This window comes from Rhodoferax sp., from assembly GCF_018780565.1.
Lineage (GTDB): Bacteria > Pseudomonadota > Gammaproteobacteria > Burkholderiales > Burkholderiaceae_C > Rhodoferax.
Map to the genome: position 1 here is coordinate 173,015 of NZ_JADMJN010000003.1, position 115,343 is coordinate 288,357.

A 115,343-nucleotide genomic window follows, 5' to 3' on the forward strand; every position below is an offset into this window, starting at 1 on the left:
ATTGATGACTTGTGCCGGGTGATGGGGCGCACCCTGTACAACCTGGTGGTTACGCTGGACCTGCAGCGCATCAGTATCGGCGGCAGTGTGTTTTGGAACCACCGTGAATTGCTGCTACCCAAGCTGCAGTCACATATCAGCGGGAAGCTGGCGGCCTTGACCGATGACTTTGAATTGGTGCCGGCGGGCCTGGGCGAGCACGTGGGGGACTTTGCGGCGCTGGCGCTGGTGGCTTAGTGTCCGCCAGTTGGTGTCAAGCGTTGCTCCCACAAGCTGATGACGGTTTTTATTTGTGCAGCGCCGCGGCAAACGATTCAAACGCTGTGTTGACCGAAAGATGCACTGAGCCTGACAAGGATTTCCACAAGAGGGTGCGCTCCAGCCGGTCCTGCACCGGGCCTTTGACCTCTGCCAGGTGCAGGCGGATGTGACGCTGCGCGAGTTCACTGTTGATGTCGGTGAGAACTTCCATGGCCGTGGTGTCGACACGGTTGACGGCGCTCATGATCAACACCACATCGTGGGTGGCGGGGGCTTGTTCCAGTTCGGCAGCCAGTCGCGCCTCAAACGCTCCCAGATTGCCAAAGAACAGGCTCTCGTCAATCCGCAGGAACAGCACGCCGGGAATGGTTTCAACACCGTGGCGCTGCACGTTGCGAAAGTGCTCGGTCCCGGCGATGCGGCCAATCACCGCAATGTGCGGCGTGCTGGCGCGCAGCAGCAGGGTGGCCAATGACAAGCCAATGCCCAGGGCAATGCCTTGCTCCAGCCCCAGCACCAGCACACCCAGTGCCGTGCCCAGCAGCGCCAGGGCATCCGCGCGGTCGTAAGACCATGCCTGCTTGAGCGCCCGCACATCGATCATGCTGATGGCCGCAACCACAATGCTGGCCGCCAGCACGGCCAGCGGCAGCCTGGCAAACCAGTGCGTCCCCATGGCCACCACGCCCAGCATGGCGAGTGCCGAAATGATGCTGGCCAGGGGCGTGATGGCGCCAGCGGCCACATTGACTGCGGACCTCGACAGCCCCCCGCCCACGGGCATGCCGCCATAGAAAGCGGCAACGACATTTGCGGCCCCCAGGCCGGCCAGCTCCCGGTTGGCGCTGATCTTTTCGCGCCGCTTGATGGCCAGGGCTTGTGCCATGGTGATGTTCTGCACCATGCCAATGAAGGCCAGTATCAGCGCAGGCAGTGCCAGCAGCTTGAACGAATCCAGATCGGGGACGAAAAACGAGAAGCCGGCAAGACCCTGCCGGACCGGACCGACAACGGCCACCTGCCGCTCTGCATCCAGGTTGAAGGTCATCACGGCCAGGGTAGCGAGGACTACCAGCAGCAGGGGCACCACCCGCACGGTGAATTCGGCACTACGCAGGCTCATGCCGACCCGGGTCAGGGCTCTGGCCAGCCAGATTCTGGCGGCATACAGAGAAACCAGTGCTGACAATCCGATGGTCAGGGTGGTGGGGTTGGCCAGCGCGGCGTGCTCATACAGGGTGCGTACCGTCTGCCAGGTGCTGGAGCCGGTGTTACTCACACCCAGCAGGAATTTGAGCTGGCTGATCACGATCAGAATAGCCGAGCCCGAGATGAAGCCGCTGACCACCGGCCGGCTCAGCAGCTGGGACAGGTAGCCCAGACGAAAGGCCCCGGACAGCAGAATCAAGACACCAGAGAGCAGCGACAGTGTCGCAGCCAGGGCAATGTAGTGCGCACTGCCCGCCGCTGCCAGCGGACTGAGCAAGCTGAAGGTCATGATCGCCGTGATGGCAACAGGGCCTACCGCCTGGGTCATGCTGCTGCCCAGCAGGGCATAGGCTATGACCGGAAAAATACTCACGTACAAGCCTGCCTGGGGCGGCAAGCCGGCCAGCAGGGCGTAGGCAAGGCTTTGGGGAACCACCAGCATCGTGACGATCAGCCCGGCCATCACATCGTCTCTCAGGTGGCCACGCGGATACTGGGTGATCCAGGGTGGCAACCACCGGCGCAGGAGGGACATCGTTGGCCTGCTTCAGGTGCTGATGCGTTGCACCGAAATATCCACGGGTGGGGGGGTGCGCAGCGACTGGAAGACCACGCAGTAGCGCTCGGTCTGCTTGATCAGCAGTGCAATCTGCTCATCGGTGGCGGGTGAGTCCACCTCAAAGCGCAAACGCATTTGGGTCATGCCGACGGGCACCTCCTTGGCCACTCCCAGGGCACCGCGAATATCGCCATCCGCTTCGGCAATGACTTTCACTGACTTGAACGGAATGCTCATGGCCGTGGCGACCAGATTGAAGGTCAGGCCGGCGCAACCTATCAAGGCTTCCAGCAGCATGTCGATAGAGCACTTGTCGCTGCCATCACCGCCTGCAGCGGGGTGCAGCCCTACAGTGGTAGAGCCAAATGTGCTCTCAATCCGGCAGGCGGGGCGGTCGTGCAACAAGCTGCCGCTGGCGCGGGACAAAATCCTGGCCGATGCAGGGTCTTCCCTGTATTTGGCCTTGAATGGCGCCTGTAGTGTTCGCAGTTCTTCAGCATTCATGTCTTGTCCACTCCTGATGGGTGAGGGTAGCTAAAAAATTTTCTTCACGAAGGCCTCGAAGTCCTGCGCCGGCATCGGCCGGGCGAACAGGTAGCCCTGACCGTAATCGCAGCCCGCAGCGGTCAGCAGCGCGCGTTGTTCGGCGGTTTCCACGCCTTCGGCAATCACCTTCATGCCGAGTTCGTGGGCCATCACGATGATGGCCTTGCACAGCGCCAGATCGGTGGAGGCCGGAATCAGGTGGCGCACGAAGGACTGGTCGATCTTGATGAAATCGATATCGAATTTTTGCAGGTAGGACAGGGATGAGTAGCCGGTACCAAAGTCGTCCAGCGACACCTGGATGCCCGCATCGCTGAGTTCCAGCAACTGTTCCGTCACGCTGGAGCTGGTGTTGAGCAGCAGCCCTTCGGTGATTTCCACCACGATGGCCTCGCCGGGCAACCCCATCGTTTCCAGCTGCCTGATCCAGGATTGTTTTTCGCGGCCTTCGTGGTGAAACTGAACGGGCGATTTGTTGATGCTGATCTGGAACTTGGGATCCAGCGATGTGCGCCATTCACGCACTTGCCGGGTGGCCTGCTGGAACACCCACTCCCCGATGTCGACGATAAGGCCACTGGTCTCCGCTATCGGAATGAAGGAGGCGGGGCTGACCAGCCCGCGCGTGGGGTGTTGCCAGCGAATCAGCGCTTCAGCCTTGTGAATGCGCCCGCTGGCCAGCTCCACGATGGGTTGGTAGACCACCCTGAACTGCTGATCGGCCAGACCGGTGCGCAGGTCATTGGCCAGGCGCAGGCGGGTTTGCGCGGCTTCCTGCAAAGCGGGTGTGAAAAAGCTGAAGCGGTTGCGCCCGGCGCCTTTGGCTACATAAAGGGCCTGGTCGGCATTTTTGAACAGATCCTCGACTTCCTGCGCATCGGTCGGGTACACCGTGATGCCAATGCTGGCGGACACAAAGACCTGTTCGTTGCCGAGCTGGAAAACAGATGCCAGAGAAAAAAGAATCTCCTGCAGGATGCGCTCCATGCAGTTGGGTTCGGACAGATCGGTCAGGACGACCGTGAATTCGTCGCCCCCCATGCGGGCCACGGTATCGGATTCGCGCACGCAACTCTGGATGCGTCGTGCTGCCTCGATCAGCAGCAGGTCGCCGCTGTCATGGCCCAGCGTGTCGTTGACCTCCTTGAAATGGTCGAGGTCAATGAACAGTATGCCGAGTTGCTGCTCATCGCGTCGGCTCTTCTTGATTTCCTGCTCCAGACGGTCGCGCAGCATGCGCCGGTTGGGCAGGCCCGTGAGGGCATCGAAAAAGGCTTGTTGCCGGATCAGTGCCTCTGACTTCTTGCGGTCGGTGATGTCGCGCATCACCGACAGGTTGGCTGGCACCCCGTTGTAGACGATTCGGGTGGTCTGGACTTCCAGGTCAATGGGCGTGCCATCGAGCTTGAAGTACTTTTCTTCAACCAGGGGGGCGGTGGTGCCCAATTCGGCCACGTCCTTGAGCCTCGCTGCGACGAATGCATGGTAGTCCGGGTGCAGGCGATCACGGATCACTATGCCGATCATGTCTTGTGCCGATTTCGCACCAAATACCCTGGCCGAAGCGTTGTTAGCAAAGATGATGAGGCCATTGCGGTGCACGGTGATGGGCTCGGGCGACCATTCGATGATGGTCCGGTAACGGTCTTCGCTCTCGCGCAGCGCCGCCTGTGCCTGTATCCGCTCGGTGATGTCCTGCATCACCGATACGCGTTTGACGACCCGGCCGTTCTCCCAGATGGTGGTGCCGCTGGTGAAGACCCAGATGCGCTGCCCCTTGAAGGTGAGCATCTCCTGTTCCTGCGAATGCGTTCTCGGCTCATCGGAGGCTTCAGCAAAAAAAGCCTTGAGCTCGTCTTTTGATTGCGGTGGTAAAAACCGGCCGATGTTCCGGGTGGTGGGCGTGAATTCCTCCGGCGATGTGTCAAATATCCGGTACACACCCTCGGTCCAGAACACGGTGCCCGTGACAAAGTCGGACTCCGCGCAACCCACCCGGGCAATGGCCTGGGTGGCCTGCAGCAGCGCGTCCGAGCGTTCACGGGCGGCCTCGGCCTGGATGTAGCTTGTGACATCGGTGAAGGTACGCACCATGCCGCCGTCGGGCAGCTTCTGGGTGTTGACCTCCAGAATGAGGCCTTGCGCAGTGGTGCGCAGGTAGCGTGTGGGCACGTCGCCCTGGTGTCCGGCCGTGACAGTCGCGATGTAACGGCGTGTGGGCTCGTCCAGCAAGTTTTTATCGCTGCCAAAGTCGCCTCTTTGCGCCTGAAAAAGAGTGATTTCCTGCAGCGTGGGGCGACCCTTGAGCAAGCTCTCAGGCAGCGCCAGCAAATCACGCACCCTGGGGTTGAAGGTGCTCAGCCGCCCATCTGCGTCGAACATGCAAATACCCTGGCTGATGCTGTCCAGCGTGGTTTCCAGGATGCTGCTTTTTTCGCCCAGTTGAAGGTTCAATTCGCGCAATGCCGTGTCGGCCTGCTTTCGCACGCTGATGTCGTGCATCGCCACCAAAGCCGAGGGTTTGCCGTCAAAGACAATCTGGATGCCTTGCACCTCAACGTCAATCACCGTCCCATCGAGTTTGAGGTATTTCAGTTCGGCCCGGGGCGATCCAAGCCCTTTTTCGATGATGTTGCGGGCACGCGCCAGCGTGGCTTCGTGATAGTCCGGGTGCACCAGTGCCAGAATAGGTTTGCCAATCAGCTCTTGCGCCGATGTGGCGCCAAACATTCGCACTGCAGCGGGGTTGACGTAGATCAAATGACCATCCCGGTGCACGTTGATGGCTTCGGGCAACCACTCGATCATGGTGCGGTAACTGTCTTCGATTTCCTTTAGCGCGGCCTCGGCGCGCTCGCCGAAGTCTGCTTGTGCCGCAGTGGCAGGCTGGTCAGAAGAATGAGGCGTATCTTTGTTCACGCGGGTATCAACAAAGCTGGAATGACAATGACGGGGAGAGGCAGTGCTGCCTTTCAACGCGCAGTATCCCACGCCTTGGGGTCCATGCTGCAAGTTGTCCGACAGGGTTTACCCCGGTTCCGCTAGACACGGGTTTGAACTGCTTCCACCCGGGCCATGTGAATCAATTCACCAATATTTTTGCCACTGGCCCCTGCATCCATTGCCCTGTCTGCTATTAAATTAGTAGCAACACTTTGCGCCGCCGAAAGTGCTAGCCGCAATCTGGCAGCTTGCGGGTAGGGCGTTTCGGTCAGCCCCAGACGGCCGCGGGCATCGCACTCGCAGGCCAGCAGTATCTCGTGCAAGCGTTGCGGCTTGCGAAAAGCATCGCAGCGTTCGAGCAGGCGCACCAGTGCGGCCGCACCCAGATCGCCACTGCGGTGGATGTTGCCGTGTTCACGCGCCACCACGTCGGCCAGTTCCTTGCATTCGACGGGAATGCGCAGGCGTTCGCAAATGCCTTTGAGCATGCGTGCGCTGCGCTCTTCATGACCCAGGTGACGCGGCAGCAGGTGTGGCGCCGTGGTGCCTTTGCCCAGATCGTGAAACAGGCAGGCCAGGCGCACCGGCAGCGAGGCTTGCAGGCGGGCGCTCATGTCGAGGACCATCATCAGATGGATGCCGGTGTCGATTTCGGGATGGTATTCAGCGCGCTGCGGTACGCCCCAGAGCTGGTGTACTTCGGGCAGCAGGCGCGCCAGCGCCCCGCACTCCCGCAGCAGTTCGAACATGCGCGAGGGTGTGTCTTCCATCAGGCCCCGGGCGAGTTCCTGCCAGACCCGTTCGGCCACCAGATGGTCCGCTTCACCGGCCTGTACCATGTCCTTCATCAGTGCCATGGTTTCAGGCGCCACCGTGAAATCGGCAAAGCGCGCTGCCAGCCGCGCCACCCGCAGGATGCGCACCGGGTCTTCCCGAAAAGCCAGGGTGACGTGGCGAAACACCTTGTTGTCAATGTCCTGGCGTCCGCCATAGGGGTCAATGCAATCCTGAGGCAAAAATGTGCCTTTGGCCTTTGTGGAATCTTCCGCAATAGCTATTGAATTGATAGTGAGGTCGCGCCGCGCCAGGTCTTCCTCCAGCGTCACGTCAGGCGCGGCGTGGACGGCAAAGCCGTGGTAGCCGGGAGCGGTTTTGCGCTCGATGCGGGCCAGTGCGTACTCTTCCCGGGTCTGGGGATGCAGAAACACCGGAAAGTCTTTGCCCACTGGCAAAAAGCCCTGTGCCAGCAAGGCCTCCGGTGTGGCGCCCACCACCACCCAGTCGCGGTCTTTCACCGGCAAACCCAGCAGCGCATCGCGCACCGCACCCCCCACCATGTAGGTTTGCATGGCCTTCAACGTTTCAGGCGGTAGGGCTCTTCGAAATCGATGAAGTCCTTTTCAGCCAGTGCCCCGTCGATCCAGGCCTTGACGCCCGGCAGAGTACAGACGCGGTCCACGTACTGGGCCACATCGGCGGGTATGGGCAGTGCGTAGGTTTTCAGTCGGGTGCAGACCGGGGCAAAGTAGGCATCGGCAATGGTGAAGTCGCCAAACAGAAGCGGGCCACCATGCCTGGCCAGCAGCTCTTGCCACATGGCCACCAGGCGGGCTACATCCTTGCGCACGGCGGGCTTGTCGCGCCAGATCAGGGCGCCGGCCTCGGGCAGCGAGGCCTCGATGTTCATGAAGCAGTTGCTGCGCAAGGCGGCAAAGCCCGAATGCATCTCGGCACACACGCTGCGGGCCCGGGCCCGTGCGGCCCCATCGTGCGGCCACAAGTGCTTGTCGGGATGGCGCTCGGCCACATATTCGGCAATGGCCAGGGTGTCCCACACCACCAAGTCGCCGTCGACCAGCACCGGCACCTTGCCCGTAGGGCTCAAGGGATCGATGGTGTTCCTGAAGCTGGAGCCCGCATCAAAGGAATCGAAGCGCACCTTGACCTCTTCAAACCCGATGCCGGCCTGCTTGAGCAGCACCCACGGGCGCATCGACCAGGAGGAGTAGTTCTTGTTGCCGATATAAAGTTTGAACATGTCGTTGGCATTCTTTCAAGGCAAATCGTTGTTGGATTCGGGCGCGTTGACCTCGCGCGGCCCCACCATGCCGAGCCGGCTCTTGAGGGATTGTGGCTGGCCGGAGATCAGCGCGGCGTAGTTGGTGGTGTTGCTCAGCACCTTTTTGACGTAGTCGCGGGTCTCGGTAAAGGGCACGTTCTCGGCCCAGATGGCGGCCTCCAGCACCGGCGCACCCGTTTGACCGCGCCAGTTGCGGGGTCGGCTGGGCCCCGCGTTGTAGGCAGCAGCGGCCATCGGCATGGAGCCGGCAAAGTCATCCAGAACCAGCTTGAGGTAGCCGGTGCCAATCGCAATGTTGGTGTCGCGTTCGGTAATCTGGTGCGGTTTGAAGTTGGTCAGGCCAATCTTCTTGGCGGTCCAGCGGGCCGTGGGCGGCATCACCTGCATCAGTCCGGAGGCGCCCACGCCCGAGCGGGCGTCCATGATGAAACGGCTTTCCTGGCGGATCAGGCCATACACGTAAGCCGGGTCGAGGCCAATCTGTGTGGCGCGCTGCACCACGGCATCCTTGTGCGGCATCGGGAAGCGCTGCTCAAAGTCGATCAGCGTTTTGGTCCGGTCACTGGCGTTGATGCAGCGATCCCACACCTCGCGCTGGCAGGCCAGATCGGCGGCGGCCAGCAACTCGCGGTCGCTCATGCCGCCGCGCTGGTGCAAGTTGGTGCTGTAGTTCCATTCGCGCACGCCATCCGTGCGCAGCCCGATCTGGATCGCGTACAGGCCGCGTTGCAAGCCGGCGTTGAGGCGCACGGCTTCTTTTTCCTCCGCCGAGGGTGGCGCTGGCCTGGCTGGCGCGCTGATGCGCTGGCCCAGCTCTTCCAGTGCCAATTGTTCGTAGAAACCGCGCACACCGGCAATGCTTTCCAGCAGGCGCAGTGCTTCGGCGCGGTCGGTCTCGCTCTTGGCCAGCTGCAGCAGAGCCCGGGCGCGCCAGTAAATCCAGGTGCTGTCCTGCGCCGCCTCGGCGCTCATGGCCTTGGTGGCGCCAAGCACCTCTTTCCATTTGCCTTGCCGCAGTGCGGCGCGAACTTTCCAGCCCAGGTGGTCGTCGTTCAGCTCGGCGTCCCGGGCTTTGGCGAAGTGCTCCATGGCGTCGTTGGACAGACGCTGCGCGGCGTGCTTGCCGATCACGCCCCAGGCCCAGGAGCGCTGCTCGGAGGTGAGGTGTACGCTCCAGTGGTTTTCCAGCACGCTGGCGGCCATGTCGGGGTCGGTGGATCCCAGGCGAATCAGCGCCATCAGGACCGATTCTTTGGCGACGCGACCCGCCGCCACCACCCGCTTGGACAGGAAGCGGGCAGGGCTGCTGATGATTTCTTCAATGTTGGCGCCTGCCGCAGGCGACAGGATGTCAGTCGCTGCCCGGGCCACTTTGGGCCGGTTGTGTTCCATGGCCAGGCGGGCCTTGCGCCAGATATCCGTGTCGGTCAGCTTTTTCGCTTCATAAAAATGGGCTGCGGCATAGGCGCAGCCATCATCCGCATCCTTTTGTGCGTACCACTGGCGCTTGACCTCGGCCGCGAGGTCGATGCCGGTCACGGCCGGCTCCAGCGCAAGTGCATAGCAACGCACCTCGCGGTCATCGTTCATGCGGTAGTTCGGCAGCTCGGCGGCAAGGGCGGTCCAGTCGCGCCGCTGGCCCAGCAGCAGGAGCCAGTCGTTTCGCAGGCGGTCTTCCTGGTAGGTACCGGCATAGCGCTTCAAAAAGTCCTGCACTTCACTCGGGGCCGCAGCACCGAGCCGGGCACGCAACTCCCAGTAGGCGCCCCAGGGTTCGAGTGGATGGCCGCTGACGCGCGGCAGCAGGACGGTCAGGCGCTTGCGATCGCCTTGTTTGAACGCCTGGCCCATTTCCAGGATGGCGTCATCGGCCTGGGCCCGGCTGGCCCCCTTGCCTTGTGCATGGACAGGCAAAGTGCTCGACAGGGAAAGGCATCCCAGGAGCGCAATCGATGTCAAAATGGTGTGAAACTGCATGTGGGGATTATGGATAACTCTGATGAAATTAAAGCGCTTGAAAAAAAGGCCCTTCGCAAGCTTCTCATTGAACAACGTCTGAACCTCCCGGACCGCCTACAGCGGGCCGATCTTTTGCAGCGCGTCATGCGCATCTGGCTGGTCGGCCGCCCCGATGCCGTCATTGGCGCCTATTGGCCGATCAAGGGCGAATTCGATCCTTTGCCTGCCCTGCACCGCTGGAAAGAGGATGGCGAACTGCTTGACCAGCCCCAACCACGCAGAATTGGATTGCCGGTGGTGGACAAAGTTCACAAAACCATGATTTTTCATGCCTGGTACCCGGGTTGCCCCATGGAAGAAGACGCTTATGGCATCCCCAAGCCCAAGGACACCGAGGTGATTGTCCCCACGCTCTTGTTTGCGCCCTGTGTGGGTTATGGCCCGGGGGGTTACCGCTTGGGTTACGGTGGCGGCTTCTATGACCGCATGCTGGCCACGCTGCAGCCGCATCCTTTCACCGTGGGATTGGGGTTTGCCCAGGGTTTTCTGCCCGATTTCGAACCCGAGCCGCACGATATGCCGCTGGACGCCATCCTGAACGACAACGGCGTGGTCTGGCCGGTATAACCCTGCTGAATTTGCCTAGGCTTCGCCCATGGCCTTGCGTGTGAGTGCGGCCTGGGCGGTCAGCCAGCTGCAAAAGGCCTGAATTTCTGGTCGCGCCGCGCTGCGTGGCCCGACGATGAGCCAGTAGGCCATGGGTGAGTCCAGTCGCATGCCGGGCAATATCTCCACCAGATCACCCGAGGCCAGGCTGTCTGCCACCAGCGGCATGCGCGTCAGCGCCACCCCTTGTCCGGTCAGGGCCGCCTGCGCAATCTGGTGGGCGTAATTGAAATACAACCAGCGCTTGGGTTCGAGCTTTTTGAACTTGTGCGCATCCAGCCAGCGCCGCCAGGTGAGCCATTCCAGGTTTTGCGTGCGGTGCGCGTCGCTGGCTTCGATCAGGGCGAAATGCGCCAGATCCTCGCCGCGTTTCAGCGCATGCCCGCTCTTGAGCAGCCAGGGGCTGGCCACGGGGGTCAGCTGCTCGCCAAACATGCGAATGGCACCGGCGGGCACGTTGCCGGGTTTGGTGTAGCGCAGCGCCAGGTCAATGTCGGTGGTGTCCAGATCCACCGGCACATCGGTGGCGTCAATGCGGATGTCGATGTCGGGATGCTCGCTCTGAAAGGCTTCCAGCCGGGGGATCAGCCACATCGATGCGAATGAAGCCCAGGTGCTGATGGCCACGCTCTTGCGTCCGGCACTACGCCGGATCAGCCGCACCGCGCTGTCCATGCGCTCCAGTGAGGGCAGCACCGCGCGCAGCAACTGGGCGCCGGCTCCGGTGAGCTCAACGGCACGGGTGTGCCGCAGAAACAGGCTCACGCCCACTTCGTCTTCCATGGCCTGAATCTGGCGGCTGACTGCGCTTTGCGTCAGTGCCAATTCGTCTGATGCCGCCCGAAAGTTCAGGTGGCGCGCTACAGCCTCAAAAGCGCGCAGATGGCCCACTGAAATGGGGCGGGTCCGCAAATGCTTGTCCAACTGGGGCGCTGCGGTGGGTGGCTTGGCCTGGTTCATTGATTGATGCGTAAATGGAATGAATAGCATATCCCGATTTCATTGGACGGTCTAGCACCATTGTTCGATCATTCAATGCCAAACCGCATCAATGGAGTCTGTCATGGTCACGGAAAATCTTCATCAATTGCAGCAGTTTCTGGCTGGCCCCGCCTTTCCGGGGTGCTGGAAACTGGCGTCAGGGCAGGCGATCACCTTGCGGCCTCGCGCAGCAGGCGTCCTGAAGATTGCGCAGGGACAGGTGTGGGCTACGTTTGACGGACCGCACACCGGGCATGGCAACGAGTCGGGCGACCAGTTCCTGAAAGCCGGGCAGAGCGTGGGTGTGCGTGGCGGCCAGCGCCTGGTGTTTGAGCCCTGTGCCCAGCCGGGTGAGACACCGGTTTATTTCGAATGGCTGCCTGCCGCCAGGGCACACGCCCTGCGCCGGTGGCCCCTGACCTTGGTTCAGCCCTTTCGTGCTTTGGGTTTGACCGGGCGTTGGGTCTTGGGCTTGGACTGGCGCGCTTTCAGGGCGGCTTGCAGCGCCAGCCGGGCCCAAGGCGCCATCAAGGGCGGCGACTCCATGGCTTCGTCCGGGGCGCTGTAGTAGTTCATGCCCATGGGCTTGCCTTTGGCCAGGTACGTAAAGCGTTCGCAGCCCGCCGCCTCAAACTGCGGGCGCGAAGTCTCGTCGGCTTTGAGCCAGAGCTTTTCGCCCGCCCCCAGGTCCACCAGAATCGCCAAGGTCAGGCCGTCGGTGCTGATGCCATAGCCGCCAAACATGCGCCGGGCCACGCAGGGGCCGACTGCGCTCAGCAAATCACAGCAATATCGGGCAAATTCGTTAGGGGGTGTGGCCATGTCTGGACGCTACCACGGCACGGACTCCGTTGCCAGTTGCGTGGCTGTTGTTCCACGCAATCAAAGTCGGTAAAAAATTCAAAGCACACGACACAAGGCCGTTGTCAAGGATAAAAACATGCACCCGCTTCTAAAAGCGGTCTCACAGAATTCCAGGCAGCGGTCATTGAAATACCATGATTTCGCGCTTTAGCGTTGAAACTAACCAACCGCCCGCTTACGTACTTGTGCAGCACGCTCGCGATCAAAGTCTGGTAGGGCATCCCCTCCTCGAGCGCTTTGACTTGAATGTCATGGAGATCACTAGACGACAGGCGAATGCACGGAACCCGCGCACATAAGCCCGGACGTGGGCCACCGTGGCGGGATGGCTCTGCGCATCGCAAATCACTCTACTGAACAATAAACTCTGGTGGTGAGTCTGAGGGTGGCGCAGCAAATCGAGTGTTTCACGCGAATCGAGGGGTGCCATACTTGGCCCCAGTGGTTGAAAATGCCTATCCCTATCTTCGCAAGCTCTTCCATTGGCCCTACCTTATGCACCTACTCTCTTTCAAACCCCTTTTCTCCGCTCTGGCGCTGTGCGCTTTCGCAGTTTCGGCCCAAGCACCGGGTGATGTGCGGGTGGCGCTGGTTATCGGCAATTCTTCCTATGCTTCGGTGCCACTGCTGAACCCGGCGAATGATGCGAAGGCGATGAGCGAGACGCTGCGTAGCATCGGCTTCACGGTCATCGAGGTTCGCGATGGCAGTAAGGCACAGATGGCCGAAGCAGTGGGCAAGATCCGCGACAGCCTGAAGGGTAAGAAGGGGGTGGGCATGCTGTACTACGCCGGCCACGGCTTGCAGATGGACGCACGCAACTTCATGGTGCCGGTGGACGCGAAGCTGTCGAAAGCGGCGGATGTTCCAGACCAGACGGTGGATGTTGGCTCCGTCATCACCGCCTTCAAGACCGCGGGCAACCGCATGAACATTGTCGTGCTTGACGCCTGCCGCGACAACCCATTCGGCGGCATTACCACGGGCAAGGGCCTGGCGCCGCTGGATGCGCCCAGTGGCACCTTTCTTGCCTATGCGACCGCCCCGGGTAATGTGGCTGCCGATGGCGACGAGAAGTCGGGCAACGGCCTGTACACGCAGTTCCTGCTGCGTGAACTGAAGAAGCCGCAGGCGCGCATCGAAGACGTCTTCAAGCGTGTGCGCTTCGCGGTGCGGCAAGCTTCGCACGGCAAGCAGATTCCCTGGGAGAGCACCAGCTTGGAAGATGATTTCCAGTTCAATGATGGACGCGTGGTCGCCCAGCCGCGACCCGAGCCGCAGGCGCTGCAAGCTGCCTTCTCGCAGGAGCTGGTGGAGTGGGAACGCATCAAAAATTCCGCCAATGCTGACGACCTTTACGCCTTCATCCAGAAGTACCCCAGCGGCACTATCGCCGAAGCGGCGCATGCGCGCCTGAACTATATCGCGGCCAGCCGGCTCATGGTGCAGGGAGCCGGCGCTGGCGGGCAGTCACAGACTTACAGCCTGGACAAGTTCCGGCTGGGCGACGTGTTCGAAAAGAAGTTCTCGCATACGCTCCCCAACGAGGTCGCCACGGTGGTCGGCATTGAAAACGGCATCGTGCACCTCCAGAAAAAGTCCACTCTGAACCCGGGCGGCACCGAGGAACTGTATGACTTGCAGGGCGGTGCCCTCGGCACCGTGCGCGGCTATGTGTTGACGCCGCCGCAGTACATCACACCATCCGGTCCGTTGCAGCCTGGAAAGACCTGGCAGATCGGCTATCAGGCGCGATATTTGAGCAAGGCCGTGGCAGATGCCATCGGTGAGCTGACAACCGTCGGCGAAGGACGCGTAGTTGCACGCGAGAGGATTACCGTAGCAGCGGGGACGTTCGATGCATACCGGGTCGAGGCGAGCGACACCACAACGGGCAAGGACACCAAGACCATCACCACCCGCACCTATTGGGTTGTGCCGGAATTGCCTGTGCCCATCAAGGAAGAGAACACCCTGTCGACAGGGCTGTTCAGGACAACGCGCATCAGCATGGAACTGGTACGGGTGCAACGTGCCGCAGGAAGCTGAGAAGTTTTTTATCAGGTTTCCAGTTCTTTGATGAAGGCGACGAAGTCCACCTTTCCCGGCGTTCGGTGACAGATACGATTCGCTGCCCAGCCTTGGGCTCGACAGCCATGAACAGGTTGGTAATGCCATTGCGTACGTACTCGTAGTCATGCTTGCTTGGGCAGTCCGCTGCCATGATCCATGGTGCTCGACGGTGTGCGATAAGTTGCAAGCTTTTTTCATCAATGCAAATGACGGATTCAACTTTGGATTTTGTGCGCGCGTAAAGTTCGTGCAGCACGAGCACGCCACACAGCCGTGCGGCCAATGCCGAGCACAGCCATGATTTGAGACTCTGGAATATCTTGATCCAGACAGGCAAGCACATGCGCACGAGTGACCTCGCGCGCCTGATGCCCCTCTTGCCTGCGAATTGCTTCGATGGTGGCGCGATTCTCTTCGCTCAATTTCAGTTCTGTCTGGCGCATGACTACTCCAAGGTATGCCGGCAGGCGACATCCACCGCGCCCACTTGCCAGTCGACATCTACTCCAGGCGGCCCACGGAAGATTTCCCAATACGTAATGAATTACGTTTAGGTAAACTACAGGTCTGTACGGAGAACCTCATGACCAGCACCACCCCCACCAAAGCCTTCGCATCCCAAGCCGATCTGGAAGACAAAAAAATCACCTTCGAGCAGCTCAGCGCCCACTGCTGGGCCTATACCGCCGAGGGTGATCCTAATTCGGGCGTGATCATTGGCGACAAATTCATCATGGTGAGCGATGCCACAGCCACACCCGCCATGGCGCGCGACCTGATTGCCAAAATCCGCACCGTCAGCGACAAGCCCATCAAGTATGTGCTGCTGACCCATTATCATGCCGTCCGTGTACTGGGGGCCAGCGCCTATGCTGCCGAAGGTGCTACTGAAGTAATAGCAAGCCAAGGCACGCTTGAGCTCATCATCGAGCGTGGTGCGCAGGACATGCAAAGTGAGATGGAGCGTTTTCCGCGCCTGTTCCGGGGTGCCGATTCGGTGCCGGGCCTGACCTGGCCCACGCTGGTGATTGGTGGCGGCAACCCCACGCGCGGCGAAGTGCCGGGCAAGCTCACGCTGGACCTGGGCGGCGTCAAGGTGCAGGTCTGGCATCCGGGCCCTGGCCATACCCGTGGCGACACCATTGCCTGGGTGGAAGAAGAAAAAGTGCTGTTCTCGGGCGATCTGGTCGAGTACGAAGCGGGCGTCTACACCGGCGATGCGCAGTTGGCAGAGTGGCCCGCCACCCTGGAAGTGCTGCGTGCCCTCAAGGCCGAGGCGATTGTGCCCGGCCGCGGCGAAGCCATGAAGGGCGCCGCCAATGTCAACAAGGCGCTGGATTACACCAAGCGCTGGGTTGAAACGCTGTACCAATGTGGCCAGGAAGCTGCAGCCAAAGGCATGGACCTGAAAGCCGCCATGGACCACACCCGCAAAAGCATGGACCCCCTCTTTGGCCATGTGTTCATCTACGAGCACTGCCTGCCATTCGATGTGAGCCGTGCGTATGACGAAGCCAGCGGTATCAAGAACCCCCGTATCTGGACTGCTGCGCGCGACAAGGAAATGTGGGCCGCCCTGCAAGCCTGATTTTTGAACCCGGACGCTGGCGTTGGCGCTAGGGCTTTGCCGTGATCAGCGTCCGTGCATCGGTTTCATAGTCTTTCAGTGTCTCCAGCAGCCGTGCCCGTTGGGCCGGCGTGGCGCTGTTGTGCAGTGTGGCAAAGGCCTTGCAACTTTCCTGGGTCATCTTCGCCAGGTAATTTCGGTAGGCTGCATCGGGTGAGTTGAGGGCGCGCGTGAACCATGCGTGTACGGCGGTCCGTGTGCGTGCATCGCCCGGCGCGCCGTTTTGCAGTTGCCGCAAGGTTTGCAGCGTGTCCTGCTGGCGGCGTACTGCTTCCCGGTAACTCAGGCTGGCATCGAATGCGGTCACCGTCTCGCTGGCGCGCAGCGCCGCCAGTTGTGGCTCTTCCAGTCGTCCATAGAGCATCTCGGTGCGCTCAACCAGTTGCCTGATGCGCCGTGCGATGCGTTCGCCGGGGCTCTCACCCAGCCACTCGGCGCGCCATTTCTGGTTGCGTTTGTCATACTGCTTCGCCAGATGCTCGAGTTGTTCGGCCTTGAAAGTTGGCGCCAGCGCGGCCACCGCGGGCTCGGCCTGATCGAGGACGACTTGCACGCGGCCCCTCAATTCCACAGCCAGATTGCACACCTGCTCGGGTGTGGTGCTGGCGGGCGCCATGCGCTGCAGCTTTTCAAGCAGGGCGACGTACAGCGGCAGCTCATTGGCCCGGTGCCAGTCCTGTAGCGTGCCTAAGTCTGCGCGCACTTTAAGGGACTGCGCGTCGTCAAAATCCAGGTAACTGTCAAGCCACCAGTAGCTGAGCGACGGTGCATTGTTGTAGCCCAGCTTGACGGCGCTGCAGCCGGATAGCGCCACGACCAGCAGCAGGCTCAGGAACAGCCTGGCGGGCGCACCGATAATGTGAAAAATTGGAAACAGTCGGATCGTTGAACGAATGGAGACAGGCATGACAGGTAACTCAGCAAGTGGCAAAGCGGCAGGTGCAGTGGATGTGGTGATCATGGCCGCAGGCAAGGGCACACGGATGAAAAGCAAACTGCCCAAAGTGTTGCACCTTTTGGCCGGTCGTGCACTGCTGCAGCATGTGGTGGACACCGCAGCCGAGCTTTCGGCACGCCGGGTGGTGGTGATTACCGGTCATGGTGCTACAGAAGTTGAAGCGGCTCTGTCAGGTTCCACGAAGGCTACAGCCGGTTTTGACATCGATTTTGTGCGCCAGGAGCCGCAGCTGGGCACCGGCCATGCGGTGCAGCAGGCAGTGCCCGCCTTGCCCGATGACGGCATGGTGGTGGTGCTCTCAGGCGATGTGCCCTTGACGCGCGCAGACACCCTGCACGCCCTGATTGCAGCCTGCGGCGGCAACAAGCTGGCGCTGCTGACCATCGATTTTGCTGACCCCACGGGCTACGGGCGCATCGTGCGCCAGGGCGAGGTGGTGCAGGCCATCGTCGAGCACAAGGACGCCACAGAGGCGCAGCGCGCCATCACCGAGATCTACAGCGGCATCATGGCCGTGCCGGCAGCCCGGCTCAAAGCCTGGCTGGTGCGGCTGGACAACAAGAATGCCCAGGGCGAGTACTACCTGACCGATATTGTGAAATTCGCTGTGGCCGATGGCGTGCCGGTGGTGGCCCACAAGATTGCCGATGCCCTGCAGGTGGAGGGCGTGAACAGCCCGGTGCAACTGGCTGCACTGGAGCGCGCTTACCAGAAGCGCATTGCCCTGCAGTTGATGGAGCAAGGCGTGCGTCTGGCCGATCCGGCGCGCTTTGATGTGCGCGGCAGCCTGCAGTGCGCACAGGACGTGTCGATTGACGTGAACTGCGTGTTCGAGGGCCAGGTGGTGCTGGGCGAGGGCGTCAGGATCGGTGCGAACTGCGTCATCTCCAACGTCACCATCGGTGCCGGCGCGGTGATCCATCCCTTCACCCATATCGAAGGCGACAAGCCCGGCAGCAAAGGCCATATTGAGGTTGGTGCCGGCGCGCTGATTGGCCCGTTTGCCCGCTTGCGCCCGGGTGCCAAACTGGGCGATGAGGTGCACATCGGCAACTTCGTCGAGGTCAAGAATTCAACGCTGGCCAAGGGCGCCAAGGCCAACCACCTGGCCTACCTGGGCGATGCCGTGGTGGGTGAGCGCGTGAACTACGGCGCGGGCAGTATCACGGCCAACTACGACGGCGCCTTCAAGCACCGCACGGTGATTGAGGCTGACGTGCACATTGGCAGCAACTGCGTGCTGGTGGCCCCGGTCACCATCGGCGCGGGCGGCACAGTGGGCGGTGGCTCCACCATCACCAAAGATACACCGGCCGGCGCCCTGAGCGTGGCGCGCGGCAAGCAGGTGAGCATCGCCAACTGGACACGTCCCAAGAAATGACCGACACGCCACAGGCCCTGCAGCAGGAGAACGAGCGGCTCCAGCGCGAGCTGGGGCAGGCCCGTGCCGAGCTGGAAGACTTCACCTACTCGGTGTCGCACGACCTGCGGGCGTCACTGCGCCACGTGAACGCCTATGTGAAGATCATCAAGGAAGACCTGGGTGATCAGCCCCCCGCGCTTTTAATCTCGCATCTGGATACCGTGAGCCACGCCGCACGGCAAATGGGGCAACAGATCGACGGCCTGATGGAGCTATCGCGCCTGGCCCGGGTTGATGTGCAACTGTCTGCGCTGGATATGGCTGCGCTGATTCGAGATGTGCGCGCCAGTTTGCCCCCGGCCCTGGACGGGCACGTTTTTGAATGGCAGGTGGCACCGGATTTCCCGCCACTGCAAGGTGATGGCTTGCTGATCCGCCAAGTGCTGGTGCATCTGTTGTCCAATGCCCTGAAGTTCAGCGGCACCCGAGCGTTAGCCCGGATCGAGATCAGCTGGCAGGCCCATGACGGCGGCCTGTGCGCCTTGACGGTGAAAGACAACGGGGTGGGATTCAACCCGCAGTACGTCGACAAGCTGTTTCATGCGTTTCAGCGCCTGCACAGTTCCCGCGAGTTTGAGGGCATTGGCATGGGCTTGGCCCTGACCCGCAAGATCGTCGAACGCCACGGTGGCGCGGTGTGGGCCAGTGGCGCACCCGATGCAGGCTGCAGCGTCAGCTTCACACTGCCGCTGGCAGGGGCACCCGCGCCCCAAACTTGCTGCGCTTCACGCTGAAATAGGTTTTGACATTGCGCACGTTGGCATCGCTGGTGAACAAGCGTTGCGCCAGCGCCAGGTAATCCGGCATGTGCGCGGTGTGCACCACCAGGCAAAAGTCCGGCCCCGGCGAAACCCGGTAACACTGCTGCACGGCCTCGTCGGTGGCGACGCGTTGCTCAAAGGCTTCCAGCGCGGCATTGTCCTGGCGGTCCAGCGTGATCTCGACAATCGCGCACAGGCTGTGGCCGGCCACGTGGGCCAGCCGGTCCACGCTGAGCACCGCAATTTCCCGCTCAATCAGGCCGGCCTCGCGCAGCCGCTTCACCCGGCGCAAACAGGTGGGTGGCGAGATGTGAATCCGCTCTGCCAAAGCCTGGTTGCTGAGTGAGGCATCGCGCTGGAGCTGGTCCAGCAGTTGGAGGTCAATCGCATCTATGTCTATTTGTTCCATTTTTGTTATGTTATTGGAATAATTCAACAATGTATATTTTTTATGAAATATAAGTCCAATAAATGCCAAATTTTGCCAACATATTTCTTTGTCTTGCTTTTACCATTGCGCCACTAATTTCAGGAGCAGTCCATGTGTGGCATCGTCGGAGCAGTATCTACCCGCAACATCGTTCCCGTCCTCGTACAGGGTCTGGCCCGGCTGGAATACCGCGGCTATGACTCTTGTGGCGTGGCGGTGTATGCCAACGGCTTGCAGCGCGCCCGCAGCACGGCTCGGGTAGCCGAACTGGCCGAGCAGGTGGCTTCCACCCATCTCGAAGGCGGCACCGGCATTGCGCACACCCGCTGGGCGACCCACGGTGCGCCTGTGGTGCACAACGCGCACCCCCATTTCAGCCATGGCACGGGAGCAGATGCCGCCAGCCGCCCGGGCCGCATCGCGCTGGTGCACAACGGCATCATTGAAAACCATGACGAACTGCGCGCCGCCTTGCAAGCCAAGGGCTATGCGTTTCACAGCCAGACTGACACCGAAGTCATTGCCCACCTGATTGACAGCCTGTATGACGGTGACCTGTTTGAAGCGGTCAAGGCCGCGCTTCCCCAGTTGCATGGCGCTTACGCCATTGCCGTGTTCTGCAAGGATGAGCCGCATCGCCTGATTGGCGCACGCGCCGGCTCGCCGCTGATTCTGGGCGTGGGCAAAGACGGGCAAGAGCATTTTCTGGCCAGCGATGCCATGGCCCTGGCCGGGGTGACCGATCAGATCGTGTACCTGGACGAAGGAGACGTGGTGGACATCCAGCTGGGCAAGTACTGGTTGATTGACAAGGCCTACAAGCCGGTCGCCGCAGCGCAGCGTCCGGTCAAAACCGTGCAGGCACACAGCGGTGCGGCCGAACTGGGCCCATACCGTCATTACATGCAGAAAGAGATTTTTGAGCAACCCCGCGCCATTGCCGACACGCTGGAAGGCGTGGACGGCATCGTGCCCGAGCTGTTTGACGGCAGCGTGAGTGCGGCGCGGGTGTTCAAGGACATTGATTCGGTCCTGATTCTGGCCTGCGGCACCAGCTACTACAGCGGATGCACCGCCAAGTATTGGCTGGAGAGCATTGCCAAGATTCCGACGCAAGTGGAGGTGGCCAGCGAATACCGCTACCGCGATTCAGTCCCCAACCCCCGCACGCTGGTCGTCACTATCACCCAATCGGGCGAGACCGCCGACACACTGGCCGCATTGCGCCACGCCCAGAGCCTGGGCATGACCCACACGCTGACCATCTGCAACGTGGCCACCAGCGCCATGGTGCGTGAATGCGAACTGGCCTACATCACCCGCGCCGGCATCGAGATTGGCGTGGCCTCCACCAAGGCTTTTACTGCACAGTTGGCGGGCCTGTTCCTGCTGACGCTGGCCTTGGCCCAGTCCAAGGGTAATTTGAGTGAGGCCGAAGAAGCGCGCCATCTGAAAGCCATGCGCCACCTGCCTGCTGCCTTGCAGGCGGTGCTGGCACTGGAGCCGCAAGTCATCGCCTGGGCGGAAGATTTTGCCAGGATGGACAACGCCCTTTTCCTGGGCCGTGGCCTGCACTACCCCATTGCCCTGGAAGGCGCGCTCAAGCTCAAGGAGATCAGCTATATCCATGCTGAAGCCTACCCGGCGGGCGAGCTCAAGCACGGCCCGCTGGCACTGGTCACCAGTGCCATGCCGGTGGTGACTGTGGCGCCCAATGATGCGCTGCTGGAAAAGCTCAAAAGCAACATGCACGAAGTGCGTGCCCGCGGCGGCGTGCTGTATGTGCTGGCCGATGCCGACACCAAAATCGAGTCCGGCGAAGGCCTGCATGTGATCCGCATGCCCGAGCACTACGGCGAACTGTCACCACTCTTGCATGTGGTGCCTCTGCAATTGCTGGCCTATCACACCGCCTGCGCCAAAGGCACCGACGTGGACAAGCCGCGTAACCTGGCCAAGAGCGTGACGGTGGAGTGATTTGGTATTTGGGCTGGACGATTTTCAGCTGTTGAGCAGCAAACCCGGATGTTCGCGCCTGGTCAATGGTCGAAATTGGTTTTATCGAAATCAGATCCACTTTGCCAACGATCAAGCTGCAAGTGTCAATGTCAAGTCAGATTATTCTGAATTCATCTGCTTGAACAGTCCTGGAATTTGACTTGACGGTGCATCGACGCTCAGATACATTTTCTGAAGAATGCTAAGCGTCCCAATCCTCATGCCAGATCACGAGTCGTCTGATTATTCCGAGCTGTCGTTTCAGGCCATCGTAGAGCAATCCATCGCGGGCGTGTACGTTATTCAGAACGAGAAGTTTGTCTATTCCAACGCGACATGGGCGAGTTTTGTGGGGATGAGCAAGGTGGAGATGGAAGGAAAATCACTGCGTGAGATTGTCCCTGCCTACTTCATTGAGCAGTCTCTCAGCATGTACCGCAGGCGCATCAGCGGTGATATTGCCAGCGTGCGGTATGTGACTCCGGCAATTCACAAGAAGGGACACATTGTGCAGCTGGAGGTGCACGGAACCCGGATGAAATATCGCGGCGAACCCGCCATTGTGGGGGTTGGGGTTGATGTGACAGAGCGTGTTCGCCGAGAGGAAGAATTGCGCCAAATGCGTACAGATTTGCAGGAGTTGGCCGCGCAAATCAATCGGGATCGTGAGCAGCAACGGGCAAGCTTTGCCCGGGAACTCCATGACGTACTTGGAGGCCTGCTCGCGTCCATCAAGATGGATATCACCAGGATCATTCGCCGGGTCACTGAGCCAGAACTTAAAGTGATCACCGAAGACCTCATGCAGGTCACACAGGAAGCTATTCAGACTGTGCGAGATATGTCCGAGGAACTCCGCCCCAGCGGTCTTGACCATCTCGGCTTGGCCGCTACGATGGAGCGGGAATTGAATATGTTTGCTGCACGCCACGACATCAATTGTCAATTCCATGCGGGCGATCAGTTGATCCCCATCAGTTCGGCCAGAGCCACTGGCGTTTATCGAATCTTTCAGGAAGGTTTGACCAACATAGCCAAGCACGCCCAGGCACAGCATGTTGACGTCCAACTTGTGCAGCAGGATGACGAGTTGATGTTGGAGATGCTTGATGATGGTGAGGGGATATTCGACGGCAACTATCGAATTGGTGCTCGCGGTGTTCTTGGCATGAAGGAGCGCGCGCGCGATTTGGGTGGCGTGCTGGAGCTTGAGCCTCAGGAATATGGGGGGACGCGTTTGCGGCTTGTAATCCCTGTGACGTCATGATCCGAGTTCTTGTTGTTGATGATCACACGATATTTCGCACAGGCTTGCGCCGGCTTCTCTCGGATGAAAGTGATCTTCGCGTTGAGGATGAGGCCAAAGACATACCCGAGATGTTCTCAAAGCTTCGCCGTGCAAAGTTTGAAGTCGTTTTGCTCGACGTCAACATGACGGGAAGAAGTGGCCTTGAATCCATGCAGTCGATTCGGGCTGAATTTCCTGACCTGCCGGTGCTTCTTCTGTCCATGTATCCTGCTGAGCAATACGCACTGGTGGCCCTGCGGGCTGGCGCCAGCGGATACCTGACGAAAGATGTCGAGGCGGACGAATTGATTCGGGCGATCCGAGAGGTCGCCAGCGGCAAGCGTTACCTTACAAGCATCGCGGCAGAACGCCTCTTGATGCAGACGGAAACACCCGGTGACCAACCACCCCACCATACGCTGTCAGCGCGTGAAAATCAGATCATGACCCTGATGGTGCAGGGAAATTCTTTAACTGACATTGGTGTGAAAATGTTCATCAGTGTGAAGACTGTCAGCTCGTATCGCACGCGCATTCTTCGCAAGCTGGGTGTGGAAAATAACGCCGAATTGGTGAGGTATGCCATTCGCCACCGAATTATTCCCGGGTGATCTGTGCGGGGGCGATCATCGGCAGTCTGAGTGAAAACGTGGCCCCTTCTCCAGCCCGACTGGATGCGTCGATGTGGCCTCCCAGCAATCCAGTGACGATGTTGTGAACGATATGCAAACCCAGGCCTGATCCACCCTGACCCAGGCGCGTTGTGAAGAAGGGCTCAAATACACGCCCAATGTCAGCTGCCTGGATGCCGCGTCCGCTGTCACATACCAGGAGCACGATATGGTTCTCATCCATCGCCTCTGCATGTATCTTGATGTTGCCGGCTGAGCGGCCAGAATCGAACCCATGCACGATCGCGTTATTGATCAAGTTGGTCAGGACCTGACCCAGCGGGCCAGGATAGCTGTCCAGCTGCAATCCGTCGGCAACATCTGCGCTAACGACGCATGCAGATTGACGGATGCTGGGCTGGAGCGTAAGCAGAATTTCTGATACCGCAGTCGACAGAAAAAATTGCCGGCGCTGCGAACTGGTTTGATCCACGGCAATTTGCTTGAAGCTCTCGACAAGGGCGCCGGCCCGTGACAGATTGCGAATCAGAATATCCGCCGCCTGACGCGTCGAATCCAGAAAATTTCGCAAGTCTGAGCGCTTCATTCCGTTGTCAAACAGGGCAGTGAATTCCTGGACACGGTAGTCCAGCGAACTTGCCGTCGTCAAGCCGTTGCCAACCGGGGTATTTAACTCGTGCGCCACACCGGCGACCAGAGAACCCAAGGCTGCCAGCTTTTCCGATTGAACGAGCTGGTCTTTGGCCATTTTGAGGGTCTCAAGTGCTTGTGATAATTCCGCGTTGGTATCCTGCAGGTCGGCAGTGCGCCGGGCAACGCGAGCCTCCAGTTGGGTGTTGAGCGCCAAAATTTCCTCCTGATGGTGTCGTCGCTCGGTAGTGTCGAAGAATGTGAACAAGACCAGGGTGCGCGTGGGCTCCACGAAGGAGCGGCTGGACATCGAAATCCAGCGCAGTTCTCCATCCGCTCGCCGCAACTGCAACTCCAGGTCATCGATCGCTTCACCGCGTACCGAACGTTCCAACCAATCCGAGCGCTCCCGTTGATTGACCCAGATGTTAAGTGCAAGCCCGGATTGCCCCTGCGAGGCCGATGGGTCAAACCCAAAAGCCTTGAACCAGGCTTGGTTCCATTGGGTTGAAGAAAATTCATCCGCATCGCTTAAATACCCCATGGGCAAGGGAGAGAGGTCAAACATGCGTGAAAATCGCGCCTCGCTTTTTTGCAACGCGTTGGCCGCAAGCCTTGCGTCAGTGACATCCCTGAGTACAAAGAACATGTAGGACTCATCCCCGTTTTCAAAGCCGGCCGCGTGCAGCATGACATCGCGCAATTCGCCGTTGCGGGTCTTCAGAAGCATGTGGTGATCGTGTGCCGCCCCCTGAGTCTGGATAAGGTGAAAAATCTCAGCTCGTTGCTGGGTGTCCAGCCAGATGTCCAGCGTGTCAAATGTCTTCCCGATGGCCTGATTTCGATGCCAACCCGTAATTTCTTCAAAGGCGGTGTTGACTTCGACGAAGCAGCCGTCACTCACCCGGGCCATCAGCATGGCGTCGGGTGTCAATTGAAACGCAGCCCGGAATTGCTTGTAGACCGCGTTTTGTTCGGTGACGTCGCGGGCGATCCACAGCACGTGCGAGTGCTTGCAGCCGTGCAAGGCGACGAGGGTGGCGTTGAGAATGCAGTCCCGCGCGGAGCCGTCACGGTGGCGAAACTGCACAACTGCATTGCGGACCGCACCTGTCCGCAGCAGTTCGTTCATCAGTTTGATGCGTTGTTCGGGATGGACCCATACGTTGAGTTCAGCCATGGAGTGACCCAGGACTTCGGAAGGCGGGTAACCCGCAATGGTCTCCATGCCCTGATTGGCCTCCACGATGACCCGGTCGCTGACCCGGGTAATGACAATCCAATCGGTACTGGCATGAAATATTCGTTCGAATTTTCCTTCGCTGTCACCACTGCGCGATGAGGGGGAAATGCGCTTGAATCCGGCAAGCAGGCGACTTATCAGCATCATTTTTCTCCAACGAAATGTAGTTCTGTACTGACTGAAAGTTCCGTGTATCGGTAGTCATCGCCTGACAGTTGAGCAGGCTCATGTGCAGTGCGTTGCCCGAGGAGCCCGTGAGGGAGGCTGTGCCGGGCCTAAAAGGTTTTCCAGTCCTTTTTCGCGCCTCGCGCATGGACACGAATTCTGGTATCGACGCCCGGTTTGGATGGCGTTGTGATTAAAGCAGGCGAAGCCTTGGGCAGAGCAAGCGCTTCGTCCTTATGAATCAGTTTGAATATGGCGACAGTGTGTACAAGCTCTTCCGCCTGGCCCTTCAAGCTGCTGGTTGCCGCTGCCATTTCTTCAACCAAGGCCGAATTCTGTTGTGTGGTTTGATCCATTTGCGCTACAGCCTCGCCCACCTGCGCCACACCCAAGGCCTGTTCGTTTCCAGCGGCACTGATCTCGCCAACGATGTCTGTGACATGTTTTATGCTGCTCACCACTTCGGTCATGGTTGTACCCGCTTGATTCACCAGAGCGGTGCCGTGTTCAACGCGTTCAACACTGGCACCAATCAATAATTTGATTTCCTTGGCGGCTTCGGCGGAACGGCCGGCCAAGGACCTGACCTCTGACGCCACTACGGCAAAACCACGCCCCTGCTCCCCTGCCCGCGCGGCCTCGACCGCTGCATTCAGCGCGAGAATATTGGTTTGAAATGCAATGCCGTCGATCACACTGATGATGTCCGCAATTTTGCGGGATGACTCGTTGATGCCTTTCATGGTTTCCACCACCTGGCTGACCACATGGCCACCTTCGATTGCAACGTTGGATGCGCGTATGGCCAGCTGGTTGGCCTGATTGGCACTGTCCGCATTTTGTCGGACGGTTGAACCCAACTCCTCCATGGACGCTGCCGTTTCCTCCAATGCGCTGGCCTGCTGTTCTGTGCGAGCCGAGAGGTCGTGGTTGCCTTGTGCAATTTCAGAGCTGGCGTTGGCAACGCTTTCGGAGCCATGGCGAACACTCGACACGACCTTGACAAGGGCGTCACTCATGCGCGCCAGGGATTGCATGAGCAGCGCCAATTCATCCTTTCCCTTTGATTGAATGAACTCGGTCAGATCACCCTGTGTAATGGCATCGGCAACTTCCACTGCACGATTCAATGATCGCGACAGATTGCGGATCATGAAAAAACTCAATATCGCTGCAGCGGGCAGACTGACCAACAGTGCAGAAATGGCAACCCACAGAATTGTGTTGGAGCGTTTTACCGCCGTCTCATATTCGATTTTGGCTTCGTTGAGATGAAGTTTGAGAATGGGCTTCAAACTTTCGCGCATCTTCTCAAAGAGCGGACCCACCGTGCCGGAGAATAAAGTCTGGGCCTCACTGACGTTGTTTTCCCTAAGCGCTTTAGAAGCAGCCTTGAGTCCTTTTTCTGCGTATTGATGGCGGTTCTCCGAAAAAGCCTTGGCTATTGGCGCTTCCTCTGGGGTCAGTGTCCGGTTTGTGTAGATGGCCATGAGTTTGTTCGCCTGGGTCGCGTTCAGCTCAAGTTCTGCCAAATTTTTGGTAATCGTCCCCGCGTCTACATAATTCAATGAGCCCCCAAGCAACACTTGATTGCGCTGTTCCAGACGCAGTACCTCGCTGAGGTGGGCCATCGGCAAGGTGCGATCCTCATAAACTGATTTCAAACCATCACTTGTTTTGGCAATGCCGTACAAGCCCATGGCCGCGCCAGCAACGAGCATGCTGGAGAGCAAGCCAACCAGCAGGACCAATCGTGTCGATATTTTTAGTTGATTCACAGTACTTTCTCCTGAGGTTTGAGATAGAAAACGTGGCATCGCTGGGAAAACGGTAAGTGGAGTCAAGTGAATTTGCGTCGCAATGCCTTCTTGTCATGTTTGCCTACGCTGGTCTTGTCGATTGACACAACAAGGTGAACATGGTCAGGCACGGCAAATTTGGAAATGAGGCCTTTTGCAGCTTTGTTGGCGACAAGTTCGAGAAGATCAGCCCCCGTGAGGGTGTCGAAGAATTCACGTTTTGGCACCACAATTGCAATCGGTCGTTCGCCCCATTTTTCGCTTGGAATGCCAATGACGGCGACATCTGCAACGCCGGGATGGGTGGCCAGAAGTTGTTCAAGATCGAGCGATGAAACCCATTCCCCGCCAGTCTTAATCACATCCTTGATGCGATCCACCAGTCTGAGGCAACCCGTCGCATCAATGCGTCCCATGTCCTGGGTGTGCAGATAGCTGCCTTGCCACAGTGCTTCCGATGCCACCGGATTGGACATGTACCCCTGTGTCAGCCACGGAGCGCGCACCACGACTTCACCCACGGATTCCCCGTCGCGAGGCACATCACGCATTTGCTCGTCCACCACGCGCAACTCCACCAGAGGAATTGACCAGCCAGCGCGGATGCGAAAGTCCATGTCGTTGCTTGTGCCCTCGGCATGTTTCGCGGGTTCCGATGCCTGCGCCAGCGTCAACATTGGGCACGACTCGGACATGCCGTAGCCGGTGAAGATGTCGATCCCTTTCTCCAATGCTTGCAAACACAAACTGGGCGGCAAGACGGCGCCGCCGGACACCATCTTCCAGCCGCGAAAGTCGGTGCCCTTGGCCTCCGATAAAACCATCTGCAACACAGTGGGCACGCCGTGCGAGAACGTCACTTTCTCCTTCTTGACCAGGGTCACTACACGCTGCGGTGCAAAGCGTCCGGGGTAGACCTGCTTGACTCCCATCAGGGTGGCGACATAGGGCAGACCCCAGGCGTGCACATGGAACATGGGGGTCAGGGGCATGTAGACGTCGCCGCGGTGAAAACGCTGGTGCTCCGGGCTGGCCGAGAGTGCGGAGCTGGTGGCCAGCGTGTGCAGAACGATCTGTCGGTGACTGAAGTAGACGGCCTTGGGCAGGCCGGTTGTGCCCGTGGTGTAGAAGGTTGTGGCCAGTGAGTTTTCGTCGAAATCGCGGAAGTGAAACTGGGTGCGCGCCTGGTTCATGAGCGATTCGTATTCCCCTGCGACCTTCAGCGTGGTCGAGGCGGGTGTTTCGTCCTGCAGAACAACGATGCGCTGCAGCTTGGGCAGGCGATCCTGAATGGATGTGATCACATCCAGGAAGTCGGCGTGAATCAGCAAGGTGGATGCGCCACTGTGGTCGATGGTGTAGGCGATTTGTTCGCTGGAGAGTCTGACATTGACCATCATCAGCACGGCGCCCATCATGGGAATGGCAAAGTAGCTTTCCAGGTAGCGATGGCTATCCCAGTCCATGATGCTGACGGTGTCGCCCTCGTTGACACCCAGTGATTGCAGAAGGTTGGCCAGCTTGCCAATGCGAGCGGACAGGTCGCGGTAGGTGTAGCGATACAGCTCTCGATAGACGATCTCGTTATCCGGCGCATTGGCCAGCGGTGTATGCAGCAGCTGCTTGATCAGCAATTGATAGTCGTAGGCACTGGTCGTGCGTTTAGCTTTTCGGGGCGCGTTTTTCATTGTGGTTTCCCTGGTGGTGCTTGAAATGATTCAAGCTTAGGTCGCCAGGATTGCTTTGAAAGTAAGAACTTTCTGTTGCAGCACTAGGAAGGTTCCGATATTCACTGTCGCGAATTTACGAAAGTTTTTGGCAACGCTGTGCAAAGGATCAGCTTTTCGCGCGTGGCTCCATGGGTGCGATATGGCCGCATGGATGCGCCCCCTTCTGGCAAGTTGCGATGGTGACGAATCGGAACTTTCTTACACGCTTGCCGGATTGTTCCGACTGACATGAGAGACCCCCAAGACTAATATTTATGAACACAAGCACACGCTAGTCCAAGGAACAAGGAGAGAGACTATGAACGCAAAAGAAGTTCGTTTTAGTATTGAAGCGCAGGATGGTTACCTCATCGAGGCCTATGCATGGCATTGCGACGCTACGCCTCGTGGCGTGATACAGGTCGTGCACGGAATGGCCGAACATTCACGCCGCTACCGTCATGTTGCGCAAGCCCTGGTCGATCAAGGGTATGTGGTCTATGCATGCGAACACAGGGGACACGGTCAATCGGCGCTCGATGGTGGGACGCTGGGCGACTTTGGTCCCAGGGGATTCCAAGCCTTGTCGGATGATATGGCGGTTGTGACGCGCCACTTGCGCCAACGTCATCAGGGCATTCCACTTTTGATGATGGCGCACAGCATGGGCTCGTTCGCTGCGCAACTCTATCTGCTTGACCATTCGGCTCTGGTGGATGCGGTTGCATTGTCAGGCACGACAGCTTTGGAGATGCTTGACCTGCGCACCTCGGGCTGGACACTTGAAGGTGCCAATTCGGCTGTTGAGAATCCCGCAACGCCAGTGGACTGGCTGAGTCGTGATCCATCGGTGCCAGCCGCCTATTTGGCCGACCCGCTCTGCGGCTTCCCTTTGACGGAGGCCTCGCTCATGTCCATCTTTGAACATGGAAATCGTACAGCTGACATGTCGCAGTTTGGCGGCATTCGCAAGGACTTGCCACTCTATCTTTTCACTGGCGACAAGGATCCTGTCAACAACAACCTGGTCTGGTTCGATCCGCTGGTGCAGCGGCTTCGTCTCGCCGGATTTCTTGACCTCTCAACGCACGTTTACGGTGGTGCGCGGCATGAGGTCTTGAATGAGACGAATCGAGCCGAGGTCATTGCGAACCTGGTTGCGTGGGTGAACCGTGCGATTGGCGGATGACTTCTTGAAAGCGTTGCTATATCGCTTGAATTGAATTTCAACAAGTTTGTCGGTATGTCGCTTAGCGACGATGGACGATCTCCAGCGCGGGATCTCTGTTAGTCAATTCATGCCCTTGCGACGGGGCGGGTGTTAGTGGATCAACTAGGAGACTGAGATGATTGCAATTTCTAAGAAGTTCAAAAAAACCTTGCTGGCGTTCACGCTATTGGGTGCTGCAGCAGCACATGCGGCGGATGTTGAGTTGTTGCCCGGGGGCCTGTTGACCGCAACCTCGGCGGAACAAACCAAGCCTGGTCAGTTCAAGAAAGCCGGCCCCTGGCGTGTGGGTGTCTCTTTTGCCGGCGTTGGCAATAGTTGGATTGTTCAAATGATTCAGGAAATGCGTTTTACAGCTTCGCAAAACAAGAATATCAAGGACTTCATCTTCACTGAAGCCAATTGGCAACCAGCCAAGCAGGTGGCCGACGTCGAAGATCTTTTGACAAAGAAAATTGACATCCTGATCATTGGACCCATCTCGCAGGCCACGGGCACACCGCTCATCGAAAAGGCAGCCAAGCTGGGCATTCCGGTCGTCACATTTGGTGCCTATGGACGCGCTGCGCAGTCAACCACCGAAGTCTGGGCTGGCGGTCGGGTGTTCGGGCAACAGGGCGGTGAATTCCTGCGCCGTGAACTCAATGGCAAAGGAAATCTGTGGGTATTTCGTGGCATCGCTGGCGTGGACGAAGAACAGTTGCGCTATGAAGGCTTTCGCAAGGCGATCGACGGTTCGAGCCTGAAGATCACCAGCGAAGTTTTTGGTGATTGGAACTATGCAAAAGGCAAGCAACTGTGCGAGAACCTGGTTCTCTCGGGCCAGCCTGTGGATGGTATCTGGTTCTCCGGTGCCGAGATGACTCGCGCTTGTATCGATGTCTTCAAGGAGTCAGGCAAGGCATTGGTGCCGATGACTGGAGAGGCCAACAATGGTTTCTTGCGCGCCTGGAAAGAATCTGGCGTGAAGAGCGTTGCTCCGACGTTCACGCCTGGATTGGGTGCGGCGGTTGTGCGGGCTTCTGTGGGACTTCTTGAAGGCAAGCCCTTGAATCGGTCGTACTTCTCCATGCCGGCTCCCATCACGCGCGATCAGCTTGACAAGTTCTATCGTCCAGACCTGAACGATTCGTACTGGATGCCGACTACGTTGCCCGAGGCGAAGGTCGTTGAGTTGTTCAAACGTTGATTTTGCGATGAACCAAGTCTTGAAGTCTCCGGACCCATCGGCACTGGTGTTGCTGCATCAGGTGTCGAAGTCGTTCGGTCACACGGCTGCCCTCAGCGCTGTGAGCCTTGCGGGTCATCCGTCGTCGATTCATGCCATCACCGGTGAGAATGGTGCTGGAAAGTCCACGTTGATGAAGCTCCTTGCCGGTGTGCATGAACCTGACCAGGGGGAGATTTGGTTCAAGGGTCGACAGCTGCGGCTGTCGACCCCGGCCCATGCACGGGCCGCTGGAATTTCTACGGTATTTCAGGAGCTGACGGTTTTGCCAAACTTGACCGTGGCTGAGAATCTCTGCCTGGGGAGGGAGCCTGTACGGTTGGGCTTTCTCGATCATCGCGCAATTCGGCGATCGGCCAGTGCAGTGCTTGCGCGAACCGGAATTGACCTGGACCCAGACAGGTTATGCAGCAGTCTCACCGTGGGTGAGCAGCAGCTTCTGGAGATAGCCAAAGGCTTGCAGGCTGAGGCGGAAGTTTTCATATTCGATGAGCCGACAGCGCCGCTAAACCGGGCCGAGGTAGACAAGCTGGAGGGGCTGCTCAAGGCGCTCAAACAGAGCGGGAAACTGATTTTTTACATCAGCCACAGGCTTGAAGAAATTTTCCGATTTTGTGACACAGTCTCCGTCCTGAAGGACGGGAGGCATGTAACGACGCAGCCAATTGCCGCTTTAAGTCCTGAGAGGCTGGTAACGCTGATGGTGGGTCGCGAGCTTGAGGCCTTGTTTCCCCCACGGACGGCTGCAGACAGTGGAAAGTTGGCGCTGACCGTGAAAAATCTCACGGTCAAGACAGGGCGGCGGCCCGTCGCCTTTTCGTTGCATCAGGGCGAAATTGTCGGAATCGCAGGGCTTGAAGGCCAAGGTCAACGGGAAATCATTCGGACACTGGCCGGAGCCCATGTCAGTGCCACAGGAGACATATCCGTGTATGACGAGCATCAGGTAGCGAGCCGTCTTGAACACAGTTTGGGAACCGCCCGGACAGTCCGGCGAGGTGTGGCACTGATGCCGGAGGATCGAAAGTCCGAGGGACTGTATTTGGATTTGCCCATTCAGGAAAATGTCTGGCTTGGTCCTTTGCGAAAGACTGCACTGTGGCGTCCCGCAACTCGCGATCAAGGGTTGATTGGCGGACTCGCTAGACGCATGCATCTTCACACCCATCCAGCAGCCCTCGTTGGATCCTTGTCGGGAGGCAACCAGCAAAAAGTGATGCTGGGCCGTTGGCTTGCGGCGAACGTTCGCATCCTGCTGGTTGAGCAGCCAACGCGGGGTGTAGATGTCGGCGCCAAGGCCGAGATTTATGGTCTGTTGAGGCAATTCACCTTGGACGGTGGTGCGATTCTCGTCGTATCGGGTGACTTGCCGGAACTGATCGGTTTGTGCGACCGGATTCTGGTGGTGCGCGAAGGCAGCGTCGCTGCAGACGTCAGGGCAGAAGATGCAACAGAGGAGGTGTTGCTGGGCTTCGCGTTGCGAGACCCGTCGCAATCGTCATTGCAACTCAACAACAATCAAAGGGGAACAGCATGAGCATGGGCCGATCCGGCATGACCCGATACACGCTGGGCTTGCCAGTGGTGTTGATTGGCGTACTCGCACTTACGACCGAAGATTTTCGCGAACCGCAAAACTTGCTGAACTTCAGTGGACAGATTGCTGCACTGCTGATTGCTTCTTTAGGTCAGTTGTTTGTCACATTGGTGGCCGGTATTGATCTGTCGGTGGGTTCCGTGTTGAGCATTGCCGCCTGTATCGTGGCCACGAATCCCGACCCAACTCTCGCCGTTGCTTTGGCGCTCGCCATGGGCATAGCCGTCGGCATAGTCAATGGATTAGGTGTTGCCGTTGCGGGTGTCCATCCTCTGGTCATGACCCTCAGTACAGCTACTATCCTTCAGGGTCTGGCCTATGTTGTCCTGCCGATTCCAGGTGGCAATATCGCGCCAACTCTGACATGGATGGCAACTTCGGTCGTGGCAGGTGTGCCTTTGTCCTTGCTGTGGTGCGTTGCCGCAGCCTTGCTTGCAGCCTGGATCATTAATTACACCCGCATAGGGTCTCACCTGTTTGCGGTCGGAAGCAATTCCCGCAGTGCCTATCTCAATGGCGTCAAGGTGAAGTCAGTCGTTGTCTTTGCCTACGTTTCATGCAGCGTTGCAGCTGCGGTCGCCGGCATCTATATTGCATCGCGCATCTCGGCGGGTGATCCCACACTGGGGGCTGCTTTTGGTCTGGAATCCGTCGCAGCCGTGGCACTGGGCGGTGTTCAGTTGACAGGCGGCATCGGGAGCGTCTTGGGTGTCATATCGGGTGCCTTGAGTCTTGGCCTGCTTGCAAACGGTCTGAATCTCTTTGGCATTTCACCGTTTATGCGTGAAGTCCTTACCGGCTGCTTGCTATTGGCGGCGGTGAGCGTGCAACGCAGATCCAACGTGGGACTTTGAACATGGCAACACTCGCAGCCTCATGGCCTTTGGCCAGACTTCGGATCCAGCAAGTAGCCGGTTTCATCCTTTCTTTGCCGCCAGCCTATGCGGGCACGGCATTGCTGCTGATCATTGCGGCCATGATGCGGCCCAATCTGATGTCGCCCATGCTCCTGCTTTTGATTTTGCGGCAGGCGACTCCGCTAGGCTTTGCAGCCATTGGACAGTCGCTTGTCATGCGCTGTCGATCACTGGATCTCTCTTCTGGCGGCATCGTAGCCGTTGTTTCCTACTTGTTGACGAGTGGCATCATGCCGCTGCCTTGGCCGTGGGCATTACTGGTATGTTTGGCATTTGGTGTTTTCATTGGTGTAGTCAACGGATTTCTCATCGTCCGGGTGAGGGCCTCGTCGGTGATCGTGACTCTTGCCGTGTCAATGATTCTGTCGGGAATTGTGATTGCCCTGAGTCAGTTTTATGCCTCGGGTGATGCCCCGGATGTGCTGAGGGAATTCGGTAGGGCTCGTGTGCTGGGACTACCGCTTGTGCCACTGATTTGGCTTGCATTGCTTGTGCCGGCAGCTCTGTTTCTCCGCTTCAGCGCGTTCGGTCGCGTCACGGACGCTGTCGGTGCCAATCCACGTGCTGCAGAACTCTCTGGATTGCCTTACTTGAAGGTGGTTTTTGTGGCGCATGTCGTGTCCGCTGTTACGTCCGTCCTCGCGGGGTTCATGCTGCTTGGATTCGTGGGTGTTGGCAACGTCACCCTTGGCAGAGATCTGGCGCTGAACTCGCTGGCAGCATCCATACTCGGCGGCGTGAATTTCGGCAACGGACGTGGTGGTGTTGCTGGCCCCGCCGTAGCGGCCTTCATGCTGGCATTCCTCTTCAACTTTCTGACGAGCTTGGGCCTTGGTGAACCGGGACGGCTGATGCTTCAAGGTTCAATTGTCGGCGCAGCGGCCTTGGTGTACTGCCTGAGAAACCGTGGATCAAACCACTGACAGGCCACCCGTACCCTGGCCCTGGCTTCGCACACGCCGGTACAGCCAGACTGCGATGGAGACATTCAACAGGTTCCAGCCGATACCGTTGATGAAGGCGGCGCGGTAGCTGCCTGTCACGTCGAACACCCAGCCCGAGAGCCAACCCCCCAGCGCCATGCCCACCAGCGTGGCCATGATGACCGAGCCAACCCTGGCACCAGCTTCCTCGGGTGCGAAATGTTCGCGAATGATGATGGCGTAGGACGGCACGATGCCGCCCTGAAAAAGGCCGAACATGGCCGAGATGACATAGAGCGGCACCATGCCATCAAAGGGCAGGAACAACAGCAGCGCCACGCCCTGCAAGGCCGAACCCATCAACAGCGTCCGGATGCCGCCGATGCGATCGCAAATGACACCGGACACCAACCTGCTGACGATGCCGCAAGCCAGCATGAGCGATAGCATCTCGGCTCCGCGTGCGGCTCCGAAGCCCAGATCCGTGCAGTAGGCGACTATGTGCACCTGCGGCATGGCCATGGCCACGCAGCATGCCATGCCAGCCACACACAACGCAAGCTGCGCGTGAGCCGGACTTAGGCCGAATGGGCGGCTGCGGTCAACCGCAGGTGTCTGGGCATTTGCCGGTGCAGCAGAAACAAGGGGCGGGCGCTGTCGCATTCTCAGCGACAGCGCAAACATGCCCAAGCCGCAGAAGATGCCCATCAGCACATAGGTGTGACGCCAGCCGATGGTCTCAATGCCGTGCTGCACGATAGGCGGCCACAGAGCACCGGCAATGTAGTTGCCGCTGGCACAGATGGCCACAGCAATGCCGCGCCGCCGGTTCCACCAAAGGGCGGTGTCGGCGATAAGGGGTGCGAAGGTGGACGAACTGCCGATCAGGCCCAGCAGCCCGTGGGCAAGTCCGAAGGCCCAAATGCTGCCAGACAGACCAGCCCAAACGAAGCCACCACAAACCGCCAGAGATCCGATCCAAAGCACGGGCGTCAGACCATGGCGATCGGCAAGTCGCCCCGTCCAGATGCCGCCAAGGCCCAGGCAAACCATCATCATGGTGTAGGGCAATGAAGCATCGGCCCTGCTGATGCCAAACTCTGCCTGCACCGTCGGTAGCACAACCGACACGACATACATGCTGCTGTTACCCAGCACGACCAGGCCCAGTGTTGCCAGCAATCGCCAGGCGGCGTGTCGCGAGTCGATGAGGGAGGGGTCAGCGGGGGGTGTACTCATCAACTCTTTTTTTAGCAATGTACATGACGCTATCGGCATATCTGAGTAACTCATGCACTTCCACGCCATGCTCGGGGTAGTGGGCTACGCCGATACTTGGCTTGATCCGGATGGTATGTTCGTTCACGAAAAAGGGGTCGTCGAAGGCATCGCGAATTTTATGAATCGCAGACAGGCCGGTGTCCGGCAAGTGCTCGGACTCCAGCAGCAAGACAAACTCGTCACCACCGACGCGCGCGACAGTATCGGATTCACGTACACATTTTTTGAGTCGATGCGCAAAAGCCTTCAGCAATTGGTCCCCCAAGGCGTGCCCCAAAGTGTCATTGACCTGCTTGAATTTATCCAGATCAAGGTACAGCACAGACAGGAAGCGTCGCTCTCGGTGCGCTCGCGTGATTGCGGTTTTCAAACGGTCGTGCAAGAGTCCGCGGTTAGGGAGATCGGTCAGTTCGTCGTACTGGGCCAGGTACTGCAGGCGGGTGAATAGCTGCACGCGTTCGATGGCCGTGGCGATCTGGGTGGACACGTATTGCAAAAGCTCTTTGTCTTTGTCGCCGTAAGCTGCATCGCCCACGTAGCTTTTCAAAAGCAGGGCGCCAATGATGCCGTTTTGCGATTTCAGTGGTACGCCCAGCCAGCACTTCAAATCCTCATCGAATAGCATGCCCGGATGCTCAGGTATTTCTGCAGACGCATCGCGGTTCAGAAGCAGTATCTGCTCACTGCGGATGACCTCCTGACAGAAAGCATCCAAGGCAGCGGTGCGCGGGCTGTGCCCCGGTTGACGCACATCCACGCAGTAGGGGAAATTGAGTGATTGGGTCTTCGCATCGATCAATGCCACGGCGAAGTTGGGGCTTGGCAACAGGTTTTTGATGATCTGGTGGATTTTTTCGAACAGAGTGGCCAGATCGCCTGCCGCGTGAGCGGATTCAGAAATAGCGTAGGTGGCCGCCTGCAAAAGCTCAGATCGTTTGCGCGCGGTGACGTCACGCGCGACGGCAATCCGCAGGCGGTCACTGTCGGACCAACGGGCGGACCACATGATGTGAACCACTTGGCCATCTTTGCGCAGATAACGGTTTTCGAAATGAAGGTGGGTCTGCCCTGACATGATTCGCTGAGCCGCCTGAAGCGTCATTTCCCGATCGTCGGGGTGCACCATGTCGATCATGCGCCTGCCGATCATTTCCTCCGGTGTGTATCCGAAAATCGACTCGCATGCCGCACTGCCAAAGACAAAGTAACCATGGGCATCCACGACGCAAACGGCATCCAGCAGGAGGTCTACGACGCTGGCAAAAGACAGCGCGCTATTCTTGGAAATCGGAAATTGCATACCTGGAATGTGTGGCAGCTGTTCTGTGGGCCACTGTCTCATGCCAGCTTGAACACGGCCACCGTGTGAACCAGGTCCTGCGCCTGCGTTTTGAGACCGTCCGCCGTAGCCGCCATCTCTTCGACCAATGCCGCGTTCTGTTGTGTCGCCTGGTCCATATGGGTGACGGCCTCGCCTACCTGGGCGACCCCCGAAGCCTGCTCGTTGCTGGCGGAGCTGATCTCCCCCATGATGTCCGTTACCCGGCGTATGGAGTTGACCACTTCGGTCATGGTGTTGCCTGCCTGGTCGACCAGCGTCGTGCCATGCTCCACCCGCTCCACACTGGCGCTGATCAGGCTCTTGATTTCTCTTGCCGCATCGGCAGAACGTCCTGCCAGGCTGCGCACTTCACTGGCCACCACGGCAAAGCCACGCCCTTGTTCGCCGGCCCGTGCTGCTTCCACCGCTGCGTTCAACGCCAGAATATTGGTCTGGAATGCGATCCCGTCGATGACACTGATGATGTCGGAGATCTTCTTTGAAGAGTCGTTGATGCCCTTCATGGTGTCAACCACCTGGGCCACCACTTCACCACCCCGGACGGCCACGGTGGAGGCACTGATCGCAAGCTGATTGGCTTCTCTCGCGTGGTCGGCATTCTGTTTCACGGTGGAGCTCAGTTCTTCCATCGTGGCAGCGGTTTGTTCCAGCGCACTGGCCTGGCTTTCGGTACGGCTGGACAGATCATGGTTTCCTGCAGCAATTTCGCCACTGGCTGTGGCAACGGTTTCCGAGCCCTGGCGTACTTTGGCAACGACTTGGGACAGGCTGTCCTGCATGAGTTTGAGTTGCGCCATCAGGCTGACTGTGTCGTTTGGTTTCAGATGGATGCGAAAACTCAGGTCGCCCGAGCCCACCTTTTGGGCCACGTTGGCGGCATCCGCTGGTTCGGCACCGAGTTGGCGGCCAATGTGGCGAATCAGCAGGAAGTTGTACAAACCCGATGCTGACATGCCGACGACGAAGAGAACGATGGCAAGCAGGCGTATCGTGTCATAGCGGGATTCGGCGTCGGTGAACTCATTTTTTGCTTCGTCATACTGCACCTGGATCAGGGACTTGATGCCCTTGTGCACCGGAACGTACAAGGTTTCCACTTTTTCCGCGACCAGTCGCTTGGCCGCGTCGATGTCGTTGGCGCGCAATGCTGCCACGGCGGGCTTGAGGCCTTCCTGCACAAACCGTGTGCGGTCAGTGGTAAAGCTTTCAGCAAGTTTTTTCCCGTTGGGCGTCAGCTTCGTCGCCATGACGGAATTCCATGTCTGGGTAATGGCAGCAATATTGGCATCCACCGTTGCCGTGCTGGTGGCGATGACCTCCGGCGTGGGGTTGGCGATGGCAACGGCGATGGCCAGGCGGTTTTGGAGAATCAAGGCCTCAATGTCACCCATTTGCCCGGCGGGCACTGCACGGTCGGCGTAGACGGATTGCAGGGCGACGTTGGACGTACCCATGCCAAAAAGGCCGAGCGCGGCAATAACGATCACCAGGGCCGACATCATGCCCCCCAATTGCAGCAAACGCGTTGAAATTTTCATGTGAATCTACACTTGTTGGTTGATGTCAAATGGTAGCAGTGTCTGGTAGCTTCAGACGGACTCTTCATCGATGGACGCCGAGCGCAGCGAAGGCGCTTGCAGGTGGATAAGATCAAGGTCTTTTGCCACTTGAATGACGCCTATGGTCTGGGATTATCCCAACCCCTTTACCTTGCCCGCCAGCCCGCAGCTTGATGACATTGACGGTCTGAATCACACCAACAATGCGGTGTACGTACAGTGGTGCGAGAAAATCGGCTGGGCTCATTCGCAGGCGCTGGGTCTGAGTCTCGCAGACTATCAGCGCCTGGACCGTGCCATGGCGATTCGCCGTGGTGAGTACGACTATCTGTTGCCCACCGTATTGCAGGACGAGCTGACTTTGGGCACCTGGATTCTGGCCAGCGACGGCAAATTGACCATGGAGCGCAGGTTTCAATTGGTCCGCAATCGGGATCAGGTGACAGTGTTGCGCGGTCGCTGGGATCTTGTGTGTATTGAGTTGAGTAGCGGGCGGGCGCGCCGCATGCCTTCCGAGTTTTGTCAGGTCTATTTGCCTGTGATGGTGGATCCGCAGCCCCATCCTTAGCTGAAAGCGGCTGTTCGGGACGGTTTGGAGGCCCTGTTGACGTGTGATGGGTGGGTTTGCACCAGTTTGGTGCTGGTTTGAGGTCCAAAAAATTGGATATTTTTAAAAATAGGCCTAAATTGACCGCTAAATCTGCCGTTAAGAATCATACGAACACGGAGAAAAGCCAGATACCCAACCTGCTACCGGACCCAAAATGCAACTCCCATCCATTGATCGAATCCCCAATCCTCGCCCGGCCGGCGCGGCTGCGGTGTCGCTCGTGGGTGCGAAGGTGATCCCTACAGCGCCGGTCAACCCTTCTGTTTCTTCGGCACCTGCTGGGCAGTCAAATTCGATTGCGCCTACGCCTGGTGTGGTCAATTTGGTGAACCAGGCCAACAAACCAAGTTCCGGCGAAGGCGTTTACACCAGCGTGTCCGATCCGGCACGTCGTGGGTCCGAGGCCGCAACCACCTCGAAAGACTGGACCGTGCGTCGGCCAGCCCCTGAAAAAGTGGAAGACCCGCCACGGATCCCGATCTACAAAATGCTCATGGACCATGTGAAGCACATGTGGGCGGCTGGTGCCAGCGCCATCCAGACCGAGCAGGTGAGCAATCAGTTGGAAGTTCCAAAGAGCAATTCCAATGCCGTACCCGGCGTGATCGCCACCGAAGTGCTCACTTACTCGCCCAGCAAGATCAAAAAGACTGAAAACATTTAGTCTTTTCGGGGGCGAATTTTTCTGCGCTTCCCCTAACATTGGGGCATGCACACTACAGCACTTGTTCTTTTTTCGGGTGGTCAAGATTCCACCACCTGCCTGGCCTTGGCGCTGAGCAAATACCAGCGGGTTGAAACCATTGCCTTTGACTATGGCCAACGCCATCGCGTCGAGCTGGAGGCTCGCCTGAAGGTGCTGTCTGAAATCCAGCGCCAATTTCCGCAGTGGGCACACAAACTCGGTGAAGATCATCTGCTGGACCTGGCCGTGTTGGGAAAAGTAAGCGACACCTCATTGACGCGTGACACTGCCTTCAAGATGGAGCAGAGCGGCCTGCCCAATACCTTTGTGCCCGGGCGCAACCTGCTGTTTTTGACCCTGGCCGCTGCTGTGGCCTACCGGCGCGATCTGCAGGTGATCGTTACCGGTGTCTGTGAAACCGATTTCTCGGGCTACCCGGATTGCCGCGATGACACCATGAAGGCCATGCAGCTGGCCTTGTCCTTGGGCATGGACAAGCGCTTTCTGATCGACACCCCGTTGATGTGGATCGACAAGGCCGATACCTGGGCCCTGGCGCACGAGCTGGGGGAAAAATCCGGATCACCCGACGGTGGTAATGCCCTGGTCGAGCTGATCATCGAGCACACGCACACTTGCTATCTCGGGGACCGCGAACACCGCCAGGCCTGGGGCTATGGCTGCGGCACTTGCCCGGCCTGCGAGTTGCGGGCGCGTGGTTACGAGCGTTTTTCTTCCACCCGGTAAAGGGCAGGTGCGCCTTCAGGTAGTTTTTCCAGTTCCCAGCGCTGCTTGTGAAAAGCTGCAACCGAGGGTCGATGTGCTATTGAAATAATAGCACCTTGGGCATTTTGGACAAGGGCCAGAAGCTTTTTATACACTGAACTTTCAGTGGCTTCATCGAGCGCGCTGGTGGCCTCGTCGGCAAACACCCATTGAGGCTTCTTCAGCAGGACGCGCGCAATCGCCAGCCGCTGCTGTTCACCGCCTGACAGTTTTTGACTCCATGCATCGGCGTGGTCCAACTGATCGGCCAACTGGGGCAAGAGCGCATCCGTCAGCGCCTGGATAAGTTGACCGTTCGTGTAGCTGGACGGACTTTCGGGGTAAGCCAGTGCATCACGCAGCGGCCCGTTGGGGAAATAGGGACGCTGGGGGATGAACATGGCGTTGGCCGGGCGATTCACTGTGCCGCTGGCAAATGGCCAGATGCCCGCCAGGGTGCGAAACAGCGTGGACTTGCCGCTGCCCGATGGGCCTTGCAGCAGCACACTGTCGCCAGGCTGTGCGTGCAGCGCAGCACCGGTCAGCAGCACGGTGCCGGTAGGCAAAGCGAGTGTCAGATTGTTCACCTCAAGTGCTACACAATCTGTAGCTGATGAGGCAATAGGGTCGGAGGCCAGCGCCGCAAAAGATTCCTCAAAACTGGTCAGGCGGTCGGTGGTGGCGCGCCAGCTGGCCAGGTTGCTGTAGCTGTCCACAAACCAGCTCAGTGAGCCCTGTACCTGGCCAAAGGCGCTGGAGATCTGCATCAGCTCGCCCAACTGGATAGCGCCACTGAAAAATCGCGGGGCCGCCACCACAAAGGGGAACACCACCGCAGCCTGGCCGAAGAAGCTGGTGAACCAGACCAGATTTTTCTGCGCCCTGATCAGTTGCAGGTAGTTGCCCAGCACGCGTGAGAAGCGCAGGTCGAGCTGCGCACGCTCCACGGTTTCACCCTTGTCCAGTGCGATGGACTCGCTGTACTCCCGCACCCGCACCATGTGGTGACGAAAATCTGCTTCCACGCGCTGCTGCTCGAAATTCAGCTTGATCTGCGGACGGCCAATGTAGTGCGTCAGGATGCTGCCCGCCGCACAGTACAGCACGGCCATCCACACCATGAAGCCGGGAATGTTGTAGGCGCTGCCCTGAAACGAAAATGCAAAGCCGCCCGAAAGTCCCCACAAAATGCCGACAAAACTGGCCAATGTCACCACCGCATTGAGCAGGCCCATGGTCAGGGAAATGGTGTACGTGGTGAACTGGTTGATGTCTTCCTGAATCCGCTGGTCGGGGTTGTCCGGGTTGCCTGCATCCACATTGGGCTGGCGGGTGAAGCGAGCCAGTTCGAGCTTGTAAAAAGCATGGTTGGACAGCCAGCGTTGCAGGTAGTGCGCGGTCATCCAGGCGCGCCAGCGCATCTCCAGCAGTTGCGTCAGGTAAAACTTGTAGACCGCGATGACGATGAAGGCAAATGCGAGGTATGTGAAACGCCCCAGCTGTGTCCAGAACACGGCGGCATTCTTTTCCTGCAGCGCATCGTAGAAAAGCTTGTTCCAGTCATTGAACAGCACCGCCATGTAGACCATGCCCAGATTCAGGGCAATGATGGCGATGAGCAGGGCTCGTGCCTTCCACTTTTCATCCGATCCAAAGTAAGGCCTGGACAGGCTCCACACCCGGCTGGCGAGGAGCTTGAAAGACAGCAGTTTGGCGCGCAGGTCAGACACAAAAACCATGGAGATACCTCAATTGACAAGTGCCCCATGGTAGCGCCCGGGTTCGTGCGGGCGCGGTGTCGCCGCATGGCCCGCAAGTGCTGTCAGGTGCGCAGCAGTCCGTTCAGTGAGTTGTCCCAGGTAAAACCGGGAAACAGGCCGCTCAATTCATCTGGCTTCAGACCATAGGTGCTGCGCAGTACCTGCGCCAGCACCGCGCGAAAGTCGTTGTGCACCGGCAGGTCGCGCCCTTCATGGAGATCGCCTTGGGCCAAGCCCGACCAGGTGCCATGCCAGCGTCCGCCATGAATCTTGCTACCCATCAACCATAGGGCATTGCCGTGACCATGGTCGGTGCCCCGGGTGCCATTTTCAAAGCTGGTCCTGCCAAATTCGCTGACCACCAGCACCACATCGTTGGGTTGCGAGAAGTCGCGGCGCAGTTGAATCATGGCTTTGGCCAGATTGCCCAGGTTTTGTGCCAGCCCACCGGTCACCGCGCCCTGATTGGCATGGGTGTCCCAGCCGCCAGCGGATAAGAAGCCCAGCCGTAAATTGCGGTCCTGGCGCATCAGCGTGCCCAGGTGCTGTGCGTCCAGCAGCAGGCCTTGTGCGGAACCCGCCCCGTTGTTGGCGGCCAGCATTTCCCGCCCCAGCATGCCGGGGTCTGTCATGTCTACACTCAAAGTCTGTGCAGTCTGCATCCGGCTGTCGGCGCCAGCCCGAAAGGCCTGGGATAAATGGTCTTGTCCGGCATAGAGCTTCATGACTGCATCGCGCGTGCGCTCATCGCCCAGTGCACCCTGGCGTGTGGCAGCGGCGCCCTTGGGCACCCGTTGTACTGGGGCGTTGCCGGCCAGGATAGTCGGGTTGGCCTCGCCGACTCCAATCGCCATCGGCCTGGAGCGCGGGCTTTGCATATCGTCCGCCGGATGGATGATGTCACTGCGAAGCGTGGCCAGGGTGTTCATCCAGCCCGCACCCGCGCTGCTTTTTCCGGGTATGCCAAGTTCCCAGTGGTGCTGTGCATCGAAGTGCGAGCGGGTCGGGTCCGGCGAACCGGCGCAGGGCAGCACCCCGAGCACACCCTGCTGCCAAAGGGGGAGCAAAGCCGCCATGGCAGGATGCAGGCCAAACGTATCGTCCAGTTTGATCGTGCTTTGCGCTGTGCCGTCGGGTGCTGCAATCGCGATGTGGGGGCGCAGTTGGTAATAGCGGGCATCGCCATGCGGTACCAAGGCCGAGAGCCCGTCGTAGGCGCCGCGCAGAAAAACCAGCACCAGACGTGCATCGCCGTCGGTGCGGTTGGCGCCAGCGCGATTGTTTTGCGCCCACGCCATCGGCGCCGCCCAGGCGGTGGAGGCGCCAAGCATCGCTTGCAGCATGCGGCGGCGGCCTATTCCGTGGCCTGTTCCTGGATGTGGGGCTTCGGGCATGGAAAATTCCAGTCGCAATTTGGGTCTATTTGTACATGAAGTCCGGGCTGGCCAGCATCAGTCCGGCGCGCAGGGCCGGCCTTTCCTGGGCGATGGCCGCCAGTGTGTTGGCACCCAGGTAGGGCCGCAGGAAGTCGAGGTCGGGCGACTGGCGTCCAAGACTCAGGGCGAAGTCGGCGCGCCGGGTCAGGGCTTCGGGCACCAGCCAGGTGGCGGCATCAACCTTATAACCGTCCGGTGTTTGCCAGCCATGCAGAGCTTGCCCGGCATTGGCCAGAAAGCCCAGGGTTTGCAGCAGGCTGCGGCGGTCTGAGGTGTCATGTTTGGCAGCTTGTGTCGCCGCGAGGGCCGAGCAGGCAAAGTCCAGCGGGGTTTTGAAAAGACGGTTTTGTGGCTGCCAGAAATCAGCAGACTCCAGCAGGGTCCGCATCACCGCACGCAGATCGCCTTGGGTGGCCAAAAAGGTGCGACTCAGCCGCTCCACCAATTCAGGTGCGGGCTGGTCAGCCACGAAGAACTGGGCCAGGCGCAGGCTGACGCGGCGTGCCGTGGCGGGGTGGCGTGCCAGCATGCGGATCGCGTCCTCGCCTTCGCGCTCGCCCGTACGTGCAAGTTCAGTTGGAAAGCGGGTGCCCAGCACCTGCTTGCTTCTCGTGTCGTGCAGGCGCGGCACAAACTGAAAGCCCGATGTCTCTCGGGGCGCTACGGTCCACCCGGTCAGCACGCGCGCCAGTTCACGCACATCGGTCTGCGTGTAACCGCCGTCCACGCCCAGGGTGTGCAGCTCCATCAGTTCGCGGGCATAGTTTTCGTTCAGGCCGCGGCTGCTGCCCTGCGGTCCGCGTGAGCCCTCGGCGACGCTTCGGGCCTGGTCCAGGTAAAGCAGCATGGCGGGGTGGCGGGCGCTGGCGAGCAGCAGGTCTTCAAACTTGCCCAGTGCATGGGCTCGGGCGACGTTGACCACGTAATGACCGGTGAACGGTCTGACGGCGCCTTTGCCGGCATAGATATTGAGGTGGTTGAACCAGAACTCGGTCATCCGGGCCAGCAATGGATTTTCTTCCTCGGGCAGGCTACAGCTTCCCAGCCGCCAGGCGGCGGCCTGCTGCACCATGGCGCGGCTGAAATGCTCAGGTTCGGGCGGGGCGGAGAAATCCATGTGTCGCGCGGATGGCGGGTCAACTTCCTTCTGCGCATTGGCCTTGAGGGTGGCCCGAGCCTGGCGCTCGCGTTGCCCACCCTCAAACAGCGTGGGCAGTGGCGCATTGAACGCCGCCAGATCGGGGGCAATGCGCGGTGGCTGCTGGCTTGCGGCATAGGCGGCATCGATCTGTTGCAGGGCCCAGGTGCGAGCGTCCGGGGTGGCCTGCAGCTTGCGGATCAGGGCCGGACTGGGGCCGTAGCCCAAGCGGGTCATGGCCCGCCACGCTTCGGCGTCTGAGGCGTTGGCGATGCTCGGGTACGCAGGGCGCGTGGAGCTTGGCGATTGCGCGAGGGCCTGTTGCCCGAGCACATGGCCGGCCAGGCATGCCAATGCCATAAAAGCCCCTTGGGCGGCAGCGGAGCAGCGTGGCTTGGTGCCAGAGTTGGGCATTTTCATGAGCTCGGCTGCGCTACATACTTTTACCCGTCGGGTAAACCGGGGTTGCGCACGCCACTGGCCACATGTCCCGATGGCACATGCCGGGCTGCGGATTCAATGTGGCCGGTCTGGTCGTCAAAGAAAAAGTCAGGCTCGAACTCGCGCAAAAACTCCCCCTTGTCCAGTCCCCCCAGAAACATGGCTTCGTCGACTTCGATGTTCCAGTCCATGAGAGTCCGAATCGCGCGCTCATGCGCGGGTGCGCTGCGTGCCGTAACCAGCGCAGTGCGAATACGCATGGTGGGTGTGCCGGCTTTTTGCAGGCGATGCAGCGCCGTCAACAAAGGTTTGAATGGCCCGGCCAGCAGGGGTTGCTGGGCCTTGTCTTTTTCATGCTGTTGAAAAGCCGTCAAGCCCTGGGTCTGGTAGACGCGTTCGGCCTCGTCGCTGAACAGTACCGCGTCACCGTCAAAGGCAATCCGCACTTCATGCGGATAAGCATCGCCGGCATGGGCTGACTGCGGATACACCTGCGCGGCGGGCACGCCAGCATCGAGGGCGGCGCGCACATCGCTCAGATGGGTGCTCAGGAACAGGTTCGCATGCAAGGGCTTGAGGTAGCGCCAGGGTGATTGCCCGCGCGTGAAGCTGCCGCGCTCAATGGGCAAACCGTAATGCTGCGCCGAACGAAACACCCGCATGCCCGACACCGGATCATTGCGCGACAGGATCACCACCTCCACCGGCTGACTGGCTGGCTGCTGCGCAGAACTGGCGGGCGAGTGGTTGAAAGCCAGCAGCTTCTTCACCAAAGAAAACGCCACGCCGGGTTTGGCGGGGATGTCCAGGCGTTCCAGTTGCAGTGCCATGTAGGCCCGGTCGTCGCCCTGTTCGAACACCTCGTTTTCGTCTTCAAAATCAAACAGGGCGCGGCTTGAAATCGCCACCACCAGTTTGCCGTCGAGTGACACGCTCATGATTGCAAAAACATCCGGAAAACCGGGTTGTGGGTTTCTTCCACATAGGGGTAGCCCAGTGTTTCCAGGAACTTGGCAAAAGCCTTGTCGTCCGCCTTGGGCACCTGCAGTCCGACCAGAATGCGGCCGTAGTCAGCGCCCTGGTTGCGGTAGTGAAACAGGCTGATGTTCCAGCCGGGGCGCATCAGGCTCAGGAATTTCAGCAAGGCTCCCGGCCGCTCGGGAAACACAAAGCGCAGCAAGCGCTCGTCCTGCGCCAGCTTGGAGTGTCCACCCACCATGTGGCGAATGTGTTCCTTGGCCAGTTCGTCGTGCGTCAAGTCCAGCGCTTCAAAGCGGTGCTTGGTGAAGTTGGCCGCGATCTTGGTGGATTCGCCCTTGCCGTGGGTGGTCAGGCCGACGAACACATGGGCCTGCTGTTCGTCGCTGATGCGGTAGTTGAACTCGGTCACATTGCGCTGGCCGCCGGGCAGGTTGCCAATCAGCTCGCAGAAACGTTTGAAGCTACCGCGTTCTTCCGGAATCGTGACCGCAAACAGCGCTTCGCGTTCTTCACCGACTTCGGCACGTTCGGCCACAAAGCGCAGCCGGTCAAAGTTCATGTTGGCGCCGCACAGAATGGCCGCGTAGGTTTCGCCCTTGGTCTTGTGCCTGGCCACGTACTGCTTGATGGCTGCCACGGCCAGGGCGCCTGCGGGCTCCACAATGCTGCGGGTGTCCACAAACACGTCCTTGATCGCCGCGCACACCGCGTCGGTGTCCACAATGACGAACTCATCCACCAGCTTGCGGGCGATGCGAAAGGTTTCCTCGCCCACCAGTTTCACGGCCGTGCCATCCGAGAACAGGCCCACATCGGAAAGCGTCACCCGCTTGCCTGCGGCCACCGACTGGGCCATGGCGTCGGAATCGTTCATCTGCACGCCAATCACCTTGATCTCCGGCCGAACCGCCTTGATGTAATTGGCCACGCCAGCGACCAGCCCGCCGCCGCCAATCGCCACAAACACGGCATCCAGCCGGTTCGAGCCGTGGCCCTGCAACTGGCGCAGCATCTCCATGGCAATCGTGCCCTGGCCGGCGATCACGTCGGGGTCGTCAAAGGGGTGCACAAAAGTCAGGCCCTGCTTTTTCTCCAGCGCAGCAGCGTGGGTGTAGGCATCCGAGTAGCTTTCACCGAACAGCACCACCTCGCCGCCAAAGCCGCGCACTGCATCCACCTTGACCTGCGGCGTGGTGGTGGGCATCACGATCACCGCACGGGTGCCCAGCTTTTGCGCACTCAGCGCCACGCCCTGGGCGTGGTTGCCGGCAGAGGCGCAAATCACCCCTTTCTTCAGCTGCTCGGGGCTCAGGTGCGCCATCTTGTTGTAGGCGCCGCGCAGCTTGAAGCTGCGTACGGGTTGCTGGTCCTCCCGCTTGAGCAGCACGGTGTTGTGCAGGCGTTTGCTCAAGGTTTTGGCGGGTTCCAGCGCCGTCTCTGAGGCCACGTCATAGACGCGGGCAGTCAGGATCTTTTTAAGGTAATCGGCGGGCGTCAGGGGCTTGGTGTGTGGGGTCTTCATGGACCTTCAATGATAAGCGCCCGCCAAAAGCGACAATCCTTACTTTTTGAAGCAAAGAGCGGGGACCATCATGGAATGCACAGTAAGTTGGACCGGAGCGCTGGGTACGCGCTCAGGCATGGGTTTTGTAGCGGAAACCGGCAGTGGCCACACCCTGGTGATGGACGGTGCGCCGGATGCGGCCAAACCCGAAAATGGCGGGATGAATCTGGCCCCGCGTCCGCTGGAAACCGTTTTGGCCGGCACCGGCGGCTGCACAGCCTACGACGTGGTGCTGATTTTGAAGCGTGGCCGCCACGCTGTAACCGGATGCACGGTCAAGCTCACCGCAGAGCGGGCGGAGGTCGATCCCAAGGTGTTCACCGCGATCAACATGCATTTCACCGTGACTGGCAAGGGCATTCCAGCGGCTGCAGTCGAGCGCGCCATCGCCATGAGCCACGAAAAATACTGCTCCGCCAGCATCATGCTGGCTAAAACAGCTGTCATTACAACCAGCTTTGAGCAGCTTGAGGCCTGAAACCCCGAGGGCAACCGGGGATTAAACCCGGTGCGCCACTGTTGTCATGACTTTGGCGGCGACTCGCATCAGGTTTTTGACCGGTTGAGGCAATTCCAGCGCCCCGGCATCTTTGGCATCCTGCGCATGGCGTGCCTCGTCGTCTTTCATTTGCGCCACGATGGCACGGGAAGCGTGGTCATGGGCGGGTAACAGCGTCAAATGACTCTCCAGATGGGCCCCTACCTGATTTTCAGTTTCCACCACAAAACCCAGGCTGACCCGGTCGCCCAGCCGTCCCGCCAGCAGGCCCAGGCCAAAGGCTCCGGCGTACCACAGCGGGTTGAGCAGCGAAGGACGCTCGCCCAGTTCGTCCAGGCGTTGTTTGGTCCATGCCAGGTGGTCAGTCTCTTCGGCGCTGGCCTTGATGAAGTGGGCGCGCAGCGCTTCGTTTTGGGTAGCAAAAGCCTGCGCGGTGTACAGCGCCTGGGCACACACTTCGCCCACATGGTTGACCCGCATCAGGGCGCCAGCATGGGCCTTTTCAGCGACCGACAGGTCCGTGGCCTCGTTGGTCAGGGTCGGGCAGGGCTGGGCGGCGCGAGGCGTGGCAAACAGGGTGCGCAGGGCGGCGTCAAAGGCGCTTATGAGGGTGTCCATGTGGGCTCATTGTAAAACGGCCCGAATTTTCAATATCCTTCGTCAAACCCGCTAGGTTGGCAGGCTTTGGGCGAGCTTGAGGAGAGGCTTGTATCAACTTGTTGCAGCCTTGCAACGAAACTATCTGATTAGTCCATTTTTAGGGTCATTTTCTTTGCCAAGCCCCCCCGCCTCTGGTTCAATAGACCCAACTTCCTGAAATAGGAGGTTGGCCCGGGGATCCGAGACCCTCGTACCGGAGCCCTATGTTTAACCTTGGAGTAATTTGAAATGAAAAAATCCCTCGTAGCTCTGGCTGCTCTGGCTGTTGTCGGCGCCGCTTCTGCACAATCCACCGTCACGATCTACGGTCGTCTGGACGCTGGCTACTCTGCTTCCACCACAACTGCAACAACTGCTGCAGGTGTTTCTTCTGATGCCAAAGACCGCGGTATCAACAACAACGGTCTGGCTACCAGCTACTGGGGCATGAAGGGTTCTGAAGATCTGGGCGGCGGTTTGCGCGCCAACTTCAACTTGGAAACCAGCGTTGGTATCGACACTGGTGCTGATGGTGGTCGCTTTGACCGTATTTCCACTTTGGGCGCGTCCGGCAACTTCGGTAGCGTCATGGTTGGTCGTTTCTACACCCCCATGTTCTTGACAACTCTGGCTTCCGACGTGTTCGGCGCTGGCGGTGCTTACACTGTGAACTTGTTCACAGACGGTGTTCGTGCTAGCGATGCATTCTGGTACACCACTCCCAATATGGGTGGTTTCAGCGCGACTGTGATGCTGGGTCGTAGCAATACCGTGACCTTGGCAAGTGCAGCCGTGGCTGCTACGCCAGTTTCAGCTGCAGTTGCAGCGGTTGCAGCTGGTGATACAACAGTCAACAACACAGGCCTGAGCGCAACTTACGCTGCCGGTCCTTTGATGGTGTCTGCTGCATACAGCAAAGTGGAAGGTACATTGGCTGGCGTGAATGGTGAGATCACTGGTTCTGCTCTGACTGGCACTTACAACTTTGGCCCTGCTAAATTGTTTGCTGGTCACATCCGTGGCAAGACTACTCTGAATACCACTAGCGCTGCCGCTACTGAGCAGACCGAAACCAACTTGGGCGTGTCTGTGCCAATGGGCGCTGCCACCTTCATGGCTGCTTATGGTCGCAATACCAAAGACAACATCGCCGCTGCTGGTACAGTGGATGGCCAGACCGGTAGCGATTTTGTTATCGGCGTGACTTATGACCTGAGCAAGCGTACGGCGCTGTACCTCAAGACCGGTACTTACAACAAGTTGGACAACACGGCAACCCTCGCAGGTACCAAGACCAACACGACTGCTCTGGGTCTGCGTCACCTGTTCTAATTCTGATGCTGGCCTAGCCAGTAGCTGAATTAAAGCTAAGAGCCCTGCTGTTTCACGACGGCAGGGCTTTTTTTGTATATGGATCTGTGGGTAGTTTGATGATTTCCAGATTGGCGGGCTTCGTGCTTTTACTTCAATTGACGGCTTGTGCTGTTCAGTCGCCGGTACTTGAAAACGCGGTGCTGGAAGACACCGACAAGGTTCTGGGTATTTCCCAATGGCAACATATGGCGCTGCCGGGTAAGCGAGCCACCGACTATGTGGCAACCCAAATGGATGGGCGGGACGTTCTGGCCGTGCATTCGGAGTCCTCCGCGAGCATGATGCGCCAAAAAATACGCGTGCTGCCGGACGATCTGGGTCAGGTTCAATTTTCCTGGAAGGTTCCGGAATTGATTGCGCAGGCGGATATGGCCTTGCGAAATGCCGATGATTCGCCGGTACGCATTGTGCTGGCTTTCGAAGGTGATCGATCCAGGTTCTCCGCCAAAAATGCGATGCTGTCAGAGCTGTCGAACCTCATGACAGGGGAGCCGCTGCCCTATGCCACCTTGATGTATGTATGGTGCAACACGCGCGCACCGGGTTCGGTCATCGTCAATCCCCGGACTGATCGCATTCGCAAACTGGTGGTCGAGTCTGGCGGCAAAAACCTGAACCAGTGGCTGGACTATGAGCGCGACATTCGTGCCGATTACGAGCGTGTTTTTGGTGAACCCCCCGGGGCTCTGGTGGGGGTTGGCATCATGACGGATACCGACAATACCCATACGGCCACGCGGGCCTGGTATGGCCAGCCCCGCTTGTCTTCCGGCAAGCGTATGACCAAAGACACGGCGGGCAAGGGGAAGAAAATTCCCCAAAGTGTTTTGGCAACGCTCAAATGACACTTTGATTGATGTTTGCATTCATTTTGCGTCGCCTGCTGCAGGCCATGGTTGTGATGGTGGTGGTGGCCTTCATCGCGTTCATGTTGTTTCAGTTTGTGGGCGATCCCGTGGTCTTTTTGCTGGGGCAGGACGCCCAGCCCGATCAGATTCGCCAACTGCGCGCCGATCTGGGGCTGGATCAGCCCTTTTTCGTACAGTTCTGGCATTTTTTATGGAACGCAGCGCAGGGTGAATTTGGCTTGAGTTTGCGCCAGGGTGCCAAGGTGTCGCGTCTGATTGTCGAGCGCCTGCCGGCGACGCTGGAGTTGGCGCTGGTGGCTGCTGTGCTGGCGCTGGCGATTGGGGTGCCCATGGGGGTCTATGCTGCCTTGAAGCGTGGCAGCTTCCTGAGCCAGGTGTTCATGACCCTCTCCCTGCTGGGTGTGTCACTGCCCACATTCTTGATTGGCATCTTGCTGATCCTGGTTTTTTCCGTGGGCTTGGGCTGGTTCCCCAGCTTCGGGCGGGGTGACGTGGTGCAATACGGCGGCTGGAGCAGCGGCTTGCTCACGCTGGACGGCTGGCACCACATCGTCATGCCCGCAGTGACTCTGGCGGTGTTCCAGCTCACCCTCATCATGCGCCTTGTGCGTGCGGAAATGCTGGAGGTCTTGCGCACCGATTACATCCGCTTTGCCCGCGCTCGGGGCTTGAGCAATCGGGCCATTCATTTTGGACATGCCCTGCAAAACACGCTGGTGCCGGTGATCACCATCACGGGCCTGCAATTGGGCCAGTTGATTGCGTTTGCCATCATCACCGAGACGGTTTTTCAGTGGCCCGGCATGGGTTTGTTGTTCATTCAGGCTGTGACCTTTGCCGATATTCCGGTGATGGCCGCCTACCTGTGCCTGATTGCGTTGATTTTTGTGGCCATCAATCTGGTGGTCGATCTGCTGTATTTCGTGGTGGATCCGCGCTTGCGCGTCAGTCAGGCGGGGGGGCACTGATGCAGACTTCTAAATTTAACGTTCATGGGCGTGCGTTCGCCCACATTGCAGCGTTTCACCCCGAAATCATGGCGTTTCGGCGTGATCTTCACGCTCACCCGGAGCTCGGGTTTGAAGAGGTCTACACCTCGAAACGGGTGCAGGAGGCGCTCAAGGTTTGTGGTGTGGACGAAATTCACACGGGCATTGGGAAAACGGGCGTCGTCGCCATCATTCGGGGCCGCGCCAACCAAAGCGGAAGAATGGTTGGCCTGCGTGCGGACATGGATGCACTGCCCATGACCGAGAACAACGATTTCGCATGGAAATCCGCCAAGGCGGGCTTGATGCATGGCTGTGGTCATGACGGTCATACCGCGATGTTGGTGGGTGCGGCGCGTTACCTGGCCGAAACCCGCAACTTTGACGGCACAGCGGTGCTGATTTTTCAACCCGGCGAGGAGGGTTACGCGGGTGCCAAGGCCATGATCGACGATGGTCTGTTTGAGCGCTTCCCGGTGAATGCGGTGTTTGGCATGCACAACTGGCCGGCGATGCGACCTGGCACCATTGGCATCAATCCTGGCCCGATGATGGCGGCGGCGGACCGTGTGACGATCGAGATCACGGGCAAGGGCGGACATGGCGCCCACGCCTACCAGACCATCGACCCGGTGCTGGTGGCGGCGCACATCATTACCGCAGTGCAAAGCATTGTTTCGCGCAATGTCAGGCCCCTGGACAGTGCCGTCATCAGCCTGTGCGCCATGAGGGCGGGCGAGCTTGGCGCCATGAGCGTGATACCGGATTCGGCCACGCTGGTGGGGACCGTGCGCAGCTTCAGCCCGCAGGTGCAGGCTTTGGTAGAGCGACGACTCAGCGAGATGTGCGAAGCCGTGGCGCAGGGCTTTGGCGCCGTGGCCACCGTGCGGTATGAGCGCATGTACCCGGCCACGATCAACACGGCCGCAGAAGCTCACCTGGCCGCAGATGTGGCGCAAAGCCTGGTGGGGCCGGAGCACGTGGTGCGTGACCTGGAACCCAGCATGGGTGCGGAAGATTTTTCTTTCATGTTGCAGGTCAAGCCCGGTGCCTATATGCGCATTGGCCAGGGTGCAGAAAATGGCGTGGGCAGCTGCGTCCTGCACAATAGCCGGTATGACTTCAATGATGAAATATTGTCCCTGGGTTCTGCCTTGCACGCCAGCCTGGTCGAGCGCGCGATGCCGTTATAGATGAGTTGCTGTTTGTTTGGTTTTCCAATGGAGATAAATATGAAATTCAAGAAAAATTGGGCTCCAGCCCTGGTGGTTTCTTCGTTCGCAGCTATGAGTTTCGTAGCGTCTGCCGTCACCCTGAAGGTGGCCAACCAGGGCGATGCGCTGGCCATGGACCCTCACTCGCTCAACGAATCCTTGCAACTCTCGGTCGTGGGCAATGTCTATGAGCCGTTGGTAACCCGTGATCGGGATTACAAACTTACACCGGGTCTGGCCACTGACTGGAAGCAGACTGCGCCTACGGTGTGGCGTTTTAATTTGCGTAAAGGGGTTGTTTTTCATGATGGCACGCCTTTCACCGCAGACGATGTGATCTTCAGTTATGAACGCGCCAAGGGCGAAGGTTCTGACATGAAGACCTATGTGGGCCAGATCAAGGAGATCAAGAAAATCAATGACCATGCGGTCGACTTCATTCTGGGCGCACCGTTTCCGATCTTGCCCGAGTTGTTCACGCAATGGATGATGATGAGCAAGAAGTGGTGCGAAACCAATCAGGCCATGAAACCGGTGGATCGTCGCAAAGGTATCGAGAATGCGGCCTCCTTCCGTGCCAATGGCACGGGTCCTTTCCGTTTGCGTGAACGCCAGCCGGGCGTGCGCTCCATTTTCTCGCGCAATGGCGCCTATTGGGGCAAGGTGGAGGGCAATGTGGATGAAGTCATCTTTACCCCCATTGGCAACGATGCCACGCGGGTGGCTGCCCTTTTGTCGGGTGAAATTGACGTCATGGAGCCGGTGCCCGTGCAAGACGTTGCGCGCCTGCAGGGCAACGCCAAGATCAAGGTCATGCAAGGGCCTGAATTGCGTGTCATCTTTCTGGGAATGGACCAAAAACGCGATGAGCTCCTGTTCTCCAATGTGAAGGGCAAGAACCCGTTCAAGGACAAGCGTGTTCGTCAGGCTTTTTACCAGGCCATCGATATTGAGGGTATCAAGAAGACTGTGATGCGTGGTGCGGCAACCCCAGCGGCCTTGATGTTCCCGCCCCAGGTGAACGGCTATGCCCCGGATCTGGGCAAGCGCCTGCCATTTGATGTGGAGGCTGCCAAAAAATTGATGGCCGAGGCGGGCTACCCGGCGGGCTTTGAGGTCAAGATGAATTGCCCCAATGATCGCTACGTGAACGACGGTGAAATTTGCCAGGCGGTGGCGGCCAACCTGTCCAGGATCGGCGTCAAGATCAACCTTGAGGCAGAAACCAAGGGCACTTACTTCCCCAAAATCCTCAGCCGCAATACCAGTTTCTACATGCTGGGTTGGACATCCAGCACGGTGGATGCGCACAACGTCATGTATTCCATCATGTCATCACCGGGTGAGGGCGGGCGTGGCCAGTTCAACCTGGGGAGCTACAGCAATGCTCGAGTTGACGAACTGACTCTGAAAATTGCTTCCGAGACGGATTTGAAAAAGCGCAACGAGATGATTCATGAAGCGCTGAAAATTCATCAGGACGAAGTGGGGCACCTGCCGTTGCATCAGCAGGCGCTGAACTGGGGCGTCAAGAAAAGCGTTGAACTGGTGCAATGGCCGGACAACGGCATGTACTGGCGATATGCCAAGGTTGCTCCCTGAGCGCTGACCTGCCTAGCGGATGAGAGTATGGTTTGCCCGTGTGGCCGATAGTGATGTGGGCCACAGCTTTCGCAGTTCGCCCGTGGCGATGGCCGCAGCAGCTGTGGCGCTTCTGTGCATTTTCTGTTCCGTGTTCGCCAATCTGGTGGCGCCGCACAATCCGTTTGACCTGAGCACGCTGGAGCTGAGTGAAGCCCGTTTGCCGCCCGCCTGGGATGCCCTGGGCAGTATGAAGTACCTGCTGGGCACCGATGATCAGGGACGGGATATTCTTTCGGCCCTGATGTTTGGCGCCCGCATCTCGCTGATCGTCGGTTTCGCATCGGTGGTCTTGTCGGTTCTCATGGGCGTCACGCTGGGCTTGCTGGCAGGTTTTCTGGGTGGCTGGATGGATGCGATGTTGATGCGCTTGTGCGACGTCATGCTGTCCTTTCCGCCGATCCTGGTGGCCTTGCTGATCGCGGGCGTGGGTCGGGCGCTGTTTCCCAATGCGCAGGATGGGCTGGCCCTGGTGGTCCTGATTGTTTCCATCACATTGACGGGCTGGGTCCAGTACGCACGCACGGTGCGGGGCTCCACGCTGGTTGAGCGCAACAAGGAATACGTGCAGGCGGCCCGGGTGACCGGCGTGTCGGGCCTGCGCATCATGCGCCGCCATGTGCTGCCCAATGTGTTGGGGCCGGTGCTGGTACTGGCGACGATTCAGGTGGCCACGGCCATCATCACCGAGGCCACGCTGTCGTTCCTGGGTGTGGGGGCGCCGCCCACATCGCCCTCGCTGGGCACCTTGATTCGTGTCGGGAACGATTACCTTTTTTCGGGGGAATGGTGGATCACGGTTTTTCCTGGCCTGATGCTGGTCACCATTTCACTGAGCGTGAACTTGCTGGGCGACTGGTTGCGGGATGCTTTGAATCCACGCTTGCGCTGAAGATGAAACTTTTAGAAGTCAAAAACCTGGTGGTCGAGTTTCCCAACCGCCGCGGTACGCTGCGGGCGCTGGACGATATTTCGTTTGACATTGCACCGGGTGAAATTCTGGGTGTGGTGGGTGAGTCAGGGGCCGGCAAGTCGATCACAGGCGCCTCCATCATCGGTCTGCTGGAGCCGCCCGGACGCATCGCCAGTGGTCAGATATGGCTTGAAGGCGAACGCATCGACTCGCTCGGCATTGAACAGATGCGCCATATCCGGGGCAAGCGCATCGGCGCCATTTTTCAGGACCCGTTGACCTCGCTCAATCCGTTGTACACGATTGGTCGCCAGTTGGTCGAGACGATCCGCGCACATCTTCCGGTCAGTGAAAAGGAGGCACGCGAGCGTGCAGTGGCCTTGCTCAACGACACGGGCATTCCGGCCGCCGCGCAGCGCATGGACCATTACCCGCACCAGTTTTCCGGTGGCATGCGCCAGCGCGTGGTGATTGCCCTGGCGCTGGCGGCCGAGCCGAAGTTGATCGTGGCGGACGAGCCCACCACTGCGCTGGATGTGTCGATACAGGCGCAAATCATCTCGCTGCTGAAAACGATTTGCAAGCAGCGCGGTGCGGCCGTGATGCTGATCACGCACGACATGGGCGTGATCAGTGAAACCTGTGACCGCGTGGCGGTGATGTATGCCGGGCGCATAGCGGAAATCGGACCGGTGCATGAGGTGATCAACCATCCAGCCCATCCCTACACAGCGGGTTTGATGGCGGCCATACCCGATATCACCCAGGACCGCGAACGTCTGAACCAGATCGATGGCGCCATGCCGCGCCTGAACGCCATTCCTGCAGGCTGTGCCTACAACCCGCGCTGCCCGCAAGCCTTTGGCAAATGCAGGAGCGAGCGGCCTGACCTGATGAGCGCAGGCGTGACGCGAGCGGCGTGCTGGCTGCATGAAGGGGCGGCTGCATGACGGCCCCGCGCAGCCCGGCGCTGGTCCAGGCCAATGATCTGGCGATGACGTTTGATGTGTCGGCGCCCTGGCTCAATCGCGTGATCGAGCGCAAACCCCGGACGCTGCTGCATGCGGTGGATGGGGTGAGTTTTGAGATTGAAAAAGGCAAGACGCTCGCGCTGGTGGGTGAGTCCGGTTGTGGCAAGAGCACCGTGGCCCGCTTGCTGGTGGGTTTGTATGAGCCCACGCGCGGCACGCTGCAGTTTGACGGTCTGGATGCGCATGCCGTCTTCAAGACCCCGGATGGCCTGAAGTTGCGCAGCCGCATCCAGATGATTTTTCAGGACCCGTATGCGTCGCTGAATCCGCGCTGGATTGTGGAAGATATCGTGGGCGAGCCATTGATCGAACACGGCATGGTGACCGACCCGGCTGAGTTGAAGGCGCGGGTGGGTGAATTGCTTACCTCCGTTGGGCTCAGTGCGCTGGACATGGTGAAGTATCCGCATCAATTTTCAGGCGGTCAGCGTCAGCGTATCTCGATTGCCCGTGCACTGGCCACGAATCCCGAATTTCTGGTGTGTGACGAGCCAACCTCGGCACTGGATGTGAGCGTCCAGGCGCAGGTGCTCAACATCATGAAGGACCTGCAACGCAGGCTGGGGCTGACCTACCTGTTCATTTCACACAATCTGGCCGTGGTGCGTCATGTGAGTGATCAGGTTGGCGTGATGTACCTCGGTCGGTTGGTGGAATTGGCGGACAAGCAGGACCTTTTTGCCAACCCGCGCCATCCCTACACGCGCATGCTGCTGGACGCCATCCCCAAGATGCGCGACACCGGGCGGGCTCGTACGCCGGTGCAGGGCGAGGTTCCCAACCCCTTGAGCCCACCCACGGGCTGCGCCTTCAATCCGCGTTGTCCGCATGCGAATGAACGTTGCCGGACCGAGCGGCCGCAGTTGCTGACGATCCACGGCGTGAAGATCGCCTGCCATGCCGTCGAAGAGGGACGCCTTTGATTCAGGCGTAGCGCTTGCTGCGCAGATTGTTTTTCATTTCCCGCAGCAGGGGTTGCAGTGTGTCGCCACCAATGCGCAGCGCCACACACGTGGCGAGTATGTCAATGATCATCAAATGCAGCAGCCGCGACACCATGGGGCTGTAGCGGTCAAAACCTTCCGGGTGATCAGCGGCCAGGTGGATGTGGCCAGCCGCCGCCAGTGGCGAACCGCTGGCCGTGATGACGATGGTGGTGGCGCCGTTTTTCCGTGCAATGTCGCAGGCGTCCATCAGGTCCCGGGTACGGCCTGAGTTGGAGATGACAACAACGCAGTCGCCCGGCCCCAACAGCGAGGCACTCATGACCTGCATGTGGCCATCGCTGTAGGCAATAGTGTGCATGCCAAGGCGGAAGAACTTGTGCTGCGCATCCTGGGCCACCACGCCGGAATTGCCGACGCCAAAAAATTCGACGCGTCTGCCAGCTTTGCATGCGTTGACCAAGGCGGTCACGGCTTTCTCAATCGCGGCGGTACTGGCGTCATTGCGGTATTTCAGGAATGCGGCCACGGTGTTGTCGATGACCTTGACCGTGATATCGCTGATTTTGTCGTCGGCATCAACGCTGCGGTGAATGAAGGGTACGCCTTCGCTCACGCTGCCAGCGAGCTTGCGCTTGAAATCGGCCAGGCCGTTGTAGCCAACGCTGCGGCAAAAACGCACCACGGTCGGCTTGCTCACATGGGCTCGATCGGCCAACTCGGTAATGGGTTGGCTGGCAAAGCTGCGCGGGTCGCTCAGTACAAGTTTGGCGACACGCTGTTCCGCAGGCGCCAGGGACGGCAGTGACGCTTTGATTCGATCAAGCATGATGGTTAACTCTCTTCGCTCCAGCAAAACCCGTCGCGCGCGATCATGGCGCTCGACGCGCTGGGGCCCCAGGTTCCGCCGGCGTACAGACGCGGCCCCTGCATGTCGTTTTTCCAGTGCTCCAGTATGGGCTCGACCCAGCGCCAGGCTTCCTCCTGCTCATCGCTGCGCACAAAGAGGTTGAGGCGGCCATCGATGACGTCCAATAGCAGGCGTTCGTAGGCGCCCACGCGCTCCGTGCCAAAGCGTTTGTCAAAGTCAAGATCCAGCTGCACTGGCGCCAATGTTTGTGAATTGCGGCGGTTGTCCTGCCCCTGCGCCAGCAGGTGCAACTCCAGCCCGTCCTTGGGTTGCAGGTTGATGACCAGTCGATTGGCCACGCCGATTTGAGAGTTGAAGATGGCGTGCGGCGTGGGCCGGAAGTTCACCACGATGCGCGCATCGCGCCCCGCCAGGCGCTTGCCCGTGCGGATGTAGAAAGGCACACCGGCCCAGCGCCAGTTGGAGATTTCAGTGCGCAGGGCGACAAATGTTTCGGTGTGGCTTTGCGGGTTGACGCCGGTTTCTTCGCGGTACGCGATGACCGGCGCGCCGGCAACCGTACCCGCGCCATATTGGCCGCGAATCACGTCTTGCGCCAGCGCTTCTGCGGTCCAGGGCTTGAGCGAGCGCAAGACCTTCAGTTTTTCATCACGGATGGCATCGGCATGCGAATTGATGGGCGGCTCCATGCCAATGGCGCACAGCAGTTGCAGGGCATGGTTTTGCACCATGTCGCGCAGGGCGCCGGTGGTTTCATAAAACGCGCCACGTTGCTCGACGCCGAGTTCTTCCGCGATGGTGATCTGGATATTGGCAATGTGCTCACGCCGCCAAAGGGGCTCAAACAGGGCGTTGCCAAAACGCAGGGCAAACAGATTCTGAACAGCGGGTTTGCCCAGGTAATGGTCGATGCGAAAGACCTGCCTTTCACCCAAAACCCGACGCACCGTTTCATTGATGGCGCGGTTGGAGGCCAGGTCGTGGCCCAGCGGTTTTTCCAGCACCACACGGGTCTGGGGGGTGTTCAGGCCGGCGGCCGCGAGTTGCTCGCACACGGTGGTGAACAGGCTTGGCGCTGTGGCCACATACATGACAACGGTGTCGGCCTTGCGCCGGGCCAGGGTGGCGGTCAGTCTCGCGTAGTCAGCCGGCTTGGACAGGTCCATGCGCACAAACTCCAGCAAGTCTGCGAAGCGGGTGAACTCGTCCTGGCTGGGTCGCTTGGCCAATTCAACCTGGTCAAAGCGCGAGCGGATCAGATTTCGATACTGCTCGTCGCTCATGTCGTCGCGGCCGACGCCAATAATGCGTCCACCTGCGGGCAAAGTGCCATGGCGAAAGGCCTGGAATAGCGCTGGCATGAGTTTTCTCCAAGCCAGGTCACCGGTTCCACCAAACAATACGAGATCGAAGCTCATGGTTACTAGTTACATGAAAAATGACGTTGTACTGTAACTTTGTTTCATCGATAATTCAACGACTATTCAGAAAATTTCTTGCAAGCTTGACCTTTCGCCACCACTTTATGAACCAACTCGACGCTCTCAAACAATTCACCACCGTGGTGGCCGACACCGGCGACTTCAAGCAACTGGATGTATTCAAGCCTCAGGATGCCACTACCAATCCGTCGTTGATCCTCAAGGCGGTGCAAAAGCCGGACTATGCGCCACTGCTCAAAGACAGCGTGAATCAGTTTCGGGGTCGGCCGCTGGACGAGGTGATGGACCGGTTGCTGGTACGTTTTGGCTGCGAGATTCTGTCCATCATTCCGGGGCGCGTGTCCACCGAAGTGGATGCCCGTTTGAGCTTTGACACCAACGCGACCGTGGCGCGGGCCGAGCGCCTTATCGAGTTGTACCAGGCGCAGGGCATTCACATTGACCGGGTGCTGATCAAGGTAGCCGCCACCTGGGAGGGTATTCAGGCCGCTGCGCAACTGGAGCGACGCGGTATCCATACCAATTTGACGCTCTTGTTTTCTTTCTGCCAGGCCGTGGTTTGTGGTCAGGCCAAAGTGCAGTTGATCTCACCCTTTGTGGGACGCATTTACGACTGGTACAAAAAGTCGGCCGGGGCCGCGTGGGTCGAATCTGACAACGCCGGAGCGAATGACCCTGGTGTGAAATCAGTGCGCCAAATCTACAACCACTACAAAAAATTCGGCATTGCCACCGAGGTCATGGGTGCCAGCTTTCGCAATGTCGGGCAGATCACGGCATTGGCGGGTTGCGACCTGCTGACCATCAGTCCCGAGTTGCTGTCCACGCTCGCGGCCAGCTCTGAGCCGCTGCTGCGGGCGCTGGATCCGGTGAGCGCCCAATCGCTGGACCTGCCCCCTGTGAGCTACGACGAGGTGGGCTTTCGGTTTGCCCTTAACGAAGACGCGATGGCAACCGAGAAGCTTGCCGAAGGTATTCGGGCATTTTGTGTGGATGCCGCCAAGCTCGATCAGCTGTTGCTTGCCGCCTGATTTTTGACTGAAGGACTGCATATGACCCGCATGCGCTGTGACCGTACCCCTGCTTGGAGGGAGCTGCAGGCTTTGTTCAAATCAAAGGCGAGTACCTTCGATCTGCGCAATGCGTTCGCGACAGATGCGAATCGTTTTGAGACCTTCAGCCAATCTGCCCCGCATGTTTTTGCGGACTTGTCCAAGAATCTGATCGACAGCAGCGTGCAGCAGTTGCTATTTGATCTGGCGCGTCAGGCAGGTGTGACGGAGCAACGCGATGCCATGTTGGCAGGTGTGGCGGTCAACAGCACCGAGCAGCGGGCGGTGATGCATTGGTTATTGAGAAATCCGGCCTTGTCCATCGCAGATAGTGAACAATCAGCTATAAAAAATGTAGCAAATGAGTTGGCGCAGGTGCATGCCACGCTGGATGCGATGCTGGCCTATGCGCAGACCGTGCGAGAGGATGCCGGCATCACTGATGTGGTCAATATCGGCATTGGTGGCTCCGACCTGGGGCCACAGATGGCGGTGCTCGCGCTGGATGGTTATGTGCTGGCGGAAAAGCGTTTTCATTTCGTATCGAATGTGGATGGCCATGAACTTGCCGCCACCCTCAAGCGCCTCAAACCCGAGAACACCTTGTTCCTGATTGCCAGCAAGACCTTCACCACCATCGAGACCATGACCAACGCGCAGTCCGCCAAGGCATGGTTTGAGGCGAAGGGCGGCACTGACATTGCGCGGCATTTCTGCGCGCTGACCACCAACGTGCAGGCCGCCCATGCGTTTGGCATCAGCACCACGTTTGGATTCTGGGACTGGGTTGGTGGCCGCTACTCGGTCTGGTCGGCAATCGGCCTGCCCGTGGCGATCGCGATTGGTCCCCAGGGTTTTCGCGAATTTCTGGCCGGTGCACACGCCATGGACGAGCACTTTAGCCGCGCGCCCATTGAGCGCAACCTGCCGATGCGCCTGGGTTTGCTGGATGTTTGGTACCGCAACTTCCATGGCTTCACCAGCCGCAGCATCGCGCCCTACCACAGTGCCTTGCGCCGTTGGCCAGCTTACCTGCAGCAACTGGAGATGGAGAGCAATGGCAAGCGGGTGGACGCGACGGGAGAGGCGCTGCCCTATGCCACAGCACCGGTGCTGTGGGGCGAGCCGGGCACCAATGGGCAGCACGCTTATTTTCAGATGCTGCACCAGGGCACAGACGTGGTGCCGGTGGAGTTTGTTGCGGTCAAAGCACCGCAGCACAATCTGCCCGGGCATCACACGCTGCTGCTTGCCAACGCCGTGGCCCAGGCCCAGGCTTTGATGGTGGGTAAGGTGGATTCAGGCGGGCATCGGCACTTCCCCGGTAATCGCCCAAGCACCTTTTTGTTGCTTGACGAGCTGAGTCCGGCCAGTCTGGGCGCGCTGATTGCCTTGCAGGAGCACCGTGTGTTTGTCAGCGGTGCCTTGTGGGGCATCAACAGTTTTGATCAATGGGGCGTTGAACTGGGCAAGGTTTTGGCCCAGGATGTCGAAGCGCGACTGGGCAGTGGCGATACGACGGGTCTGGACGGCTCTACTGCAGGGCTGCTTTGTCGCTTGAAGACGCCTTGGCCTGCCAGCCTTTGAGTCGCCGGTAGAGCGTGCCTCGCGATACGCTCAACGCCCGGGCTGCCCGCGAAATGTTGCCGTCACAGGCCGCCAGGGTATCTTCGATGAATTTTCGACTGTGGTCCACCAGCGTGGTTTCGTCTGCCATGGTGGGCGCGACTGCGCTGACGCGGGAAGCCTCGACAGGCGGCTCGGATGACGCAACGGCTGGCAGGATGGGTCGGGCAACGGCGTGATCGAAATCGACCCCATCCCGAGCCACCAGACGGACCTTCGCCCACACGCCCAAGCCGTTGGGGAGCCGAAAGCCTTTCACGGTGTCCGTTCGCAGCAACTCAAGCAGTTCGCTCAGTCTGACGCCGAACACGGCTTCCACTGGCTGTGGCAGCAACTCCGTTCGTTGGCCCAGCAGACGGGACGCCGCAACATTGAGCCACTCCACCCGGCCGTCGGATGTGATGCCGGCCAGAGCTTCCATGGGTGTTCCCAGCAAGGCAGGGCTGGCCTGGAATCGCACCAGAAGATGTTCGCTTGATTGGGCCTGCAGCAGGCTGTTCTCAATCGAGGTGGCATACAGACCGATTACCGACGCGGCGTCAAAACCAAAATTGCGGGACTCAACGGACACGTTCAACACACCCGCGAGTCGCCCTTTGACATCACGGATGGGTGCCGCCGCGCATTGAAAGTTTTGCAGACAGTCGTAGTAATGCTCAGCCCCCAGCACCATGGATGCCTGCCCGGTCTTGGCCACGATGCCTGGCGCGGTGGTGCCCATTGCCGTTTCCGAAATATTGACGCCCACGCGTGCCGCCAGGTGCAGCAGTGGTGCCTGTGCGGCGAGTGGGTTGTGCGTTGCGTGGACGATGACGCCCTGAGCGTCAGTCAGCAAAACCCGGCAGTCGGTGCCTGCCAGGGTGCTTTCCATGCTTGCAAGTTCCTGGCGAGCGACTTCCAGCAACTCGCGATTGCGACTCAGGGCGCTGTGCAAACGGCTGGGCGTGACCGGGTCAAATGTCGGGCTGGCAGAGGCTTGCGTACGGGCCGTTGTGCAACGCATCCACGACTGAATGACAGGTTCTGCCACCATGCCGGAAGGTCGTATGCCTTCCTCGAAAAAACGCTGGCGCGCCAGTGCCACGCGTTGCTCAGGACTCGTGAAAAATAGTTGCCGGGGTGTGCCGGAATCCAGCCAGTTTTGCAGGGCCATGGTCGTAAACAATCTGAGGGCGGGAGAGGCTGCATTTTCACCCTCTGGGCTTTTTAGGTACTGCGGGTAAACACTGATTTGCGCGCATCGGTGACACCTTGCTCATCTTTGTCGACAAGACTGTGCGGCCCGTGAATGTGCCGGAATGGAACAGTTTTCTCCAAGGGTAATCCCGAAGATGACGCTGGCCCGCCTGACTCCTAAACTGAGCCGGCCACAGATTTTGGGGTGGGCAGTTCATTGCCCGCGCCATAGCCTGCCAGGCCTGGGCAGCGTGGGTAAAACCGCTCAACTGCACGCATAACTAATTGCCCTTCATGGGCAGGTTTTAGGAGACAAGTCAATGAAAACAAGCATGGCAGCTATTGCCAGATTGAACGCCTCGGCGTTCGCACTGGCCCTATTGGGTCTGACTGCGGCGGGGAGTGCGCAAAGCGCGGCACCAGCCAAAGGCTCCGGTGAGCACATCACGGCCGCAATCAAGCGGGTGGATGGTGCGTTCATGCGCGCCAATGAGGCCAAGACCCCCGATTGGCCAAGCTATGGGCTGGACTATGCGGAGACACGGTTCAGCAAGCTCGATCAGGTCAATACCTCCAACGTCAAAGACATGGGGCTGGTCTGGTCGTACAACCTGGAATCGACCCGCGGCGTAGAAGCAACTCCGCTGGTGGTCGACGGCATCATGTACGTGACCGCGTCCTGGAGCGTGGTCCATGCCGTGGATGTGCGCACGGGCAAACGAATCTGGTCCTATGACCCCAAGGTCAACCGCGCCATTGGTTTCAAGGGTTGCTGTGACGTGGTCAATCGGGGTGTAGCCCTGCACAAAGGCAAGGTCTACGTGGCTGCTTTCGACGGGCGACTGATCGCACTGGAGGCCGCAACAGGCAAAGTGGCATGGGAAATCGACACTATCATTGACCACAGCCGTCCCTACACCATCACAGGTGCGCCGCGCGTCTTCAAGGACAAGGTCATCATCGGCAATGGCGGCGCCGAGTACGGCGTGCGTGGTTACGTCACGGCCTACGACGCCGCCAGCGGCAAACAAAAATGGCGCTGGTTCACCGTTCCTGGCGATCCAAGCAAGCCATTTGAAGATGCTTCCATGGCTGCTGCGGCCAAGACCTGGGACCCTAGCGGCAAGTACTGGGAAGCCGGTGGTGGCGGCACAGCCTGGGACACCATGGCGTTTGATCCCGCTTTGAACCTGATGTACATCGGTACCGGGAATGGCTCACCTTGGGCGCGTTCCAAGCGCAGCCCGGCTGGTGGCGATAACCTCTATCTGGGCTCTGTGGTTGCGCTGAACCCGGACACAGGCAAATACGTCTGGCACTACCAGGAAACCCCCGGTGATAACTGGGACTACACGTCGACCCAGCCCATGATTCTGGCTGACCTCAAGATCGACAACAAGCCACGCAAGGTGATCCTGCACGCACCCAAGAACGGCTTCTTTTTCGTGATTGACCGCAAGACCGGAAAATTCATCTCCGCCAAGAACTTCGTGGATGTGAATTGGGCGACCGGCTTCGATGCCAAGGGTCGTCCGATCGAGGTTGCTGATGCGCGTCGCACCGATCGACCTGCTGATGCAGTTCCCGGCCCCTACGGTGCTCACAACTGGCATTCGATGTCATTCAATCCCAAGACCGGCTTGGCCTATCTGCCCGCGCAGAATGTGCCAATCAACCTGATGGACGACAAGAACTACAAGTTCAATTCCAACGTTCCGGGTCAGCCGGGATCGGGTACGGGCTGGAATACCGGCTTTTTGCTGAATGTGGAAGCACCCAAGACCAAGCCTTTTGGTCGTCTGATTGCCTGGGACCCAGTGCAACAAAAAGAAGTCTGGCGCCAGGAACATGTGTCGCCCTGGAATGGCGGCACGCTGACCACGGCCGGCAACCTGGTGTTCCAGGGAACCGCTGAAGGCCGCTTTGTAGCCTACAACGCCCAGAACGGCGAAAAGCTGTGGGAATCTCCCACTGGTACCGGTGTGATTGCTGCGCCCTCGACCTACATGGTGGATGGCAAGCAGTACGTCTCTATTGCCGTGGGTTGGGGCGGTGCGTATGGCGTCTCGCAGCGGGCTTCCGAGAAACAGGGGCCCGGTACGGTGTACACCTTTGCCGTCGGTGGCAAAGCAGCCCTGCCTGACTTTGTGGCTTACAAGCTGGGCGGACTGGTGGCTGGCGTGAAGTATGACCCGGCTCACTATGAAGCAGGCACCATGCTGTACGTTAGTAATTGCGTACTCTGCCATGGCGTACCCGGCGTTGACCGCGGCGGCAATATCCCCAACCTTGGCTACATGGATGCATCCTTCATCGAGAACCTGGACAAGTTCATTCTCAAAGGACCTGCCGTGGAGCGGGGCATGCCTGACTTCACAGGCAAGCTGACGATGGAAGAAATCCAGAAGATCAAGGCTTTCATTCAAGGTACGGCTGACGCAATTCGTCCCAAGAAGTGAGTCGGATGCATCGTGGAACAGTGCCGCCCCAAGCGGCACGTTTACCGGCCCAGGTCGCACATTGTGCGGCCTGGGCCGGCGCCATTGGGGCGCTGACCATACCGGCGCTGGGACTTGCCCAGACGGTGACGGCACCTGTGGTGCGTGAGCCGGGTGTTTTGCAGCCGGTGGTGATTTCGGGTGCTGCGCCAGACCGCCAGCGCTGGATGGCGCCCGTCTCCATGGACATTCTCGAAGACGAAGAGATACGTGCCGGGCAACTGCAGGTCAATTTGTCGGAGAGCCTGGGGCGCGTGCCTGGCCTGGTGATCCAGAACCGCCAGAACTATGCACAGGACTTGCAGATTTCAGTTCGCGGCTTTGGCGCACGCTCGACCTTCGGCGTGCGTGGGGTCCGACTGTTTGTAGATGGCATTCCCGCCAGCGCGCCGGATGGGCAAGGGCAGGCCTCTACTTTCCCGATTGGAAGTGCCCAGCGGATTGAGGTAATTCGGGGGCCTTATGCCGCACTGTATGGCAGCTCCTCCGGAGCGGTGATCGCTATGTACAGCAACGAGGGCAGCACGCCCGCAAGCCTGCGTGCAGGCGTCGCTGCAGGGGCTGATGGCTTGTGGCGTGCATCTACCCAGGCCGAAGGTGCTGTGGGCTCAGTGAACTACGCACTGGATGCATCGACCTTTGCGACCGAAGGTTTGCGACCGCAATCTGCAGCCAGCCGCGACAACGGTTTTTTAAAGCTGTCCAGAGCTTATGACGATGGGCGCTTCGTGGCCATCGCGAGTCGACAAAAGGGAACTGCGCTGGACCCGCTTGGATTGACGCGTACCGAGTTCTCCGTGAACCCGTACCAGACAACCCTGACGGCTAGCAACTTCAACACACGCAAGTGGTTTGAGCAGACCCAGGTGGGTCTGGCCTGGGAGCATCGTTTGGGTGGTGGGCATCGGCTGGAACTCATGGCCTATGGCGGGCAACGCTCGATTACGCAATTTCAGTCCATTCCGGCGACCACACAAATCGCCGCCACCAGTCCAGGAGGGGTGATTGACCTGGACCGCAGCTTTGGCGGTATCAATGCCCGGTGGCGCCTGGATCGCCAGTTAGATACCGGGCGCTTGACTACCTCTGCTGGCATTGCCGCTGATCGTCAGGATGAGTGGCGGCGTGGTTACGAGAATTTCACCGGACCTGCGGCAAGTCCGACCGCCTTGGGGGTTCTGGGCCGCCTGCGACGTGACGAGAACAACACCGCCACCACGGTAGATCCTTACGCACAGCTTGAATGGGAAAGTCCCGATTGGACCTTGACAGCAGGTGTTCGGCGGTCCAATGTGCGCTTCACCTCATCGGATAACTACATCACTGCCGGCAACCTGAACGACAGTGGCGCCAGCGAATATGCCGGCACCATGCCGGTGTTAGGGTTGCGCTACAGACTCTCGGACCAGTTGCAGGCCTACGCCAGCACGGGCATGGGCTTCGAGACCCCCACCTTGAATGAGGTGGCTTACCGCGCATCGGGCGCGACCGGACTGAACGCTCAATTGCTGGCCAGCCGCAGTCGCAGCAGCGAAGTCGGTTTGCGCGGTCGCCATACCGACGCAAGCTGGACGGCAACCGCGTTTGAGATTCGCACCGAAGACGAGATCGTGGTGCTGTCCAACACTGGGGGACGATCGACGTTTCAGAATGCCGGACGCACCTTGCGGCAGGGCCTGGAGCTTTCAGGCGAGCTGCAATGGGGCAAGGTGAACATCACTTCGGCTTTGACCCTGCTGGACGCCAGCTACAGCGACGGCTTTCGCACCTGCGTAGCGAGTCCATGTGCCACGCCTACGCTGGCCATACCAGCCGGCAATCGCATTCCGGGCATTCCGGGGCGGCAGTTGTTTGTGCAGCTGGCCTGGGAGCCCAAGGCCGTGCCGGGCGTGTACACCATGGAGGTCCGCCACGTGGGTCCGATGGCTGTCAACGATGCGAACACGGATGAAGCTGCTGCCTACACGGTACTTAACCTGGGTGCGCGCTTTCAGCAGACCTGGGGGGCCTGGCAGTTCAAGGAGTTCGTGCGGATGGACAATGTCACGAACCAGGCCTACGCCGGCTCCGTGATTGTGAACGAGGGCAATGGCCGCTATTTTGAAGCTGCGGCCGGTCGATCGTTGTTTGTTGGCGTGGAGCTTGTGCGACGCTTTCAGTAGAGATACTGAGTTCAAACAAAAACCCTGCAGAGCTTGCGCTTTGCAGGGTTTTTTTGTTTGGTGTTGAAAGCCCAGGCATCCACGGATGCCTTGAGCCCTCAGGCAGGAGGCAATTACATGCCCATGCCACCCATGCCGCCCATGCCACCCATGTCGCCGCCCATACCGCCCATGCCGCCAGCTGCCTCTTCTTTCGGAGCTTCAGCCACCATGCACTCGGTCGTCAGCATCAGGGATGCCACAGACGCTGCGTTTTGCAGAGCCGTGCGGGTCACCTTGGTGGGGTCCAGAATACCCATTTCGATCATGTCGCCATAGGTGTCGTTGGCAGCGTTGAAGCCGTAGTTGCCTTTGCCAGCCAGGATAGCGTTGACCACCACCGACGGCTCGCCACCGGCGTTGGCCACGATTTCGCGCAGGGGGGCTTCGATGGCCTTGAGCACCAGCTTGATACCGGCTTCCTGGTCAGCGTTGTCACCCTTGATGGCGCCAGCAGTTTGCTTGGCGCGCAACAGAGCCACGCCACCGCCAGCCACGATGCCTTCTTCCACAGCAGCACGGGTTGCGTGCAGTGCGTCTTCAACGCGGGCTTTCTTTTCTTTCATTTCGACTTCGGTGGCAGCGCCCACCTTGATCACGGCAACACCGCCAGCCAGCTTGGCCACGCGCTCTTGCAGTTTTTCACGGTCGTAGTCGGAAGTGGCTTCTTCGATTTGCACGCGCACTTGTTTCACGCGGGCTTCGATGTCAGCAGCAGCGCCAGCACCGTCGATGATGATGGTATTTTCCTTGCCCACTTCGATGCGCTTGGCAGAGCCGAGGTCAGCCAAAGTCACTTTTTCGAGCGACATGCCAACTTCTTCAGCGATTACTTTGCCGCCGGTCAGGATGGCGATGTCTTCCAGCATGGCCTTGCGACGGTCACCGAAGCCAGGTGCCTTGACAGCCACAACCTTCAGGATGCCACGGATGGTGTTCACCACCAAAGTTGCCAGGGCTTCGCCTTCGACATCTTCAGCAATGATCAGCAGCGGACGGCCCGACTTGGCGACTTGCTCCAGCGTGGGCAGCAGGTCACGGATGTTGCTGATTTTCTTGTCGTACAACAACACGAAGGGGTTGTCCAGCAAGGCGGCTTGCTTTTCGGGGTTGTTGATGAAGTAGGGCGACAGGTAGCCGCGGTCAAACTGCATGCCTTCAACCACGTCGAGTTCGCTTTCCAGCGACTTGCCGTCTTCAACGGTGATCACGCCTTCTTTGCCCACTTTGTCCATCGCGTCAGCAATGATCTTGCCGATGGCTTCGTCAGAGTTGGCGGAGATGGAACCGACCTGGGCGATTTCCTTGGAAGTGGTGGTGGCTTTGGAAGCCTTCTTCAGCTCGGCAACCAAAGCAGTCACTGCCTTGTCGATGCCGCGCTTCAGGTCCATCGGGTTCATGCCCGCGGCCACGTACTTCATGCCTTCGCGCACGATGGCCTGGGCCAGCACGGTGGCGGTGGTGGTGCCGTCACCGGCGATGTCGCTGGTCTTGGAAGCAACTTCCTTGACCATCTGCGCGCCCATGTTCTGCAGCTTGTCCTTGAGTTCGATTTCCTTGGCCACGGACACACCGTCCTTGGTCACGGTGGGGGCGCCGAACGAGCGCTCCAGAACCACGTTACGGCCTTTGGGGCCCAGGGTCACTTTGACCGCGTTGGCCAAAATGTTCACGCCTTCAACCATGCGTGCGCGGGCTTCGCCGCCAAAAATTACGTCTTTTGCTGCCATGTTAGGACTCCAGATTCAGTTAAATGGTTAACGAGTGAGTGAATGAATTACTTCTCAACGACTGCGAACAGATCGTCTTCTTTCATGACGAGCAACTCGTCGCCGCCGACCTTGACGGTTTGACCACTGTATTTGCCGAAAAGAACGCGGTCACCGACCTTGACATTCATGGCGAGCAATTCGCCCTTGTCGTTCTTCTTGCCAGGACCCACGGCCAGAACTTCACCTTGATCAGGCTTTTCAGCAGCACTGTCAGGAATCACGATGCCAGAGGCAGTTTTGGTTTCGTTCTCAACGCGCTTAACAATCACGCGGTCTGCCAGGGGACGCAGTTTCATGGGGAATCTCCTTAGAAATAGATACAGGGTTGATTTCAAGAGTGCCAACCAAGAAAGTTAGCACTCATTAACTTAAAGAGAGGGTCCACGAGGACGGCGGCTTGTTAGCACTCAACTCTTACGAGTGCTAATGATAAGGGCATTTGGAAGACTTTCAAGTCGACCGGTTAAAACATATGGAGTGGGCAGATGCGTGATTAAGCATCTTGTAGTGCTTTGTTCGGCGGATAACTTTCAAAAATCGGATGCACTCGTAGAATCAGTTGGCGTATTTCGCGCCGCGGACATCCCCAATTTTCCCAATTCACTCATGTTTTACGCCTCTCTGAAAACCCTCCATTTGTTGTCGATCATTGTCTGGCTGGGCGGCATGGTGTTTGTCCAGTTCTTTTTGCGACCTGCCGTGGCGAAACTGGAAGCGCCCGAGCGCGTGCGTTTGATGCACGATGTGCTGGGCCGTTTTTTCAACGCTGTCATGGTCGCCGCCGGGCTGGCTCTGGCCAGCGGTGTGTGGATGGTAGGCCGGATGGCGCGACAAATGGCGCAGTCGGGCGTCAAGTTCAATATGCCGATTGAGTGGATGGTGATGGCGCTGTTGGGCGTGCTGATGGTGGCCATTTTTGGCCATATCCGGTTTGCGTTGTACAAACGCCTGACGCGGGCGGTGACGGCAGCGGCCTGGCCCGCCTGTGGCGCGGCGCTGGCAAGCATCCGTCTGTGGGTGATGGTGAATCTGGGTCTTGGTGTGGTGATTGTGATCGTCACGCTGATGGGCGCCTCAAGCTGATGAATCCGGATGCAAAAAAGCTCTGGCGCGCACCGCGCTGGGCACTGGCCGTCTTGCTGGCGGTGCTGGGCATGCTGGGGCCCTTTTCGATTGACACGTATATCCCGGCTTTTTCAGGGATTGCCCAGTCCCTGGGCGCGACGCCGGTGGAGATGCAGCAGACCTTGTCGGCCTACCTATTCGGCTTTGCTTTCATGAGTCTGTTTCATGGAGCGATTTCTGACAGTCTGGGGCGCAGGCCGGTTGTCTTGTGGGGCTTGGCGGCCTTTACGCTGGCATCTGCGGGTTGTGCGTTGTCCCAAAGCATCGGCCAGCTGGTATTTTTTCGGGCCATGCAGGGCTTGTCCACCGGGGCGGGCATTGTGGTGGCACGTGCGGTCGTGCGTGACATGTTTGCGCCTACCGAGGCGCAAAGGGTGATGAGCCAGATCACGATTTATTTTGGCGTGGCCCCGGCGATTGCGCCCATCATTGGCGGCTGGCTGTTCGTGCACCTGGATTGGCACAGCATTTTCTGGTTTCTGACGGGCGTGGGCGTCACGCTGTGGATTGCCAATTTCAAGTTATTGCCCGAGACGCTGCATGTCACGCACCGCCAGCCCTTCAAGGTCAGCAACCTGATGCAGGGCTATTGGCAGCTGGGGCTGGACCCGCGTTTTCTGTTGCTGGCGCTGGCCAGTGGCGTGCCCTTCAACGGGATGTTTCTGTACGTGTTGTCGGCACCGGCTTTCCTGGGTGAGCACCTGGCGCTGGCTCCGACGCAGTTCTTCTGGTTTTTCGTGCTCACTATTGGCGGCATCATGAGTGGTGCCTGGGTGAGTGGCCGCGCGGCTGGCAAGCTGCCGCCCAAGACGCAAATCAAATATGGTTTTATGGTCATGCTGCTGATTGCCCTGCTCAACCTCGGGGCCAATCTGCTGTTCAAGGCGCATGCGTCATGGGCGCTGATTCCGCTTGCCATTTTTGCCTTTGGCTGGGCGATGATGGTACCGGTGGTGACCTTGCTGGTGCTGGACCTGCACCCTGAGCGACGCGGCATGGCGTCTTCGCTACAGGCCTTCATTGGGTCGTCTGCCAATGGTCTGGTAGCCGGGGTGATTGCACCACTGGTCATGCATTCCACCGTGGCTTTGGCCAGCGCTTCCCTGGTCATGATGTGTGTGGGGCTGGTTGCCTGGGTATTCATTCGCCGCCGCTGGCCGGACATCGGACAAACGGTGGTTCATCCGGCGCACTGACCGGGTCACTGTTTTTTGGGAACGACCTGCAATACCAGGTCGATGCGCCGCTGAGTCCGCACAGCCGTATCGCCGTCTCCTGCGTCATTCGCGCGTTGGAGTTGCACCCCTAGCCAGGCCAGTAGCGGGCGCCGCCAGCCTTGGCTGGATGCCGTCTCGGTGGCCGTTGCAATATCCGGTGGTGTCAAGCGATTGCTCTGCAGCAAGACGCCAGCGGCAACCAGGCGAGCCAGTGGGTCTTCAATGGTGTCCAGCACCTGAGGGGCGGGTGCCAATGGGCTGGCTGGCTTTTGCGCCTGCGCATTCATGACAAGTGCCCGGTGCTGTGCCGGCAGCAGGGCCGGGTCCAGTCCATGCCATTGGCCGGTGAGGTAAGCGGCGTAGGCCTGCTCGCGGGCAGGGGCGTCCGGTGCCAGCATCTGATAGCCCGCACAGTTGTCAAACTCAAGACTGGCCACGCGAACGGCGCAGCGTGTCAACTCGGCACGGGCCAGCAGGTCCGTACGGCCAGTGCTGGAGATTTCGCTCTTGGCACGGGCAAATTCGAAGTCGGCAAGTCGGGTGTTGCCGTTCAGGTAAGCGCTAGAAAAGCCCTTGAGTGCAGCAAAGGCATTGGCTTGCCAGTCGGGTGGCGCAGGGCTGCTGGCGCAGGCCACCACAAGCAGGGCCGTACTGGCAAGCACACTCACCTTGGCGCTACGCCCCTGTATCCTGGTCAGATGTGTTGTCATGGCAGCTTGATCTCGGTGTCGCGGGCAAAAGGCCATTTTCGGTTGATCTCTTCCACCAGTTGCGAGACTTTGCGCAGGCTGATCTCCACCTCGGCGCGCAGGGCGCCCAGATCGGTGCTGGCCACGCGTGCATTGGCGCCTATGGCCTGTGCTTCGGCCAGCACGGCGTCGACCTTCTTGAGGCTGGCACGGGTGTCTGTCAGTACCCCGGTGAGCTGCGCGATGGCGGTTTGTGTCTCATCCATCACGCCCTGATTGCCAAACACCTTTTGATCGGCTTTGGCGAGAAGCGCATTGGCACGGTCCAGGCTGGTGTTGGCCCGGTCCAGGGTAGCGATGACTTTTCGGGCATTTTCTTCACTGCCCAGCATGCCGGTCAGCACGCCGTAACGACCGGTCAGGCGTTCGGTAACGGTGCGCAGGTGACCCAGGCTGGTGTTGATGCTGGATTCGGGCCCGGTCATGTTTTCCAGGTTTTCCAGCAGTGCACGGGTGGAGGCGACCAGGCGCGGAATTTCGGCATTGGTGTCGCCGCGCAAGACGGTACGCTCCGCGTTTTCGGGAAGCGGGGGGTCGGTCAGCATGCCGCTGAAGGCGCGGATGCGGGTCTCGCCCACCATGCTGCGCTCCATGGTGAAGATGCTGGAGGTGCGCAGCCAGTGGGCATCCTTGCGCGGCACGTCAATTACCATGCGGGCCTTGCCTTCAGGGCTGAGTTCGATGCGGCGCACCCGCCCTATGGGGAAACCCGAAAAAGTCAGATCCATGCCGACGATGACGCCCTCCGAGTCATCCGCCACCAGAACCAGTTGCTGCGTGCTTTCGAACACGCCTCGCGCATACATCACATAAAGCAAAAAGCTGCATACCAGCGCCGTGACCAGGACCAGCAAGGCGATGGCCCTGGACTCGACTTGGGACAGGGTGGGCGGGTTTTCGGATTGGGGTTGCATGTTTGCGTGTGCCGCCTAGATGTACTTGACCACCAGGGAAGCAGCCTCGATCAATAGTAGTACCAAAAACAGCCGGACTGCACCGGGCTGCACGGCATCCGCGCTGGTCACGGGGCGTGCTTCCAGGCTGGCGGCCATGGGTACCACAGCCACCGCCATGCTGAAGAAAATGGTTTTGAGGCCAAAGCCCAGCGTGACTGCCAGATCGAACACGTGGCCCACTGTGCGTGTGTAACCAGGCAAGCCCCAGGGCGACAGGCCGTAGACCGTGAGGTAGGCCAGCACCAATGCGATCACACTGCTGACCAGGGCAAGCGTTATCACCGAGAAAGCACTGGCCATGACACGGGGCATCAGTTCGTTGCGCATGTGGGTCAGACTCAGGGATGGCATGTCCACGGCGTGGGCGCTGCCTGTGCTGGCCGCGCTGAACGTCAGTCCGGCGCGCAGCGCCACAAACATGGCGGCCGACAGCGGTATCAGCTCAAGCACCAGCACGCGCACCACCATCTCCAGCGCATATTGCGAGAGGCCGTAGCTCAGGGCTGTCACGACCACGATGCGAATCAGCACCAGGCTCAGTAGCGTTGTCATGGCTGTGAACCAGGGCAACACTTGCCAGGTGCTGACGTAAATATATTTGGAACTGGTGGCGCGGTTCGCCCGGTTATAGGTCGATGGCGATAGCCCGATGACCAGCACCATGGCACCAAACCGAAGCATATGCCACCAACTGGCGATACCCCGCAACAAGGCTGTGCTCCATACGGCAGGAACAAGGTGCAGGGACGAGCGTGTGGACATGGGCGGATGATAGCGGGGTGCTGGAAAAACCCTTTGTCATCGCGCATGCCTTTTCATTTCCGTGCTTTTTTCACACCTCAGGCCGCTGATGTGATTTAGCGCACATGCACTGTGACGATGATGGGCTTAGACTGAATCTCTGCTGAAGGGAGCCATCATGCAACAGTTAAAAATCGCCGAGAAGCCGCCAACGCTGAACGCGGAATTGATGCGTTTCTTTATCCAGCGCCTGATCACGTGGGGCGCCGAAAGCCCGCCACCCAAGCCGTTCAACGCGGACCGGTTTGATGATTGCGACTTGGACCAACGGGTTCGCCAATCGGGTGAGTGGTAGTCCATATTTACTCTCAAGCGTTTTCTCGCGTCATTTTCAGCTTGGCTGCAATGCAGCGAAAAGCATATACTGTACATATTTACAGTATTATTTCTTTCGCCTTGTCGGCTCTCCATGTCAGCGTTGTTGTCTCTTTTTCCAGCTGCCGGTGCGCCAGCCGTTTGGCGTGCCGATGAATTAGCACATCCATCGGGTGCGGTGCTGGCCACGGGGTATGCGCTGTTGGACAGCCAGCTGCCCGGTGGGGGTTGGTCGATGGGGTCCATGGTGGAAATCCTGCAGGCCCAAGCGGGTCAGAACGAATGGCGATTGCTTTTGCCTGCCTTGAGGCGCTCCGCTGCCGGCCCTGTGGTGCTGGTAGGCGCACCTCACGTGCCGTTCGGACCGGGGTTGGCGGCTCAGGGTTTTGATGCGCAGCGTCTGTTGTGCGTTGACGTGCAAGCACCTGCAGCACGCTTGTGGGCGACTGAACAGGCGTTGCGCTGTTCGGCGGTATTCATCGTGCTGGTCTGGTTGCCCCAGGTGCGTGCCGAGCCTTTGCGTCGCTTGCAAATGGCCGCCCATGAGCACGGCAAGCTTTTGTTTGTGATGCGCCCGGCCCAGGCCAGGGATGAGTCCTCGCCAGCCGTTTTGCGCTTGCTGGTGGCCAGTCCGACCACAACCGACGAGCCTGTGCCCTTGGACGCCTTGTGTCTGCAGGTGCTCAAGCGGCGCGGTCCGCCGCTGTTGCAAGCCCTGGCCTTGCCGGCCCGCAGTGGGCGCCTGGGCGCCCTGTTGGCGCTGAAGGAACAGGGCGAGACGGGCAGGCATGACATCGGGAGACGTGATGCATTGGATCGCCTTGCAGCCGCAGCCCGATGAAGGGGGCGATGCCCTGGCGGTTTTGGGATGGTGGGCCCTGCAGTTCAGTCCCAAGGTGGCGCGCCTTGAAGATGTGCTGGTGCTGGAGGTATCTGGCAGTGAACGTCTGTGGGGTGGTCGCCCCCGGCTTCTTAGTCAAATAATTGAGTCAGATAAGCCAGTCGCCCTTTCCAAATATGCACAAGGCGCTACGTCTTTGATAGCAATGGCGCGTCTTCACGCGGCAGGGCTTGCGCGCACTGTCCCGGACAAGCTGCCGCTGGCTGCATTGGCTGCAGCCCGCCCTCATCTGGCCACCTTGCAAAAAATAGGTTGTTCGTACTGGGGTGAGTTGCGCGCGTTGCCGCGTGGCGGTGTGGCACGGCGCTTTGGCGCACCTTTGCTGGCTGCCCTGGACCGTGCCTATGGCGAGACACCCGATATCTATCCCTGGCTGCGTGTGCCAGAGGTATTTGATGCCACGCTGGAGCTGGATGCTCAGGTTGAGTCTGCCCCCGCGCTGCTGTTCGTTGCGCGCCGTTTGCTGGGCTCATTGCAGGCCTGGCTGCAGGCGCAACACCGCGGTGTTTTGGCGTTTGAATTGATATGGACCATGGACGCGCGGCGTGATACGGCCACCGAGGGCCAGTTGGTGGTGCGCACGGCCGAGCCCACGCGCGACATGGCGCACCTGCAGCGTTTGCTGGGCGAACATCTGGCACGGGTCACTTTGTCGGCCCCGGCGCTCTACCTGCGTTTGCGCTCCCTGGAAACGCAAGCATTGCAGGACAGAAGTGCCAGTTGGTTGCCCGATGCGCAGCAGACGGGCGACAGCCTGCAGCAATTGCTGGAGCGCTTGAGTGCGCGCCTGGGCTCGCAGCAGGTACTGCACTGCCAGACACGGGCAGACCATCGGCCGGAACGGATGCAGGCTTGGGCGCCTGCTGCATGTGCTGTGAAATTTATAGCTAATGATGCAAACAATACAAGGGCCGGAGGGCAAAAAAATACAAAAGAAGTGGGGCTTTATCCGACCTGGCTGCTGGCTGAGCCCCTGAAGCTGGCGGTGCGCCACAACAACCCGTTGTACCAGGGAGCGCTGACTTTGATCGCGGGTCCGCAGCGCATCGAAGCAGGCTGGTGGGGCGGCGGTGAGTGCGCCCTGCGTGACTATTTTCTGGCTTGCAGCGCGCAGGCGGGTTTGCTATGGATTTACCGGGAGCGCCTGGCAGGGCGGGATGATGCAGGGGGTGGCGCCGATGCAGAACCAGAGTGGTATTTGCACGGAATTTTTGCGTAGCGGGATGCTGAAGCGCCCTGGAGCCCGTGCTTGGGCTCCAGGCATCTTATTCAGGAATTTTGCTGCTTGCGGCGTCGTTCCAGATAAGCCTGCAACTCGCCCACCACGCCCTTGCGGAAAGCCAGCACGCACAGCACAAAAATCACGCCGATGATCACGGTCACCCAGGAGCCGACCTTGTCGGCCAGCAGATTTTGCAGCGAAATCACAATGCCGGCACCAAATACCGGGCCAAAGAAGGTGCCTACGCCACCCAGCAGCGTCATCAGAATCACCTCGCCCGACATGGACCAGTGCACGTCGGACAGGGTTGCAAAGCCCATCACCAGTGTCTTGAGCGAACCCGCCAGACCCGCCAGCGTGGCAGACAGCACAAAGGCCAGCAGCTTGTAGCGGTCCACCTGGTAGCCGAGCGAAATGGCACGCGGCTCGTTCTCGCGGATCATTTTCAGCACCTGGCCAAAAGGCGAATTCACGATGCGTGAAATGGCCAGGAAGCAAGCCACGAACAAACCGACCACCAGGTAGTACATGGTGGTGTCCGACTCCAGGGAGATCAGGCCGAACAGCGCGCCGCGTGGCACGCCCTGCAAGCCGTCCTCACCGCCGGTAAAAGGCATTTGCAGACAGACAAAGTACACCATCTGCGCAATCGCCAGGGTGATCATGGCGAAATAGATGCCCTGGCGCCGGATGGCCACCATGCCAACCACCAGACCGATTAGGCCCGAACCCAGGGCGCCAAACAGGATACCCAGTTCAGGCGTGAAATTCAGCACCTTGATCAGATGGCCGGTGATGTAAGCAGCGGCACCAAAAAACGCTGCGTGACCGAACGACAGCAGTCCGGTAAAGCCCAGCAGCAGGTTAAAGGCGCAGGCAAAGATGGCGAAGCACAGCAGCTTCATCACAAACACGGGGTAGAGCCCGAGCATGGGTGCCAGCAATGCCAGGATCAGCAGTGCGATATAGGTGATGCGAATGAGTTTGGCGGCTTGGGTCATCAGCTTGTCGTGGGTGCTGGGAGTAGTGATTGCGTTCATGGCTCAGGCCTCCTTGCCAAACAGGCCCGCCGGGCGAATCATGAGCACGATGACCATGATCACAAAGACCACGATGCTGGAGGCCTCGGGGTAGAAAACCCGCGTGAGACCTTCAATGATGCCCAGGCCGAGGCCGGTCAGGATGGAGCCCATGATGGAGCCCATGCCGCCGATCACCACCACGGCAAACACCACGATGATCAGGTTCGAGCCCATCAGCGGGTTGACCTGGATGATGGGCGCGGCCAGCACTCCGGCCAGCGCGGCCAGGGCAGCCCCTGCACCATAGGTCAGCATGACCATCACCGGGACGTTGATGCCAAAGGCCTGCACCAGTGCGGCGTTTTCGGTGCCGGCGCGCAGGTAGGCGCCCAGTCGTGTGCGTTCAATCAGGTACCAGGTGCCCAGACATACGGCCAGTGATACCAGGACCACCCAGGCGCGGTAGTTCGGCAGGATCATGAAGCCCAGGTTGGTGGCGCCCGACAAGAGTTCGGGGACGTTGTAGGACTGGCCGGACACGCCATACAACTCGCGGAAAATGCCTTCTGCGATCAGTGCCAGGCCAAAGGTCAGCAGCAGGCCGTACAGCGGGTCGAGCTTATAAAGATGTTTCAGGAACAAGCGCTCGATGGCGACGCCGAGCGCGCCCACCAGCAGGGGTGCCAGCACCAGCGCAAACCAGTAGTTGATGCCGAATTGATCCATCATGATCCAGGCAGCAAATGCGCCCAGCATGTAGAGTGCACCGTGCGCAAAATTGACAATGCCCAGAAGACCAAAAATAACTGCCAGGCCCAGACTGAGCATGGCGTAAAAAGCGCCATTGACCAGGCCCAGCAGCAGCTGGCCCAGAAAAGCTTGATGGGGAATACCGAAAATTTCCATGGAGGCCCGTCAGTTCATGCCTTGCGATGTGAAAAACGGCCGACCGCACATGCGATCAGCCGCTCTGGAGGTCAATTTACTTTTTCAGCAAAGAGCATTTGGATTCGGCCACTGTGGTGAAGGCCTGCTCGCCAGGTACCTTGGCAATGGTCTTGTAGTAATCCCAGGGGGTAATCGACTCCTTGGCCGACTTGACCTGGAACAGGTACATGTCGTGGATCATGCGGCCGTCAGCCCGGATTTGCCCCTTGTTGTAAAAGTCGTCAATCTTCATGCTTTTCAGGGTCGACATCACCTTGTCGGCATCGGTCGTACCGGCAGTCTGCACGGCTTTCAGGTAGGTGGTGGTCGCAGAGTAGTCTGCGGCCTGGATGCTGGAGGGCATGCGCTTGTATTTTTCGAAGAAACGCTTGGCAAACTTGCGTGAGGCATCGTCCTGATTCCAGTACCAGCTGTCCGCCAGTTGCAGGCCTTCGGTGTTGGCCAGGCCCAGGCTGTGCACGTCGTTGATGAACACCAGCAGACCCGCCACTTTCATGGTTTTGGTGATGCCGAATTCCTTGGCCGCCTTCATGGCGTTGGTGAAATCACCACCGGCGTTGGCCAGGCCCAGGATCTGGGCTTTACTGGACTGTGCCTGCAGCAGGAAGGAGGAGAAGTCGGACGCGTTCAGTGGATGGCGCACGGTGCCGGCAATGGTGCCGCCATTGGCCTTGACCACAGTGGAAGCATCGCCTTCCAGCGAATAGCCGAAGGCATAGTCAGCCGTCAGGAAGTACCAGCTCTTGTTGCCGGCCTTGACCAGTGCAGAGCCTGCCACCTTGGCCAGTGCCACGGTGTCATAAGCGTAGTGCACGCTGTAAGGCGTGCAGTCTTCATTGGACAGGCGCGCCGAACCGGCACCGATGGCGATGAAGGGACGCTTTTTCTCCGCCGTGACTTTGGACATGGCCAGCGCAGTGCCCGAGCTGGTGCCGCCGATCAGCATGGACAGGCCATCCTTGTCGATCCATTCGCGGGCTTTGGAGCTGGCCACGTCGGCCTTGTTCTGGTGGTCGGCAGTCAGCACTTCGATGGGGCGGTTCAGCACCTTGCCACCGAAATCCTGGGCGGCCCACTTGACCATTTCACCGCCGGCCGGGCCGTCGATGTCGGCATACAGGCTGGACATATCGGTGATGAAACCAATTTTCACCGGTCCGGTGTTTTGTGCAGATGCAGCGGCGCTAAAGCCAATGGCCAGTGCGGCGACGAGTGTGGTGAGTTTCATGAAGTCTCCTATTGAGTGCGGGTCGAAAAACGGATGAAAATGTGAGATGGATGGCGGACGACGCTGCGTCAAACCCCCAGGTATTCCTGAAGCATGCCCATGTTTTCGGTCAGCTCGGCTTGAGCAAACTGCTTCACGATGGTGCCGTGTTCCATGACGTAAAAACGGTCGGCCAGTGGGGCTGCAAAGCGAAAGTTCTGCTCCACCAGGACAATGGTGTAGCCCTTGGCCTTGAGCGTCAAAATCATCTCGCCCAGTTTCTGCACGATGACAGGCGCCAGGCCCTCGGAAATCTCATCGAGCAGCAACAAACGTGCGCCGGTGCGCAAAATGCGCGCCACGGCCAGCATCTGCTGCTCGCCGCCAGACAGCCGGGTGCCGGGACTTGATGCACGCTCTTTCAGGTTGGGAAACATCTCGTAGATTTCGTCTACGCTCATGCCACCCGGTGCAATGGTGGGTGGCAGCATCAGGTTTTCCTCGGCGGTCAGGCTGGCGAAGATGCCACGTTCCTCGGGACAGTAGCCAACGCCCAGGTGGGCAATCCTGTGTGGCGCCAGTTTGACCGTCTCGGTGCCATTGATCTTGATGGAGCCTTTGCGCGCGCCGGTCAGGCCGACAATGGCGCGCATGGTCGTGGTGCGTCCGGCACCATTGCGTCCCAGCAGCGTGACCACTTCGCCCTGGTGCACGGTCAGATTCACACCATGCAGGATGTGCGACTCGCCATACCAAGCATGCAGGTCTTCAATACGAAGGAGCTCGGCAGTCATCAATGCGCTCCTTGCAATTCGGTATCGACGGTGCCCATATAGGCCTCGATCACCAGCGGATTTTTGGAAACCTCGGCATAAGGGCCGTCGGCAATGATGGCGCCGCGTTGCAGCACCGTGATGCGGTCGGCAATCTTGGAGACCACATTCATGTTGTGCTCGACCATCAGGATGGTGCGCCCGGCAGATACTTTTTTGATCAGCTGCGTGACGCGGTCCACGTCTTCGTGCCCCATGCCTTGTGTGGGTTCGTCCAGCAGCATCAGTTCAGGCTCCAGCGCCAGCGTGGTGGCCAGTTCCAGGGCGCGTTTTCGGCCATAGGGCAGATTCACGGTCAGCTCGTCGGCAAAGTCCTGCAAGTCAACCTCGGCGAGCAGTTGGCGGGCACGCTGGTGCAGATGAAACAGCGTGCTTTCCGCTTTCCAGAAATGAAACGAGGTGCCCAGATTGCGCTGCAAGGCAGCGCGCACGTTTTCAAGCACCGTCATGTGCGGAAATACGGCCGAAATCTGGAAGGAACGGACAATGCCGCGCCGCGCAGTTTGCGCCGGTTTTTCGGTCGTGATGTCTACGCCATTGAAGGTAATGCTGCCTGAGGTGGGATGCAAAAACTTGGTCAGCAGGTTGAAGAAAGTGGTCTTGCCTGCACCGTTAGGACCAATCAGCGCGTGAATGTGGCCGCGCTGAACTTTCAGGTCGACCTGGTTGACGGCCACGAATCCCTTGAATTCCTTGGTCAATCCACGCGTTTCAAGAATGAACTCCGCTGGCAAATTACTCTCCGGTTGTGCATGTTGGGCTGACAGGCGTACACGCCCCCAGCAAGATGAGCGAATGCTAACGAGTTGCCTGGCAACTTGTAAGGGGGTTAGCACTTAAGTAGTATTACTAGCCCTTTTTTATACGAGAAGGGGGGACTTTTTCTCTGCAATTCGTATGCAGCTATGCTGCTGGCAGCAACCCGCGCTTTAACCTCAAAAACACCCCGTCATCATGCAAGACATCAGCGTCCCGGACTACTACCCCCAATTCAGTTGCACTGGTCCTTTGTGTGAGGACACCTGTTGCAGTTCGTGGAGCGTGGGGATCGATCGGGACACCTATCACAAGTACAAACAAAACCGGCACCCGGTTCTGGCGCCGCTCTTCAAGCTTGCCGTCAGCAAAAACATCTCGGCCGATGCCACCAACAGGAGCAGCTTTGGCGTGATGAAGATGCGGGAGGATGGCGCTTGCCATTTTCAGCAGGAAGACAAGCTGTGCGCGATCCATGCCCACATGGGGGCGTCAGCGCTCAGCGACACGTGCAGGCTTTACCCGCGCTACCTCAATCAATTCGGCACCCAGCGGGAGAACTCACTCGGGGTTTCCTGTCCGCAGGCGGCACGCCTGATCCTGTTGAATCCGCAGCCGATGCAGTTTCTTTCCATGGCGCCCGACCCCGAGATAGATGCCCGCCCCTTTGTGTCCTACCGTTTCCCCTTGAACAATGACGGCGATCCGGCGCAAATTGCGGTATTGAATGATTTTCGTGCCGTCATCATCGCGATCCTGCAAGCCCGGGATTTGAGCCTGGGGGCACGTTTGATGGTGCTGGGTTTTTTGCTGGAAGATGCAGAAAAAGTATTTTCCTCCCGTAGCTTTGCCGATGCGTCGGAACTGTTGCCTGTATTGGAGTCCTTTGTTGCGATGCTGTCGCACCCGGCGCAACTAGAAATCCAGTTCGCACAGGTCACGCCCAATGTGCCGCGCAAACTGGAGTTGCTTGCGAAGCTGATTACGCAGGCCTTGGCGGGCAGCGCGTCGGCCCGCTTCAAGGACTGTTTGCTGGCTGCTGCCCAAGGGCTTGCCGCCGTGCCCGCAGCGAGTACTCTGGAGCGCTACGCGCAAAGTCACGCCGGGTTTTACCAAGCGTTTTTTCAGGACAGGCAGTACATCTTTGAAAACTACCTTGTGAACCAGGTGATTACCCGCCTGTTTCCTTTTGCCCGCGGTTCCTATCTGGATTTGTACCGTGAGCTGGTGAGCAATCTATCGATCATCCAGGGCTTGCTGGTTGGGGTGGCAGCCCAGGACAAAGGACTGGATGAGGGCCGCGTTATTCAGGTGATCCAGTCCTTTGCGCGCTATTCGAATCACAACCGCAATCACCTGGATCAGCTGCTCGAATCGCTGCGGGCCGGTGCGCAGGACTCTTTCGTGCATGTCATGTGGCTGCTCCGGGAGGCCTAGCTGACGGAATTTCTCGGGTTCCCCCGACTTGTCAAAAGTACGGAGGTATCGACCAGGTCGCCCTGGTTGCGTGTGAATGTGGGTTCAAGGGCGAACTGCGATTTCGTTCCTGACCGACTTGACGCCACTTACACCGCGGGCAATGTTCTCGGCCTTGTTTTTCTCGGTGCTGCTTTTGGCGAAGCCTGACAGCATCACCGTGCCATTCAGTGTCTCGACCCGGATACTGGTCGCAGCAACTTCCTTGTCGTCGGCAAAGCGTGCTTTGATGCTGGTGGTGATGGCAGTGTCGTCAACGTAGGCGCCAACGGTTTCCTGACCGCGCGTTACTGCGCAGCCGGTTGCGCTCAGCAGGGCTGCGGCAGTCATGAGGGCGGCAAGAGTGGTGCGAATGTACATGGTGAATCTCCAGTTAAAGTGAATGTGCGCCGGGGGTCAACATGGCACCCAGCCGCTAAGTCAACTGTAAAAGCTGCAGCGTGATGCCACCATCAGCGCGAGCCGCATGTCAATGTAGGACGGCGCCGACAGGCGTTGGCCCGCGGGCTCGCACGGTAGAAGTTAATGTCGGCAGTTTGGCCTGAATCAGCGTGCCTTGCCCCGGCCTGGAAGCTACAGCCAGGGTTCCACCTTCGGCTTCCACGCGAAAGCGCATGCCGACCAACCCGTACGCAGAGCGTGATGCCACGTCAGTGTCGAAGCCGATGCCATCGTCACGCACCGAGACGATGACCTGGTCAGCTTCGGTTGCCAGGCGCACCCAGACACTCTTGGCCCGGGCGTACTTGGTGATGTTGGTGATGGCTTCCTGCACCAGGCGGTAGATCATCAGCTCGGCGGTCGCCTCCAACTGGACCGCCTCCAGTGAGCAATGAACCTCGACACCAGACTGTTCAGCGAATTCACGGGTCAGAATTTCAAGGGTCGCTACCAGTCCCAGGTTGCTCAGTGCCGATGGTCGCAGGTTTTCGATGATGTCGCGCCCCAAGGCAATGCTGCTGTTGAGGGTGCCGACCAAATGCGAGAGCAGCTCCAGGGCCTCTGGCGCCTTGTCGGCCAGTCGGGATTTGATACGGGCCGCGTCCAGCTTGGCCGAGGTGAGCAGCGCCCCGAGGTCATCGTGCAAGTTGCGCGCCAGGCGGTTGCGTTCGTCTTCGCGCGCGGTCAACAGGTGGCGTGTCAGCTCGGTCAGTTGCGCCGTGCGCTGGATGACTTCGATTTCCAGACGCTGGCGCTCTAGCTGTACGAGGCGCTGCAGTTCCTGCTGTTGTCGCTTGAGCGCCAGAGTCTGCCGCAGGTACATGAAGAGTGCCAGCAGGCTGATGGCACTCAAGGCCCCCATGCCAATGCGGCTGAGCAGCAGGGTGCGGTAGATGTCATCGCGGCTGGCTTTCACCTTCTGCGCTTCACGGTCCAGAAGTTGGGTACTGATTTTGCGGATGGCATCCATCTGCTTTTTGTTGAGTTCGCTGAGAACGATATCTGTGCTTGCTGCGCTCTTGCCTTCGTCGTGCAGCTGGATAGCCACGGCAAGCTCGGATAGCTTGGGGGTCGTCAAACCATGCAGCTGCTTCAGCACTTCGCCGGACTGTTCTTCCTTGTCGTAGTAATGCCCAAGGAATCTGAACGACTCGTCGATGTCCTTGATCGATTTTTCGTAGGGTTGAAGATACTCTTTGCGGTTGGTCAGCAAGTAGCCGCGCTGCCCGGTTTCGGCGGCCAGAATGCTCTGCTGCAAGCCCTGGATGCTGCTGCGTGCTGCACCCATCTCTCCGAGCTTGTCCAGAGTGGCTGCCGATTGCCAGTAGGACGCCTCGCTGATGAAAATCATCGCGACTGCCGCGACACAGGCCAGAGGCCAGACGATGTTGTTGTGTTTGGCGATCGCGAAAATGCTCATCTTCAGCCCTTGTTCCAAAGTGTGGGATCATCCAGCATGCAGCCTTGCCACACGCCATGATTCGAATTGCCATCATTGACGACCATGCCATGGTTCGCGCCGGATTGCGCCAGTTTTTCGCTGACCAGATCGACTTCACGGTGGTGGCCGAAGCGGCCAATGGCCGGGGGGCCATCGAGATCGTACGCAAAGGCGAGGTCGATGTGATCGTGATGGATATTTCCATGCCAGACCAAAGCGGTATCGATGCCTTGGCTGCCATCAAGGCGAGGGCTCCCGATCTGCCGGTGTTGATCCTGAGCAGTTTCCCTGAAGCGCATTACGCCACCACCTTGTTGCGCCAGGGTGCCAGCGGGTATTTGAACAAAGACTGCGATCCTGAGGAAATCATCACGGCGATCCGGACAGTATGCCGTGGGCGCAAGTACATCACGGCAGGGGTAGCCGAGCGCCTCGCCGATGGGTTGATGAGCGGCTCTGGAGACGGGCCGCTTCACGGCCAGCTTTCAGAGCGCGAGTTGCAGGTCTTCCTGCGGCTGGCCAAGGGTGAGACCATCGGCCATATGGCCGTCAGCATGTCACTCAGCGTCAAAACAGTCAGCACCTACCGCACCCGGGTGATGGAGAAAATGAAGCTTGAATCCAACAGTGACCTGACCTATTACGCACTGAAAAATGGTTTGATTCAGTAGCTGTTCTCACGGCACTGCGCCGTGGGTGTTGTCTGCGGATTCGCCGGCGGCCAGGTGACCGCAGTACGCGATCAGCGCTTCTATCTCATTGGACTTGTCGAATACATGATTTGCACCCAAGGCCAGGCATTTGCGCCGGATATCGGGCGTTGCATAGTTGCTCAGCACCACCAGTTCGCACTTTTTTGCCAAGCCCTGCGCTGCTGCCAGCACGCCCAGGCCAGAACCACTTTTGAGAAAGATATCGACGATCATCAGATCGCAATGGTTGTCTGCCTTTGAGAGCCACTGAATTGCCGTCAATTCGTCCTCGGCTGTGCCGACCACCTTGACTGGTACAAGTTCTTCCAGTGTGGCAATCAGACTGTCGCGAATAAGCGGGCTGTCTTCGACAATGAAGGTCTTGAGCTGATGCATGGACTCGCGTTGGTTCCGGGGAAGTTGGAAGGGATGGGCAAAGCGTAAAAATGTCTGCTTGAGTATGCAGTTGAAGTCGCGGGCACACCATGGGCCGCGAGCGCGTCTTTTTGTAGGATGCGTCCTACGCCAGGCGATGGTGTCATGCCCTGTGTCAAGCTCCCCATGCGTTGGGCATCTTTGTATATACTGTTCATTTATACAGTATCAAGCAAGCCTTGCCATTTTTCCACATGGAACCCACTGCGCCTGACTACGCCGAGCTGCATTGCGTGTCCAACTTCAGCTTTCAGCGCGGTGCCTCCCACCCGGAAGAACTGGTGGCGCGTGCTGCAGCGCTGGGTTACGCCGCACTGGCGCTGACCGACGCGTGTTCGGTGGCTGGCGTGGTACGGGCCCATGCCGAGGCGAAGAAGCTGGGTTTGAAGCTGTTGCTGGGGGCCGAGTTTGTCTTTGACGATGGCTGCAAGTTCATGGCCCTGGTGCATAACCTGCAAGGCTGGGGCAATCTGTGCGAGTTCATCACGCAAACGCGTTGTGCAGCGGCCAAGGGGACCTACCAGGTGTCGCGCCGGCACAGTGACTTTGCCCTGTTGGCGCATTGCGAAATTCTTCTGGCGCCGCAGCGTGCTATTACTTTTGAAGCGCTATGGTCATATATTACGTGGGCTAAGGCCGAATTTGGTACGGGAATTTGGCTGCTTCTGGAGTTGCAGCATGGCTTGGACGACGATCTGTGGCGGCACGCCCTGGGGCGCGCTGCGGCGTTGACGAGGGTGCCCCTGGTGGCCGCTGGTAATGTGCATATGCATGTGCGCTCACGCAAACCATTGCAGGATGTGATCACCGCTGTGCGTCTGGGTGTGCCGGTGTCCGCTTGCGGTTTGGCGCTGCAGGCCAATGCCGAAGCCTACTTGCGCTCACGCCAGCGCCTGGCGCAGATGTACCCCGTCGAATTGCTGGCCAACACACTCACGGTGGCGGCGCGCTGCAGCTTCAGCCTGGACGAGCTGCGCTACCAGTACCCGATGGAGACGGTGCTGCCCGGCCTGACACCCGCGCAAACCCTGCGCCAGTTCACCTACGAGGGCGCCAGCCAGCGCTACCCGCGGGGCATTGCCGCCAGCGTGCAGCAGCAGCTCGAGCATGAGCTGGCCTTGATTGCCGAGCTGCAGTACGAGATGTATTTCCTGACCGTGCACGATATCGTGGCCTTTGCCCGCAGCCGCCACATTCTGTGCCAGGGGCGTGGCTCGGCGGCCAATTCGGCAGTCTGCTATTGCCTCGGGGTGACCGAGGTGGACCCCTCGCGCATGAACATGCTGTTTGAACGCTTCATCAGCCGTGAGCGCAATGAACCGCCCGACATTGATGTGGACTTTGAACACCAGCGGCGCGAAGAAGTCATCCAGTACATCTACGCCAAATATGGCCGCGACCGTGCCGCTATCGCCGCGACGGTGGTCACTTATCGACCCCGCAGCGCCATCCGTGATGTTGGTCGGGCGCTGGGCATCGATGAGGCCCTGGTGGACGCCTTTGCCAAAGAGCAGCGCTGGTTTGATGGCAAGGTCTTGCAAGACGCGCAACTGGTACAACAACTGCAAGCGGCGGGTTTGACGCCGGATGGTGCGCTGATACGCCAGTGGCTGGACCTCACCATGCAGTTGATGGGCGCACCGCGCCATTTGAGCCAGCATGTGGGCGGTTTTGTGCTGACACAGGGCAGACTCACGCGCCTGGTGCCAGTGGAAAACGCCGCCATGCCGGATCGATCCATCATCCAGTGGGACAAGGACGATCTCGACGCCATGGGCCTGCTCAAGGTCGATGTGCTGGCCCTGGGTATGCTCAGCGCCATACGCCGCTGCCTGGACCTGGTCAGTGCGCGGCGTGGCACTACTTTGCGGATGCAGGACATTCCTTCCGAGGACCCGGCCACCTATGACATGATTTGCAAAGCTGACACCGTGGGCGTGTTCCAGATCGAGAGCCGCGCGCAGATGAGCATGTTGCCGCGTCTCAAGCCCCGCTGTTTTTACGACCTGGTGATCGAGGTGGCTATCGTGCGCCCCGGTCCCATCCAGGGCGGCATGGTGCACCCGTATCTCCAGCGCCGGCAGGGCCTGGAGCCGGTGGACTATCCCGGCGAGGGCTTGCGCGCCGCACTGGAGCGCACGCTGGGCGTACCGATTTTTCAGGAGCAGGTGATGCAGATCGCCATGCTGGCCGCCGGCTTCAGCGCGGGCGAGGCTGACAGCCTGCGCCGCTCCATGGCCGCGTGGAAACGCAAGGGCGGTGTGCACAAGTTTTATGAGCGCCTGGTGGGGGGCATGGTGGCGCGTGGCTATGCACAGGAGTTTGCCGAGAACATCTTCAAGCAGATTGAAGGCTTTGGCGAATACGGCTTCCCCGAGAGCCATGCAGCCAGCTTTGCGCTGATCACTTATGTGAGTTGCTGGCTCAAGCACCATGAACCCGCGTGTTTTCTCGCCGCCATGCTCAACAGCCAGCCGATGGGCTTTTACTCCGCCTCGCAACTGGTGCAGGACGCCCGGCGCCATGGTGTTGAAGTACGGCCGGTGGACGTGGCGCACAGTGATTGGGACTGCACGCTGGAGGCGTTGCATTCTGCTTGCGATGTGCAAACGGCTGTGCGCCTGGGGCTGCGCATGGTCTCGGGCCTGCACCATGGCGCCGCGCAGCGCATCGCTGTTGCCCGCATTGATGGCGATTTCAGCAGCACTGAAGACCTGGCCTTGCGCGCCGAGCTGGATGCAGGCGATCTCAAAGCCCTGGCGGCGGCCGACGCACTCATCAGCCTGTCGGGTCATCGCCGCCAGCAGGTGTGGGATGCCAGTGCCCGTCAACCCGCACCGCCCTTGTTGCGAGAGGTACCGGTGGAGGAATCGGTTCTTGAGCTTCCCGCAGCAGGGGAAGCAGAGGAAGTGGTTTTTGATTACGCCTCTTTGGGGCTGACTTTAAGGTCTCACCCCTTGCATCTATTGCGTAGCCAGCTATCACAATTGAAGCTGCTCACTGCCGCCCAGATGCGTGACCTGCCCCATGGCAGGCTGGTGCGCGCCTGTGGCCTGGTCACCATGCGTCAACAACCCCAAACCGCCAAGGGCGTGATTTTTGTGACGCTGGAGGACGAAACCGGCAGTGTGAATGTGATTGTGTGGAAGAGCGTGCGTGAACGGCAACGCAATGCATTGCTCAAGTCACGTCTGCTGGCGGTGTATGGCGTGTGGCAGCGCGATGTTGAGAGTGGCGGCGAAGTGCGCCACTTGATTGCGCAGCACTTGAAAGACCTGACGCCGATGCTCGGTGATCTGGCGACGCAGAGCCGGGAGTTTCACTGACGTTTCACTTCGGATCACTCAGCATGAAACTGGTCCGCATTTTTTCCCTTGAAGGGCGCGTAGAAGGCTTTGATGCTTGCCATGTCTGCCTCAATATTACCTGTCGGCTGGAACACGGGTCCGAGTCCGCTGATCTTCTTTTCATAGTCCATGTAGGCCATGACGATGGGCACCTGTGCGCCCAAGGCAATGTAGTAAAACCCCGTCTTCCAATAGCGCGTCTTGCCACGGGTGCCTTCGGGCGGCACGATCAGTTGCACCGGGCCATCCGCTGCCTTGATCGCCTCCACCGAGGCCGCCACCAGGTTGTTGGATTTCTCCCGCTCCACCGGTATGCCGCCCAGCCACATCATCAGGCTGCGAAAAGGGGGCCTGAAAAGCTGCTCTTTGCCCATCCAGTACACGTTGAGCCGCAGGGCGAACGCCACCATCAGGGTGTAGGGCAGGTCCCAGTTGCTGGTGTGGGGTGCTGCGATCAGCACACTTTTGCTGCCATTGGGCGGCAGACTGCCATTGATCTTCCAGCCGGTGATTTTTAAAAAACTGACGGAAAACGCACGCAAGAGCGTGTTGACGATGGGGGTGTCGAAGATGGTGTGGTGCATGTCTGGTTCAGCAGAATCAGGGGGCTGATTGTGAGGGTTGATGGGGCAAGACCACATGCAGGATTTTTTCAAGCGATTGCGCGGCTGGCGCGTTGGAGCAATCGAGTTCAATGTCGGGGTGCTCGGGTGCTTCATAGGGACTGTGGAGGCCGGTCATATTGGGCAGCAGGCCACTGCGGGCTTTTTTGTAGAGCCCCTTGACATCACGCTGCTCGCAAACTTCCAAAGGCGTACTGATATAGACCTCCAGAAAATTTTCAGAGCCAATCAGTGCTCTGGCCATTTCGCGCTCCCGACGGAAAGGGGAGATAAAAGCCGTCATCACAATCAACCCGGCGTCCATCATCAACCGGGCCACTTCCGCAATGCGGCGGATATTTTCCACGCGATCGGCATCCGTAAATCCCAGATCCTTGTTCAAGCCCTGGCGTACGTTGTCGCCATCAAGAAGGTAGGTGCGCAGGCCCCTGGCATGGAGTTCAAGCTCGAGCGCGTTGGCCATGGTCGACTTTCCGGAGCCCGATAGCCCGGTGAACCAGATGACCCGACCCTTGTGCCCACCCATTCGCTCCCGGTCGCGCCGCGTAATCGAGAGTGCCTGGGTGTGTAAGTCGTGTGCTGCTTGCAGAATCGCCATAGCCAGAGTCTCCCATACGATGGCTGGATTTTTTAAAAGCAGGCGGTATCCAAAACCGCCAGATTTCTCTTGCCTTGTTTGATAATAAGCGCAATGCAACACATTACTTTGACTCATTCACTGGCTGGCCAAGTGCTTGAAATAGCCCGTGAGGCAGGCTTTTCCATCATGCGGGTCTATGAGGAAATGCGTCACAACAGTGGGGGTACGAATGAGGCGCTGGTGGCCTACAAATCCGATGACAGCCCACTGACACAGGCCGACCTGTTGGCGCATCAGCTGATTTCTGAAAAACTCATGGCATTGACACCTGATATTCCGGTGGTTTCTGAAGAAGATGAGCAGTCACTGCAATACCGGTTACCCACCGGCGATTTCTGGCTCGTCGATCCCTTGGATGGCACCAAGGAATTCCTGGCTCAAAACGGAGAGTTCACAGTCAACATCGCTTTGGTTCGGGATGGCAAAGCTGTCCTGGGCGTGGTGTTGGCACCCGCGCTGGGCCAAGCCTATTGGGGCGCTGAGGGACTGGGGGCCTTTCGTGAATTGAATGGCCGGGTTGAGGCAATCAGGGTGAGTCCGCCAACGGCTGACACCAGGCAGTCCGTGCGTGTGCTCGCCAGCAAGAGCCATATGAATGCCGAGACGATCGAATTCATTGCGCGGCTGGGCGAGCATCAACTGGTGCAGGCCGGCAGCTCCCTGAAGTTTTGTCGTATTGCCGAAGGTGCTGCCGATGTCTATCCGCGCCTGGGGCCGACCTGTGAGTGGGATACTGCCGCCGCCCAAGCAATTGTTGAAGCCGCTGGTGGCCGTGTCACCAAGCTGGATGGCGCTTCTTTGCGCTATGGCAAGCCGGAGGTACTGAATCCGCATTTTGTGGCGTCGGGTGTGGCGTTGGCATTTATCAGCTAAGCCTTAGACGTTGGAAATTTTCCAGAAGGTTCCACTGACCATGACCAGTTTTATTCCGCGCGCATATGGCGCCACGACCATTCGACACACGGTTGATGCCATTCCTGCGACTATGCCTATGGCGCGTGCCCAAGCCGCTGTGAAAGTCCACAATCATGTGGATGCGGCGCGGTGGTTTGAACAGGCGATGAGGGAACAACCTGAGAATGTCCAGGCCAGCCTTGGCTTGGGTCAGTCTTTGTGCAGCCTGGGGCGACGCGGCGAAGGAACGGCCTATTTACGGCAAGCCGGGCAATATTTTCTGCAGGCATCCCGCCAGAGTGGAGACCTCACGCCCTTGCTTGAACTGATTTCTCAATTACAGCATTGGAGCGATTTTGAAGGGGCTCTTGAATTGGGCACTCAGGCTGCCGAGGTCAATAGTGCAGATTTTCGGGTTCACCAACTTCTGACCCTGACCTATTCCCAGTTGAACAGAACGGCAGATGCCTTGGTGGCTGGTCAGCGCGCACTGGAACTGGACCCAGAGAACAGCATGATGCATATTCTCCAGGGTAGTCTAGAGGCTGATGCAGGTTTGAACGCCGCTGCGAAGCTGCGCCTTGAAGATGTTCTGACCTACGAACTGAATGCCCGGGAAGAGTTTCGCGCACACAAGGAGTTGGCGCGGGTTCTGGACAAGCTTGGGGAATACGATCAGGTGTTTCCCCACTTGCATGAGTCTGCGGGATTTTCCAGTCAACTGCCTGAAATCACTCGACAGGACAAGGCTCTGATTCCAACGATGCTCAAAGCGAACAGAATAGAGTTTGACCGTGAGCTTCTAAGTCGCTGGTCTGGCGCGGAATTTCCGAAAAATAAGCCGTCATTGACGTTTTTGGTCGGCTTCATGCGCTCTGGCACCACTTTGACACAAGAGGTCTTGGATGCACATCCAGACGTCTTTGTTGCCGATGAGGCAGATTTCATATGGGCCATGCACCGCGAGCTGCACATGATGGACACGTCCACCGCCAACACTGCCGAGAAGCTGCGGCGGCTGGATTTTGTTGGTGTTCTGCATTTGCGTGAGTGTTACTGGAACCGGGTACGGCAGCGCTTCGGGGACAGTATCGGGGAGAGGATGCTGGTGGACAAATTCACAATGAACACCATTGATCTGGGTCTCATCAATGTGATTTTTCCTGATGCCAAGGTCGTCTTTGTCATGCGTGATCCACGCGACGTCTGTGTCAGTTGTTTTATGCAACTGATGGTGCCATCACCCGCGACCGTGCATCTTCTGACTTGGCAGGGCACGGCAGAGTTCTATGCGGCGGTGATGGATTGGTGGATGTACATCAAACAGCAAATGACCATGGGTTTTATCGAGTTTCGATACGAAGACGCCGTCATGCAATTTGAACCAACCTTCCGAAAGGTCTTCGATTTTCTCGGGCTCTCATGGGATGCAAGCGTTGCCGACTTCCACAAGCGCGCCGCTGGCAAGTTCATTTCTACGCCCAGCCGCACCCAGGTTGCCCAACCCCTGTACACATCGTCCGTGACACGATGGCGGCATTTTGAATCAGAGTTTGCACCGGTGTCTGAACTTCTCAAGCCATTTGTAAAAGCCTTTTATTACGAGCCATTTTGAAGAGCTGAATGGGCGTTACAAAATGGCGTTCAGGCGTAGCCAAATTTTTCAATGAACGGTTGCAAAATCGGCAATACATGGCTCAATTGCTGCTCATAGCGCCTCCAGCGAAATTTTGAGCGCAGATAGATTGGCTGCACTACCTGGTGATAGCTCGGGGTGTTAATCGCCCCTCGCTGGCGCGCATGGTCGGTGTGTCTGAGCACCGCATCATCCCAAGGCAGGCCGAGAAAATCCAGTAATTCACGACTTTTCTGGGGAATGTTCTCTATCAAGTCTTCATACCGTAGTTGATAAAAATTCAGAGGCAGCTGTTCCGAATAGTGAAGCCACGAGTCCATCACTTGCGAGTAAAAATTAACCGTGTTTTCTATGTTGAAGAAATTGGCCATGCCCGCATTAACTGCGAAATTCTGCATTAGGCAACTCAAGCAGACATCGCACGGGTGCCGAATTGCCACAATGAATTTGGCGTTCGGAAAAACCCTGGCAATAATCGGTACCAAAACCGTGTTCAATGGCATCTTGTCGATCAAGCGGTTGTCTGGTCGTAGGTTGATGTACTTTGCGACCGCCATGAAGTAAATCTGTCGCAGCTCATTGAGTTGACTTTCATGGAGATCGGTTAAAAAACCTGGCTGCCAATCCATCATCTCTAGTGCACGTTCTGCCATAAGGGAGACTGCTGGTTTTTCCTCCATCGCTTGTATGTTGGGATGACTGTCCAGAATTTGCTCCATCAGTGTGGTACCCGAACGCGGGAAGCCAATGAGAAACACAGGATCTATCCGATCGACATCCGCAACGCGTTCAACTTCTATTTGAGATCGCAACTCAGCGGTGACTAGTTGCCGAACTCGCGTATGCCGGTCTGTGTAGGCTTGGCCGGTACTGTCACTATTCGGGCCAAGCGCTGCCATTGCCTTTTTTCTTTTGCCCTCGACGATCATCGGATAGGCGCTCATAGCGTCGCCCATTTGATCGTAAATTTGTCCGAGCTCCAGTGTGATATCGGCGCTGAGATTGATCGATAACGTCGGAGTCAGCAACCTTTGCAGGCGGTCAGCCGCTTGTTGTAGGCGCTGTTCGCGTCGCTCCAACTGTGCCATCACCAGGTTGCCCACAACATGTGCGGGTGCAAGATGTAAACCCTGAGTCGCCAATCTCTTTGCCTCGACCGTTTCCCCCATCTTTTCGAGAATGCCGGCTAAACTGGCGATCAGATCAACGTCTTCAGGTGCAAGGCTCAATGCGTGTCGAAAATTTTTCAGCGCCGCCGGGTTTTCTCCTTTCAGGTGCAGTGCATGACCGATGTTTCCCAGTACGACCGTATCCAAGGGTCTTAATGCGGCTGCATGTTGCAGATGGTCGAGGCCAACTTCAATCCGTCCCAAGTTGATGTAGATCGCACCGAGTTCGGCCAATGCTTCTGGAAATGACGGACGCGAACGTAAGGCCTGCTCCAAACTGATGATTGATTCAGACACCGCCCCTTGCTCGTGCAGAGCCAGTCCCAAAAGATAATGCGCATCAGCGAAATCCGGCAAAAGACGGATGGCGGCCCGATAGCTTTCAATGGCATCCAATCTTTTTTCTTGGCTATGCAAAGCCTGACCCAGCGCAAAGTGCGCATATCCTAATTTAGGCGCCAATAGCAAACTTCGCCTTGCAGAACGTTCTGCATGTATGAAATTGCCAAGTCTTTTTTCAATCAACGATAGCTTGGTCCAAGCCTCTGCATCCATTGGGTCGAGCTTGCATACGCTGGAAAACAAGGCTTGCGCCTGAACCAAGTCCCCTGCGTTGGCTGCAAAATCGGCTTTAATTTTTTTCCCTGATGTGAGTACGTTTTTCTTGGACAAAAGCTGAATCCCCAAAGGCATCGAAGTGGCTGTTGTAAATTTTATCGACAAATTGGGCGCAAAAAAAACCCCCAATACTGGGGGCCTCTTGCTAATCATGGGCGCTGCTAGCGCCACCCATTCGCCGCTACTAGCGTGCTTGTTAGGCGGATTTCTTGCGGCGGCTTGCAGCCAAACCAGCCAAACCAAGACCCAGCAGCGCCAACGAGCCTGGCTCGGGCACGGTACCGGAGCCACCGCCGCCGCCTGTAACAGAGCCGAAGCCGTCAAGGTAGACATAACCCCAGTGACCGCCGTACGGGCAGTCCGCTGCCAACAAGCTCAAGGTGTAGTCGTGGCCTTGTGTGACGTTGATGACCTCGTCAATCCAGCGTGTGTAGAAAACACTTCCATTCACGGAGAATAATGGGCCATTTGTTGCGGAGTTGTAGCTGATGGTGGCCACATTGCTTCCCAATGTGTCATCGCGCAAGCTGATCGTGAAGTTATCAGAGTCAGTTGGACCGTGTGAAGCTTGGAGTACTGCAGCCCAAGAGAAATTGATGGTGCTTGCGTCGTAGTTCAGGACGGTTTGCTTGATCAGGTTAACCGAGTAATTGTTGTTCGCGTCGTTTACTTTGACCGCATGGTTACCGTAACGAACTGTGGACAGGCCAGAGAATGCGTCAACACCACCTGTGTTCGTAACCGTAACCGACGAGTAAGCAGCATTGTAGTAAGTACCACCGGTGCTGTAATTCGCAGGAGTCAAATCCGCCATATTGGCAGTGTTCCAATAGCCACTGCCTTGGGTCCAGCTGCTGGTCGTTCCGTCTTCAAAGCCACCATTCACAAAATTGGCAGCATGAGCGGAGCCTGCTGAAAATGCGGCTGCAATGGCGAGTGGGAGAAGTTTCTTGATCATTTTGATCCCCTACAAAGTTTAGAAAAATTGACTAACGGTTGCGGATAAGCATTCTTCGTGCCATTTTTCTAAGCCTTTGATTTGCAATGACTTTCTTGAAATTGTGGATTGAACGAATGATTGGATGTTAAAAAAATCGACATTCATCGGTTGATTTGCATCAATTTTTCAGGGATTGCTGCAATTGTCCCAAGACTGCTTGATCGGCTTTGCCAAGTTGTTTGCTGTCGATCGTCGCCAACTCAGTTGCGGCTGCTTTTCGGTCGCCAGTCCCCAGCAATTGCTGGGCCAGATGCAAGCGCGGAACGGCGGCGGCGGGCGAGAGATTCACTGCAGTGCGCAAGCTTGCAATACCTTCCTCTCGCTTTCCCGCCAACGCTTGGGCCATGCCCAATGTGTCAAGCACATTGGGATTGTCCGGCATCAGTTGCGCCGCCTTCAAGGCGTTGTCAATGGCTTTGGGTTGCTTCGCTTGAATCTGGGCCCAGGCCAGATCGTTGAGCACGATCGGGTTGCGAGGGTTTTTGGTGGCGATTTTTTGCAGAAATTCAACTGCTTTCTCGGCTTTACCTTGGGCAAGGGCTCGTTGCGCGGCATAGCCTAGGACCACAGGGCTTTCGGGGAATTTGCGCAGACTGCTGGCCAGTTCGTCGTCTGCAGAAGCGTTTCGGTTTGTACGGTCTAGCAAACCGACCACCCGTAGCGATGCCTCTGGTTCAGCCCCAGCCTTGGCGGCCTTGCTGAATTGCTTGAGCGCATCATCCGGCTTGCCGGATTGGGCCAGCACATCGCCTTCCAGCAGCATCGCCGCGAGCTTGTGCGGTTCGCGTTCACCTAACTGCCTGGCAATTGACAGTGCTTCGCGAGGATTGTCACGAACCATCAGCTTGGCCAGGGCAATATAGGCCGTGCTGTCAAAAGGACGATCAGTAATCAGCCCGCGAAACAAGGTGGTGGCTTGGGTGTTGCGATTGGCTTGTGCTTCCAGTTCACCAAGTTTGAGCCGCCAGTCTGCGCGCTGGGGGTAGCTCGATACCAGTTTGCGGTAGGTCTCGGTTGCCAGTTCCAGTTTGCCCATGCGCTCATAGGTCCGGGCAAGCAGGGCGGACGCAGCTGCGGGTGCGTTGTTCGCCGCTGCACCTGACTGGGCCACGCTCAGGGCCGCATCTGCGTTACCTGCCCGAAAGTGTTCTTCAACCAAAACCTCTCGCAGTGAACTTGCGGTGGGGTGTGCTACCACGCCTTTCTCCAGCAGCGGAATAACGCCAGACTTGCTCTTTTCCTCAGCACGCAGCAGGGCGGCAAAAGCCAGATAGGTTTGAGCTGTACTGGTTTTGCTTTCCAGTGCTTTTTCGTAACGGGTATGCAGCTCCTGGCGTTGTCCCGGTTCTTTGGCCATGCCGGCCAGCGCCGTAAGGGCTGCATCAAAGCCAGGCTTGAGATCCAATGCAGCCAGGGTGGCCTGCCACGCTCCGGCGGTGTCTTTTTGGTAGCCCAAAGCTGCAGCCTGCACCAAATGTGATTGAGGATCTTGGGGACTCGCCTTCATTGCATAGTTCGCCAGTTGTTGAACCCTTGCGGTGTCGCCCATGGCCATGGCGATGGAAATAATCCGGTCTCGCAGTGCAGGGTCATCCCGTCCAGTTTCAGTAGCTCGGTCCAATAAGGCGGCTGCGGCTGGCTTATCGCCCTGGCGGGATTTAAGTTCGCTCAAGCGCAGCAGATTGGCGGCATCCTTGGGGTGCTTTGCGATCAAATCAGTCAGCGTGGCCATCGCTTTTTTGAGGTCACCGGCTTTCAATTCCGTATCGGCCTTCAGGGACAGCAGTTGGGCATTGTTGGGCGCGACACTCAGTCCGCGTCGGATTGTTTCCTCCGCATCTTTGCTTTTTCCCATTTGAAGTTGGGCAGATGCCTGCATCTGCAGGGCCGGGACTGAATACGGATTCAGTTTGAGTATCTTTTTCAACCGGCTGTCTGCCATCTGCACGTCCCCTTTCTGGAGTTCCGCACTCGATGCCAGCAGGGCGGCGGGGAGATGGTCTGGTGAAATGGCCAGTACCTTCAGTGCGGCCGCATGGCTGCTTTCGCTTTTTCCTTCCCGCGCCAGAATGATGGCATTGAGATAGTGTGTCCAGTAATAGTTTGGTGCCAGTTTTCGAAGCTGATCGCGCAGCGGAACAGCCGCATCGAATTTGCCTGCGGACATGAGGGCCTCGGCATATTCCCCAATCAAGCCACGGTGCCAGGGAGCGACTTCGTGGGCGTGCTTGATGGATTCCAGTGCTTTGACCGGATTACCGACCGCGTTGTAGACACGACTCAGTGCCCGCAGCGTCCACCAGGATGCCGTTGTGTTGGAGGGCATGTTGTTGAGTTCTGCCAATGCTTGATCGGCTTGACCGCCGGCCAGCAGTAATTGGGCTTTGGCCAATCTGACCGCTGGCGTTGAGACAGTTGCCCCCTTGAGTTGCTCCTGGGCGAGCACTGTACGTTTCTGGCTCACTTGGGCGATGGCGACCAGCGCCCGGATGTTACTTTCTGCTTCGGGTGATTTGAGATGGCGATCCTTGAAATCGCGAATGAGAGGCTCAAGTTCATTGCGTTCGAGCATCAGGGTGGCGATGCGTGGTACCAGCTGGTCGGCGTCACCACCGCGCTCCAAGGCCTTACGCAAATGCTGTTCAGCGTTGGCTGGATCAAATGAGTGTTCATAGGCATCCGCCAGCGCCAGACGAGCTTCAACTGAGTCGGGTTGCGCTTGCACTGCATTTTTGAATTCAATAATGGCAGACGCATACTCGCCCTTGGTCATGTACTCTTGCCCTGCGTTCATGGGGTCTTGGCCGCAGCCTACGATCAAGCAGGCAAGCGCCGAGGCCAGTATCAACGGAGGAAAATGCTTTTGGAGCAAAGATGGAGAGAAGTTTGCAATGGGCTTTTTCAAGTGAATACTCCCGCGAAATGAATCAGGTTGTGCCATTTATTTTGTGTGGAATCGCGTGATCACACAGCGTTTCATTCTACAAACACTAAGATAAAGTCTTTTCTCGTTTTGTCCTGCGCGAGCGTGGTCCACTGATATCAATGAGCAATGCCTAGATCTTTTCCTGTTGTTGCTGTGCGTACTTTCTGCCTTCGGCTGGCTTGTGGTTTCCTGATTTTTTCTGCATTGACAGGGGGGGAGCTTGCACGTCGCAAGGGTGTACCTTGGCAGGTAAAAGCTGCATGGCCCCTGCAAACTCAGCAGGTGTCAGGTAATCCTTTGTCGTCTAGCGGCCATGGCCACATTCCCATGCCGCCCAACACTCCCGCCGCCCACGCCAGCACCCTGCTGGCCATGCCGGCCGCCTCTCCATCGGTGTTGATGGCCTTCTGGTTTGCTGGCACACGCGAGAGCGCGGCGGATGTCCAGATCGCTGCCTCGCAATTTGACCGCACAGCCCAAACGTGGAGTCCTGCGCGCTTTGTGGTGAATCGCCATGTCTTGGGTGATCAGTTGGGTTTTGGGGTTCGTCGCCTTGGCAACCCGGTGGCCTGGGTGGATGCCAAGGGCAAGATTCATCTGTTTGTGGTGGCGACGGGCCTGGGTGGCTGGGCAGCGGGGCGCATTGTGCATTTGCGCCAGAGCAGTGAGCGCAGTGATTTGCAGGCGCTTTCCCTGGATGTGGTTCGGGTATTGCCACTTTCCTGGCTCTGGAACACCAGTTTCCTGGTTCGCAGCGCGCCGCTGCCCCTGGCGGATGGCGGCATGGTGTTGCCGGTGCATTTTGAGCTCGGTATCAAGTACCCGGTCGCCTTGCGCTTTGACGCCGAAGGCAAGTTTTTGGGACAGGTTCGGATTTCAAGCCGCAAGCACTTGCTGCAACCCACGCTGCTGCCCTTGAGTGAGTCGCACTGGCTGGCGCTGATGCGTGACCAACGGCCTGCAGGCAAAGTGGCTGTCGCTCAAACGCTCGATGGTGGGCAGAGTTGGGTGGACCTGCCTGATCTGGTGCTCGACAACCCAGATGCTTCGGTCGCCGGGCTGGCCTTGGCACCAGGGCGCATGTTTCTCGCCCACAACACTTCGCCCAACAACCGGACCGCATTGGACTTGAGCAGTTCGTCAGAGGGTGAAGCCTGGAGTGTGTCGCAGCCGCTGGCGCATGGCGCGGGCTCGGAGGAGTATTCATACCCGGCTCTGGCCTGGGCTGATGACAGCTTGTGGGTGAGTTACACCGATCAGCGCCGCAACATTGCCTGGCACCGGTTTTCATTTTCGTCTACGGCACGCTGAGGCACCCTTGCATGATGGATTTCAGCGATTTTTCTAAGCTCATGTTTTCGACGCAAAACGCCGTGCTGCCCAGTCCTACAGGCATGCGGGTGGCCCTGCATGTGTTCTGGGCTCTGGCACTTGGCTGCGCTACCCTGCTGATAGCCCGCAAGCTTTCACGCGACTATCGGCTGGGTTTAACCATTGCGGTGATGTCCTGGACCTTGCTGCCGGGTGCCGCATCGCCCGCGTACTGGCTGGGTTTGGCATTTCAAACACCCAGTTTGACGAGTGCGGTCATTTGCCTGGCCTGGCTTGTGTCGCGCAGACCCTGGACGCAGGGGGAGGGGATCCTCGGGTCGTCGGGTGGCCCCATCGATGTGTCGGCCTTGTGGGCGTTAGCAGGTATGGCGCTGGGCTGGGTGCTGTTGTTGGATGCGCTGGCCTGGTTGCCAGTGTCGGTCTACGCCTGGGGTTTCAGTTCTGCGGCCTTTGCTGCAGTGGCCTTGTTGCTGACACTGATCTGGGTGGTTGGGGGTCGCGTGAATGGTCTGCGCGACGCGAGCTTGATGGCGTGTGTCTTGGGCCTGTTTGTGCTGACACGCTTGCCTACCGGCAATGTATGGGATGCCTTGATCGACCCTTGGTTGTGGGTAGGCCTTCAGGCGTGCTGGCTCTTTAGTGTGGTTCGCCGTCTGCGGCATGCGTGGCGCGGGCAAGCAACCACTCGCGCCTGAACAACCAGCTTTGCGGATACCAGAGATTGGCGAGCGTGATCTCGCCGCTTTGGTGGCGCCCTTTGACCTCCCATCGCGTGCCCAGTACCGTGCAAGCGGGTACGCACGGCGGAGCCTGTTCGGAGGGAGTCAAGGGGAGCCAGATCACGGCATCGTGGCTGGCCAGCAGTCGCTTGAGTTCTTCCTGGGGTGGCAGTTGAGCATCGGCACGTGCTAACGCATCGCCGTCATAGGGTACGAAACGATTGCCCGGCAAAAGAAACTGGAAGCGTTCAAATTGTCCGTTAAAGCTGCTGGGCACGGCGATGCGAGCCTTGTTCAATGGGGCGGTGACTTCGTCCGGGTAATGTCCCGCAGGACCATTCAGTGGCGCGGTGGTCAGACTAAAGCAGGTATACACCATCAGGCAAGTTGCCACCGTACAGGCACGGGTCCAAGCCGGTTTCAATAGGCCGCTGATCAACAGTATGAAGCCCGCTGCAACAGTGAGCAGTGTGGCGCCGAGTTCTGTGCTTGTGCCAATCCCGAGTTCATGGGCTGCCCAGCCGATGCGTCCCAGCACCCCAAGGAACAAGCCGCTCAATAGCAGCGACAACAGAAACCATCTGCGTGCAATGCGCTCCCAGTACAGCGCGATCAGCATGGCCAGTGCGGGCATGGCGGGGATGACATAGCGCGCAGAGCGCTGGCTGGGCAGTGTGAAAACGATGAGCCACACCGCCAGCCACACCAGCAAGATCACCAGGTGGGGTGACAGCGTGGTGTTGCCCATCTCATGGCGCCAAACCTGAAACCCGAACTTCAGGCCAACAACGGCCAGGCCGATGACCACAAAGGCGAGCAGGCCCGCATTCTGGACATAGGCCAGTAGTTGCGCCCATATGCTGAAGCCACCGCCCAACATGGCCACATGCCAGTAGCCCTGGCTGTTCGACAACTTGCCCGCATTCTCGCCAATCACAAACTCCTGCCATACGGCCCCGGGGTCGGGGTCCAGCACAAACCACAAGGCAAAAACACCCAGCGCGATCGCTGCACTCAAGCTTACTTTGACGCTAATCTGCAAGGCGACTCGCCAATTCAGGGCGGGTGAAGTCAAAAGTTGGCTGCACCACAACGCTGTGGCCGCGGGTGCAATCAAGGCAAAGGACTTGCAGGCGAGACCCAGTCCCAGCGCCATGCCCAGGCCTATGTGAGCTGGCCAACCCAAGCCGTTCGTCGGAGGTTCTGCATCGTGACGCAAGCGATGCCACAGTAGCCAGAACATGGGCAGGCTCAACCAGAACGTTTCGGGGGCGCTGGTCAAGAACGTACGGCCAAAACGGAAGGTACAAAAAAACGCAAGGTACACGCAGGCCGCTACACAGGCGCTGCGCAGATCGTGCGTGATTTTTTTCAGGGTCCAGAACACGGCACCAGCGATCAGCATGGTGTAGATCAGGCTGGGGGTGCGCAGCGCGGTCATGCTCCAGTTCCGGCCCCAGTCACCCGCCACCATGGCGTGCCAGAACAACAGCGGTGGCTTGGTATTGCGCATGTGGTCCAGCTCGGACACAAGGGGGAGCCAGTGATTGGACGCAGCGGTCAGGCGCGCAATGTGCGTGTAGACCAACTCGTCCCCATTGCTGGGGTTGTACTGGCCACCCAAACCGAAAACGTAGGCACTGACTGCGAGCAGCAGCAGGGCCAGCCAGGCTAGCGTTGAGGCGTTGAAGGCAGGTTGGCGCGGGGAAGGGGCATGCATGACCTATTGTGGCGGAGACTGGCGAAAGGTCCAGCGGTCATTGGCCAGAAAGTTGCTCACGCTCGCAATCACGATGGCTATGACGTTGGCCAGCATGTAATGCATGTAGTTCGTCAGCCAGAGGGTCAGGCCGTATTGCAGGGCAATGCCAAACCAGGACGCCAGCGTGTAGAGGCCAAACTGGCGCAGCAGGGTGCTCGATCCTGATTCTGCACTTTGATGTTGCGCCTGGATTGCCTGCAGGCGATCGGCCCAGGTCCAGATGCGGTTCCAGCTGAAATTGTTGACGGTTGCGACAGCAATCGCCAGCGCAAGGGAGGCATAGGGTTTGCTTCCTACGGGCTCGATGGCGCGAAACAGGTATTCATGCGCGGTGTAGAGCACAGCCAGGTTGACCACGGTGCCACTTGCGCCAACCAGCCCAAACTTGATATAGCGAAAGCCTTTAAGCCATTCGACAAGCAGAAATAAATGCTGCTGCCAGCTCGCGCGTTGGCTCATAAGCCTTCAAAGACAGGCTCGGCCAGCGCAGCCAGGGCTTGTGCCAGCACCGGATCAGGGGCAATGCGCTTGAGGCATTGGTTGTCGCCATCGCAGAAGGTTTCGCGGTGGTTGTAGGCGCTCAAGCAGGGGGAGCAGGCCAGTCCTGATTCCAGTACCTTGGCGCGAGACCCCAGCGGGCCATAAAGACGCCCGGTTTCGGGGCCAAAGAAAACCATTGTTCGAATCGGTGTGAGGCTGGCAAAATGACCCGGCCCGCCGTCATTGGTAATCAACAAATCGGCACCGTAGAACAGCATCAGCAATTCGCGGATGCTGCGGGTATAGCCAGTCAGGTCGACGCAAAATTCGCTTTTTGTTTCCGATTGCAGATCTCGCGCCAGTTGTGCATCGTCACGCAAACCAATCAACCCCACTGCGTGCCCGGCCTGCGTCAGGCCGCGTGCCACCTGTGCATAGTGCGCGGCGGGCCAAGCCCGCTCGGGCAGAAGGCCGCCACCGGCATACATCAGCACGATTTTGCGACCCTTGAGCACGGGGTGGTCGCTCAGCATTTTTTTGCGGTAGGCCAACAATTCGCCGGATTCAAAAGGCACGGACAGGCCGGTGTCTTTGGGCAACTCGCGAATTGGCGCGGCCTTGTTGCGCGGCATGCCTTGAGAATCCAGCGCATCTGCCAGTGACAGAAACTGCTTGCTGATGTGCTGGTAGGGGTTGTAGGGAATAGCCCGGTTGATGTAGCTGCCACGGTACAGGCCTTCCTGCGTATGCGGCGTGAAGCCCACGCGCAAGGGAGCCCCGCTGAGGTAGGACATCAGGCTGCTGATCCGTGAAAACAATTCGCAGTCAATCACAGCATCCAGCGGCAGACGGCGTAGCGTCATGCTGACACGCCAGATGTCGCGCAAAAGCCCCAATCCCGCGCTGTCGTCCAGCGAATGCAGGTGCTCGGGCCTTGCCAGGCTCAACAGTTTGGCGACTTCCTGGTTTTTCTTGAGTTGCAGCACGTGCAGCGTGGCACTGGGATAACGTTGACGCAGGGCCGCAAACATGGGGCCTGCCAGCACCACGCTGCCCATCTCTGACAGCAAAATGATCAGGATGTGCCGTGGCTCGCGCGCCAGTTGTGCCTGAGGACGCCCCAGCGACACACACCATGCCCAGACAGACACCACGCGGCACAGAAGCTGGCCTGGCCAGCGATCTATCCAGCGCTGTGTCTGTATTTTCATGCGTCCCGAATGGCCTGTGCTTACAACCCGGCTGCCGCGCGCAGTGCCTGGGCCTTGTCGGTGCGCTCCCAGCTGAACTCGGGCTCTTCACGGCCAAAATGTCCGTAAGCCGCTGTCTTTTCGTAGATCGGACGCAACAGATCCAGCATCTGGATGATGCCTTTGGGGCGCAGGTCAAAGTGCTCATTGACCAGCGCTGCAATCTTGTCGTCGGAAATCACGCCCGTGCCTTCGGTGTACACCGTCACGTTCATGGGCATGGCCACACCGATGGCGTAGGCGACCTGAATCTGGCACTGCTTGGCCAAGCCGGCGGCCACAATGTTCTTGGCCACGTAGCGGGCGGCATAGGCGGCAGAACGGTCCACTTTTGTGGGATCTTTGCCGCTGAAGGCACCGCCGCCGTGAGGGCAGGCACCACCGTAGGTGTCCACAATGATCTTGCGTCCGGTCAGACCACAATCGCCTTGCGGACCACCGATCACGAAACGGCCTGTCGGGTTGATCAAATATTTGGTGTCGGAGGTCAGCCACTCCTTGGGCAATACCGGCTTGATGATGTCTTCAATCACTGCTTCGATGAAAGCGGGTTTCATCTTGGTGCCGTCGCTCATTTCGGGGCTGTGCTGGCTGGACAGCACCACGGTGTCAATGCTGTGCGGCTTGCCGTCCACATAACGCATGGTGACCTGGCTCTTGGCATCCGGGCGCAGGAAGGGCAGACGGCCGTCTTTGCGCAACTGGGCCTGGCGTTCCACCAGACGGTGGGCGTAATAGATGGGCGCGGGCATGAGTTCGGGTGTCTCATTGCAGGCGTAGCCAAACATCAGGCCCTGGTCTCCGGCGCCGGTATTCAGGTGATCATCTGACGCGTGGTCCACCCCTTGGGCAATGTCGTTGCTCTGCTTGTCGTAGGCGACGAGCACCGCGCAACCCTTGTAGTCGATGCCGTACTCGGTGTTGTCATAGCCGATACGTTTGATGGTGTCACGCGCCACCTGGATGTAGTCCACATGAGCGTTGGTGGTGATCTCGCCCGCCAGCACCACCAGGCCGGTGTTGCACAAGGTTTCGGCGGCGACGCGGGACTTGGGGTCCTGCTTGAAAATCGCGTCGAGAATCGCGTCGGAAATCTGGTCGGCTACCTTGTCGGGGTGACCTTCGGAAACGGATTCAGAGGTAAAGAGAAAATCGTTCGCCATAATTTAAAGCTCCAATATCAACAAGTTAAACACTGCGTTGCTTGGGCTTGGAGGCTTCGGCGAACGCTTTAGCAGAATTGTCAGATTTGACAAGGCACAATAACGACTCGCGGGAGCCAGTCCATTGTGTGTCGCCCTGCAAGTAGTTCCGTAACTCAGCGACTCGTGCATTTTATCCCACTGATGATTAGCCTGTTCAAATTTTTCTCGGCACTGCCTTTGTGGCTGGTGCATGGCGTGGGTTGGGGCTTGGGCTGGCTGGTGTTTGTCTCATCCGGCGTGTACCGCAAGCGTTTCCTGGCGAATGCTCACCAGGCAGGGATGAACGGACGGCAATGGCGCGGTGCCGTGGGCGAGAGCGGCAAGCTGGTTGCAGAGTTGCCCCGTTTGTGGCTGGGGCGACCTGTGCCAGTGTTTTGGGATGGTGCCAGTTATGTCGACGAAGCCCTGGCTGCGGGGCGGGGCGTGGTTTTTCTGACTCCACATCTGGGGTGTTTCGAGATTACTGCGCAAGCGTATGCACAGCGCTATGGTCAGCAGAAGCAAGCGATGACAGTCCTGTTTCGTCCGCCACGTCAGCCCTGGCTGCGTGCCGTGGTGACAAGCGCCCGTGCCCGCCCCGGCTTGCAGACCGCGCCAACCACGCTGGCGGGCGTCAAGCAGATGATCAAGGCTTTGAAGCAGGGCCAGTCGCTGGGCCTCTTGCCAGACCAGGTGCCGCCATTGGGGCTGGGTGTCTGGGTGCCTTTTTTTGGACGGGACGCTTACACCATGACGCTCTCGGCCCGCTTGGCACAACAAACCGGCGCAACGGTCCTGCTCGCCTGGGGTGAGCGATTGCCTTGGGGGCGTGGCTTTCGGGTACACGTACAGCGTCTGGCGGAGGCGTTGCCTGAAGATGCGACACAGGCCGCGCTGGTCATCAACCGGGCAATGGAAGACCTGATTTGTCGTTGTCCGCAGCAGTACCTGTGGGGCTACGCGCGGTACAAACAGCCCCGGCAAGACTTATGAGCACAGGATTTGAATTATGTTGAGGTGCTCATGCTGAGTCAGCTTGGGATTGGGTTCATGCATGTGCTGGGGCGTCTGCCGCTGGCCTGGGTACGCGCGCTGGGCTGGTCGCTGGGGTGGGTGCTGTATGCCGTCGCCACGTCGCGCCGACGCATTGTGGCGACCAATTTGCGCCTGTGTTTTCCTGATTACACTGCGCAGAAAATTCGTTTACTCACGATTCGTACCTTTGTCCACTTTGCCCAGGCCTGGCTGGACCGGGGCTGGCTGTGGCACGGCTCACCGTCCGTGGTGCGGCGACGCCTCGTCCTGTCTGGCGCCATGAATGAACTTCAGGGCAATGGGCCGGTTGTCATTTTTGCGCCACATTTTGTAGGACTGGATGCGGGTTGGACCGCCTTGACCCAGCAGCTGCCGCGGCACTTCACCACGATTTACACCGATCAGGCCAACAAGGTGATGGACGCATGGATCCTGGCGGGTCGCCAGCGTTTTGGGTCAGCCAGGCTTTTTGGTCGGGTGGATGGCGTCAAGACCATCGTTGCGGCTTTGCGGGCGGGCGATCCGCTGTATCTGCTGCCGGACATGAACTTTGGCCCGGAAGAGTCAGTTTTTGTGCCGTTTTACGGCGTTTCGGCAGCAACCGTGCCCAGTCTGTCGCGTTTTGCCAGATTGGGTCGGGCGAAAGTGGTGCCGGTGCTTACCCGCATGACACGTCAAGGTTACGAAGTTCAGGTCATGCCTTCATGGCAGGGCTTCCCGACCGGGGATGCCGTGGCTGACACGGCGCTGATGAATTTGAGGCTGCAGTCTTTCATAGACACCATGCCGGATCAGTACTACTGGGTTCACCGGCGGTTCAAGGATCGCCCGCCCGGTGCGGCACAGGTTTACTGAGTTATCTGAATAAATTGGCCTCTGGTCCCCTAAATATATGATTAGCTCGCTCTTATTTTTATAGCAAAAAGTGCTGTAAAAATTGCGCAACCAGTTCCGGCTTTTCATGGACGATCCAGTGGGTGGCGCCGGGTACGGTGTGAATCGTGAGATTTGCGATGTACTCGTCGAGCCCCTTGATCAGAACCGGTGGCAGTGCAATGTCGTCCATCGCCCAGACCACCATGGTTGGCAGGCTCACAGTCAGCATGTCGTGGGGGAGGTCCACCGCCGCAGCAGCAGGGTCTTCTGGCCGGGGTGGCCGCAAGGGGGATGCCCGGTACAGGTTGCAGCCGCCGGTCAGTCCCTGATTCCATACCTCGCGGTACTGCGCCTTGACCGCGTCGGTGAGCCAGGCCGCAGGATGGTCGCCAAAGGTATTGGTCAAAAATTCAAAAAGACGGCGGTAGTCGTCCTGCGCCAGCAAGGCTTCTGCATCCGGGCGGATGAGAAAGTTCATGTAGGCACTGGAAGCCTGCTGCTCCGGGTTCGACTTGAGTTCCCGCACGAAGGTGCCAGGGTGGGGGGAGTTGATGATGGCCAGACGCTTGGCCAGATGTGGCAACTGGTTGGCCAGATTCCAGGCCACCGCGCCACCCCAATCGTGCGCGACCAGGCAGGCCAGTTGCCCACCCTGGTGTTGCGCTTCGATCGCAATGAGGGCGGCGATGTCCTGCACCAGATGCTTGGGACGGTAGGCCTTGACGTCGGCAGGGGCGCTGGAATGCTCAAAGCCACGCAAATTGGGTGCCACGCATCGGTAGCCACCGTTTTCCGGGCGAGAGAAGTGCTCCAGCATGTAGTCCCAAACGAAGGCGCCTTCGGGGAATCCATGCAAAAACAGGAGAACGGGCCGCGCAGGGTTTCCCGCTGCTCGGCAACTCAGGGTAATGCCGTGCGGCAGAGTCCGGGAATAGGTTTCGATCATGGGAGGCGCATCCGCAAGAAGTCAAAAAGGGCTTGAGCTTAGGGGTTCCGCCAATCCGTCGCAGTCGCATTTGGGACGGCGACCAGGAGGGCCCCGTACCGGGTTGTTCATGCGACCGATGTGATGTCGGCAGCGGGATGCGCCCATTGCCACAGCAGTGTCGCTACCTCGTCAATGCCTTGGCGTTTGGTTGCCGAAAACAGCCGGACTTCTCCGCCACCGGCTTGCAGTTTCATGATGGACAAGGCCTTGTTTTGTTCAACACGTGTCAATTTGTCGGCTTTGGTGAGAATGACCAGGAACTTCAGCCCCTCTTCCACGCGGGGCCGGATGATGTCGAGCAGGATTTCATCAAGCTCTGTCAGTCCATGGCGCGGGTCGCACATCAGCACAATGGCTTTCAGGTTTTCACGCGTGACCAAATAATTGGCCATCACTTGTTGCCAGCGAATCTTGTCCGACTTGGGCACGGCGGCATAGCCGTAGCCTGGCAAGTCGGTCAGGATGGCATCTGTTACGCCCTGCTTGCCCAGTGCAAACAGGTTGATGTGCTGGGTACGCCCTGGTTTTTTGGAGGCAAATGCCAGCTGCTTTTGCTGGGTTAGCGTGTTGATGCAGGTTGACTTGCCCGCGTTGGAGCGACCAACGAACGCAATTTCAGGAACATCCAGGGCAGGCAGAAAGTGCAGTTGCGGTGCCGTTGTGAGGAATTTGGCGGTGTGCAACCAGCCCAATGCCACGACGGCCGCAGCCTTGGCATCGGTACCCGGCGGGCCTGATTTGGAGGCCGAAGCCGGTGGGTTTGAGTTGGTAGTCATTGATTAAAGGGAAGAAACCCTGGGCGCCATTGTAGAATCACGCTGTTTTGCTCACCTGACACGACATCCCCTATGAAGTTGCTTACCTCCATTTTGCTTGCTGCCTCCCTGGCTGCTCCCGCTTTTTCCACCCTGGCACAAGAGGCCAAGCCTGCTGCGCCCCACGCGGAGGTCAAGGTTGAACCGGTCAAGGCTGCCAAGCCTGATCTGGCCAAAGGCGAGGCCAGCTACGCCGCAGTGTGCGCGGCCTGCCACGGCGCAGACGGCAATTCGGGTACACCTGCCAACCCCAAACTCGCTCAACAGCACCCCGAGTACCTGGTCAAGCAACTGCAGGAATTCAAATCCGGCAAGCGCGCCAACCCCATCATGTCCGGCTTTGCTGGAACCTTGAGTGATGCGGACATGAAGAACATCGCCTACTGGGTAACTTCCAAGACGGCCAAGTCGGGTTTCGCCAAAGACAAGGAACTGGTGGCTTTGGGTGAGCGCATTTATCGCGGCGGCGTTGCGGATCGCCAAATTGCTGCGTGTGCCGGTTGCCACAGCCCTAACGGCGCTGGCATTCCTGCCCAGTATCCGCGCCTGAGCGGTCAGCATGCTGATTACACCATTGCCCAACTGACGGGCTTTCGTGACGGTACCCGTAAAAACAGCGAGCAAATGATTCAAGTGGCCGCCAAGCTGAACAACCGTGAAATCAAGGCGGTTTCCGACTACATCGCCGGTCTGCGCTAACCGCGAACCTGTGTTTCAGGTCAGTGCGTTTAGTTCCTGAGGGAACTAAACGCCAGCAGTCAACCCTAAAAGGGCAGGTCCATATTGAAGTGACCTGCTTTTTTTTTGTGTCAGTGAAGAATCCGAGAGCACGAGAATTCCCCGATGACAGTTTCCACCCAAGGTCTAGAGATCAAGTCAGGATCACGCGCACTGCGTGCCGCTGTCGAGTTGCTGTCGTCCATGCGTTTCTCGATCTCTTTGCTGACCGTTATCTGCATTGCTTCCGTGATTGGCACGGTTTTGAAGCAGCACGAACCTCTCAATAACTACGTCAACCAGTTCGGACCGTTCTGGGCGGAGGTGTTCGCCAAAGTTAGCCTGTACTCGGTTTACAGCGCCTGGTGGTTCCTCTTGATACTGGCTTTTTTGGTCACCAGTACATCCCTGTGCATTGCACGCAATGTTCCCAAGATCCTGATGGATTTCAAAACCTACAAGGAAAATATTCGCGAACAAAGTCTGAAGGCTTTTGGCCATCGGGCGCAAGCCGAGCTGGATGAAACAACTGAAGTGGCCGCCAGACGCATTGGCCAGTTGCTGGTGAGCGGTGGCTGGAAGGTCAAGCTGCAGCAGAGGACCGTGGTCGGTGCTGCGGGTGCTGAAAGCGGCTGGATGGTGGCCGCCAAAGCGGGTGCCGTCAACAAGATGGGTTACATCGCGGCACACAGTGCCATCGTTTTGGTCTGCCTGGGTGGGTTGCTGGACGGCGATTTGATCGTTCGTGCACAAATGTGGTTCAACGGTAAAACGGCTTACAGCGGCGGCGGCATGATTGCCGATGTCAAGCCCGAGCATCGCCTGAGCGAACGCAACCCGACTTTCCGCGGCAATTTGCTGGTGACCGAGGGCACGCGCTCAAGCACGGCGATCCTTAACCAATCGGATGGCATCCTGCTGCAGGAGTTGCCGTTTGCGGTCGAGCTCAAAAAGTTTATCGTCGAGTACTACTCCACCGGCATGCCCAAGCTGTTTGCCAGCGACATCATCATTCACGATATCCATACTGGCGAAAAAATCCCGGCGCGAGTGGAGGTGAATCATCCTGCCAGCTACAAGGGTGTGGAAATTTACCAGTCCAGCTTTGATGACGGCGGCTCCAGCATCAAACTCAAATCGTTGCCCATGCACAAAGGCATGAAATCCTTTGAGATTGAAGGTGTTATCGGTGGTTCGTCGCAACTGACCAACGGCGATGAAAAGATGACGCTGGAATACACCGGCCTGCGCGTCATCAATGTGGAAAATTTTGGAGGCAGTGGAGGCTCTGGCGTGGATGTGCGCAAGGTCGATTTGCGAGAGTCCATTGATTCGCGGTTCGGGGCTGCCAACAAGGCAGTTACCAAAAAAGAGTTGCGCAATGTGGGTCCCAGCATCAGCTACAAGCTGCGCGACGCTGCCGGCCAGGCGCGTGAATTTAACAACTACATGCTGCCGGTTGATATTGGCGAGGGCGTCCCGGTGTTCTTGATGGGCTTGCGGAATTCGCCGGCTGAGCCATTCCGTTACCTGCGCATTCCGGCCGACGAGCAGAGTTCCACGGATGAGTTTTTCAGGCTGCGCGCCGCGCTAGCTGACCCCGCCCTGCGTGAACTGGCGATTCAACGGTATGTCTCGCACGCGGTAGAGCCGGGCCGGACGGATTTGATCAAGCCTCTCACGGCATCGACTGCACGCGCCCTGACCTTGTTTGCCGGTGAAGAGGTGGGCAAGGATGGCAAGGCAGCCGGTGGTCTGCAGGCCATCTCCGATTTCATGGAAGCCAACATACCCGAGGGTGAGAGATCCCGGGCGGGCGAGGTGTTGGTCCGTGTCCTGAATGGCGCTCTGTTTGAATTGGCTCAAATCACCCGTGAGCGTGCGGGCTTGAAACCTTTTGAGTCCAACGACAGTACGCAAAAATTCATGACCCAGGCGGTGCTGGCACTTAGCGATGCGCAAATATACCCGGCGCCCATGGCCTTGCAGTTGACCGACTTCACCCAAATTCAGGCCAGCGTTTTCCAGGTGGCTCGTGCGCCGGGCAAAAATATTGTGTACCTTGGATGTGCCCTGCTGATTCTGGGGGTATTTGCCATGCTCTACATTCGGGAGCGGCGGTTGTGGGTATGGTTGGCGCCCCGCGAAGGAAAAGCCAGCGCCACCATGGCTTTATCCACCAACAGAAAAACCATGGATGGAGATCGCGAATTCGAACAACTGAAATCCCGGCTGATTGGAATCAAGGAAGAATGACATGACTACTGCATCGACAACTGTCGACACCACATTGGCCCTGAACGAAGGTTACTTTGCGAAGCGCAACCTGTTTGACTGGTTGTTTGCAGCCATTGTGATTGCGGGTGGCCTGTTTACTTTCTCCCGCTACAACGCCTCAATGGATGTGTACGAGAAGGGTATCTTGCTGGGGGTCATGCCCAGTGCCATCATGCTTGGCTGGTTCTGGCGCCCCTTGCGCACACTGATGCTGGCCGTGGCTGGATTTTCGCTGCTGGGTGTTGTGTCTTATCAGGGTAATCTGGCCAACGCTGACTCTGTGTTTTGGCTCAAGTACTTTTTGTCCAGTCAGTCGGCCATTTTGTGGATGAGCATGTTGTTCTTCATGAGCACGATCTTCTACTGGATAGGCATGTTTGCCCCAGGTCAGGGCGAAGCCATGTCGCTGGTTGCATCGCGCTTGCTGTGGGTTGCCGTTGGCATGGCCCTGATTGGCACCATGGTTCGCTGGTACGAGAGCTATTTGCTGGGGGCAGACATCGGTCACATCCCCGTCAGCAACTTGTACGAAGTGTTCGTGTTGTTTTGCTGGATGACTGCGGCGTTTTATCTGTATTTTGAAGCCCAGTACAAGACGCGCGCGCTGGGGGCCTTTGTCATGCTGGTGGTCAGCGCCGCGGTGGGTTTTCTGCTTTGGTACACGCTGGTGCGAGAGGCGCACGAGATTCAGCCGCTGGTGCCGGCGCTCAAGAGTTGGTGGATGAAGCTGCACGTGCCCGCCAACTTCATTGGCTATGGCACTTTTGCTTTGGCCGCCATGGTGGCTTTTGCCTACTTGATCAAGCAGCAGGCGGGCGAGACAAAGTGGTACAAGCTGGCGCCGCTTTGGCTGCTCGGCATCGTGCTGTGTTTTGAGCCGATCGTGTTTCGCAAATCGGCAGTCGGTGGCATGAGTGATTATTGGGCCGTCTACTTTGGTCTTTCGGCATTGATGGTGGGGGGCATTTTGCTGGGGCGCCGCCAGATCGCTTCCCGTTTGCCATCCTTTGAAATTCTCGACGATGTGATGTACAAATCCATTGCCGTTGGCTTTGCATTTTTCACCATCGCGACTGTGTTGGGAGCGCTGTGGGCGGCTGAAGCATGGGGCGGCTACTGGAGCTGGGATCCCAAAGAAACCTGGGCGCTCATCGTCTGGCTCAACTACGCGGCCTGGCTGCATATGCGGCTGATGAAGGGCCTGCGCGGTACCGTGGCGGCATGGTGGGCCTTGTCAGGGCTGGCGGTAACCACTTTTGCCTTCATCGGCGTGAATATGTTTCTGAGCGGCTTGCACAGTTACGGTACCTTGTAGTGGCGTAACCGGGCTGCGGCACAGAAACTATTTGTAAGAATGCACGCCGTTGCACGACAAGTCATTCAACGAGGACTGCAACATGTTTATCAAGACGAATCGGAATGGTTTTTCTCACGGAGTTTCCAGTGAGATCACGGATCGCTGCGTCTACGAAGGACGACGTGATCTGATCAAGCTGCTGGCCACTGGC

Annotated in this window: 97 protein-coding genes and 2 pseudogenes (2 of these 99 running past the window's edge); 49 read left to right on the forward strand and 50 right to left on the reverse strand. The window is 58.6% G+C overall.

The genetic code is table 11. The annotated features are described in order from the left end of the window. Window positions 1–237, forward strand: the end of a protein-coding gene (locus IV109_RS04770; RefSeq protein ID WP_296693001.1) for an ROK family protein. 729 nt of this gene lie to the left of the window's left edge; 237 of the gene's 966 nt are visible here — the last part of the coding sequence; its start codon lies off the left edge, out of view; the stop codon is at window positions 235–237. 49 nt (window positions 238–286) lie between these two features. Here the strand turns inward: IV109_RS04770 and sulP are convergent, their stop codons facing one another. The 6 genes from sulP to IV109_RS04800 all read right to left on the reverse strand — a co-directional run bounded on the left by sulP (window position 287) and on the right by IV109_RS04800 (window position 9,575). After that, on the reverse strand, window positions 287–2,005 hold the full coding sequence (sulP, locus tag IV109_RS04775) for a SulP family inorganic anion transporter (protein ID WP_296693005.1): 1,719 nt from the start codon (window positions 2,003–2,005) through the stop codon (window positions 287–289). Between the two features lie 12 nt (window positions 2,006–2,017). After that, window positions 2,018–2,533 (reverse strand): OsmC family protein, encoded by a 516-nt coding sequence (locus tag IV109_RS04780; protein ID WP_296693009.1) that lies wholly within the window; start codon window positions 2,531–2,533, stop codon window positions 2,018–2,020. Window positions 2,534–2,563: 30 nt separating this feature from the next. Further along, on the reverse strand, window positions 2,564–5,494 hold the full coding sequence (locus tag IV109_RS04785; protein WP_296693012.1) for an EAL domain-containing protein: 2,931 nt from the start codon (window positions 5,492–5,494) through the stop codon (window positions 2,564–2,566). A 122-nt stretch (window positions 5,495–5,616) separates the two neighbouring features. Further along, on the reverse strand, window positions 5,617–6,867 hold the full coding sequence (locus IV109_RS04790) for a multifunctional CCA addition/repair protein (RefSeq protein ID WP_296693014.1): 1,251 nt from the start codon (window positions 6,865–6,867) through the stop codon (window positions 5,617–5,619). A gap of 5 nt (window positions 6,868–6,872) precedes the next feature. After that, on the reverse strand, window positions 6,873–7,556 hold the full coding sequence (locus IV109_RS04795) for a glutathione S-transferase family protein (protein ID WP_296693017.1): 684 nt from the start codon (window positions 7,554–7,556) through the stop codon (window positions 6,873–6,875). 15 nt (window positions 7,557–7,571) lie between these two features. Then, window positions 7,572–9,575: a lytic transglycosylase domain-containing protein gene (locus tag IV109_RS04800; protein ID WP_296693023.1), complete on the reverse strand. Its 2,004-nt coding sequence runs from the start codon at window positions 9,573–9,575 to the stop codon at window positions 7,572–7,574. Window positions 9,576–9,584: 9 nt separating this feature from the next. Here IV109_RS04800 and IV109_RS04805 point away from each other — a divergent pair, with 9 nt between their 5' ends. After that, window positions 9,585–10,184 (forward strand): 5-formyltetrahydrofolate cyclo-ligase, encoded by a 600-nt coding sequence (locus IV109_RS04805; RefSeq protein ID WP_296693028.1) that lies wholly within the window; start codon window positions 9,585–9,587, stop codon window positions 10,182–10,184. Window positions 10,185–10,199: 15 nt separating this feature from the next. Here IV109_RS04805 and IV109_RS04810 read toward each other — a convergent pair whose 3' ends face one another. Then, on the reverse strand, window positions 10,200–11,183 hold the full coding sequence (locus IV109_RS04810; RefSeq protein ID WP_296693033.1) for a LysR substrate-binding domain-containing protein: 984 nt from the start codon (window positions 11,181–11,183) through the stop codon (window positions 10,200–10,202). 103 nt (window positions 11,184–11,286) lie between these two features. On the opposite strand from IV109_RS04810, the pseudogene IV109_RS19095 reads away from it, so the two are divergent. Then, window positions 11,287–11,529, forward strand: a pseudogene (locus tag IV109_RS19095) (DUF2917 domain-containing protein); the annotation flags it as partial. Between the two features lie 101 nt (window positions 11,530–11,630). Here IV109_RS19095 and IV109_RS04815 read toward each other — a convergent pair. Next, complete coding sequence (locus IV109_RS04815) at window positions 11,631–12,026, reverse strand: TfoX/Sxy family protein (protein WP_296693036.1); 396 nt, start codon at window positions 12,024–12,026, stop codon at window positions 11,631–11,633. A gap of 537 nt (window positions 12,027–12,563) precedes the next feature. Here IV109_RS04815 and IV109_RS04820 point away from each other — a divergent pair. Further along, window positions 12,564–14,117 carry a caspase family protein gene (locus tag IV109_RS04820; protein ID WP_296693038.1) on the forward strand — a complete coding sequence of 518 codons (1,554 nt, stop codon included), beginning with the start codon at window positions 12,564–12,566 and terminating at the stop codon, window positions 14,115–14,117. A gap of 239 nt (window positions 14,118–14,356) precedes the next feature. On the opposite strand, the gene IV109_RS04825 is transcribed toward IV109_RS04820, so the two are convergent. Then, window positions 14,357–14,584, reverse strand: coding sequence for a helix-turn-helix domain-containing protein (locus IV109_RS04825; protein WP_296693040.1), 228 nt, complete (start codon window positions 14,582–14,584; stop codon window positions 14,357–14,359). 140 nt (window positions 14,585–14,724) lie between these two features. Between IV109_RS04825 and IV109_RS04830 the strand changes: the two genes are divergently transcribed. Continuing rightward, on the forward strand, window positions 14,725–15,729 hold the full coding sequence (locus tag IV109_RS04830; protein ID WP_296693042.1) for an MBL fold metallo-hydrolase: 1,005 nt from the start codon (window positions 14,725–14,727) through the stop codon (window positions 15,727–15,729). Between the two features lie 28 nt (window positions 15,730–15,757). Here IV109_RS04830 and IV109_RS04835 read toward each other — a convergent pair whose 3' ends face one another. Continuing rightward, the gene (locus tag IV109_RS04835) at window positions 15,758–16,675 is read right to left on the reverse strand and encodes a DUF6279 family lipoprotein (RefSeq protein WP_296693046.1); all 918 of its coding nucleotides are present in this window, start codon (window positions 16,673–16,675) and stop codon (window positions 15,758–15,760) included. On the opposite strand from IV109_RS04835, the gene glmU reads away from it, so the two are divergent. Next, window positions 16,674–18,107, forward strand: coding sequence for a bifunctional UDP-N-acetylglucosamine diphosphorylase/glucosamine-1-phosphate N-acetyltransferase GlmU (glmU, locus tag IV109_RS04840; protein ID WP_296693050.1), 1,434 nt, complete (start codon window positions 16,674–16,676; stop codon window positions 18,105–18,107). The genes IV109_RS04835 and glmU overlap by 2 nt on opposite strands. Beyond that, window positions 18,104–18,883 (forward strand): ATP-binding protein, encoded by a 780-nt coding sequence (locus IV109_RS04845; RefSeq protein WP_296693052.1) that lies wholly within the window; start codon window positions 18,104–18,106, stop codon window positions 18,881–18,883. The genes glmU and IV109_RS04845 overlap by 4 nt, the downstream gene beginning before the upstream one ends. Here the strand turns inward: IV109_RS04845 and IV109_RS04850 are convergent. Further along, the gene (locus IV109_RS04850) at window positions 18,828–19,319 is read right to left on the reverse strand and encodes an Lrp/AsnC family transcriptional regulator (RefSeq protein ID WP_296693054.1); all 492 of its coding nucleotides are present in this window, start codon (window positions 19,317–19,319) and stop codon (window positions 18,828–18,830) included. The genes IV109_RS04845 and IV109_RS04850 overlap by 56 nt on opposite strands. A gap of 132 nt (window positions 19,320–19,451) precedes the next feature. On the opposite strand from IV109_RS04850, the gene glmS reads away from it, so the two are divergent. The 3 genes from glmS (at window position 19,452) to IV109_RS04865 (ending at window position 23,237) form a co-directional block, all read left to right on the forward strand. Continuing rightward, a complete protein-coding gene (gene glmS / locus IV109_RS04855; protein ID WP_296693057.1) occupies window positions 19,452–21,317 on the forward strand; it encodes a glutamine--fructose-6-phosphate transaminase (isomerizing) in 1,866 nt (621 codons plus the stop codon). 241 nt (window positions 21,318–21,558) lie between these two features. Beyond that, window positions 21,559–22,605: a PAS domain-containing sensor histidine kinase gene (locus IV109_RS04860; protein WP_296693060.1), complete on the forward strand. Its 1,047-nt coding sequence runs from the start codon at window positions 21,559–21,561 to the stop codon at window positions 22,603–22,605. Further along, the gene (locus IV109_RS04865; protein ID WP_296693064.1) at window positions 22,602–23,237 is read left to right on the forward strand and encodes a response regulator transcription factor; all 636 of its coding nucleotides are present in this window, start codon (window positions 22,602–22,604) and stop codon (window positions 23,235–23,237) included. Before IV109_RS04860 ends, IV109_RS04865 begins: the two co-directional genes overlap by 4 nt. Here IV109_RS04865 and IV109_RS04870 read toward each other — a convergent pair. The 3 genes from IV109_RS04870 to IV109_RS04880 all read right to left on the reverse strand — a co-directional run bounded on the left by IV109_RS04870 (window position 23,224) and on the right by IV109_RS04880 (window position 28,783). Continuing rightward, a complete protein-coding gene (locus IV109_RS04870) occupies window positions 23,224–25,275 on the reverse strand; it encodes a PAS domain S-box protein (protein WP_296693067.1) in 2,052 nt (683 codons plus the stop codon). The two genes, IV109_RS04865 and IV109_RS04870, sit on opposite strands and share 14 nt — an antisense overlap. A 131-nt stretch (window positions 25,276–25,406) precedes the next feature. Next, window positions 25,407–27,140 carry a methyl-accepting chemotaxis protein gene (locus tag IV109_RS04875; protein WP_296693070.1) on the reverse strand — a complete coding sequence of 578 codons (1,734 nt, stop codon included), beginning with the start codon at window positions 27,138–27,140 and terminating at the stop codon, window positions 25,407–25,409. Further along, window positions 27,137–28,783, reverse strand: a complete 1,647-nt coding sequence (locus tag IV109_RS04880) for a fatty acid--CoA ligase (protein ID WP_296693072.1) — start codon at window positions 28,781–28,783, stop codon at window positions 27,137–27,139. The genes IV109_RS04875 and IV109_RS04880 overlap by 4 nt, the downstream gene beginning before the upstream one ends. Before the next feature lie 340 nt (window positions 28,784–29,123). On the opposite strand from IV109_RS04880, the gene IV109_RS04885 reads away from it, so the two are divergent. The 5 genes from IV109_RS04885 to IV109_RS04905 all read left to right on the forward strand — a co-directional run bounded on the left by IV109_RS04885 (window position 29,124) and on the right by IV109_RS04905 (window position 34,697). Beyond that, window positions 29,124–29,993, forward strand: coding sequence for an alpha/beta fold hydrolase (locus IV109_RS04885; RefSeq protein WP_296693075.1), 870 nt, complete (start codon window positions 29,124–29,126; stop codon window positions 29,991–29,993). A 157-nt stretch (window positions 29,994–30,150) separates the two neighbouring features. Beyond that, window positions 30,151–31,221, forward strand: coding sequence for an ABC transporter substrate-binding protein (locus IV109_RS04890; protein WP_296693078.1), 1,071 nt, complete (start codon window positions 30,151–30,153; stop codon window positions 31,219–31,221). A 7-nt stretch (window positions 31,222–31,228) separates the two neighbouring features. Beyond that, entirely contained in the window at window positions 31,229–32,797 is a 1,569-nt protein-coding gene (locus tag IV109_RS04895; RefSeq protein ID WP_296693082.1) for a sugar ABC transporter ATP-binding protein, read from the forward strand. After that, a complete protein-coding gene (locus IV109_RS04900) occupies window positions 32,794–33,711 on the forward strand; it encodes an ABC transporter permease (protein WP_296693085.1) in 918 nt (305 codons plus the stop codon). The genes IV109_RS04895 and IV109_RS04900 overlap by 4 nt, the downstream gene beginning before the upstream one ends. Window positions 33,712–33,812: 101 nt before the next feature. Next, entirely contained in the window at window positions 33,813–34,697 is an 885-nt protein-coding gene (locus tag IV109_RS04905; protein ID WP_296693088.1) for an ABC transporter permease, read from the forward strand. Here IV109_RS04905 and IV109_RS04910 read toward each other — a convergent pair. From IV109_RS04910 to IV109_RS04920, 3 genes are read right to left on the reverse strand one after another with little or no spacing between them, the layout of a single operon-like run. Next, a complete protein-coding gene (locus IV109_RS04910; protein ID WP_296693090.1) occupies window positions 34,686–35,936 on the reverse strand; it encodes an MFS transporter in 1,251 nt (416 codons plus the stop codon). The genes IV109_RS04905 and IV109_RS04910 overlap by 12 nt on opposite strands. After that, window positions 35,917–37,278 (reverse strand): bifunctional diguanylate cyclase/phosphodiesterase, encoded by a 1,362-nt coding sequence (locus IV109_RS04915; protein ID WP_296693093.1) that lies wholly within the window; start codon window positions 37,276–37,278, stop codon window positions 35,917–35,919. The genes IV109_RS04910 and IV109_RS04915 overlap by 20 nt, the downstream gene beginning before the upstream one ends. Window positions 37,279–37,316: 38 nt before the next feature. Then, complete coding sequence (locus IV109_RS04920; RefSeq protein ID WP_296693096.1) at window positions 37,317–38,858, reverse strand: methyl-accepting chemotaxis protein; 1,542 nt, start codon at window positions 38,856–38,858, stop codon at window positions 37,317–37,319. A 142-nt stretch (window positions 38,859–39,000) separates the two neighbouring features. On the opposite strand from IV109_RS04920, the gene IV109_RS04925 reads away from it, so the two are divergent. The 3 genes from IV109_RS04925 to queC all read left to right on the forward strand — a co-directional run bounded on the left by IV109_RS04925 (window position 39,001) and on the right by queC (window position 40,921). Then, window positions 39,001–39,447, forward strand: coding sequence for a thioesterase family protein (locus IV109_RS04925; RefSeq protein ID WP_296693099.1), 447 nt, complete (start codon window positions 39,001–39,003; stop codon window positions 39,445–39,447). A 196-nt stretch (window positions 39,448–39,643) separates the two neighbouring features. After that, window positions 39,644–40,153 (forward strand): hypothetical protein, encoded by a 510-nt coding sequence (locus tag IV109_RS04930; RefSeq protein WP_296693102.1) that lies wholly within the window; start codon window positions 39,644–39,646, stop codon window positions 40,151–40,153. A gap of 45 nt (window positions 40,154–40,198) precedes the next feature. Then, on the forward strand, window positions 40,199–40,921 hold the full coding sequence (gene queC / locus IV109_RS04935; RefSeq protein ID WP_296693105.1) for a 7-cyano-7-deazaguanine synthase QueC: 723 nt from the start codon (window positions 40,199–40,201) through the stop codon (window positions 40,919–40,921). Here the strand turns inward: queC and IV109_RS04940 are convergent. From IV109_RS04940 to ilvA, 5 genes are all read right to left on the reverse strand, one after another. Next, the gene (locus IV109_RS04940; protein WP_296693108.1) at window positions 40,894–42,678 is read right to left on the reverse strand and encodes an ABC transporter ATP-binding protein/permease; all 1,785 of its coding nucleotides are present in this window, start codon (window positions 42,676–42,678) and stop codon (window positions 40,894–40,896) included. The two genes, queC and IV109_RS04940, sit on opposite strands and share 28 nt — an antisense overlap. Window positions 42,679–42,761: 83 nt before the next feature. Next, window positions 42,762–44,093 (reverse strand): DUF1501 domain-containing protein, encoded by a 1,332-nt coding sequence (locus IV109_RS04945; RefSeq protein ID WP_296693110.1) that lies wholly within the window; start codon window positions 44,091–44,093, stop codon window positions 42,762–42,764. 25 nt (window positions 44,094–44,118) lie between these two features. Beyond that, the gene (locus IV109_RS04950; RefSeq protein WP_296693112.1) at window positions 44,119–45,693 is read right to left on the reverse strand and encodes a DUF1800 domain-containing protein; all 1,575 of its coding nucleotides are present in this window, start codon (window positions 45,691–45,693) and stop codon (window positions 44,119–44,121) included. A gap of 23 nt (window positions 45,694–45,716) precedes the next feature. Further along, entirely contained in the window at window positions 45,717–46,652 is a 936-nt protein-coding gene (locus IV109_RS04955) for a 5'-nucleotidase (protein ID WP_296693115.1), read from the reverse strand. After that, entirely contained in the window at window positions 46,649–48,217 is a 1,569-nt protein-coding gene (gene ilvA, locus IV109_RS04960) for a threonine ammonia-lyase, biosynthetic (protein ID WP_296693118.1), read from the reverse strand. The genes IV109_RS04955 and ilvA overlap by 4 nt, the downstream gene beginning before the upstream one ends. A gap of 70 nt (window positions 48,218–48,287) precedes the next feature. On the opposite strand from ilvA, the gene IV109_RS04965 reads away from it, so the two are divergent. Continuing rightward, window positions 48,288–48,737: an OsmC family protein gene (locus tag IV109_RS04965; protein WP_296693120.1), complete on the forward strand. Its 450-nt coding sequence runs from the start codon at window positions 48,288–48,290 to the stop codon at window positions 48,735–48,737. 21 nt (window positions 48,738–48,758) lie between these two features. Here IV109_RS04965 and coq7 read toward each other — a convergent pair whose 3' ends face one another. Further along, the gene (gene coq7 / locus IV109_RS04970; RefSeq protein WP_296693124.1) at window positions 48,759–49,376 is read right to left on the reverse strand and encodes a 2-polyprenyl-3-methyl-6-methoxy-1,4-benzoquinone monooxygenase; all 618 of its coding nucleotides are present in this window, start codon (window positions 49,374–49,376) and stop codon (window positions 48,759–48,761) included. Window positions 49,377–49,646: 270 nt separating this feature from the next. On the opposite strand from coq7, the gene IV109_RS04975 reads away from it, so the two are divergent. The 8 genes from IV109_RS04975 (at window position 49,647) to IV109_RS05010 (ending at window position 58,351) form a co-directional block, all read left to right on the forward strand. Then, a complete protein-coding gene (locus tag IV109_RS04975; RefSeq protein WP_296693127.1) occupies window positions 49,647–50,729 on the forward strand; it encodes a porin in 1,083 nt (360 codons plus the stop codon). Between the two features lie 122 nt (window positions 50,730–50,851). Next, the gene (locus IV109_RS04980; RefSeq protein WP_296693130.1) at window positions 50,852–51,616 is read left to right on the forward strand and encodes a DUF3047 domain-containing protein; all 765 of its coding nucleotides are present in this window, start codon (window positions 50,852–50,854) and stop codon (window positions 51,614–51,616) included. A gap of 11 nt (window positions 51,617–51,627) precedes the next feature. After that, window positions 51,628–52,608, forward strand: a complete 981-nt coding sequence (locus IV109_RS04985; RefSeq protein ID WP_296693133.1) for an ABC transporter permease — start codon at window positions 51,628–51,630, stop codon at window positions 52,606–52,608. After that, the gene (locus tag IV109_RS04990) at window positions 52,608–53,822 is read left to right on the forward strand and encodes a M20 aminoacylase family protein (protein ID WP_296693136.1); all 1,215 of its coding nucleotides are present in this window, start codon (window positions 52,608–52,610) and stop codon (window positions 53,820–53,822) included. Before IV109_RS04985 ends, IV109_RS04990 begins: the two co-directional genes overlap by 1 nt. Before the next feature lie 39 nt (window positions 53,823–53,861). Then, window positions 53,862–55,445 (forward strand): ABC transporter substrate-binding protein, encoded by a 1,584-nt coding sequence (locus tag IV109_RS04995; RefSeq protein ID WP_296693138.1) that lies wholly within the window; start codon window positions 53,862–53,864, stop codon window positions 55,443–55,445. 19 nt (window positions 55,446–55,464) lie between these two features. Next, complete coding sequence (locus tag IV109_RS05000) at window positions 55,465–56,376, forward strand: ABC transporter permease (RefSeq protein WP_296693140.1); 912 nt, start codon at window positions 55,465–55,467, stop codon at window positions 56,374–56,376. 2 nt (window positions 56,377–56,378) lie between these two features. Beyond that, window positions 56,379–57,347 (forward strand): ABC transporter ATP-binding protein, encoded by a 969-nt coding sequence (locus IV109_RS05005; protein ID WP_296693142.1) that lies wholly within the window; start codon window positions 56,379–56,381, stop codon window positions 57,345–57,347. Further along, entirely contained in the window at window positions 57,344–58,351 is a 1,008-nt protein-coding gene (locus IV109_RS05010; RefSeq protein ID WP_296693145.1) for an oligopeptide/dipeptide ABC transporter ATP-binding protein, read from the forward strand. The genes IV109_RS05005 and IV109_RS05010 overlap by 4 nt, the downstream gene beginning before the upstream one ends. Window position 58,352: 1 nt before the next feature. Here the strand turns inward: IV109_RS05010 and IV109_RS05015 are convergent, their stop codons facing one another. Both IV109_RS05015 and zwf read right to left on the reverse strand, forming a co-directional pair. Continuing rightward, the gene (locus tag IV109_RS05015) at window positions 58,353–59,201 is read right to left on the reverse strand and encodes an SIS domain-containing protein (protein ID WP_296693148.1); all 849 of its coding nucleotides are present in this window, start codon (window positions 59,199–59,201) and stop codon (window positions 58,353–58,355) included. A gap of 5 nt (window positions 59,202–59,206) precedes the next feature. Next, window positions 59,207–60,661 (reverse strand): glucose-6-phosphate dehydrogenase, encoded by a 1,455-nt coding sequence (gene zwf / locus IV109_RS05020; protein WP_296693152.1) that lies wholly within the window; start codon window positions 60,659–60,661, stop codon window positions 59,207–59,209. A 107-nt stretch (window positions 60,662–60,768) separates the two neighbouring features. Here zwf and tal point away from each other — a divergent pair, with 107 nt between their 5' ends. Both tal and pgi read left to right on the forward strand, forming a co-directional pair. After that, window positions 60,769–61,716: a transaldolase gene (gene tal / locus IV109_RS05025; protein WP_296693155.1), complete on the forward strand. Its 948-nt coding sequence runs from the start codon at window positions 60,769–60,771 to the stop codon at window positions 61,714–61,716. 21 nt (window positions 61,717–61,737) lie between these two features. Beyond that, the gene (gene pgi / locus IV109_RS05030) at window positions 61,738–63,324 is read left to right on the forward strand and encodes a glucose-6-phosphate isomerase (protein WP_296693158.1); all 1,587 of its coding nucleotides are present in this window, start codon (window positions 61,738–61,740) and stop codon (window positions 63,322–63,324) included. On the opposite strand, the gene IV109_RS05035 is transcribed toward pgi, so the two are convergent. Then, on the reverse strand, window positions 63,272–64,516 hold the full coding sequence (locus IV109_RS05035) for a helix-turn-helix domain-containing protein (protein ID WP_296693163.1): 1,245 nt from the start codon (window positions 64,514–64,516) through the stop codon (window positions 63,272–63,274). The genes pgi and IV109_RS05035 overlap by 53 nt on opposite strands. A gap of 343 nt (window positions 64,517–64,859) precedes the next feature. Between IV109_RS05035 and IV109_RS05040 the strand changes: the two genes are divergently transcribed. After that, window positions 64,860–66,998, forward strand: a complete 2,139-nt coding sequence (locus IV109_RS05040; protein ID WP_296693165.1) for a PQQ-dependent dehydrogenase, methanol/ethanol family — start codon at window positions 64,860–64,862, stop codon at window positions 66,996–66,998. A gap of 5 nt (window positions 66,999–67,003) precedes the next feature. Next, a complete protein-coding gene (locus tag IV109_RS05045; RefSeq protein ID WP_296693169.1) occupies window positions 67,004–69,199 on the forward strand; it encodes a TonB-dependent receptor in 2,196 nt (731 codons plus the stop codon). A gap of 113 nt (window positions 69,200–69,312) precedes the next feature. Here the strand turns inward: IV109_RS05045 and groL are convergent, their stop codons facing one another. Together groL and IV109_RS05055 are read right to left on the reverse strand one after the other, a co-directional pair. Next, window positions 69,313–70,968, reverse strand: a complete 1,656-nt coding sequence (gene groL, locus IV109_RS05050; protein WP_296693172.1) for a chaperonin GroEL — start codon at window positions 70,966–70,968, stop codon at window positions 69,313–69,315. 47 nt (window positions 70,969–71,015) lie between these two features. After that, entirely contained in the window at window positions 71,016–71,306 is a 291-nt protein-coding gene (locus IV109_RS05055) for a co-chaperone GroES (RefSeq protein ID WP_296693175.1), read from the reverse strand. Between the two features lie 310 nt (window positions 71,307–71,616). Between IV109_RS05055 and IV109_RS05060 the strand changes: the two genes are divergently transcribed. Together IV109_RS05060 and IV109_RS05065 are read left to right on the forward strand one after the other, a co-directional pair. Continuing rightward, window positions 71,617–72,093, forward strand: coding sequence for a CopD family protein (locus IV109_RS05060; protein ID WP_296693179.1), 477 nt, complete (start codon window positions 71,617–71,619; stop codon window positions 72,091–72,093). Beyond that, window positions 72,093–73,331, forward strand: coding sequence for a multidrug effflux MFS transporter (locus IV109_RS05065; RefSeq protein ID WP_296693182.1), 1,239 nt, complete (start codon window positions 72,093–72,095; stop codon window positions 73,329–73,331). Before IV109_RS05060 ends, IV109_RS05065 begins: the two co-directional genes overlap by 1 nt. A gap of 5 nt (window positions 73,332–73,336) precedes the next feature. Here the strand turns inward: IV109_RS05065 and IV109_RS05070 are convergent, their stop codons facing one another. Genes IV109_RS05070 through IV109_RS05080 form a run of 3 tightly spaced genes read right to left on the reverse strand, consistent with a single transcriptional unit; the run spans window position 73,337 to window position 75,819 of the window. After that, entirely contained in the window at window positions 73,337–74,062 is a 726-nt protein-coding gene (locus IV109_RS05070) for a hypothetical protein (RefSeq protein ID WP_296693184.1), read from the reverse strand. Next, window positions 74,059–75,015: an MlaD family protein gene (locus IV109_RS05075; RefSeq protein ID WP_296693187.1), complete on the reverse strand. Its 957-nt coding sequence runs from the start codon at window positions 75,013–75,015 to the stop codon at window positions 74,059–74,061. Before IV109_RS05075 ends, IV109_RS05070 begins: the two co-directional genes overlap by 4 nt. Window positions 75,016–75,030: 15 nt before the next feature. Next, the gene (locus IV109_RS05080; RefSeq protein WP_296693190.1) at window positions 75,031–75,819 is read right to left on the reverse strand and encodes an ABC transporter permease; all 789 of its coding nucleotides are present in this window, start codon (window positions 75,817–75,819) and stop codon (window positions 75,031–75,033) included. A gap of 157 nt (window positions 75,820–75,976) precedes the next feature. On the opposite strand from IV109_RS05080, the gene IV109_RS05085 reads away from it, so the two are divergent. From IV109_RS05085 to IV109_RS05095, 3 genes are all read left to right on the forward strand, one after another. Next, complete coding sequence (locus tag IV109_RS05085) at window positions 75,977–76,153, forward strand: hypothetical protein (RefSeq protein ID WP_296693192.1); 177 nt, start codon at window positions 75,977–75,979, stop codon at window positions 76,151–76,153. Between the two features lie 114 nt (window positions 76,154–76,267). Continuing rightward, window positions 76,268–77,014 carry a translesion DNA synthesis-associated protein ImuA gene (imuA, locus tag IV109_RS05090; RefSeq protein ID WP_296693195.1) on the forward strand — a complete coding sequence of 249 codons (747 nt, stop codon included), beginning with the start codon at window positions 76,268–76,270 and terminating at the stop codon, window positions 77,012–77,014. Then, complete coding sequence (locus tag IV109_RS05095; RefSeq protein WP_296693199.1) at window positions 76,962–78,293, forward strand: DNA polymerase Y family protein; 1,332 nt, start codon at window positions 76,962–76,964, stop codon at window positions 78,291–78,293. The genes imuA and IV109_RS05095 overlap by 53 nt, the downstream gene beginning before the upstream one ends. Window positions 78,294–78,343: 50 nt before the next feature. On the opposite strand, the gene IV109_RS05100 is transcribed toward IV109_RS05095, so the two are convergent. The 5 genes from IV109_RS05100 to IV109_RS05120 form a co-directional block, all read right to left on the reverse strand. Beyond that, window positions 78,344–79,297: a branched-chain amino acid ABC transporter permease gene (locus tag IV109_RS05100; RefSeq protein WP_296694277.1), complete on the reverse strand. Its 954-nt coding sequence runs from the start codon at window positions 79,295–79,297 to the stop codon at window positions 78,344–78,346. Window positions 79,298–79,339: 42 nt separating this feature from the next. Beyond that, window positions 79,340–80,224, reverse strand: coding sequence for a branched-chain amino acid ABC transporter permease (locus tag IV109_RS05105; RefSeq protein WP_296693202.1), 885 nt, complete (start codon window positions 80,222–80,224; stop codon window positions 79,340–79,342). 76 nt (window positions 80,225–80,300) lie between these two features. Next, complete coding sequence (locus tag IV109_RS05110; RefSeq protein ID WP_296693205.1) at window positions 80,301–81,494, reverse strand: ABC transporter substrate-binding protein; 1,194 nt, start codon at window positions 81,492–81,494, stop codon at window positions 80,301–80,303. A gap of 68 nt (window positions 81,495–81,562) precedes the next feature. Next, complete coding sequence (locus tag IV109_RS05115) at window positions 81,563–82,267, reverse strand: ABC transporter ATP-binding protein (RefSeq protein WP_296693208.1); 705 nt, start codon at window positions 82,265–82,267, stop codon at window positions 81,563–81,565. Next, the gene (locus tag IV109_RS05120; protein ID WP_296693212.1) at window positions 82,267–83,040 is read right to left on the reverse strand and encodes an ABC transporter ATP-binding protein; all 774 of its coding nucleotides are present in this window, start codon (window positions 83,038–83,040) and stop codon (window positions 82,267–82,269) included. The genes IV109_RS05115 and IV109_RS05120 overlap by 1 nt, the downstream gene beginning before the upstream one ends. Before the next feature lie 220 nt (window positions 83,041–83,260). Between IV109_RS05120 and fliB the strand changes: the two genes are divergently transcribed. Continuing rightward, window positions 83,261–84,499, forward strand: coding sequence for a flagellin lysine-N-methylase (fliB, locus tag IV109_RS05125; protein WP_296693215.1), 1,239 nt, complete (start codon window positions 83,261–83,263; stop codon window positions 84,497–84,499). A gap of 84 nt (window positions 84,500–84,583) precedes the next feature. On the opposite strand, the gene IV109_RS05130 is transcribed toward fliB, so the two are convergent. Both IV109_RS05130 and IV109_RS05135 read right to left on the reverse strand, forming a co-directional pair. Beyond that, entirely contained in the window at window positions 84,584–84,898 is a 315-nt protein-coding gene (locus tag IV109_RS05130; protein WP_296693218.1) for a BON domain-containing protein, read from the reverse strand. A gap of 109 nt (window positions 84,899–85,007) precedes the next feature. Next, complete coding sequence (locus IV109_RS05135; RefSeq protein WP_296693221.1) at window positions 85,008–86,399, reverse strand: CHASE3 domain-containing protein; 1,392 nt, start codon at window positions 86,397–86,399, stop codon at window positions 85,008–85,010. 56 nt (window positions 86,400–86,455) lie between these two features. On the opposite strand from IV109_RS05135, the gene IV109_RS05140 reads away from it, so the two are divergent. Next, a complete protein-coding gene (locus IV109_RS05140) occupies window positions 86,456–87,091 on the forward strand; it encodes a response regulator transcription factor (RefSeq protein ID WP_296693223.1) in 636 nt (211 codons plus the stop codon). Window positions 87,092–87,097: 6 nt separating this feature from the next. Here the strand turns inward: IV109_RS05140 and IV109_RS05145 are convergent, their stop codons facing one another. After that, window positions 87,098–87,508 carry a response regulator gene (locus tag IV109_RS05145; protein WP_296693226.1) on the reverse strand — a complete coding sequence of 137 codons (411 nt, stop codon included), beginning with the start codon at window positions 87,506–87,508 and terminating at the stop codon, window positions 87,098–87,100. Window positions 87,509–87,741: 233 nt separating this feature from the next. On the opposite strand from IV109_RS05145, the gene IV109_RS05150 reads away from it, so the two are divergent. Then, window positions 87,742–90,873 (forward strand): error-prone DNA polymerase, encoded by a 3,132-nt coding sequence (locus IV109_RS05150; protein ID WP_296693229.1) that lies wholly within the window; start codon window positions 87,742–87,744, stop codon window positions 90,871–90,873. Between the two features lie 14 nt (window positions 90,874–90,887). Here IV109_RS05150 and IV109_RS05155 read toward each other — a convergent pair whose 3' ends face one another. Together IV109_RS05155 and cysC are read right to left on the reverse strand one after the other, a co-directional pair. Next, on the reverse strand, window positions 90,888–91,478 hold the full coding sequence (locus IV109_RS05155) for a lysophospholipid acyltransferase family protein (protein ID WP_296693232.1): 591 nt from the start codon (window positions 91,476–91,478) through the stop codon (window positions 90,888–90,890). A 16-nt stretch (window positions 91,479–91,494) separates the two neighbouring features. Beyond that, window positions 91,495–92,112, reverse strand: a pseudogene (gene cysC, locus IV109_RS05160) (adenylyl-sulfate kinase); the annotation flags it as partial. 96 nt (window positions 92,113–92,208) lie between these two features. Between cysC and cysQ the strand changes: the two are divergent. Both cysQ and IV109_RS05170 read left to right on the forward strand, forming a co-directional pair. Further along, window positions 92,209–93,030, forward strand: a complete 822-nt coding sequence (gene cysQ, locus IV109_RS05165; RefSeq protein WP_296693234.1) for a 3'(2'),5'-bisphosphate nucleotidase CysQ — start codon at window positions 92,209–92,211, stop codon at window positions 93,028–93,030. Window positions 93,031–93,040: 10 nt separating this feature from the next. Next, complete coding sequence (locus IV109_RS05170; protein ID WP_296693237.1) at window positions 93,041–94,666, forward strand: tetratricopeptide repeat-containing sulfotransferase family protein; 1,626 nt, start codon at window positions 93,041–93,043, stop codon at window positions 94,664–94,666. A gap of 29 nt (window positions 94,667–94,695) precedes the next feature. On the opposite strand, the gene IV109_RS05175 is transcribed toward IV109_RS05170, so the two are convergent. The 3 genes from IV109_RS05175 to prsT all read right to left on the reverse strand — a co-directional run bounded on the left by IV109_RS05175 (window position 94,696) and on the right by prsT (window position 100,415). Then, window positions 94,696–96,528 (reverse strand): tetratricopeptide repeat-containing sulfotransferase family protein, encoded by a 1,833-nt coding sequence (locus IV109_RS05175; protein WP_296693240.1) that lies wholly within the window; start codon window positions 96,526–96,528, stop codon window positions 94,696–94,698. 142 nt (window positions 96,529–96,670) lie between these two features. Beyond that, entirely contained in the window at window positions 96,671–97,432 is a 762-nt protein-coding gene (locus tag IV109_RS05180) for a PEP-CTERM sorting domain-containing protein (protein ID WP_296693243.1), read from the reverse strand. A 160-nt stretch (window positions 97,433–97,592) separates the two neighbouring features. After that, window positions 97,593–100,415, reverse strand: coding sequence for an XrtA/PEP-CTERM system TPR-repeat protein PrsT (gene prsT, locus IV109_RS05185; RefSeq protein ID WP_296693246.1), 2,823 nt, complete (start codon window positions 100,413–100,415; stop codon window positions 97,593–97,595). A 312-nt stretch (window positions 100,416–100,727) separates the two neighbouring features. Here prsT and IV109_RS05190 point away from each other — a divergent pair, with 312 nt between their 5' ends. Both IV109_RS05190 and IV109_RS05195 read left to right on the forward strand, forming a co-directional pair. Then, window positions 100,728–101,711 (forward strand): sialidase family protein, encoded by a 984-nt coding sequence (locus IV109_RS05190; RefSeq protein ID WP_296693250.1) that lies wholly within the window; start codon window positions 100,728–100,730, stop codon window positions 101,709–101,711. 14 nt (window positions 101,712–101,725) lie between these two features. Then, window positions 101,726–102,427 carry a hypothetical protein gene (locus tag IV109_RS05195; protein ID WP_296693253.1) on the forward strand — a complete coding sequence of 234 codons (702 nt, stop codon included), beginning with the start codon at window positions 101,726–101,728 and terminating at the stop codon, window positions 102,425–102,427. Here the strand turns inward: IV109_RS05195 and IV109_RS05200 are convergent. The 4 genes from IV109_RS05200 to metK are packed head-to-tail and all read right to left on the reverse strand — an operon-like array spanning window position 102,369 to window position 107,106. Continuing rightward, a complete protein-coding gene (locus IV109_RS05200; RefSeq protein WP_296693258.1) occupies window positions 102,369–104,171 on the reverse strand; it encodes a phospholipid carrier-dependent glycosyltransferase in 1,803 nt (600 codons plus the stop codon). The two genes, IV109_RS05195 and IV109_RS05200, sit on opposite strands and share 59 nt — an antisense overlap. A 3-nt stretch (window positions 104,172–104,174) precedes the next feature. Continuing rightward, window positions 104,175–104,672 (reverse strand): GtrA family protein, encoded by a 498-nt coding sequence (locus tag IV109_RS05205; RefSeq protein WP_296693261.1) that lies wholly within the window; start codon window positions 104,670–104,672, stop codon window positions 104,175–104,177. Next, window positions 104,669–105,904 carry a glycosyltransferase family 9 protein gene (locus IV109_RS05210; protein ID WP_296693264.1) on the reverse strand — a complete coding sequence of 412 codons (1,236 nt, stop codon included), beginning with the start codon at window positions 105,902–105,904 and terminating at the stop codon, window positions 104,669–104,671. Before IV109_RS05210 ends, IV109_RS05205 begins: the two co-directional genes overlap by 4 nt. 20 nt (window positions 105,905–105,924) lie before the next feature. Further along, the gene (metK, locus tag IV109_RS05215) at window positions 105,925–107,106 is read right to left on the reverse strand and encodes a methionine adenosyltransferase (protein ID WP_296693267.1); all 1,182 of its coding nucleotides are present in this window, start codon (window positions 107,104–107,106) and stop codon (window positions 105,925–105,927) included. A 183-nt stretch (window positions 107,107–107,289) separates the two neighbouring features. On the opposite strand from metK, the gene IV109_RS05220 reads away from it, so the two are divergent. Then, the gene (locus IV109_RS05220; protein WP_296693272.1) at window positions 107,290–108,120 is read left to right on the forward strand and encodes a lysophospholipid acyltransferase family protein; all 831 of its coding nucleotides are present in this window, start codon (window positions 107,290–107,292) and stop codon (window positions 108,118–108,120) included. Between the two features lie 30 nt (window positions 108,121–108,150). Further along, window positions 108,151–109,017, forward strand: coding sequence for a lipid A biosynthesis acyltransferase (locus IV109_RS05225; protein WP_296693275.1), 867 nt, complete (start codon window positions 108,151–108,153; stop codon window positions 109,015–109,017). 58 nt (window positions 109,018–109,075) lie between these two features. Here IV109_RS05225 and IV109_RS05230 read toward each other — a convergent pair whose 3' ends face one another. Together IV109_RS05230 and yihA are read right to left on the reverse strand one after the other, a co-directional pair. Continuing rightward, window positions 109,076–109,984: an alpha/beta hydrolase gene (locus IV109_RS05230; RefSeq protein WP_296693276.1), complete on the reverse strand. Its 909-nt coding sequence runs from the start codon at window positions 109,982–109,984 to the stop codon at window positions 109,076–109,078. 107 nt (window positions 109,985–110,091) lie between these two features. Continuing rightward, entirely contained in the window at window positions 110,092–110,802 is a 711-nt protein-coding gene (yihA, locus tag IV109_RS05235; protein WP_296693279.1) for a ribosome biogenesis GTP-binding protein YihA/YsxC, read from the reverse strand. Window positions 110,803–110,874: 72 nt separating this feature from the next. Here yihA and IV109_RS05240 point away from each other — a divergent pair, with 72 nt between their 5' ends. The 4 genes from IV109_RS05240 to msrP form a co-directional block, all read left to right on the forward strand. After that, complete coding sequence (locus IV109_RS05240; protein WP_296693282.1) at window positions 110,875–111,540, forward strand: c-type cytochrome; 666 nt, start codon at window positions 110,875–110,877, stop codon at window positions 111,538–111,540. 144 nt (window positions 111,541–111,684) lie between these two features. Further along, a complete protein-coding gene (locus IV109_RS05245) occupies window positions 111,685–113,814 on the forward strand; it encodes a cytochrome c biogenesis protein ResB (RefSeq protein WP_296693285.1) in 2,130 nt (709 codons plus the stop codon). Between the two features lies 1 nt (window position 113,815). Continuing rightward, window positions 113,816–115,150 (forward strand): c-type cytochrome biogenesis protein CcsB, encoded by a 1,335-nt coding sequence (ccsB, locus tag IV109_RS05250; protein ID WP_296693287.1) that lies wholly within the window; start codon window positions 113,816–113,818, stop codon window positions 115,148–115,150. 82 nt (window positions 115,151–115,232) lie between these two features. Next, window positions 115,233–115,343, forward strand: partial view of a protein-methionine-sulfoxide reductase catalytic subunit MsrP gene (msrP, locus tag IV109_RS05255; RefSeq protein WP_296693289.1) — the 5' portion only. The gene runs 897 nt beyond the window's last position; only the first 111 of its 1,008 coding nucleotides appear in the window; its start codon is at window positions 115,233–115,235; its stop codon lies beyond the right edge, outside the window.

Bases quoted from the DNA above. Each gene is read 5' to 3' on its own strand.
- sulP (WP_296693005.1), bottom strand. From the start codon at position 2,005: ATGTCCCTCCTGCGCCGGTGGTTGCCACCCTGGATCACCCAGTATCCG.
- IV109_RS04780 (WP_296693009.1), bottom strand. From the start codon at position 2,533: ATGAATGCTGAAGAACTGCGAACACTACAGGCGCCATTCAAGGCCAAA.
- IV109_RS04790 (WP_296693014.1), bottom strand. From the start codon at position 6,867: ATGCAAACCTACATGGTGGGGGGTGCGGTGCGCGATGCGCTGCTGGGT.
- IV109_RS04795 (WP_296693017.1), bottom strand. From the start codon at position 7,556: ATGTTCAAACTTTATATCGGCAACAAGAACTACTCCTCCTGGTCGATG.
- IV109_RS04800 (WP_296693023.1), bottom strand. From the start codon at position 9,575: ATGCAGTTTCACACCATTTTGACATCGATTGCGCTCCTGGGATGCCTT.
- IV109_RS04805 (WP_296693028.1), top strand. From the start codon at position 9,585: ATGGATAACTCTGATGAAATTAAAGCGCTTGAAAAAAAGGCCCTTCGC.
- IV109_RS04810 (WP_296693033.1), bottom strand. From the start codon at position 11,183: ATGAACCAGGCCAAGCCACCCACCGCAGCGCCCCAGTTGGACAAGCAT.
- IV109_RS04815 (WP_296693036.1), bottom strand. From the start codon at position 12,026: ATGGCCACACCCCCTAACGAATTTGCCCGATATTGCTGTGATTTGCTG.
- IV109_RS04820 (WP_296693038.1), top strand. From the start codon at position 12,564: ATGCACCTACTCTCTTTCAAACCCCTTTTCTCCGCTCTGGCGCTGTGC.
- IV109_RS04825 (WP_296693040.1), bottom strand. From the start codon at position 14,584: ATGCGCCAGACAGAACTGAAATTGAGCGAAGAGAATCGCGCCACCATC.
- IV109_RS04830 (WP_296693042.1), top strand. From the start codon at position 14,725: ATGACCAGCACCACCCCCACCAAAGCCTTCGCATCCCAAGCCGATCTG.
- glmU (WP_296693050.1), top strand. From the start codon at position 16,674: ATGACAGGTAACTCAGCAAGTGGCAAAGCGGCAGGTGCAGTGGATGTG.
- IV109_RS04835 (WP_296693046.1), bottom strand. From the start codon at position 16,675: ATGCCTGTCTCCATTCGTTCAACGATCCGACTGTTTCCAATTTTTCAC.
- IV109_RS04845 (WP_296693052.1), top strand. From the start codon at position 18,104: ATGACCGACACGCCACAGGCCCTGCAGCAGGAGAACGAGCGGCTCCAG.
- IV109_RS04850 (WP_296693054.1), bottom strand. From the start codon at position 19,319: ATGGAACAAATAGACATAGATGCGATTGACCTCCAACTGCTGGACCAG.
- glmS (WP_296693057.1), top strand. From the start codon at position 19,452: ATGTGTGGCATCGTCGGAGCAGTATCTACCCGCAACATCGTTCCCGTC.
- IV109_RS04860 (WP_296693060.1), top strand. From the start codon at position 21,559: ATGCCAGATCACGAGTCGTCTGATTATTCCGAGCTGTCGTTTCAGGCC.
- IV109_RS04865 (WP_296693064.1), top strand. From the start codon at position 22,602: ATGATCCGAGTTCTTGTTGTTGATGATCACACGATATTTCGCACAGGC.
- IV109_RS04870 (WP_296693067.1), bottom strand. From the start codon at position 25,275: ATGCTGATAAGTCGCCTGCTTGCCGGATTCAAGCGCATTTCCCCCTCA.
- IV109_RS04880 (WP_296693072.1), bottom strand. From the start codon at position 28,783: ATGAAAAACGCGCCCCGAAAAGCTAAACGCACGACCAGTGCCTACGAC.
- IV109_RS04885 (WP_296693075.1), top strand. From the start codon at position 29,124: ATGAACGCAAAAGAAGTTCGTTTTAGTATTGAAGCGCAGGATGGTTAC.
- IV109_RS04890 (WP_296693078.1), top strand. From the start codon at position 30,151: ATGATTGCAATTTCTAAGAAGTTCAAAAAAACCTTGCTGGCGTTCACG.
- IV109_RS04895 (WP_296693082.1), top strand. From the start codon at position 31,229: ATGAACCAAGTCTTGAAGTCTCCGGACCCATCGGCACTGGTGTTGCTG.
- IV109_RS04900 (WP_296693085.1), top strand. From the start codon at position 32,794: ATGAGCATGGGCCGATCCGGCATGACCCGATACACGCTGGGCTTGCCA.
- IV109_RS04910 (WP_296693090.1), bottom strand. From the start codon at position 35,936: ATGAGTACACCCCCCGCTGACCCCTCCCTCATCGACTCGCGACACGCC.
- IV109_RS04915 (WP_296693093.1), bottom strand. From the start codon at position 37,278: ATGCAATTTCCGATTTCCAAGAATAGCGCGCTGTCTTTTGCCAGCGTC.
- IV109_RS04920 (WP_296693096.1), bottom strand. From the start codon at position 38,858: ATGAAAATTTCAACGCGTTTGCTGCAATTGGGGGGCATGATGTCGGCC.
- IV109_RS04925 (WP_296693099.1), top strand. From the start codon at position 39,001: ATGGTCTGGGATTATCCCAACCCCTTTACCTTGCCCGCCAGCCCGCAG.
- IV109_RS04930 (WP_296693102.1), top strand. From the start codon at position 39,644: ATGCAACTCCCATCCATTGATCGAATCCCCAATCCTCGCCCGGCCGGC.
- queC (WP_296693105.1), top strand. From the start codon at position 40,199: ATGCACACTACAGCACTTGTTCTTTTTTCGGGTGGTCAAGATTCCACC.
- IV109_RS04940 (WP_296693108.1), bottom strand. From the start codon at position 42,678: ATGGTTTTTGTGTCTGACCTGCGCGCCAAACTGCTGTCTTTCAAGCTC.
- IV109_RS04945 (WP_296693110.1), bottom strand. From the start codon at position 44,093: ATGCCCGAAGCCCCACATCCAGGAACAGGCCACGGAATAGGCCGCCGC.
- IV109_RS04950 (WP_296693112.1), bottom strand. From the start codon at position 45,693: ATGAAAATGCCCAACTCTGGCACCAAGCCACGCTGCTCCGCTGCCGCC.
- IV109_RS04955 (WP_296693115.1), bottom strand. From the start codon at position 46,652: ATGAGCGTGTCACTCGACGGCAAACTGGTGGTGGCGATTTCAAGCCGC.
- ilvA (WP_296693118.1), bottom strand. From the start codon at position 48,217: ATGAAGACCCCACACACCAAGCCCCTGACGCCCGCCGATTACCTTAAA.
- IV109_RS04965 (WP_296693120.1), top strand. From the start codon at position 48,288: ATGGAATGCACAGTAAGTTGGACCGGAGCGCTGGGTACGCGCTCAGGC.
- coq7 (WP_296693124.1), bottom strand. From the start codon at position 49,376: ATGGACACCCTCATAAGCGCCTTTGACGCCGCCCTGCGCACCCTGTTT.
- IV109_RS04975 (WP_296693127.1), top strand. From the start codon at position 49,647: ATGAAAAAATCCCTCGTAGCTCTGGCTGCTCTGGCTGTTGTCGGCGCC.
- IV109_RS04985 (WP_296693133.1), top strand. From the start codon at position 51,628: ATGTTTGCATTCATTTTGCGTCGCCTGCTGCAGGCCATGGTTGTGATG.
- IV109_RS04990 (WP_296693136.1), top strand. From the start codon at position 52,608: ATGCAGACTTCTAAATTTAACGTTCATGGGCGTGCGTTCGCCCACATT.
- IV109_RS04995 (WP_296693138.1), top strand. From the start codon at position 53,862: ATGAAATTCAAGAAAAATTGGGCTCCAGCCCTGGTGGTTTCTTCGTTC.
- IV109_RS05000 (WP_296693140.1), top strand. From the start codon at position 55,465: ATGAGAGTATGGTTTGCCCGTGTGGCCGATAGTGATGTGGGCCACAGC.
- IV109_RS05005 (WP_296693142.1), top strand. From the start codon at position 56,379: ATGAAACTTTTAGAAGTCAAAAACCTGGTGGTCGAGTTTCCCAACCGC.
- IV109_RS05010 (WP_296693145.1), top strand. From the start codon at position 57,344: ATGACGGCCCCGCGCAGCCCGGCGCTGGTCCAGGCCAATGATCTGGCG.
- IV109_RS05015 (WP_296693148.1), bottom strand. From the start codon at position 59,201: ATGCTTGATCGAATCAAAGCGTCACTGCCGTCCCTGGCGCCTGCGGAA.
- zwf (WP_296693152.1), bottom strand. From the start codon at position 60,661: ATGAGCTTCGATCTCGTATTGTTTGGTGGAACCGGTGACCTGGCTTGG.
- tal (WP_296693155.1), top strand. From the start codon at position 60,769: ATGAACCAACTCGACGCTCTCAAACAATTCACCACCGTGGTGGCCGAC.
- pgi (WP_296693158.1), top strand. From the start codon at position 61,738: ATGACCCGCATGCGCTGTGACCGTACCCCTGCTTGGAGGGAGCTGCAG.
- IV109_RS05035 (WP_296693163.1), bottom strand. From the start codon at position 64,516: ATGGCCCTGCAAAACTGGCTGGATTCCGGCACACCCCGGCAACTATTT.
- IV109_RS05040 (WP_296693165.1), top strand. From the start codon at position 64,860: ATGAAAACAAGCATGGCAGCTATTGCCAGATTGAACGCCTCGGCGTTC.
- IV109_RS05045 (WP_296693169.1), top strand. From the start codon at position 67,004: ATGCATCGTGGAACAGTGCCGCCCCAAGCGGCACGTTTACCGGCCCAG.
- groL (WP_296693172.1), bottom strand. From the start codon at position 70,968: ATGGCAGCAAAAGACGTAATTTTTGGCGGCGAAGCCCGCGCACGCATG.
- IV109_RS05055 (WP_296693175.1), bottom strand. From the start codon at position 71,306: ATGAAACTGCGTCCCCTGGCAGACCGCGTGATTGTTAAGCGCGTTGAG.
- IV109_RS05060 (WP_296693179.1), top strand. From the start codon at position 71,617: ATGTTTTACGCCTCTCTGAAAACCCTCCATTTGTTGTCGATCATTGTC.
- IV109_RS05065 (WP_296693182.1), top strand. From the start codon at position 72,093: ATGAATCCGGATGCAAAAAAGCTCTGGCGCGCACCGCGCTGGGCACTG.
- IV109_RS05070 (WP_296693184.1), bottom strand. From the start codon at position 74,062: ATGACAACACATCTGACCAGGATACAGGGGCGTAGCGCCAAGGTGAGT.
- IV109_RS05075 (WP_296693187.1), bottom strand. From the start codon at position 75,015: ATGCAACCCCAATCCGAAAACCCGCCCACCCTGTCCCAAGTCGAGTCC.
- IV109_RS05080 (WP_296693190.1), bottom strand. From the start codon at position 75,819: ATGTCCACACGCTCGTCCCTGCACCTTGTTCCTGCCGTATGGAGCACA.
- IV109_RS05085 (WP_296693192.1), top strand. From the start codon at position 75,977: ATGCAACAGTTAAAAATCGCCGAGAAGCCGCCAACGCTGAACGCGGAA.
- imuA (WP_296693195.1), top strand. From the start codon at position 76,268: ATGTCAGCGTTGTTGTCTCTTTTTCCAGCTGCCGGTGCGCCAGCCGTT.
- IV109_RS05095 (WP_296693199.1), top strand. From the start codon at position 76,962: ATGACATCGGGAGACGTGATGCATTGGATCGCCTTGCAGCCGCAGCCC.
- IV109_RS05100 (WP_296694277.1), bottom strand. From the start codon at position 79,297: ATGACCCAAGCCGCCAAACTCATTCGCATCACCTATATCGCACTGCTG.
- IV109_RS05105 (WP_296693202.1), bottom strand. From the start codon at position 80,224: ATGGAAATTTTCGGTATTCCCCATCAAGCTTTTCTGGGCCAGCTGCTG.
- IV109_RS05110 (WP_296693205.1), bottom strand. From the start codon at position 81,494: ATGAAACTCACCACACTCGTCGCCGCACTGGCCATTGGCTTTAGCGCC.
- IV109_RS05115 (WP_296693208.1), bottom strand. From the start codon at position 82,267: ATGACTGCCGAGCTCCTTCGTATTGAAGACCTGCATGCTTGGTATGGC.
- fliB (WP_296693215.1), top strand. From the start codon at position 83,261: ATGCAAGACATCAGCGTCCCGGACTACTACCCCCAATTCAGTTGCACT.
- IV109_RS05130 (WP_296693218.1), bottom strand. From the start codon at position 84,898: ATGTACATTCGCACCACTCTTGCCGCCCTCATGACTGCCGCAGCCCTG.
- IV109_RS05135 (WP_296693221.1), bottom strand. From the start codon at position 86,399: ATGAGCATTTTCGCGATCGCCAAACACAACAACATCGTCTGGCCTCTG.
- IV109_RS05140 (WP_296693223.1), top strand. From the start codon at position 86,456: ATGATTCGAATTGCCATCATTGACGACCATGCCATGGTTCGCGCCGGA.
- IV109_RS05145 (WP_296693226.1), bottom strand. From the start codon at position 87,508: ATGCATCAGCTCAAGACCTTCATTGTCGAAGACAGCCCGCTTATTCGC.
- IV109_RS05150 (WP_296693229.1), top strand. From the start codon at position 87,742: ATGGAACCCACTGCGCCTGACTACGCCGAGCTGCATTGCGTGTCCAAC.
- IV109_RS05155 (WP_296693232.1), bottom strand. From the start codon at position 91,478: ATGCACCACACCATCTTCGACACCCCCATCGTCAACACGCTCTTGCGT.
- cysQ (WP_296693234.1), top strand. From the start codon at position 92,209: ATGCAACACATTACTTTGACTCATTCACTGGCTGGCCAAGTGCTTGAA.
- IV109_RS05180 (WP_296693243.1), bottom strand. From the start codon at position 97,432: ATGATCAAGAAACTTCTCCCACTCGCCATTGCAGCCGCATTTTCAGCA.
- prsT (WP_296693246.1), bottom strand. From the start codon at position 100,415: ATGGCACAACCTGATTCATTTCGCGGGAGTATTCACTTGAAAAAGCCC.
- IV109_RS05190 (WP_296693250.1), top strand. From the start codon at position 100,728: ATGCCGCCCAACACTCCCGCCGCCCACGCCAGCACCCTGCTGGCCATG.
- IV109_RS05195 (WP_296693253.1), top strand. From the start codon at position 101,726: ATGGATTTCAGCGATTTTTCTAAGCTCATGTTTTCGACGCAAAACGCC.
- IV109_RS05200 (WP_296693258.1), bottom strand. From the start codon at position 104,171: ATGCATGCCCCTTCCCCGCGCCAACCTGCCTTCAACGCCTCAACGCTA.
- IV109_RS05205 (WP_296693261.1), bottom strand. From the start codon at position 104,672: ATGAGCCAACGCGCGAGCTGGCAGCAGCATTTATTTCTGCTTGTCGAA.
- IV109_RS05210 (WP_296693264.1), bottom strand. From the start codon at position 105,904: ATGAAAATACAGACACAGCGCTGGATAGATCGCTGGCCAGGCCAGCTT.
- metK (WP_296693267.1), bottom strand. From the start codon at position 107,106: ATGGCGAACGATTTTCTCTTTACCTCTGAATCCGTTTCCGAAGGTCAC.
- IV109_RS05220 (WP_296693272.1), top strand. From the start codon at position 107,290: ATGATTAGCCTGTTCAAATTTTTCTCGGCACTGCCTTTGTGGCTGGTG.
- IV109_RS05225 (WP_296693275.1), top strand. From the start codon at position 108,151: ATGCTGAGTCAGCTTGGGATTGGGTTCATGCATGTGCTGGGGCGTCTG.
- IV109_RS05230 (WP_296693276.1), bottom strand. From the start codon at position 109,984: ATGATCGAAACCTATTCCCGGACTCTGCCGCACGGCATTACCCTGAGT.
- yihA (WP_296693279.1), bottom strand. From the start codon at position 110,802: ATGACTACCAACTCAAACCCACCGGCTTCGGCCTCCAAATCAGGCCCG.
- IV109_RS05240 (WP_296693282.1), top strand. From the start codon at position 110,875: ATGAAGTTGCTTACCTCCATTTTGCTTGCTGCCTCCCTGGCTGCTCCC.
- IV109_RS05245 (WP_296693285.1), top strand. From the start codon at position 111,685: ATGACAGTTTCCACCCAAGGTCTAGAGATCAAGTCAGGATCACGCGCA.
- ccsB (WP_296693287.1), top strand. From the start codon at position 113,816: ATGACTACTGCATCGACAACTGTCGACACCACATTGGCCCTGAACGAA.